104 protein-coding genes and 3 tRNA genes (1 of these 107 running past the window's edge) are annotated in these 115,343 nt (G+C 55.4%); 70 read left to right on the top strand and 37 right to left on the bottom strand.

The window, feature by feature from the left end:
* The 3 genes in view from QZQ97_RS22355 to QZQ97_RS22345 are tightly spaced (at most 2 nt apart) and all read left to right on the top strand, a layout consistent with a single transcriptional unit that may run on beyond the window.
* A protein-coding gene (locus QZQ97_RS22355; protein ID WP_311995214.1) for an efflux transporter outer membrane subunit crosses the window boundary here: on the top strand, positions 1-1,236 show its 3' portion. It extends 159 nt beyond the left edge of the window; 1,236 of the gene's 1,395 nt are visible here — the last part of the coding sequence; its start codon lies beyond the left edge, outside the window; the stop codon is at positions 1,234-1,236.
* On the top strand, positions 1,229-2,503 hold the full coding sequence (locus QZQ97_RS22350) for a beta-ketoacyl-[acyl-carrier-protein] synthase family protein (protein ID WP_311995213.1): 1,275 nt from the start codon (positions 1,229-1,231) through the stop codon (positions 2,501-2,503). The genes QZQ97_RS22355 and QZQ97_RS22350 overlap by 8 nt, the downstream gene beginning before the upstream one ends.
* A 2-nt stretch (positions 2,504-2,505) precedes the next feature.
* Positions 2,506-2,748, top strand: coding sequence for an acyl carrier protein (locus tag QZQ97_RS22345; RefSeq protein ID WP_311995212.1), 243 nt, complete (start codon positions 2,506-2,508; stop codon positions 2,746-2,748).
* Between the two features lie 55 nt (positions 2,749-2,803).
* Here the strand turns inward: QZQ97_RS22345 and QZQ97_RS22340 are convergent, their stop codons facing one another.
* Positions 2,804-3,166, bottom strand: a complete 363-nt coding sequence (locus QZQ97_RS22340; protein ID WP_311995211.1) for a hypothetical protein — start codon at positions 3,164-3,166, stop codon at positions 2,804-2,806.
* Positions 3,167-3,406: 240 nt separating this feature from the next.
* On the opposite strand from QZQ97_RS22340, the gene QZQ97_RS22335 reads away from it, so the two are divergent.
* The 8 genes from QZQ97_RS22335 to QZQ97_RS22300 all read left to right on the top strand — a co-directional run bounded on the left by QZQ97_RS22335 (position 3,407) and on the right by QZQ97_RS22300 (position 11,597).
* Positions 3,407-3,955: a tyrosine-type DNA invertase gene (locus tag QZQ97_RS22335; RefSeq protein WP_311995210.1), complete on the top strand. Its 549-nt coding sequence runs from the start codon at positions 3,407-3,409 to the stop codon at positions 3,953-3,955.
* 483 nt (positions 3,956-4,438) lie between these two features.
* Positions 4,439-4,960: a fimbrial protein gene (locus QZQ97_RS22330; RefSeq protein WP_311995209.1), complete on the top strand. Its 522-nt coding sequence runs from the start codon at positions 4,439-4,441 to the stop codon at positions 4,958-4,960.
* A 91-nt stretch (positions 4,961-5,051) separates the two neighbouring features.
* Positions 5,052-5,729, top strand: a complete 678-nt coding sequence (locus QZQ97_RS22325) for a fimbrial biogenesis chaperone (RefSeq protein ID WP_311995208.1) — start codon at positions 5,052-5,054, stop codon at positions 5,727-5,729.
* 106 nt (positions 5,730-5,835) lie between these two features.
* Positions 5,836-8,373, top strand: a complete 2,538-nt coding sequence (locus QZQ97_RS22320; protein ID WP_311995207.1) for a fimbria/pilus outer membrane usher protein — start codon at positions 5,836-5,838, stop codon at positions 8,371-8,373.
* A gap of 10 nt (positions 8,374-8,383) precedes the next feature.
* Positions 8,384-9,436 carry a fimbrial protein gene (locus tag QZQ97_RS22315; RefSeq protein WP_311995206.1) on the top strand — a complete coding sequence of 351 codons (1,053 nt, stop codon included), beginning with the start codon at positions 8,384-8,386 and terminating at the stop codon, positions 9,434-9,436.
* 51 nt (positions 9,437-9,487) lie between these two features.
* Positions 9,488-10,009, top strand: coding sequence for a fimbrial protein (locus QZQ97_RS22310; RefSeq protein ID WP_311995205.1), 522 nt, complete (start codon positions 9,488-9,490; stop codon positions 10,007-10,009).
* Positions 10,010-10,145: 136 nt separating this feature from the next.
* Positions 10,146-10,850: a response regulator transcription factor gene (locus QZQ97_RS22305; RefSeq protein ID WP_311995204.1), complete on the top strand. Its 705-nt coding sequence runs from the start codon at positions 10,146-10,148 to the stop codon at positions 10,848-10,850.
* 57 nt (positions 10,851-10,907) lie between these two features.
* The gene (locus QZQ97_RS22300) at positions 10,908-11,597 is read left to right on the top strand and encodes a response regulator transcription factor (protein ID WP_311995203.1); all 690 of its coding nucleotides are present in this window, start codon (positions 10,908-10,910) and stop codon (positions 11,595-11,597) included.
* Positions 11,598-11,760: 163 nt separating this feature from the next.
* Here QZQ97_RS22300 and QZQ97_RS22295 read toward each other — a convergent pair whose 3' ends face one another.
* The gene (locus QZQ97_RS22295) at positions 11,761-12,312 is read right to left on the bottom strand and encodes a tyrosine-type DNA invertase (protein ID WP_311995202.1); all 552 of its coding nucleotides are present in this window, start codon (positions 12,310-12,312) and stop codon (positions 11,761-11,763) included.
* A 399-nt stretch (positions 12,313-12,711) separates the two neighbouring features.
* Here QZQ97_RS22295 and QZQ97_RS22290 point away from each other — a divergent pair, with 399 nt between their 5' ends.
* From QZQ97_RS22290 to QZQ97_RS22280, 3 genes are all read left to right on the top strand, one after another.
* On the top strand, positions 12,712-14,364 hold the full coding sequence (locus QZQ97_RS22290) for a multidrug ABC transporter permease/ATP-binding protein (RefSeq protein ID WP_311995201.1): 1,653 nt from the start codon (positions 12,712-12,714) through the stop codon (positions 14,362-14,364).
* 396 nt (positions 14,365-14,760) lie between these two features.
* Complete coding sequence (locus QZQ97_RS22285) at positions 14,761-14,877, top strand: YmiA family putative membrane protein (protein WP_311995200.1); 117 nt, start codon at positions 14,761-14,763, stop codon at positions 14,875-14,877.
* Positions 14,878-14,888: 11 nt separating this feature from the next.
* The gene (locus QZQ97_RS22280) at positions 14,889-15,062 is read left to right on the top strand and encodes a hypothetical protein (protein WP_311995199.1); all 174 of its coding nucleotides are present in this window, start codon (positions 14,889-14,891) and stop codon (positions 15,060-15,062) included.
* On the opposite strand, the gene QZQ97_RS22275 is transcribed toward QZQ97_RS22280, so the two are convergent.
* Positions 15,052-16,272: a CynX/NimT family MFS transporter gene (locus QZQ97_RS22275; RefSeq protein ID WP_311995198.1), complete on the bottom strand. Its 1,221-nt coding sequence runs from the start codon at positions 16,270-16,272 to the stop codon at positions 15,052-15,054. The two genes, QZQ97_RS22280 and QZQ97_RS22275, sit on opposite strands and share 11 nt — an antisense overlap.
* A gap of 223 nt (positions 16,273-16,495) precedes the next feature.
* Complete coding sequence (locus QZQ97_RS22270) at positions 16,496-18,232, bottom strand: ABC transporter ATP-binding protein/permease (protein WP_311995197.1); 1,737 nt, start codon at positions 18,230-18,232, stop codon at positions 16,496-16,498.
* Positions 18,233-18,424: 192 nt separating this feature from the next.
* Here QZQ97_RS22270 and QZQ97_RS22265 point away from each other — a divergent pair, with 192 nt between their 5' ends.
* On the top strand, positions 18,425-19,132 hold the full coding sequence (locus QZQ97_RS22265; protein ID WP_311995196.1) for a tetratricopeptide repeat protein: 708 nt from the start codon (positions 18,425-18,427) through the stop codon (positions 19,130-19,132).
* A 31-nt stretch (positions 19,133-19,163) separates the two neighbouring features.
* Here the strand turns inward: QZQ97_RS22265 and QZQ97_RS22260 are convergent, their stop codons facing one another.
* Positions 19,164-19,814, bottom strand: coding sequence for a DsbA family protein (locus QZQ97_RS22260; RefSeq protein ID WP_311995195.1), 651 nt, complete (start codon positions 19,812-19,814; stop codon positions 19,164-19,166).
* 83 nt (positions 19,815-19,897) lie between these two features.
* Entirely contained in the window at positions 19,898-20,782 is an 885-nt protein-coding gene (locus tag QZQ97_RS22255) for an MBL fold metallo-hydrolase (protein WP_311995194.1), read from the bottom strand.
* A gap of 110 nt (positions 20,783-20,892) precedes the next feature.
* Here QZQ97_RS22255 and QZQ97_RS22250 point away from each other — a divergent pair, with 110 nt between their 5' ends.
* Positions 20,893-21,801 (top strand): LysR family transcriptional regulator, encoded by a 909-nt coding sequence (locus tag QZQ97_RS22250; RefSeq protein WP_311995193.1) that lies wholly within the window; start codon positions 20,893-20,895, stop codon positions 21,799-21,801.
* A 316-nt stretch (positions 21,802-22,117) separates the two neighbouring features.
* Positions 22,118-23,272 carry an MFS transporter gene (locus QZQ97_RS22245; RefSeq protein WP_311995192.1) on the top strand — a complete coding sequence of 385 codons (1,155 nt, stop codon included), beginning with the start codon at positions 22,118-22,120 and terminating at the stop codon, positions 23,270-23,272.
* On the opposite strand, the gene QZQ97_RS22240 is transcribed toward QZQ97_RS22245, so the two are convergent.
* Entirely contained in the window at positions 23,262-24,185 is a 924-nt protein-coding gene (locus QZQ97_RS22240; RefSeq protein ID WP_311995191.1) for a LysR family transcriptional regulator, read from the bottom strand. The genes QZQ97_RS22245 and QZQ97_RS22240 overlap by 11 nt on opposite strands.
* Positions 24,186-24,443: 258 nt before the next feature.
* On the opposite strand from QZQ97_RS22240, the gene lysA reads away from it, so the two are divergent.
* Positions 24,444-25,706, top strand: coding sequence for a diaminopimelate decarboxylase (gene lysA, locus QZQ97_RS22235; protein WP_311995190.1), 1,263 nt, complete (start codon positions 24,444-24,446; stop codon positions 25,704-25,706).
* A gap of 30 nt (positions 25,707-25,736) precedes the next feature.
* On the opposite strand, the gene QZQ97_RS22230 is transcribed toward lysA, so the two are convergent.
* The 3 genes from QZQ97_RS22230 to QZQ97_RS22220 form a co-directional block, all read right to left on the bottom strand.
* A complete protein-coding gene (locus tag QZQ97_RS22230; RefSeq protein ID WP_063200237.1) occupies positions 25,737-26,039 on the bottom strand; it encodes a helix-turn-helix domain-containing protein in 303 nt (100 codons plus the stop codon).
* A 5-nt stretch (positions 26,040-26,044) separates the two neighbouring features.
* A complete protein-coding gene (locus QZQ97_RS22225; RefSeq protein WP_311995189.1) occupies positions 26,045-26,389 on the bottom strand; it encodes a type II toxin-antitoxin system RelE/ParE family toxin in 345 nt (114 codons plus the stop codon).
* Between the two features lie 138 nt (positions 26,390-26,527).
* Complete coding sequence (locus tag QZQ97_RS22220; RefSeq protein ID WP_311995188.1) at positions 26,528-27,538, bottom strand: LacI family DNA-binding transcriptional regulator; 1,011 nt, start codon at positions 27,536-27,538, stop codon at positions 26,528-26,530.
* A 151-nt stretch (positions 27,539-27,689) separates the two neighbouring features.
* Between QZQ97_RS22220 and QZQ97_RS22215 the strand changes: the two genes are divergently transcribed.
* Entirely contained in the window at positions 27,690-28,145 is a 456-nt protein-coding gene (locus tag QZQ97_RS22215; RefSeq protein ID WP_311995187.1) for a GNAT family N-acetyltransferase, read from the top strand.
* Here QZQ97_RS22215 and galR read toward each other — a convergent pair.
* Complete coding sequence (gene galR / locus QZQ97_RS22210) at positions 28,142-29,161, bottom strand: HTH-type transcriptional regulator GalR (RefSeq protein ID WP_006318942.1); 1,020 nt, start codon at positions 29,159-29,161, stop codon at positions 28,142-28,144. The genes QZQ97_RS22215 and galR overlap by 4 nt on opposite strands.
* Positions 29,162-29,381: 220 nt before the next feature.
* Here galR and QZQ97_RS22205 point away from each other — a divergent pair, with 220 nt between their 5' ends.
* From QZQ97_RS22205 to lplT, 3 genes are all read left to right on the top strand, one after another.
* On the top strand, positions 29,382-31,640 hold the full coding sequence (locus tag QZQ97_RS22205; protein ID WP_311995186.1) for a molybdopterin guanine dinucleotide-containing S/N-oxide reductase: 2,259 nt from the start codon (positions 29,382-29,384) through the stop codon (positions 31,638-31,640).
* A 669-nt stretch (positions 31,641-32,309) separates the two neighbouring features.
* Positions 32,310-34,466: a bifunctional acyl-ACP--phospholipid O-acyltransferase/long-chain-fatty-acid--ACP ligase gene (gene aas, locus QZQ97_RS22200; protein ID WP_311995185.1), complete on the top strand. Its 2,157-nt coding sequence runs from the start codon at positions 32,310-32,312 to the stop codon at positions 34,464-34,466.
* A complete protein-coding gene (gene lplT, locus QZQ97_RS22195; RefSeq protein ID WP_311995184.1) occupies positions 34,463-35,659 on the top strand; it encodes a lysophospholipid transporter LplT in 1,197 nt (398 codons plus the stop codon). The genes aas and lplT overlap by 4 nt, the downstream gene beginning before the upstream one ends.
* A gap of 46 nt (positions 35,660-35,705) precedes the next feature.
* Here the strand turns inward: lplT and QZQ97_RS22190 are convergent, their stop codons facing one another.
* The 4 genes from QZQ97_RS22190 to mutH form a co-directional block, all read right to left on the bottom strand.
* Positions 35,706-36,746: an NADP(H)-dependent aldo-keto reductase gene (locus QZQ97_RS22190; RefSeq protein ID WP_311995183.1), complete on the bottom strand. Its 1,041-nt coding sequence runs from the start codon at positions 36,744-36,746 to the stop codon at positions 35,706-35,708.
* A 181-nt stretch (positions 36,747-36,927) separates the two neighbouring features.
* On the bottom strand, positions 36,928-37,146 hold the full coding sequence (locus QZQ97_RS22185; protein ID WP_004952287.1) for a YgdI/YgdR family lipoprotein: 219 nt from the start codon (positions 37,144-37,146) through the stop codon (positions 36,928-36,930).
* A gap of 172 nt (positions 37,147-37,318) precedes the next feature.
* Positions 37,319-38,035 (bottom strand): TerC family protein, encoded by a 717-nt coding sequence (locus QZQ97_RS22180; protein ID WP_006318947.1) that lies wholly within the window; start codon positions 38,033-38,035, stop codon positions 37,319-37,321.
* A gap of 94 nt (positions 38,036-38,129) precedes the next feature.
* Complete coding sequence (mutH, locus tag QZQ97_RS22175) at positions 38,130-38,816, bottom strand: DNA mismatch repair endonuclease MutH (protein WP_311995182.1); 687 nt, start codon at positions 38,814-38,816, stop codon at positions 38,130-38,132.
* Between the two features lie 696 nt (positions 38,817-39,512).
* Between mutH and rppH the strand changes: the two genes are divergently transcribed.
* The 12 genes from rppH to recD all read left to right on the top strand — a co-directional run bounded on the left by rppH (position 39,513) and on the right by recD (position 58,390).
* Complete coding sequence (gene rppH / locus QZQ97_RS22170) at positions 39,513-40,043, top strand: RNA pyrophosphohydrolase (protein WP_006318949.1); 531 nt, start codon at positions 39,513-39,515, stop codon at positions 40,041-40,043.
* Positions 40,044-40,055: 12 nt separating this feature from the next.
* Positions 40,056-42,302 carry a phosphoenolpyruvate--protein phosphotransferase gene (gene ptsP / locus QZQ97_RS22165; protein WP_311995181.1) on the top strand — a complete coding sequence of 749 codons (2,247 nt, stop codon included), beginning with the start codon at positions 40,056-40,058 and terminating at the stop codon, positions 42,300-42,302.
* A gap of 181 nt (positions 42,303-42,483) precedes the next feature.
* On the top strand, positions 42,484-43,356 hold the full coding sequence (lgt, locus tag QZQ97_RS22160) for a prolipoprotein diacylglyceryl transferase (protein ID WP_004952282.1): 873 nt from the start codon (positions 42,484-42,486) through the stop codon (positions 43,354-43,356).
* 7 nt (positions 43,357-43,363) lie between these two features.
* Positions 43,364-44,158, top strand: a complete 795-nt coding sequence (gene thyA, locus QZQ97_RS22155; protein WP_004952281.1) for a thymidylate synthase — start codon at positions 43,364-43,366, stop codon at positions 44,156-44,158.
* A 195-nt stretch (positions 44,159-44,353) separates the two neighbouring features.
* The gene (locus QZQ97_RS22150; RefSeq protein WP_311995180.1) at positions 44,354-44,860 is read left to right on the top strand and encodes a prepilin peptidase-dependent protein; all 507 of its coding nucleotides are present in this window, start codon (positions 44,354-44,356) and stop codon (positions 44,858-44,860) included.
* Positions 44,848-45,426, top strand: coding sequence for a prepilin peptidase-dependent protein (locus tag QZQ97_RS22145; protein ID WP_311995179.1), 579 nt, complete (start codon positions 44,848-44,850; stop codon positions 45,424-45,426). The genes QZQ97_RS22150 and QZQ97_RS22145 overlap by 13 nt, the downstream gene beginning before the upstream one ends.
* The gene (locus QZQ97_RS22140; RefSeq protein ID WP_311995178.1) at positions 45,423-45,869 is read left to right on the top strand and encodes a YgdB family protein; all 447 of its coding nucleotides are present in this window, start codon (positions 45,423-45,425) and stop codon (positions 45,867-45,869) included. The genes QZQ97_RS22145 and QZQ97_RS22140 overlap by 4 nt, the downstream gene beginning before the upstream one ends.
* Complete coding sequence (locus QZQ97_RS22135) at positions 45,859-46,254, top strand: prepilin-type N-terminal cleavage/methylation domain-containing protein (RefSeq protein ID WP_311995177.1); 396 nt, start codon at positions 45,859-45,861, stop codon at positions 46,252-46,254. Before QZQ97_RS22140 ends, QZQ97_RS22135 begins: the two co-directional genes overlap by 11 nt.
* Positions 46,255-46,264: 10 nt before the next feature.
* Positions 46,265-49,636: an exodeoxyribonuclease V subunit gamma gene (recC, locus tag QZQ97_RS22130; RefSeq protein ID WP_311995176.1), complete on the top strand. Its 3,372-nt coding sequence runs from the start codon at positions 46,265-46,267 to the stop codon at positions 49,634-49,636.
* Between the two features lie 461 nt (positions 49,637-50,097).
* A complete protein-coding gene (gene ptrA, locus QZQ97_RS22125; RefSeq protein ID WP_311995280.1) occupies positions 50,098-52,986 on the top strand; it encodes a pitrilysin in 2,889 nt (962 codons plus the stop codon).
* The gene (gene recB / locus QZQ97_RS22120) at positions 52,983-56,543 is read left to right on the top strand and encodes an exodeoxyribonuclease V subunit beta (RefSeq protein ID WP_311995175.1); all 3,561 of its coding nucleotides are present in this window, start codon (positions 52,983-52,985) and stop codon (positions 56,541-56,543) included. Before ptrA ends, recB begins: the two co-directional genes overlap by 4 nt.
* Entirely contained in the window at positions 56,540-58,390 is a 1,851-nt protein-coding gene (gene recD, locus QZQ97_RS22115; RefSeq protein WP_311995174.1) for an exodeoxyribonuclease V subunit alpha, read from the top strand. Before recB ends, recD begins: the two co-directional genes overlap by 4 nt.
* A 90-nt stretch (positions 58,391-58,480) precedes the next feature.
* Here the strand turns inward: recD and argA are convergent, their stop codons facing one another.
* A complete protein-coding gene (gene argA / locus QZQ97_RS22110; RefSeq protein WP_006327565.1) occupies positions 58,481-59,806 on the bottom strand; it encodes an amino-acid N-acetyltransferase in 1,326 nt (441 codons plus the stop codon).
* A 240-nt stretch (positions 59,807-60,046) separates the two neighbouring features.
* On the opposite strand from argA, the gene amiC reads away from it, so the two are divergent.
* The gene (gene amiC / locus QZQ97_RS22105) at positions 60,047-61,297 is read left to right on the top strand and encodes an N-acetylmuramoyl-L-alanine amidase AmiC (RefSeq protein ID WP_006327563.1); all 1,251 of its coding nucleotides are present in this window, start codon (positions 60,047-60,049) and stop codon (positions 61,295-61,297) included.
* A gap of 100 nt (positions 61,298-61,397) precedes the next feature.
* On the opposite strand, the gene QZQ97_RS22100 is transcribed toward amiC, so the two are convergent.
* From QZQ97_RS22100 to QZQ97_RS22090, 3 genes are all read right to left on the bottom strand, one after another.
* Positions 61,398-61,474, bottom strand: a tRNA-Met gene (locus QZQ97_RS22100).
* A 64-nt stretch (positions 61,475-61,538) separates the two neighbouring features.
* Positions 61,539-61,615 (bottom strand) — tRNA-Met (locus QZQ97_RS22095).
* 61 nt (positions 61,616-61,676) lie between these two features.
* Positions 61,677-61,753 (bottom strand) — tRNA-Met (locus tag QZQ97_RS22090).
* A gap of 214 nt (positions 61,754-61,967) precedes the next feature.
* Between QZQ97_RS22090 and mltA the strand changes: the two genes are divergently transcribed.
* Together mltA and tcdA are read left to right on the top strand one after the other, a co-directional pair.
* Positions 61,968-63,107: a murein transglycosylase A gene (gene mltA, locus QZQ97_RS22085; protein ID WP_311995173.1), complete on the top strand. Its 1,140-nt coding sequence runs from the start codon at positions 61,968-61,970 to the stop codon at positions 63,105-63,107.
* 139 nt (positions 63,108-63,246) lie between these two features.
* On the top strand, positions 63,247-64,053 hold the full coding sequence (gene tcdA / locus QZQ97_RS22080; protein WP_013814283.1) for a tRNA cyclic N6-threonylcarbamoyladenosine(37) synthase TcdA: 807 nt from the start codon (positions 63,247-63,249) through the stop codon (positions 64,051-64,053).
* Here the strand turns inward: tcdA and csdE are convergent.
* Together csdE and csdA are read right to left on the bottom strand one after the other, a co-directional pair.
* Positions 64,044-64,478 carry a cysteine desulfurase sulfur acceptor subunit CsdE gene (csdE, locus tag QZQ97_RS22075; protein ID WP_311995172.1) on the bottom strand — a complete coding sequence of 145 codons (435 nt, stop codon included), beginning with the start codon at positions 64,476-64,478 and terminating at the stop codon, positions 64,044-64,046. The genes tcdA and csdE overlap by 10 nt on opposite strands.
* 18 nt (positions 64,479-64,496) lie before the next feature.
* The gene (csdA, locus tag QZQ97_RS22070) at positions 64,497-65,702 is read right to left on the bottom strand and encodes a cysteine desulfurase CsdA (protein WP_311995279.1); all 1,206 of its coding nucleotides are present in this window, start codon (positions 65,700-65,702) and stop codon (positions 64,497-64,499) included.
* 195 nt (positions 65,703-65,897) lie between these two features.
* On the opposite strand from csdA, the gene QZQ97_RS22065 reads away from it, so the two are divergent.
* From QZQ97_RS22065 to rlmM, 4 genes are all read left to right on the top strand, one after another.
* Positions 65,898-66,122, top strand: a complete 225-nt coding sequence (locus QZQ97_RS22065) for a YgdI/YgdR family lipoprotein (protein WP_004952250.1) — start codon at positions 65,898-65,900, stop codon at positions 66,120-66,122.
* A gap of 392 nt (positions 66,123-66,514) precedes the next feature.
* On the top strand, positions 66,515-67,432 hold the full coding sequence (locus QZQ97_RS22060) for a transcriptional regulator GcvA (protein ID WP_006318703.1): 918 nt from the start codon (positions 66,515-66,517) through the stop codon (positions 67,430-67,432).
* A 51-nt stretch (positions 67,433-67,483) separates the two neighbouring features.
* Positions 67,484-67,879, top strand: coding sequence for a DUF423 domain-containing protein (locus QZQ97_RS22055; RefSeq protein WP_212557528.1), 396 nt, complete (start codon positions 67,484-67,486; stop codon positions 67,877-67,879).
* Entirely contained in the window at positions 67,872-68,975 is a 1,104-nt protein-coding gene (gene rlmM, locus QZQ97_RS22050; RefSeq protein ID WP_311995171.1) for a 23S rRNA (cytidine(2498)-2'-O)-methyltransferase RlmM, read from the top strand. The genes QZQ97_RS22055 and rlmM overlap by 8 nt, the downstream gene beginning before the upstream one ends.
* A gap of 26 nt (positions 68,976-69,001) precedes the next feature.
* Here rlmM and xni read toward each other — a convergent pair whose 3' ends face one another.
* The 3 genes from xni to queF all read right to left on the bottom strand — a co-directional run bounded on the left by xni (position 69,002) and on the right by queF (position 72,343).
* Positions 69,002-69,760 (bottom strand): flap endonuclease Xni, encoded by a 759-nt coding sequence (gene xni / locus QZQ97_RS22045; RefSeq protein WP_311995170.1) that lies wholly within the window; start codon positions 69,758-69,760, stop codon positions 69,002-69,004.
* 192 nt (positions 69,761-69,952) lie between these two features.
* Positions 69,953-71,317: a nucleotide 5'-monophosphate nucleosidase PpnN gene (ppnN, locus tag QZQ97_RS22040; protein WP_126528656.1), complete on the bottom strand. Its 1,365-nt coding sequence runs from the start codon at positions 71,315-71,317 to the stop codon at positions 69,953-69,955.
* A 180-nt stretch (positions 71,318-71,497) separates the two neighbouring features.
* Positions 71,498-72,343, bottom strand: a complete 846-nt coding sequence (gene queF, locus QZQ97_RS22035) for an NADPH-dependent 7-cyano-7-deazaguanine reductase QueF (protein WP_311995169.1) — start codon at positions 72,341-72,343, stop codon at positions 71,498-71,500.
* Positions 72,344-72,406: 63 nt separating this feature from the next.
* Here queF and syd point away from each other — a divergent pair, with 63 nt between their 5' ends.
* Positions 72,407-72,958 (top strand): SecY-interacting protein, encoded by a 552-nt coding sequence (gene syd, locus QZQ97_RS22030; RefSeq protein ID WP_311995168.1) that lies wholly within the window; start codon positions 72,407-72,409, stop codon positions 72,956-72,958.
* 619 nt (positions 72,959-73,577) lie between these two features.
* Here syd and QZQ97_RS22025 read toward each other — a convergent pair.
* Positions 73,578-74,816: an MFS transporter gene (locus tag QZQ97_RS22025; protein ID WP_311995167.1), complete on the bottom strand. Its 1,239-nt coding sequence runs from the start codon at positions 74,814-74,816 to the stop codon at positions 73,578-73,580.
* 183 nt (positions 74,817-74,999) lie between these two features.
* On the opposite strand from QZQ97_RS22025, the gene QZQ97_RS22020 reads away from it, so the two are divergent.
* From QZQ97_RS22020 to QZQ97_RS22010, 3 genes are read left to right on the top strand one after another with little or no spacing between them, the layout of a single operon-like run.
* On the top strand, positions 75,000-75,329 hold the full coding sequence (locus QZQ97_RS22020; RefSeq protein ID WP_311995166.1) for a YqcC family protein: 330 nt from the start codon (positions 75,000-75,002) through the stop codon (positions 75,327-75,329).
* Entirely contained in the window at positions 75,329-76,102 is a 774-nt protein-coding gene (gene truC, locus QZQ97_RS22015) for a tRNA pseudouridine(65) synthase TruC (protein ID WP_311995165.1), read from the top strand. The genes QZQ97_RS22020 and truC overlap by 1 nt, the downstream gene beginning before the upstream one ends.
* Positions 76,103-76,132: 30 nt before the next feature.
* Entirely contained in the window at positions 76,133-76,582 is a 450-nt protein-coding gene (locus QZQ97_RS22010) for a flavodoxin (RefSeq protein ID WP_311995164.1), read from the top strand.
* 101 nt (positions 76,583-76,683) lie between these two features.
* On the opposite strand, the gene QZQ97_RS22005 is transcribed toward QZQ97_RS22010, so the two are convergent.
* The 4 genes from QZQ97_RS22005 to map all read right to left on the bottom strand — a co-directional run bounded on the left by QZQ97_RS22005 (position 76,684) and on the right by map (position 81,746).
* Entirely contained in the window at positions 76,684-77,073 is a 390-nt protein-coding gene (locus tag QZQ97_RS22005) for a DUF3461 family protein (RefSeq protein ID WP_006318690.1), read from the bottom strand.
* 254 nt (positions 77,074-77,327) lie between these two features.
* The gene (dapD, locus tag QZQ97_RS22000; RefSeq protein WP_004952232.1) at positions 77,328-78,152 is read right to left on the bottom strand and encodes a 2,3,4,5-tetrahydropyridine-2,6-dicarboxylate N-succinyltransferase; all 825 of its coding nucleotides are present in this window, start codon (positions 78,150-78,152) and stop codon (positions 77,328-77,330) included.
* 46 nt (positions 78,153-78,198) lie between these two features.
* A complete protein-coding gene (glnD, locus tag QZQ97_RS21995) occupies positions 78,199-80,877 on the bottom strand; it encodes a bifunctional uridylyltransferase/uridylyl-removing protein GlnD (protein WP_311995163.1) in 2,679 nt (892 codons plus the stop codon).
* Between the two features lie 74 nt (positions 80,878-80,951).
* Entirely contained in the window at positions 80,952-81,746 is a 795-nt protein-coding gene (gene map / locus QZQ97_RS21990; protein ID WP_006318688.1) for a type I methionyl aminopeptidase, read from the bottom strand.
* A gap of 356 nt (positions 81,747-82,102) precedes the next feature.
* Between map and rpsB the strand changes: the two genes are divergently transcribed.
* The 21 genes from rpsB to QZQ97_RS21885 all read left to right on the top strand — a co-directional run bounded on the left by rpsB (position 82,103) and on the right by QZQ97_RS21885 (position 106,423).
* The gene (gene rpsB, locus QZQ97_RS21985) at positions 82,103-82,828 is read left to right on the top strand and encodes a 30S ribosomal protein S2 (protein ID WP_004952226.1); all 726 of its coding nucleotides are present in this window, start codon (positions 82,103-82,105) and stop codon (positions 82,826-82,828) included.
* A 128-nt stretch (positions 82,829-82,956) separates the two neighbouring features.
* Entirely contained in the window at positions 82,957-83,808 is an 852-nt protein-coding gene (tsf, locus tag QZQ97_RS21980; RefSeq protein WP_006318687.1) for a translation elongation factor Ts, read from the top strand.
* Positions 83,809-83,956: 148 nt separating this feature from the next.
* Positions 83,957-84,682, top strand: a complete 726-nt coding sequence (gene pyrH / locus QZQ97_RS21975; protein ID WP_004952223.1) for a UMP kinase — start codon at positions 83,957-83,959, stop codon at positions 84,680-84,682.
* Between the two features lie 123 nt (positions 84,683-84,805).
* A complete protein-coding gene (gene frr, locus QZQ97_RS21970; RefSeq protein WP_006318684.1) occupies positions 84,806-85,363 on the top strand; it encodes a ribosome recycling factor in 558 nt (185 codons plus the stop codon).
* 157 nt (positions 85,364-85,520) lie between these two features.
* On the top strand, positions 85,521-86,717 hold the full coding sequence (gene ispC / locus QZQ97_RS21965) for a 1-deoxy-D-xylulose-5-phosphate reductoisomerase (RefSeq protein WP_311995162.1): 1,197 nt from the start codon (positions 85,521-85,523) through the stop codon (positions 86,715-86,717).
* Positions 86,718-86,995: 278 nt separating this feature from the next.
* The gene (ispU, locus tag QZQ97_RS21960; RefSeq protein ID WP_126528653.1) at positions 86,996-87,754 is read left to right on the top strand and encodes a (2E,6E)-farnesyl-diphosphate-specific ditrans,polycis-undecaprenyl-diphosphate synthase; all 759 of its coding nucleotides are present in this window, start codon (positions 86,996-86,998) and stop codon (positions 87,752-87,754) included.
* Between the two features lie 9 nt (positions 87,755-87,763).
* On the top strand, positions 87,764-88,612 hold the full coding sequence (cdsA, locus tag QZQ97_RS21955) for a phosphatidate cytidylyltransferase (protein ID WP_311995161.1): 849 nt from the start codon (positions 87,764-87,766) through the stop codon (positions 88,610-88,612).
* Between the two features lie 28 nt (positions 88,613-88,640).
* The gene (gene rseP / locus QZQ97_RS21950; RefSeq protein WP_006318678.1) at positions 88,641-89,996 is read left to right on the top strand and encodes a sigma E protease regulator RseP; all 1,356 of its coding nucleotides are present in this window, start codon (positions 88,641-88,643) and stop codon (positions 89,994-89,996) included.
* A 35-nt stretch (positions 89,997-90,031) separates the two neighbouring features.
* Positions 90,032-92,455: an outer membrane protein assembly factor BamA gene (bamA, locus tag QZQ97_RS21945; protein WP_006318677.1), complete on the top strand. Its 2,424-nt coding sequence runs from the start codon at positions 90,032-90,034 to the stop codon at positions 92,453-92,455.
* A 159-nt stretch (positions 92,456-92,614) separates the two neighbouring features.
* Entirely contained in the window at positions 92,615-93,112 is a 498-nt protein-coding gene (gene skp / locus QZQ97_RS21940; protein WP_004952213.1) for a molecular chaperone Skp, read from the top strand.
* A 3-nt stretch (positions 93,113-93,115) separates the two neighbouring features.
* Positions 93,116-94,138 carry a UDP-3-O-(3-hydroxymyristoyl)glucosamine N-acyltransferase gene (gene lpxD / locus QZQ97_RS21935; RefSeq protein ID WP_126484822.1) on the top strand — a complete coding sequence of 341 codons (1,023 nt, stop codon included), beginning with the start codon at positions 93,116-93,118 and terminating at the stop codon, positions 94,136-94,138.
* Between the two features lie 160 nt (positions 94,139-94,298).
* The gene (gene fabZ, locus QZQ97_RS21930) at positions 94,299-94,754 is read left to right on the top strand and encodes a 3-hydroxyacyl-ACP dehydratase FabZ (protein ID WP_006318674.1); all 456 of its coding nucleotides are present in this window, start codon (positions 94,299-94,301) and stop codon (positions 94,752-94,754) included.
* A 3-nt stretch (positions 94,755-94,757) separates the two neighbouring features.
* Complete coding sequence (lpxA, locus tag QZQ97_RS21925; protein ID WP_006318673.1) at positions 94,758-95,546, top strand: acyl-ACP--UDP-N-acetylglucosamine O-acyltransferase; 789 nt, start codon at positions 94,758-94,760, stop codon at positions 95,544-95,546.
* A 3-nt stretch (positions 95,547-95,549) separates the two neighbouring features.
* Positions 95,550-96,698 carry a lipid-A-disaccharide synthase gene (lpxB, locus tag QZQ97_RS21920; protein WP_311995160.1) on the top strand — a complete coding sequence of 383 codons (1,149 nt, stop codon included), beginning with the start codon at positions 95,550-95,552 and terminating at the stop codon, positions 96,696-96,698.
* Complete coding sequence (gene rnhB / locus QZQ97_RS21915; RefSeq protein ID WP_311995159.1) at positions 96,695-97,288, top strand: ribonuclease HII; 594 nt, start codon at positions 96,695-96,697, stop codon at positions 97,286-97,288. The genes lpxB and rnhB overlap by 4 nt, the downstream gene beginning before the upstream one ends.
* Before the next feature lie 87 nt (positions 97,289-97,375).
* Positions 97,376-100,864 (top strand): DNA polymerase III subunit alpha, encoded by a 3,489-nt coding sequence (dnaE, locus tag QZQ97_RS21910; protein WP_126528649.1) that lies wholly within the window; start codon positions 97,376-97,378, stop codon positions 100,862-100,864.
* Between the two features lie 12 nt (positions 100,865-100,876).
* On the top strand, positions 100,877-101,836 hold the full coding sequence (gene accA / locus QZQ97_RS21905; protein ID WP_006318658.1) for an acetyl-CoA carboxylase carboxyl transferase subunit alpha: 960 nt from the start codon (positions 100,877-100,879) through the stop codon (positions 101,834-101,836).
* A 177-nt stretch (positions 101,837-102,013) separates the two neighbouring features.
* A complete protein-coding gene (locus QZQ97_RS21900) occupies positions 102,014-104,158 on the top strand; it encodes a lysine decarboxylase LdcC (RefSeq protein ID WP_311995158.1) in 2,145 nt (714 codons plus the stop codon).
* Between the two features lie 136 nt (positions 104,159-104,294).
* Entirely contained in the window at positions 104,295-104,684 is a 390-nt protein-coding gene (locus tag QZQ97_RS21895) for a VOC family protein (RefSeq protein ID WP_311995157.1), read from the top strand.
* Positions 104,685-104,777: 93 nt separating this feature from the next.
* Positions 104,778-106,088 (top strand): tRNA lysidine(34) synthetase TilS, encoded by a 1,311-nt coding sequence (tilS, locus tag QZQ97_RS21890; RefSeq protein WP_311995156.1) that lies wholly within the window; start codon positions 104,778-104,780, stop codon positions 106,086-106,088.
* A 17-nt stretch (positions 106,089-106,105) separates the two neighbouring features.
* Positions 106,106-106,423: a c-type cytochrome gene (locus QZQ97_RS21885; RefSeq protein ID WP_311995155.1), complete on the top strand. Its 318-nt coding sequence runs from the start codon at positions 106,106-106,108 to the stop codon at positions 106,421-106,423.
* A gap of 84 nt (positions 106,424-106,507) precedes the next feature.
* On the opposite strand, the gene rof is transcribed toward QZQ97_RS21885, so the two are convergent.
* Together rof and QZQ97_RS21875 are read right to left on the bottom strand one after the other, a co-directional pair.
* Entirely contained in the window at positions 106,508-106,765 is a 258-nt protein-coding gene (gene rof / locus QZQ97_RS21880; protein WP_311995278.1) for a Rho-binding antiterminator, read from the bottom strand.
* Positions 106,758-106,958 (bottom strand): YaeP family protein, encoded by a 201-nt coding sequence (locus QZQ97_RS21875; RefSeq protein WP_037426441.1) that lies wholly within the window; start codon positions 106,956-106,958, stop codon positions 106,758-106,760. Before QZQ97_RS21875 ends, rof begins: the two co-directional genes overlap by 8 nt.
* A 215-nt stretch (positions 106,959-107,173) precedes the next feature.
* On the opposite strand from QZQ97_RS21875, the gene QZQ97_RS21870 reads away from it, so the two are divergent.
* The 3 genes from QZQ97_RS21870 to nlpE are packed head-to-tail and all read left to right on the top strand — an operon-like array spanning position 107,174 to position 108,852.
* Positions 107,174-107,722, top strand: coding sequence for a YaeQ family protein (locus QZQ97_RS21870; RefSeq protein WP_311995154.1), 549 nt, complete (start codon positions 107,174-107,176; stop codon positions 107,720-107,722).
* Positions 107,723-107,725: 3 nt separating this feature from the next.
* Positions 107,726-108,139, top strand: coding sequence for an alternative ribosome rescue aminoacyl-tRNA hydrolase ArfB (gene arfB, locus QZQ97_RS21865; protein WP_006318651.1), 414 nt, complete (start codon positions 107,726-107,728; stop codon positions 108,137-108,139).
* Between the two features lie 29 nt (positions 108,140-108,168).
* Positions 108,169-108,852, top strand: a complete 684-nt coding sequence (nlpE, locus tag QZQ97_RS21860) for an envelope stress response activation lipoprotein NlpE (protein WP_311995153.1) — start codon at positions 108,169-108,171, stop codon at positions 108,850-108,852.
* A gap of 52 nt (positions 108,853-108,904) precedes the next feature.
* Here nlpE and proS read toward each other — a convergent pair whose 3' ends face one another.
* The 6 genes from proS to metN form a co-directional block, all read right to left on the bottom strand.
* Entirely contained in the window at positions 108,905-110,623 is a 1,719-nt protein-coding gene (gene proS, locus QZQ97_RS21855; protein ID WP_311995152.1) for a proline--tRNA ligase, read from the bottom strand.
* A gap of 120 nt (positions 110,624-110,743) precedes the next feature.
* Positions 110,744-111,451, bottom strand: coding sequence for a tRNA (N6-threonylcarbamoyladenosine(37)-N6)-methyltransferase TrmO (tsaA, locus tag QZQ97_RS21850; protein WP_311995151.1), 708 nt, complete (start codon positions 111,449-111,451; stop codon positions 110,744-110,746).
* Complete coding sequence (gene rcsF, locus QZQ97_RS21845) at positions 111,448-111,852, bottom strand: Rcs stress response system protein RcsF (RefSeq protein WP_311995150.1); 405 nt, start codon at positions 111,850-111,852, stop codon at positions 111,448-111,450. Before rcsF ends, tsaA begins: the two co-directional genes overlap by 4 nt.
* Before the next feature lie 116 nt (positions 111,853-111,968).
* Entirely contained in the window at positions 111,969-112,784 is an 816-nt protein-coding gene (locus QZQ97_RS21840) for a MetQ/NlpA family lipoprotein (RefSeq protein WP_004952177.1), read from the bottom strand.
* Between the two features lie 60 nt (positions 112,785-112,844).
* Positions 112,845-113,498, bottom strand: a complete 654-nt coding sequence (locus QZQ97_RS21835) for a methionine ABC transporter permease MetI (protein WP_006318637.1) — start codon at positions 113,496-113,498, stop codon at positions 112,845-112,847.
* The gene (gene metN / locus QZQ97_RS21830) at positions 113,491-114,522 is read right to left on the bottom strand and encodes a methionine ABC transporter ATP-binding protein MetN (protein ID WP_311995149.1); all 1,032 of its coding nucleotides are present in this window, start codon (positions 114,520-114,522) and stop codon (positions 113,491-113,493) included. The genes QZQ97_RS21835 and metN overlap by 8 nt, the downstream gene beginning before the upstream one ends.
* Positions 114,523-114,709: 187 nt before the next feature.
* On the opposite strand from metN, the gene gmhB reads away from it, so the two are divergent.
* Positions 114,710-115,273, top strand: coding sequence for a D-glycero-beta-D-manno-heptose 1,7-bisphosphate 7-phosphatase (gene gmhB, locus QZQ97_RS21825; RefSeq protein WP_006318627.1), 564 nt, complete (start codon positions 114,710-114,712; stop codon positions 115,271-115,273).
* Positions 115,274-115,343: the final 70 nt, after the last annotated feature.

Here is a 115,343-nt window from a genome sequence, read left to right as displayed (position 1 = left end):
GATAATTTTAACGATCCTCAGTTATCGGCACTGATCGGCAGCGTGTTGGCAAACAACCAGGATCTGGCGCTGGCCGGGCTGCAATTGCGCATGGCTCTGCTGGATGCCGGGCTGGTGAGCGGTAACCTGACTCCGGACGTTACGGCGAGTCTGAGTGGCAGTAACAGCAAGACGTTACGCAATACCGTGCGGCAGGAGAGTTATCGGGGCACGTTGTCCCTGAGTTATGAACTGGATTTATGGGGCAAGCTGGCGCGGGCCCGCGAACAGGCTGAATGGTTGGCCAATGCCTCTGAGCTGGATCGGCAAAACACGGCGCTGGTGCTGATCGGCACCAGCGCCCGTTTGTATTGGCAGATAGCCAATCTAAACCGGCAAAACAGCAATCAACAGGCTGCGTTAACGATCGCCCAAGGCACCTTGCAACTGGTGAAAGCGCGCCATGCCGCGGGCGATATCGGGCAGTTTGAACTGTTGCAGGCCGGGCAAAGGGTGTTGGAGCGGGGAAATCAACTGATCGATCTACGCCGGCAACGGGAGGAGGCGCGCAATTCGCTGGCGCTGCTGTTTGGCCAATCGCCGTTGATGCGGCGCTGGGAGCGTCAGTCGCTGGCAATCGAAAGCGTGGCGATTGTTCAACGTCAGCCGGTGGCGGTGATTGCGCAGCGGCCTGACGTGCAGGCGGCAGAGCGTCGATTGCGGGCCGCGTTGGCGGGAGCTGAACTGGCCAGACTGAGTTTCTATCCGGCACTGAGTCTGTCTGCCGCTCTCGATGCCGGCAGCCAGGTATTCAGGCAGTGGTTCAGCGACCCGACGAGGACGGTGGGCGGCGCGTTGACGCTGCCGTTTATCGAGTGGCGCAAGATGCGGCTGACCAATGAAAAAGCGTTGCTGCAGGCACAGCAGGCGGAGATCCAGTTTCGGGATGCCGCCTATCGCGCCCTGGCCGATGTGGATAACGCCATGGAGCAGCGTCTGGATGCGCAGCGGCAAATCGGCAATCAGCGAGAGCTGCTGGAGATGAGCCGGCAAGGGGTGCTTTTAGCGCAGCATCAGTATCGGTCTGGTGCCGTATCGCTGCAGACGCTGCTGGATGCTCAGGACGCGCTGCTGTCCGGTGAAAATGCGTTGTCGGAGCTGCAGTACCGTTATCTGAACGCCACCATGCAGCTTTGGCTGGCGCTGGGCGGCGTTGCATCCGGCGATGATAAAGAAAAAGGGGAGAAGCATGGATAAGGAAATATACCCGAAACGGGTGGTGGTCACCGGCTACGGTGCAGTGACTGCCTTGGGCATGAATGTGCAGCAAAATTGGCAGGCCATCATGGAATATCGTCTGGCATATCGTTATCACGATAAATCGGCTGCGGGAATACGCTCGCGTTTTTTTGCATTGATGGACCAGGAGCCGCCTCTGGATGGGATCTCGCAATCCACTCGCCGGCGCTTGCCGCGTTTTGCCCGGTTGGCGTTGGCGGCAGCTACGGAGGCAGTCGAAATGGCGTTTTCCTCGTCCTCGGTTGGGCCTGCTCATTTTTACCCTTCGCTGGACTGCGGCGTTATTATCGGCAGCGGATGGGGCGGGCAGGACGAAATGTTACTTAATAATGCGGATTATTTGCGTTCCGGATTGGGGCAACTGTTCGGTGCCTTCCACTCGATGCCCAACATTGCGACGGCGATCTGCAGCCAGCGCTGGCTTTTGAGGGGATACCAGAATTCACCTGCAGCGGCCTGCGCTACCGGCAGTATCGCTATTGGCGACGCGTTTGAGGTTATCCGCAGCGGCCGGGCCTCAGTGATGTTGGCCGGCGCAGCGGAATCGCTGAGCGGTAATGGCACCCTCTGGAATATCGATGTGTTGCGCGTGTTGGCTCAGGAACAACATGACATCACCAAAGCCAGCTGTCCATTCAGCCGTGATCGCAATGGTTTTGTACTGGCGGAGGGGGCGGCGGTACTGTGCCTGGAAGAGCGTGATGCCGCTCTGGCGCGCGGTGCGGCGATATTGGGAGAAATCAAAGGCTACGGTAATTGCTCGGATGCCTTTGATCTTACCGTACCGGCGGAAGATAAACAGGCTAGGGTGAAAAGCATATGCCAGGCACTGGATCAGGCGGGCCTGCGCCATCACGAGGTCGATTATATCAACGCGCATGGCACCTCAACGCTGCTCAATGATCTGAACGAAACGGAAGCGATTAAACTGGCTTTGGGGCAGGATGCCTACCATACCCCGCTTTCGAGCACCAAATCTTATACCGGCCATCTGATTGCCGCCTCCGGCAGCTTTGAATCCATTATCTGCCTGCTGGCACTGCAGCAACAGATAATGCCGGCTACCTGCCATTTGAATGAGGCCGATCCGGCCTGCGATCTAGACTATATCCGTGAAGGACATCGCCACGGGCGTTTGAGGAATGTCATGAACCTCAGCTTTGGCTTTGGCGGGGCGAATGCGGTACTGGTATTCGGCAAGCACGATATTGAGGACAAGGAGTGATGATGGAAAAGTATCAAATCCTGTATGAAAGGATTTGCGCGATGCTCTATGAGGCCAGGGAGTTGAGGCTAACCTCTCTGTCAGCGGATGTACCGCTCCAGCAGTTGGGCCTGGACAGTTTGGATTATGTGGAACTGATGCTTTTGGCGAGGCGAGAGTTCGGTATTTCGCTAAGTGCAGAAATGTTTCTCGATCAGCCGGATATGACATTAGGGGAACTGTGTCGTTATATGTCCATGCAATAGGCTATAGCCAAAATAATTGGCGTTGCATCAAGGCAGCAAGGCCGTAATAAATCGGTCAGGAACCGATTTGAACAGCGCTTGCGCTGGCCCACAGGGTGAGGCTCAAGGATGGGCCGAATAACCGAGCCAACACAGATGCAGCTTCAAGTATGACGGGGATATTGATATCTGGCTCTTGCGCATTATCGCAGGGCCTGACTGAATGCCCTATGCGACGACTCATCCCAATGCCGTTCTTTACTGCTTCATTGAAATTAATATAATAAACCAAGATGAGTGAAAGCCTCGATTTAATAATTTCGGTGGTTAATTTTTGATAATATTTGTGTTTCTTGGTGCTATTTACTTTGTTGTTTAAATAACTACTCCCTGTTTTATTAAATATAGTTTTTGATGTTTTTTTATATTTGTCAGTCATTTTTATACGTGGGAAAAGTTAGTGTTTCGCTATTTTTACTTTTGGTTATCGTCTCGGTTTCATTCTGAGAATGCTTCGTCAGTCAGTCTTGCTCAGGGCTGTTCACAACAATCAAATCCGCTATACTCCGCGCAGGATGCAGGAACCTATCCGTAAACCGGAGTGCGCTCCGGGTGTCCATTGTGGTGATGTAAAAGGAAAATGACAGCCACATTTTTCTGATCAAGTTATAGAGGTAGCATGTCCAATCGTAAACATCTGACGCCTTCCGAAGTGGAAAGAATGCTTGAAGCTACGCTGCAAGGGAAGAATCCAGAACGCGATTATTGTTTGATTTATATGTGTTTTATTCATGGCTGTCGCGCGAGCGAAATTGGTGGCTGGCGTTTGTCGGATATCGACCTGGAGGGGGGGAATATTTATGTTCACCGCTTGAAAAACGGTTTTTCCACCGTTCATCCATTATATCTGCGTGAAAGGCAATGCCTGCGGCGTTGGCTGGAAAAGCGTAAAGAACACCGTGGGGCTGAGGGGGAATGGTTATTTCTTTCCAATCGAGGTGGTCGTCTGTCACGACAACGTATTTATTGGCTGATTCGCAATTACAGCAAGGCAGCCAGGTTGGAGGTAAATGCCCATCCGCATATGCTGCGTCACGGGTGTGGTTTTGCACTGGCGGACAGGGGAATCGATACCCGATTAATTCAGGATTATCTGGGGCATAAAAACATTCAGAACACCGTTATCTATACGGCCAGTAACGCTCAGAGGTTTAAGGAGATTTGGTAAGGAACGCTTAGGTTTATATGACTAAGGAGTCACTTTGAACTAAACTGAAACATACTGTAAGGATGAGTAAATCCAAAGTCAATACGCGTATCAGTACTTTCTTAATGAATTTAAATTTTGATTTAAAATCAATGTGATAAATGATTTTTTTCCCTATATCACTAACTCTAAGTCTCCAAGTATTATCCCATTCCTTTTTAAGCCGCACAGACCCCCTTGTCGAAAAAATATTTTTTAAACTTTAATTACTCTGAATATTGATTAGGGTAAGAATTAAAATCTAAAAATAAACAAAATTTTAGTTTAAAAAACCAAAGGAGTCACTTTAGTTCAAAATGAATCGTTTGGATGAATAAGCTCGCGACTGTCAATCGTTTCTGTCGAGGAGTGCATCTTGACTGCTGAGCTAAATAAAAGGAGTGACATAGGGTTATGTCGGAAATAAACCAATGCATATTTTGCATACCTTTTAAGGAAAGTAGGATGAAAAAGAATTTACTGGCCGTAGCTGTTTTGACCGCATCTGCATTTACCGCATCTGCATTCGCCGCCGATGGCACCGTGAATTTCAAAGGCTCGATTACCGATAAATCTTGCACCGTCGATACGGCCTCTCAAAACCAGGACGTTATTCTGGGCGCGATCTCTAAAACTGCGTTTGCTACAGGTGCCGGCAGCTCTGCGGGCGGCAAAGAGTTCAGTCTGGTACTGAAGGATTGCCCGAGTACCGTCACCAAGGCCACAGTGCGTTTTGACGGGACCCGGGTTCCTGGCCCGGTTGGCCTGCTGGCGCTGACCGATGTCGCCGATAAGGCGAATGGAATAGGGGTTCAATTGCTGGACGACAGCAATAATGCGATTAACCTGGGTAATGATTCCCGCGAATACACTCTGGTTTCAACCGGCGCTAACACCCTGAAATTCTTTGCTCGTTACTATGCCTTCGGCACCGTCTCTGTCGGTAAAGCGGACGCCACCACCAACTTTACGATCGTCTATCCATAAGCTATCGCAGCCGACATTTTGCGGCTAAAGACATGGGCCGGAGGAAGTGTTCTCTGGCTCTTTATTCATGGACGAACGGAGCAAAAAGAAAATGAGAGCAGGTTATTTCACGCTGATTGCGGCGCTGTTGGCGATGTTTTTGACGCCGGCGCAGGCGGGGGTGATCGTGGGCGGTACTCGCCTGATTTATGACGGCGCCAAAAAAGAGTCCGCTCTGAATATCAATAATCCGGATGCGGTGCCTTATCTGATCCAGTCCTGGGTCGACGCGCAGGAAAGCGACAGTACCAAAGCCCCTTTTATCATTACACCCCCCTTGTTCCGGCTGGATGGCGGGCAAAATAACCTGCTGCGCGTAGTGCGGGCGGGCGGTAATTTGCCCGCTGACAAAGAATCTCTGTATTGGCTGAATGTGAAAGCCATCCCATCGGTAGAGAAAAAAGACAACACGCTGCAAATTGCGATTAAGACCCGTATCAAGCTGATTTATCGTCCGCAGGGATTATCCGGCAATCTGGAAGAGGCGGCCGGGAAACTGACATGGAGGCGCAGCGACAATCGTTTGCAGGTCAATAATCCTTCACCCTACTACCTCACTTTTTTCAATTTGAAACTCAATGGTCATGAGATTCCCGGCAGCACAATGGTAGCTCCTCAGGCCACCGCCAGTTTTCCATTGCCGGCCGTCAGCGGAAGCGGCGGTAACCTGAGCTGGCAAATCATCAATGATTACGGCGGTACCGGGACGACGTTCACCAACAAGTTATAGCCGTTTATTTTTTCGCGTTTTTAGCCCCGTACAGACGACGGGATACAGGGAAACGGCTCGCCAGAGTTCAGGGCGGGCGAAATGATCGGGACAGGGAGTTAAAAAGATGAATAACCCGAGTTGTAATGGTCTGCGAAAACCGAAGCCGGTCTTGGCGTACCTGATATCTTGCCAAATGCTGCTGTTGCTGAATTCTTCCGGCATGGCGCATGCGGGCAGGTATTTTAACCCGGCGCTACTGGAAATCGACAACCCGGCGCTGCGTGGCGCGGATCTTTCTGTTTTTGAAGAAAACAGCAGCCAGGCACCGGGTAACTACCGGGTCGATCTTTATCTTAACGGTCAGCAGATAGATACTCTGGATATCGAGTTTCGTCTCCTGCGTGATGAGACAGGAAAGCAAAGGCTACAGCCTTGTCTGAGCGCCGCGAAGCTAACTGAACTGGGCGTAAAAGTAAGCTCATTTCCCGCTATCGACAGCTCGGAAAGTTGCGTCAATCTGGCGCAGACGATTCCTCAGTCTTCCACCACTTTTCAGTTCAACCAATTGCGACTGAATCTGAGTATTCCCCAAGCCGCGCTGAACATGAACGCGCGCGACTATGTGCCACCTGAACTGTGGGATGCCGGCATACCGGCGCTGCTGGTTAATTACAACTTCACTGGCGCCAATAGTCAGGAGCGTGAAAGCCAGGGGCAAAACAATAATAACTATTACCTTAACCTACGCTCAGGTATCAACTGGGGTGCATGGCGCCTGCGTAACTATTCGGTGTGGAATCAATATAGTGGCGGAGTTTCCTCATGGCGTTCGATTAATACCTATCTGCAGCGTGACATTGTTGCGTTGCAGAGCCGTTTGACTTTGGGTGACAGCACCACAGCCAGCGACGTGTTCGATAGCGTGCAGTTCCGCGGCGGACAATTGGCCTCTGAGGATGAAATTCTGCCGGACAGCATGAAAGGTTATTCACCGGTGGTGCGTGGGATAGCGCGCAGCAACGCTCAAATTGTGATCCGCCAGAACGGGTATGTCATTTACCAAAGTTATGTGCCGCCAGGGGCGTTTGAAATTACCGATCTTTATCCTACCGGCGGTAGCGGCGATCTGAATGTGAGCGTGCGCGAAGCCGACGGCCAGGAACAAAATTTTGTAGTGCCTTACGCCGTGGTGCCGGTATTGCAACGTGAGGGGCGCTTTAAGTACAGCTTGACCAGCGGAAAGTACCGTTCTTACAGCGGCGGTGTCGATGAACATCCCTTTAGCCAGGGCACGGCTATTTATGGTCTTCCTTGGGGCGCGACGATCTATGGCGGGATGCAAGCCGCCAGCAAGTATCAAGGGCTGTCGCTGGGGTGGGGGCAAAATCTGGGGGCACTTGGGGCAATATCCACCGACGTCACGCAGGCCTGGACCAAGCCGGAAGCTCAACCCAAAGAACAGGGGCAATCATGGCGACTGCGCTACGGTAAGAACTTTATCGAGTCCGGCACTAACTTCAGCCTGGCCAGCTACCGCTATTCCACGCGCGGTTTTTATACCCTGCAAGAGGCGCTTGAGAGCTATGGCGGCAGGGCACTCTATAACGATCACAAGAAAAGCCGTGCCGAATTGATGCTGAGTCAAAGTCTGTGGGAGAGGGGCGGATCGTTATCGCTCAGTGTGTTCAGTGAAGACTACTGGAACGACAATCGCCGCTCCCAGTCGGCAAGCGTCAGCTACAACAACAATTGGGAAAGCGTAAGTTACGGCTTGAATTACACCTTCAGCCAGAACGGGTATGACAGCAACGGTAATCGGACCTACGTCCGCGACCATATTGTGGCCTTCAACGTCAGCGTGCCACTGAGCAAGTGGCTACCGGGAAGTTATGCAACCTATAACATGAACAGCAGCCGCAATGGTGCCACCAGCAACAATCTCGGTTTGAGCGGCAGCGCGTTGGAGGGCAATAACCTGAACTACAGCCTGAGCCAGGGTTACACCGGCCGAGGTGTGGGGGCCAACGGCAATATTCAGGCCGATTACAAGGGCTCTCTGGCGGAGTTGAATTTGGGTTATGGCTATGACCGCCACCGTCGGCAGGTGAACTATGGCATTCAGGGCGGCGTGCTGGTGCATCAAAACGGCATCACGCTGTCCCAGCCGCTGGGCGATACGATCGCGCTGGTGCAAGCGCCAGGCGCAGCGGGCGTCAACGTGCTGAACCAGACTGGGGTGAGCACCGACTGGCGCGGTTATGCGGTAGTGCCTTATCTGACACCTTATCGCCGCAATATCGTTGGATTGGACGGAGACTCGTTCGCCGATGATCTCGATATGACGCTCAGTAGCCAAACGGTGATCCCGACCCGTGGCGCGGTGGTGCGTGCCAGCTTCAACCCTAACGTCGGCCAGCGCGTACTGATGACGCTGCTGACGCGCAGTGGTAGCCCGGTGCCTTTCGGCGCTACGGTCGGTGCTGCCAGCAACGCGAGTATCGTCGGCGACGGCGGACAGGTTTACCTGGCAGGTATGCCCGAAAGCGGCCAGTTGCAGGTTAAGTGGGGCAATGACGCAGCCCAGCAGTGTCGGGTCAGCTATCAATTGGCTAACCAACCCGAGAGCGGTGGGATTCGCCTGGTTAACGGGCAGTGTTTATAAGGTGCATGTGATGAAAACAGTAAAATTAAATCAACGCGTTGCGCTTACCTGTGGCCTTTTTTGCGCCGCAATGTTCAGCACGCCGCAGGCACAGGCTGGTTTTGGCCAATGCAGGCCCATAGGGGGAACTCACCAATTTTCATTTATGTTTGCGCCGACCCTGAGCCAGCCGGAACAGAATATCACCGGCATGGTGATTAAAAATGCCTCCGGCAATAACTGGAATCTGAGCGATACCTACGATGTGCAGTGCGAATGCACTAACCGCACGGCGTCTTATGTCACCGCCAAGTCGAGCCTGCCGATGCAAAATCATGTAGACGGCCCTTTAACCTATTATGTGCTGAATGAATATCTGGCAGTGGCCAGTGAGGTTTATGTTGGCGGCAATCTGCAACAGTATATCCCGACGCCTTTCAGCAATATTTCCAATCGCAAAACGGAATTGGAGCCCGGTGAAAGCTGTGCGAGAGCGCCCTATAGCAGCGGAGCCAGAGGCCGGGTTCATCTCTATTTCCGCAGACCTTTTGTCGGCCAGACCATCATCCCCAGTACCCGGCTGGTCGAGAACTATGTTTCGGTCGTCAATGGGGTGAGCAGCGTTACCCCGGTATCAACGGTTACGATGAGCGGTGTGGTGACGGTGCCGCAAAATTGCGAAATCAGCCCACAGACGGTGATGATTGATTTTGGCGATATTCTGTCTACCGATTTTCAGACCAAAGGAAATATGCCGCCTAATTTTACCCCGCATCAGAAGGAACTGACCCTGGCCTGTCGCAATATTTCCGCAGGGGTCAAGATCAGTCTGTCATTCAGAGGGGAAGCCGACAGCAATATGCCTGATTTGTTGAAGACCACTAACGGCAGTGTAGGGGTGAGGATTAATGATCGGTCCGGTAACTCGGTTTCGCCGCAAAACGGGCGTCTGGGCGTTGATTTCAACTACCCCAGCCAGAGTGGCAGCACCAGGTTCAGTGCGTATCCGGTCAATACCACCGGGCAGATGCCTGCCGTAGGTAAATTCAATGCGACGGCGACCATTCAGGCAGAGATTCAATAAGGGGATTTTTAACCATGGGGGAATTGTGTCATCAAAGAAAAGGAGAGCGTTATGTTTAATGGCTTGAGTGGAATAAGCCGGGCACTGATCATTGCCGGCATTTTTCAGGTGGCGTTTCCGGTTGCGGCGGCAAAGTTACAGATAACCGGCACCATCAAAGCGGCACCTTGTGTTGTCGATGGTGCAAACAGCAACATTCAGGTAAATCTCGGCGACAATATTTCTGCCGCTATCCTGGGGAGAGCCGGTACCGGCAGCGAATGGATCGAGTTTCCGCTAACGCTGAAAAATTGCCCGACCACCACCACCTCGGCGACGGCGACTTTCAGCGGCTCGGAAGCTGAAGAGGGAGCAGATTTATATAAAAGCGTCGGCACATCGCGCAGGGTACAAATCGAGTTGCAAAGCCAAAGCGGTACCAATCTCGGTAACAATAAAAGCATGGCGCAGTCGGTCAATCCACTGACGCACGAGGCCACATTCAATCTTCGGGCCCGAGCGTACAGCGTTAATGGTGGCGCCACGCCCGGCAGTATTGATGGCGTACTGCAGATTGCCTTTGTCTATGAGTAGGCATCCGATCGGCGAGTTTATCGCGCCAGCGTTCTTGACTGTCGGCTGCTGATGCTGAAGACCGGTGTTGCCCGGTGATATTTTCCAGGCACGAATGGTTGACGAAGGATCGTAATAGCAAAGCTAAGGTGATGATATGACTATTAATTATCAACACAGTAATATGCCAGACTCAAAGGATACATCCGATAAAAGAACCGGGACGGTGGTCATTATGGAGCCCTGTTCCATCACTGCGTTAGGGATCAGTAACCGATTGATCGAATCTTGTGGTTTTCGACAGGACAATCTCCTGTTGGTGAGGAGCCTTGCTGAGCTGAAGGCCACGTTAACCCGACATCAGCCCCGTCTGTTAATTATGGAACTGTGCGGCAAGTCGGAGTCCGTATTGGATGGCTTGAGATTGATCGCCGATATACATGAACAGTCGCCTAATGCAGCGTTACTGGTATGCACTGCGCTGGATGAGCCCAGAGTGTTGCGGCAACTGATAGCTTCAGGTATCCGAGGCATGATGTTGAAACTGGAGCCTGCCGTCGCGCTGGATCATTGCGTAAAGCAGGTTTTAGCCGGCAAAAAGAGTTTCAGCCATCGTATCCGCCAGCGAGGGTTGCATGAAGCGGCTGCGGAGAAGCCCCTGACGGTGCGCGAGTTGGATGTTTTGGCCCAGCTATTTTCCGGCAAAAGCGTGACCAATGTGGCTTTGACGCTGTGCCGCGATATCCGTACCGTCAGTACGCACAAGCGTAATGCCATGTTAAAACTGGGTTTTCATAATGATGGTGAGCTATATCTCCAGGGGAAATGGATGGCGATGAATGGCCCGTCCTTTGTTCGTTAAGGGCATAAACTGGCCGCGTTTTAACGCGGTAGGATAGAGGGAATACAGGAGCAGGATATGCAGGTTTCACGTCACCAACGGTTGAACATTGCGTTAATGGATCATTGCCCATTGATGCTGGATGGATTGGCAAGTTTTATGAGTAAGCTCTCGACCCGGGGAAAGATCGTGGTACGAGAAACCAGTATGAGAGAGGCGGCAGATGGGGCAATCTACCAACAGGCCGACGTCTTGATTGCCGAATTGAATGGCGTGGGCGAAACCGCGGTACAGGGCCGGGAGATACTGCTTGACCTGTGCGCTCAGATACCGGCCTTACGGGTGGTGGCCTATACCCGCAGCCAAAGTGTCGAAGAGCTGTCTCTGCTATTGAGCCAGCCTAATATCAGCATTGTAGCGCGGGATGATGCGTTACCCTTGGTAGCGGAGTTTTTCAACCGGGTGCTGAATGGAGAGCGAGTATTAAGCCCGCAGATTGGCGCCTGTCTGGCGCGCACTTCCGCGAGAGAAACGACGGTAACGCGTGAGCTGACCCGTTGTGAAAGCGATGTTCTGGCCTTTTTGTTTAACGGCCTGAGTTTGCGGGAGATTGCCGAACTGCAGCGGCGCAGCATCAAAACCATCAGCGCACACAAATGCAGCGCTATGCGTAAGCTGAAGGTGTCGAACGACAGTGAACTGTTTTCACTGCACGGCAAAATTACCCGCCAGCTTGCCGGAGAGTGGCAGAGAAGTACACAACGTTAAGGCGTGCGTTGCTGTGCCGACTCGTTTCTGGCAGTAGTGAAATAACCGCACCGGCAATGATAAGTTATGCTCCGCACTTTTCAAAGGAAATGCCCCTGAAGAGATGTATTTCAGGGTGTTTATCCCGCGGGGCAGTCAGTCTCTATTTATCATTGTTTTTATATCAAATATTGATAATTCTGAATCGTTCTACGTTAGCGGCAGTATAAATTACGGTGTTCTGAATGTTTTTATGCCCCAGATAATCTTGGATCAGGCGCGTATCTATCCCTCTGTCAGCTAAGGCATAGCCGCAGGAGTGGCGAAGCATGTGAGGATGCACTTGAACGCTAATGCCGGCCATTTCACCGTACATTCGCATCAGCCGATACAGCTGTTGTCGCGATATTTGCCCACCGTGACGTGACAAAAACAGCCACTGAGTATCGGCTTCAAGGTAGCCTGACCTTAGGCCAAGCCACTTCAACAAGGCATTGCGCTCCCGGGGTTGTATGGGGTGCTGAACGGAAAATCCATTTTTCAACCGGAATATGTGCACCCGATTAGTTGCAAGATCAATATCCTGTAAACGTAATGAACGGAGTTCGCTGACCCGTAAACCATGAATAAAACACATCAGTAACAAACAACGGTCCCGAATACTGTTTTTACCCTCGGGAACGGCTGAGATAAGTTGCTCAATTTCAACCTGGCTGAGAAATTTCCGTTTCTTCATTTTAATTACCTAAGCTATTAACGTTGACGGGTTTTAAATTGGTCGATTTTTATTAAAGCACTTAACACAGAGTGACGGCAAAGAAAATAAAATTACTTCAAGATGCTAATGGTAAATTCATATATTTATTTTATTCTTATTTTTTCAGTGAATGTTTTTTTGATATTTATTATTGATAAATAGGGTGGTCTTTTTTGAGTGGCAGTGCGCATTTATATTTCCGTTAATTCAATTCAGTACTCTGCGGCCCGATATCCGTAGGGAATATTTCTGATATCCATGCTGCCCAGATGGCGATGTTTTCTCCCAGTGCCGCAAGTGATATGAGAATTATTATTGATATCATTCTCTCGCCGCTTACAATGCCTGCCATCTCAAGTTTTCAGCGTAAGGGTTTTCATGGAGTTGCTACGGGTGGTTTACCATCAGTATCGTTGGCCGTTTCTGGCGGTAATGGCGTTGACTATGGCTAGCGCGGCGCTGGGCATCGGCATCATCGCCTTTATAAATCTGCGGCTGATGGCAGCGGCGGGTAACCCACTGACTGTGCTGCCGGAGTTCCTTGGGTTACTGGCTTTGTTGCTGGCGGTGACGCTGGGATCGCAGCTGGCGCTGACCACGCTTGGCCATCATTTCGTCTTCCGGCTACGCGGCCAACTGGTAAAGCGGATCCTGGATACCCCTATTGAACGGATTGAACAATTGGGCAGCGCTTCTCTATTGGCGAGCCTGGCCAGCGACATACGCAATATCACTCTGGCTTTTGTCCGCCTGCCGGAACTGGTACAAGGGGTGATACTGACTCTGGGATCTGCGGCCTATCTGGGCTGGCTTTCACCGCAGATGCTGGCAGTGACCGCTGTCTGGGTGGCGGTGACGGTTTTTGGCAGCGGATATCTGGTATCGCGAGTGTATCGTCATCTAAGCAGCGTGCGTGAGGCGGAAGAGCGCCTTTACCAACATTATCAGTCTGCCATTGACGGCCGCAAAGAACTGGCGCTAAACCGTGACCGCGCGAAAGCGCTCTATCAGCAGGCCTACCAGCCGGATGCTGAAGACTATCGTTACCATATTATTCGTGCCGATACCTTCCATCTCAGCGCGGTGAATTGGTCGAATATCATGATGCTGGGTGCCATTGGCCTGGTATTCTATATGGCCAACAGCCTGGGCTGGGCAGATACCGCCGTTGCGGCTACCTATTCACTGACGCTGTTATTTTTGCGTACGCCATTGCTGCAAGCGGTAGGGGCTTTCCCGACGCTAATGGGGGCAGAAGTGGCCTTCAATAAGATCAAATCCCTGCGGCTTGCCGATTATCAGCCAGCATTTCCCACTGTCGCCGCCAAAGCCTGGCAAACGCTGGAACTGCGCGACATCGTATTCCATCACGGTGCTACGGAGCAGAAAGCCGGATTTGTCGTTGGGCCTGTCTCCCTGACGTTGCGCCGGGGAGAATTGGTGTTTCTGATTGGCGGTAATGGCAGCGGGAAGTCAACGCTTGCGATGTTGCTGACTGGCCTATATCAGCCGGTCAGCGGGCAGATCCTGCTGGATGGCGTTGCGCTGGAAGCATCGGACATGCACGACTACCGCCGTTTGTTTTCCGCCATTTTTACCGATTTCCATCCGTTCCACCATTTACAGGGGCCGGATGGCCGGCAGCCTGACGCCGAATTGGTGGATAATTGGCTTAACCGATTGAACATGAAGAACAAACTGGAATTTGATGGCCTGAGAGTGACCAATCCGCAGCTGTCGCAAGGGCAGCGTAAACGCTTGGCTTTGCTGCTGGCGGTGGCAGAACAGCGGGATGTTTTGCTACTGGACGAATGGGCAGCGGATCAGGATCCGCAATTTCGACGCATCTTTTATCGCGAGTTGTTACCGCAGCTGCGTGAGTTGGGCAAAACGGTATTTGCCATCAGCCATGACGACCACTATTTCGAGCATGCCGATCGGCTGTTGCAAATGCGCGATGGGCATCTGATTGAATTGTCGGGAAGCGAGCGTGACCACGCCAGTAAGGACTCAGTTATGCAGATTAGTTGATCTATTTCACTCCTTTCAGGCCGGTTTACGCGGCCTGAATTAAGGATTCAGTCACTCAAGCCGCAGCGGAAGTTCTCTTCTTTATTTCTCTTTACCGCCAAACCCCCCGCCAATTTAGGTTAAATCCAGCCATTTGTTTTAATAACAATTCATTTACTGATGGTTTGATTTTGATCGTTTTTATCGTGGCACACTGCTTGGATACTGACCATTGGGTTGTTGTTAGCTTGTGCCATGTGAAGTATGGCTCTGTCGTTTTTTGCACTATTTAATTTAATGCAAGGTCGCTATTCGCGTGCTTTCTTTCAATCGCCATGGGAATAAAGTGTTTTATTGATTGTTTAAATATATCAATTGTTGTTATTCAATCAGCTTAATCTATTGGTGAGGTGATGCGTGATAAGGAAGGATGTGAGGGACATCAAACGTAAGGCTTGGTTGTGCGTGTTTATCGGCTGCGGGATGTTTTGGCTGGGTGTTGCCGCCGTGATTTATGGGTTGCTGATGATTTAGGAAGTATGTCGATGGACAAAAAACCTGTTAAAAATGGAAAGAGCGCTAAAGAGCGCAGTCTTGCCAAGATACCGCCTCGTTGGCAGTTGAGCGCTGCACAGCGCGATTTTATTGACGATCTCTGGCAGGCGGACGGCCTGGATTCTGTCCCGGCGCTACCCACTCGCCACGACGTTAGCGGATGATGCGATTACGCCCGGCGAGAACGCCAAACAGCATTTGCAGCAGGGTCAGGCCCAGCAGGATACTCAGCGGCAATTGCCAGCCTTGAGTCAGGTCGTGCAGTACGCCGAATAACGTTGGGCCTAGCGCGGCCAGTAAATAACCTACCGATTGCGCCATGCCTGACAGCTGCGTGGCCTGGTGTTGATGCCCGCTGCGCAAGCCAAAGAATGACAGCGCCAGCACCAAAGAACTTCCCGCCCCCAATCCGGCAAAGATTAACCATATCAGCGAGTTTTCCGGCAGTAGCAGCAGGCCGGTAACGCCAATAAAAATCAGCAACGAGCTGCACAACGCGATAGCACGTTGATCGCGCGCGCGCGGCAGGATAAATACCATGACAAAGTTAGCGGCGATCGCCACCATCTGGTAGATAAACAGTTCGAAACCCGCTTGTTGCGGCGAGGTGCCGTGGCTGGCGGCAAAGGCGCTGAACCAACCGATAATGGTGTAGAAGGTGATGGACTGTAAGCCCATAAACAGCGCTACCTGCCACCCGAGCGCGCTGCCCCATGGTGAGCGGGACGGCGTCAAAGAGACCTGTTGCGTATCACCGGCCGTTAAAGCCGGTGGGCGGCGCAACTGCGGCAGCCAGACAATCAGCGCCAACAGGGCGGGCAGGCTCCAGCACAGCAGAGAGAAACGCCAGCCGAGGTTATTCAGTGAAGCCAGCGGCACCGCCAGGCCGGAGGCGGTAGCGGCAGCCAGCGACATCACCGCCGCATAGCCGGCAATCATGGCGGCTGCGCGGCTCGGAAAGTCGCGTTTTACCAGCGTTGGCAACACCACGTTGGCAAACGCGATTGCGGCGCCTATCAATATGCTGCCTAACCACAGCATGCCGTTTTGCGGCAGAGAACGCAGTACGATACCTGCAACCAGCAGCAGCAGTGCCATGCCCAACGTGCGTTCAATGCCGATTCTTTTCGCCAGGCCCGGTGTTACCGGCGATAAAACGGCAAACAGTATCAACGGCAGCGAGTTAAGCAAGCCGGCTGCAGTGGCGGACAGCATCAGCTGTTGCTGGATCTGTTCCAGTAACGGGCCCACGCTGGTCAGCGCGGCGCGCAGGTTAGCGGCGATCAGCATGATGCCGGTAATCAGCAATAAGGGGTGGCGTAAACGGCTGCGCTTCGTGGCGGCAGATTTTGGGGGTAAAGCGGAGTGTGGCATGAATTCCTCGCACCAGCATGCAGCCAATCAATGCTGCAAGACATGATGCGTTGATTGACGTTAACGCTTACGTACCGGCAGGGTACCGATATCTGTGCGCAAGTGTAGGGAAGAACGGGCGGCCTGACAAGGGGCGCTTAACCGGCGCGTACGGGATTGACCCTTCAGCGATCCCGAATGCCCGATGAAGGGTAAGAGCGCTCATCGGGCCGCAATCGCTTCGTTAACCGGCGACAGGCAACGCGCTAAGTGCCATGCGCGCCGGTTCATTCTCTTCCGGGCGACTAAAGCGCCAGCAACTCTGGTGATATTTAGCCACGCTGTTGCGGTGCGCCACGCTCACCAGCGTCACCTGCGGCAGCTCATCAACCAGCAGGCAATACATCAGTTGCTCGGTTTCATCATCCAGCGCGCTGGTGGCTTCGTCGAGGAACAGAATATCCGGGCGCGTCAAAATGGCTCGGGCAAAGGCCAGCCGCTGCTGTTCGCCCGGAGAAAGGCGGTGGCTCCAGTTGGCACCGGTGTCCAGCCAGCGCTGCAAATGCTTCAGGCGGCAATTTTCCAGCACTTTCAGCAGTTGTTCATCGCTGTAGTTGGCGGAAAGGTGAGGGTAACTGAGTGCCTCCCGCAACGTGCCTATCGGAATATAGCTGCGTTGCGGCAGGAATAATGCGCGGCAGGTGGTGTTCAGCCCAATGGTGCCGGAGCCGTAAGGCCAGATGCCGGCGATAGCGCGCAGCAGCGTTGATTTGCCGCAACCCGAGGGGCCGACGATCAGAACGCGTTCGCCGCGTTTCAGCGTCATGGAACTTGCATCCAGCAAGCTCTGGCCGTCCGGTAGTTGCAGGCTGAGATTATCAAGAATCAACGGCTGGTCGCTTTCCGAGCGCAGCTGAATGCCGCGTTGCTGATGGTGTACCTGATCCACCGCAGCGTTAAAACCGGCCAGACGGTTCACGCAGGCTTTCCAGGTGGCGAGATCGCTGAAGGCATCAATAAACCATGACAGCGCGCCCTGTACCTCGCCGAAAGCGGAGGCAATCTGCATCATGCCGCCCATCTGGATGGCGCCAGAAAAGTAGCGCGGCGCCGCCACCAGCAACGGGAAAACGATGGCGAACTGGCTGTAAAAGTTGGAGGCAATATTGAGCCGCCGGGTGATGCGCATGATCGACCACCAGTTGGCGCGAAGGGTATCAAAACGGTCACCCAGCTGTTGTGCTTCACGGGGTTCGCCGTGGTATAGCGCGATGGCATCGTTGTTTTCGCGGATGCGGATCAAGCCAAAACGGAAGTTCGCTTCATAGCGCTCTTGGTTAAAGCCGAGCTGGACCAGTGGCTTACCGACCCACCAAATCAGCAAGGAACCTAATCCGGCGTACAACAGCGCGAACCACAGCATATAACCGGGCACGGTAATGGTGTGCTGGCTAATCATAAAGGTCATTGGTCCGCTGACGTGCCACAAAATGGTGACAAAGGAAAACAGCGTCACCAGGCTGGAGAGCAGCCCGAGCGACAGTGACAGCGTGTACTGGGTCAGGACGTTGAGATCCTCGGCGATACGCTGGTCCGGGTTATCGACGATCTGCTGTTGTTCGGTATGGTAATAGGCCTGATGCGCCAGCCATTTACCCATGAATTTTTCCGTCATCCAGCGTCGCCAACGCATTTGCAGGCCCTGGGTCAGGTAGATTTTATACACCGCCAGCACGATGAAGATCAGCGCCAGATAGGTGAAACGCCACAGCTGTGCCTTGAACACCGGATAATTTTTGTTTTGCAGCGCGTCATAGAACACCTGGTTCCACTGATTGATCTGCACGCTGATATACACCAGCCCGAGCGACAAGGCGACGATGGTGATCAGCATCGTCCAGGCTCGCCATTTTTCTTCCGAAACCCAAAAAGGTTTAATCAACTGCCAGACGGCGCTTTTTTGCGTAGGGGGGCTGTTCATAAGGCTCTCGAGTTTTTACGTTCCGATCAGCATGAGCCGCCGGCCGGTAACAAACAAACCGTGACATGTAAGCAGTTCTAACGAGGCTAACCGTTTGAAATATTGTGGATGAATCCTTAGAGGTGAAGCCGGGGGACATGAGGGTTATACTGGCGCCGAATTACCGGTTACTCACTCTGGAAAGGATAAGGCATGAAGGCGTTGGTTCCCCTGCTGTTGACCTATGGCGCGCTCGCCAGCGGCCAGGCGATGGCACATATTGATGAGCCTGATATTGATGCCGATTGCCAGAAAGTGGCGGGCTATGCCGAACTGGGGAAAAGCGCTTATCAGCGGGGCGATTATGGCCGGGCGGCCGATGTTTTCCGTGATCAGGCTGCCTGGAGCGAGTTTTGTGGCCTGAACGATCAGGCGATCGCCACTGCCTATAACAACGTGGCGCTGGCGCTGATGCATGCCGGTGAACTGCTCAAGGCGCGCGCTTATCTGGAATTGGCGCCGAAGGATGCGAAATCTCAGCATAATCTGAAGCTGCTGCAGCAACGTTTGGCGAAGCAACCGCCGGTGAGCGGGCCGGGGGGCGTCTATTGGCAGTACGCCGGGCGCGGCGTATGGAGCGAAGTAGAAGTCAAGCCTCAGAGCGGGCGCTGGCTGATTAATTATTCCGGCTATTATATGCCGCAAATGGGGCTGTATTACGGGCCGAATATGGGCGAGTTCGCCGAGGTATTGCCGATTGAACGGGGCAAGGCGGTATACCGCCAGCGGGAGCCGCAGGACGGGATGGCCTGTGATGTGGTGATGCAATTTACGGCGGATGCGGTGGATATGAGTACCAAGGGCGATTGCGGATTTGGTTTTAACGTACAGGCGCAGGGAACGTTCATACGGGTCGAGTAATTCGGCTGCGGGGTGCGCAGCCGAAACAGTATTATGCCCAGGTTACCGCGCCGTTCAGCAACTCTTTCCAGGCATCAGCGTTGCCCAAATAGTTGCCTGCCGGGATCTGGCACAGCTGGCCTTCGCTGTCTTGCAACGCAAAGGTCGGGAACCCCTGGCCCTGGACTTTGGCCAGGAACGCCCGGCTTTCCGCAATGTGTTGTGCGGTCGGCGCGCCGGCGTTAAAGCGCATCTCTGCAATGAACGGGGCAGAGGGCAGGCCCAGCTCTTTCGCCAGGGCCTCCAGCACCGGTGTGTCGGCGATGCGGCGGCCTTCCTGATAATGCGCTATCTGAATGCGGTGCAGCATATCCAGCCCGCGTCCCCCCAGCGCTTCAGCCGCCAGAATCGCAGTAATCGGCGGCTCGGAGTCCATGACTGCCGTGGTATCTCGCAGCAGACCATTGAAATAAGCTTCACCGAAGGTTTGGCCGGTCAGCTCCGCAATGCGCTTGTCATGCGGAATCACATAGTTACGCCATTCATCCGAGATCTGGCGGCGATTATTGCCGGTCATCATGCCACCGGCGTGCAGGGCAATAGTCAGCCCTGGAATGCTCTTGGCCGCCTGCACCAATGGCGCTGCGCCATAGCACCAGCCGCACAGCGGATCGAAAACGTAATGCAGAGTTGTACCGGTCATCTTTATTCCTCGTGATGTTCTGCGGCCGAACGCCGCAGAACATTGGGCCTGTCAAAGGCCGTGTAGTCTGATTAGCGACGCGCTTATTGCGGCCACTTCATCTCGCCCTTCAGCACCTTGGCGCTCAATTCCAGGCTCGATTCATCTTTCAGGTTCGGGTAATGCTTCTTCATTGCCGCAATCAGTGCCGCAGAATCTTTGGCTTTCGGCAGCTCGGCTTCCAGCGTGGTCAGGTAGTTCTGGGTGAAGGTCACGGATTCCAGAGTCTGCGGCGCGCCCGGCAGGAAGTGCCCAGGGACGACGACCTTCGGCTTCAGTGCCTTGATGCTTTCCAGCGTTTGCTGCCAGTGAGCGCGGGATTCTACAGTCTGGTTATCGGCGATCCACGGGTGGATATTGTCGCCGGCTACCGGGACGCCGCCCACTACCGCCTTCAGATCAGGGATCCACACGTAGGTGCGTTCCGGCGTTGGGCCGGTCAGGCCTTTCACTTCCACTTTCTGACCGTCGATGGTGAAGCTATCGCCCTGCAGTGCCTGTGGAACCACTACCGCTTTAGGTGCGTTGTCTTTCAGGATCGGGCCCCAGTACGCTATTTTTCCGTCTTTGGTGGCGTTGATTTCTTTGATCGTGTCCGGTGACGCGATGATTTTTGCCTGCGGGAAAGCGGCTTTAATCACGTCCAAACCAAAATAGAAATCCGGATCGGAATGACTGATGTAGACGGTAGTCAGTTTCTTGCCGGTCGCTTTGATCTTTTTCACCAGCTCTTCGGCGTCGTTGCGTTGGAACTGGGCGTCGATCAGCGCCACTTCGTGTTTACCGCTGATGATTTCCGAAGAGACCGGGAACACGCTTTTCTCACCCGGGTTGTACACTTCCATGGACAGAGAGTCAGCCGCGGCGGCGTAAGTGCTTACTGTGGCGATGCCGGCGAAAGCCAGGGTCAATAATGATTTCTTAAACATGGGCAGAGGTCCTTTTGGGTATCAGTTGTTGTTGTACAGATGTTAGGTTGCATAAAGCGTTAGAAAAACCGGATAATGAGCAATTATTCATTGCGTAAATCGGACGAATCATGGATCGCATTACCGCAGCTGAGGTTTTTATCACCATCGTTGATCGCGGCAGCATGATTGCCGCTGCGGAAACGCTGGAAATGTCGCGTGCGATGGTGACGCGCTACCTGGCGCAGATGGAGCAATGGGCCGGTGCGCGTCTACTGCACCGCACTACCCGTAAGCTTAGTCTGACTGATGCCGGAGAGCGCACTCTCGAACGTTGCCGACAGATGCTGGCGCTGGCGGGTGAGATCGATTTGGTCGAAGGCGAGCAAAGTGATGAATTGCGCGGTCTGCTGCGCATCACCTGCTCGCAATCGCTGGGTCAGACCGCGCTGGTGGGGGCCGTGGCGCAATATCTCAAACGCCACCCGCAGGTGGCGGTAGATTTGCAAATGAATAATCGGGCAGTAAATCTGGTGGAGGAGCGCATCGATCTGGCGCTGCGCATTACCAATGAGCTGGATCCCAATCTGATCGCCCGACCGCTTTCTTCTTGCGCTTCGGTGGTATGCGCTTCCCCGGCTTATCTGGCAACGCACGGCACGCCGCGCCATCCGCAGGATTTGGCGCTGCACAATTGCCTGACTTATTCCTACTTCGGTAAAAGCCTGTGGCATTTTGATTCTCAGGGCGTGAAGTCGGCGGTGGCGGTCAGCGGCAATCTCAGCGCCAACGAGTCGGTGGTGTTGATGGCGGGGACGGTGCAGGGCGCCGGTATTTCCATGCAGCCTTATTATTCGGCGGCGCCATTGCTGGCAAGCGGTGAACTGATAGAACTGATGCCGGATTATCGGCCGCAGTCGATGGGGATTTACGGCATTTATACCTCGCGTCGCCAAATGCCGGCGACCTTGCGCACTATGCTGGATTTTCTGGTGGAGTGGTTTGCCAACGATCCCGCCTGGCGGGCTACGCTGCGCTGATATCGTTAACACGACAGCAATATTTGCACACATTTTTCATCGTCAGCACATTCAAGCGTTTAGCGGGTTGAGGATGGCTTTTTGTGCTCAGCGGGATTTTGTCACTGGTTTCAAGGCCGGTTGCCGTGCTATTTCTGTAGCGTGAAAAGAGCGAATAAGACTTAATAATTATAGGGTTAAGAAAATGGCCCCGCGCTTTGAATAACATCTTCTGACCCTTTTCGCGGGCAGTCTGTCAGGCTGCCCGGCAATTCCGCGAGTTTTTACCGGCCCCGTGCGCCTGATGCCGGGGCTTTGTTGACTGGGAGCGTTACACATGCCTGTTTCTCTGCTTGCACTGGCGTTAAGTGCATTTGCCATTGGCACCACCGAATTCGTGATTATGGGGCTGCTGCCTGAGGTAGCGGGGGATCTTCAGGTCTCTATTCCTTCAGCCGGTTGGCTGATCAGTGGCTATGCTCTTGGCGTGGCGATAGGCGCCCCCATAATGGCGCTGTTGACGGCGAAGTTGCCGCGCAAGAATACGCTGTTGTTGCTGATGGTGATTTTTATCTTCGGCAATATCATGTGCGCGTTGGGTTACAGCTACGATTTCCTGATGCTGGCGCGCATTGTCACCGCGTTGTGTCACGGCGCGTTCTTCGGCATCGGCGCGGTGGTGGCTGCCAATCTGGTGCCGCCGAATCGTCGTGCTTCCGCTGTGGCGCTGATGTTCACCGGCCTGACGCTGGCCAACGTGCTGGGGGTGCCGCTCGGCACCGCATTGGGGCAGGCGCTGGGCTGGCGCTCTACCTTCTGGGCGGTGGCGGTCATCGGCGTGCTGTCCTTGCTGGCGTTGTACAGCAAGCTGCCGGCGGTGGAGGATGAAGCGCCAACCGATCTGAAAAAAGAGCTGGCGGCCCTGCGCGGCGGCGGTATCTGGCTTTCGCTGCTGATGACGGTGGCTTTTGCCGCGTCGATGTTTGCGCTGTTTACCTATATCGCGCCGTTGTTGACTGAAGTGACCGGCATTTCGTCGCACGGTGTGAGCTGGACGTTATTGCTGATGGGCGTAGGTTTGACGTTGGGCAATATCGTCGGCGGCCGTTTGGCAGACTGGCGCTTGCCGGTTACGCTGACCTGCACGTTCCTGGTGATTGCCTTCTTTGCTGCGTTGTTCAGCTGGACCAGCCACTCCATGGTGCCGGCAGAAATGACCTTGTTCCTGTGGGCTGCTGCGGCGTTTGCCGCCGTACCGGCGCTGCAGATCAACGTCGTGACCTACGGTAAAAAGGCACCGAACCTGGTTTCCACGCTGAACATTGCCGCGTTTAACGTGGGCAATGCCATCGGTGCCTGGGTCGGCGGCGTGGTGATTGCACAGGGGATGGGGCTGACCAGCGTGCCGCTGGCCGCTGCGGCGATTGCGCTGTTGGGGTTGGTGCTGTGTCTGGTGACTTTCAGCCGCGCCAAGCGGCCGGCTAGCGCTTGATTACTGCGGCCAGGCGGACGGGAAGAGCCTCCGCCTGCTGCTGCAAATGCTGAATGAAGGCCGTGACCAGCGCCGATGATGGTCGGTGCAGCGGCCGGATCAGGCTGACGGTAAAAGGAACTTCAACGCTGAACGGCCGTACGTGTACGCCGCTGTTGGCGTAATCGAGCGCCGTTAGCGGGTTCACTATCGACAACCCCACACCTTCTTTCACCATGGCGCATACCGATGCCGCGCTGTGGGTTTCCATGACCAGACGGCGATTAACGCCCTCCTCATTAAACAGCGAGTCGAGCAATTGACGGTAGCTGTCGGTGCTCGACAGGCTGATAAAGTTTTGCCCGTCGAAGTCTTGCGGCGTCAGTGCCGTTTTCGCCAACAGCGGATGCCCGGCCGGCAATACACACACTTCGTTCAGCGTCATCAACGTCATCCGCTCGGTGCCCGCCGGGGTCAGGGTGTTTTCCGTCAGGCCCAAATCGTGGCGCTGCGCCGACAACCACTCTTCCAGCAGCGGCGACTCCTGCGGTATCACGCTGAAACTGACTTCCGGGTAGCGATCGATAAAGGGTTTGCACACCGCCGGCAGCAGCGACTGCGAGAATACCGGCAGGCAGGCGATGGAAAGCTGCGCCTGTTGGAACTGGCGGATGCCTGACGCGGCGTTGACGATACGTTCCAGGCCGTAATAGGAGCGCTGCACTTCCTCGAACAACCGCAGGCCCTGCACCGTCGGGTATAAACGCCCGCGCAGCCGATCGAACAGCTGCAATTGGAGCTGTTTCTCGAAACGCGCAAGCTCACGGCTGACGGTGGGCTGAGAGGTTTGCAGCAGCGCTGCGGCCTCGGTCAGATTGCCGGTAGTCATCACCGCATGGAAAATTTCAATCTGGCGCAGGGTAATTGCGTGCATCGGCGCGCTCCATGAACGGGTCAGTCCATATCATAAATGAATAGACTTCCGCTAAATAGATATTTTCCACGCGAGAAAGAGTACGGCACTATTGATGACATCAAACTATACCCTATGGATTTCAAGTTGCAGCCAGGCGACCAACTCGCTCATCCCCAGGCGCTTACTCAGGTAAGTAACTGGGGTGAGCGAGTGCAGTTAACACCGCTGCGGCTTGAAATACGACGGGTATACCATTTTCGAACCGGGAACATCACTATGCCATTCGCTTTGCACGACACATCTACCGCCCTCAACGCCGCTAACCTGCTGGCCTTGCCTCAGCGTTTTGGCTGCCCGGTATGGGCCTATGACGCGGCTATCATCAGCGAGCGCATCAGCCAGTTGCGCCATTTTGACGTGATCCGCTTTGCCCAAAAGGCCTGCTCGAATATTCATATTCTGCGCCTGATGCGCGAACAGGGCGTCAAGGTGGATTCTGTTTCGCTGGGCGAGATTGAACGTGCGCTGCAGGCTGGTTTTCAGCCGGGCGGTGAGCCAAGCGACATCGTATTTACCGCCGACGTACTGGACCACGCGACGCTGGCGCGCGTCAGCGAATTGAAAATCCCGGTCAACGTCGGTTCGATCGACATGCTGGATCAACTGGGTCAGGTTTCCGTTGGCCATCCGGTGTGGCTGCGTATCAACCCGGGATTTGGTCACGGCCACAGCCAGAAAACCAATACCGGTGGCGAGAACAGCAAGCACGGGATTTGGTATGCCGATTTACCGCAGGCGGTGGAAAAAATTCAGCGATACGGCCTGAAGCTGATTGGTGTGCATATGCATATCGGTTCGGGCGTGGATTACCAGCATCTGGAGCGTGTGTGCGACGCCATGGTGCAGCAGGTGATCGAGCTGGGTCATGATATCAGCGCGATTTCTGCCGGCGGCGGGCTGTCGATTCCCTATCAATACGGCGAAGAGGCGATTGATACCGAACACTATTTTGGCCTGTGGAACAGCGCGCGCGACCGCATTGCCGCCCATCTGGGCCATCCGGTGAGCCTGGAAATCGAACCCGGTCGTTTCCTGATGGCGGAAGCCGGGGTGTTGGTCGCCGAGGTGCGTGCGGTGAAAGACATGGGCAGCCGCCATTTTGTGCTGGTGGACGCCGGCTTCAACGATTTAATGCGTCCTGCAATGTACGGCAGTTATCACCACATTTCCCTGCTGCCGGCCGATGGCCGCAATACCGAGCATCAGCCGCTGCGCGACACCGTGATTGCCGGGCCGCTGTGCGAATCCGGCGACGTGTTCACCCAACAGGCCGGTGGCGGCATCGAAACCCGCGAATTACCGCCGGTACAGGTTGGCGACTATCTGGTATTCCATGATACCGGTGCCTATGGCGCTTCGATGTCTTCAAACTACAACAGCCGTCCGCTGCTGCCGGAAGTGTTGTTCGAGAAGGGAGAGCCACGGCTGATCCGTCGCCGGCAGACCATTGAAGAGTTGATTGCGCTGGAACTCATCTGATATCGACGGGCGCAGCGCGTTGCGCCCGCCTCAGAGTGTCATCCGCCGATGCTGGCCGTTGGGCAGCTCAACCTCTAACGAAAGCGTGCCGCCCATGGCTTCAATGTAGCGTTTCAGTGAAGAGAGTTTGATTTCGCTACCGCGCTTTTCCAGATTAGCGACCGACGGCTGGCTGATGCCAAGCCGTTTCGCCAGTTCTACCTGAGATACCGCAAGTTCTTCCCGCAGCATCGCCAGCCGCAATTCAAAAATTTCTTTCTCCGCCTTTTGCCGGGCTGCCGCAACGACGGTGGGATCGAGTTTATCGATCAAATTTGATAAAGGCTTGGCCATATGCGTTACCTCTGGGTTGCCAGATAATGTGAAAACTCCATGGCGGCGATGGGCAACAGGCGCTGGTAAAAGCGTTTATCGTCTGTTTTATCACCACCGCATAGCAATACCGCTTGCCGTTGCGGATCAAAGGCGAAAAACACCCGAAACGGGCGGCCGCGGTGCTGAATGCGCAGCTCTTTAAGATGCTTTATTGAGCCGGAAAAATGCAAAGTGTCGGCATGCGGACGAGCCAACAGCGGGCCGAATTCCTGCAATTTGAATATTCCTGCCAACAGGCTTTTTTGTTCATCGCCGTTCAGTGATAAAAACCAGTCGTCGAATCGTTCGACGGTGACTACTTGCCACATACCACGCTCCAAATATAGCTTTTATGCTATATAGCGTAAAGGTTATTGTGGTGACAATATGCATACTGGTGGGGGATGGGAAATCGCAGAAAAATAAATGCGGCGCAGTGCGCAATCAGCGTTTTTCGCCCAAGGATCTCAACCGGCGTAGGGGCCTGGAGCCACGGAGTCCCGCAGCCGAAGTTCGCCGGTGAACGGGGAAAGCGGGGGAAGGTTTTCGCCATTGATCAGGCGAAAAGCCTGGCAGATAGCCGCTTCAATCATTACGTCGATCGGCAGGTAAACGGTGGATAGCGCGGGTTGTAAATAAGCGGCGCTCGGCTCGTCGTCAAAACCGAATAACGAAACGTCCTGCGGCAGGCGTTTGCCCGCTTCGTGCAGCGCCTTCATCGCACCGACTGCCATATCGTCGTTGCAGGCGAACAATGCACTGAAACCGATATTGCCGGCCAGCAGGCTGCGGCTGCCTTGATAACCACTTTGCACGCTGCTGTCGCCATAGGCCACGCGGGTATCGTCGAAGGCAATCTTGTGATGTTCAAGCGCTTGTCGATAACCCGCCAGCCGCGCCTGGGCAGTGGGGGTGGCGATAGGGCCGGTGATACAGGCGATCTCGCGGTGCCCCTGTTGAATCAGATAATCCACCGCCTGGAAGGCGGCCTGCTGCTGTTCGAAGAAAACACAACGCGTACGCGCCTGCGGCAGATCGCGGTTGATCACCATGATCGGTACCGGCAGGCTGTCCAGCAGGGCCATTAACGCAGATTCGGACATGAAACGGGTATACAGAATGATCGCGTCGCAGCGGCGATCGGCCAATAACCGCACCGCCTGCAGTTCATCTTCCGGCGTATCGTGGCCATCGGTGACTATCAGGTGCTTGCCGCTGGCCTCGATAAGCTTGGCGGCCCGGCGCAGCAGACGCCCGAAATAGGGGCCGTCGAAGTTGGAGACCACCAACCCGATGCTGTTGGAGCTTTTATTCGCCAGTGACTGGGCGAGGAAGTTCGGGCGGTAACCCAGTTCGTCCATCGCTTTGAACACCGCGTCGCGGGTGCTTTTTTTCACCTGGCCGGTGCCATTTAGCACGCGTGAAACCGTGGCTTTGGATACCCCAGCGCGAATGGAAACATCCAACATGGTGATCATCAGTGGCCAACCCCTTTTCAACATCCGCTGCGGAAAATAACGCTCAGTTTAGCATAGGGTTAGCCCTTGGCTGCGGGGCTTTTTGCCATCTGGTTTACGCGGGGACGGAACGGCACTAGACTGCTATCGGGCAACGAGAGGAACCGGAAATATGATTAACATTGTGCCTCTGGCGGATTACCCGCAGTACCTGCAACAGGTTGTTGACCGGCAGTGGCGGGCGTTCGGCAGCGAAAACAGCCGGGCATTCTTCGTCAGTGTGGTAGAAAGCGGCCTGCGGGGAGCGGATTTACCGATCACTTTTATTGCCTTGCAAGAAGATAAGCTGGTGGGCACCGTCGGCCTGTGGCGCTGCGACCTGATTAGTCGTCAGGATCTGACCCCCTGGCTGGCGGCGCTGTACGTGGATGAAAGCCAGCGCGGCAGCGGTCTTGGCCTGAGGTTGCAACAACACGTGCAGGACTACAGTCGGCGCGCCGGCTTCAGTGAACTGTATCTGTACAGCGATTTCAACGGCTATTACGAACGCCACGGCTGGCATTACATCGGCGACGCGCTGGATTATCCGAACCGCCCGGTGCGGTTATACCACCGGGCGCTGGTTTAATTCTGTTCGTAAACGTTATTGATACTGGCAACGGAATGACGCCGTACCAGCGTCGGGCTGAACATGTTGGTGATCTCCGGCAGCGGCTGGTTGTTGGCCAGCGCCAACGCCAGCTCGGCGGCCTGGGTCGCCATCGCTACCACCGGATAGCGGATGGTCGTCAGGCGTGGCCGCAGGTAGCGTGAAATCAACACGTCATCGAAACCGATCAATGACATTTGGCCCGGCACGTCAACACTGTTGTCGCTCAATACCGAGAGCGCGCCGGCGGCCATGGAGTCGTTATAACAGGTCACTGCGGTGAAATGCTTGCCGCGCCCGAGCAACTCGGTCATCGCCTGTTCACCGCCAATTTCGTCCGGCTCACCGTAGGCAATCAGTTTTTCATCCACCGCAATGCCATGCTCCTGCAACGCATCGAGATAGCCCTGCAGACGGTCCGCCGCGTCGGAAATTTGGTGGGTGGAGCAGACGATGGCAATGCGCTGATGCCCCTGCTGGATCAAATGGCGGGTGGCCAGCCAGGCACCATAACGGTCGTCCAGCGCCACGCAGCGTGCCTCAAAACCCGGCAGCGTGCGGTTTATCAGCACCATGCCCGGTATCTGCTGCATCCAGCCGCTCAGTTCGTTATCGGTCAGTTTTTTTGCGTGAACTACCAAAGCGGCACAGCGGTGCCGTACCAGCTGTTCAATCGCCTGACGCTCTTTTTCAGCCTCGTGGTAACCGTTGCCAATCAGCAGGAAGTTGTGGGTGGCGTAGGCCACCTGTTCCACTGCCTTGACCATGGCGCCAAAGAAGGGGTCGGAAACGTCGGAGACGATCAGCCCAAGCGTTTCGGTCGATTGCTGCGCCAGCGCGCGGGCGTTGGCATTAGGGTGGTACTGCAGTTGTTCCATCGCCGCCAGCACCGCAGAGCGAGAACTTTCGCTGGCTTTCGGGGAATTGTTTATTACGCGAGACACCGTGGCCACGGAAACACCCGCCAGCCTGGCAACATCCTTTATCGTAGCCATATCTGTAATACATCCTGGGTAATCGCTTACATTCCCCAGTTTTGCGGAAAAATCCCGGGGCTGCAAGCGGTGGTGATCGCAACTTGTGGCGGCCGTTGCAGATATGAGCGATTTAATGTGCGCTTAGGCCCGCAGGGTACAGTGATAGAGCAATTTGTGCTTTGGAACCCCACGCCGGCTGATGTTACTTTTGTGCATCCATTGACTGCCCGAGAACCTCATGTCCATTAAACGTTACCCGCAACTCGCACACTGGGGGGCGTATACCGCCGTGGTCGAAGACGGCAGGCTTATCCGCTGTGAGCCGTTCGCTGACGATCCGGATCCTTCCCCGCTGCTCGATTCCATTGCGCCCATGGCCTATTCCGACAAGCGTATCCGCAAGCCGGCAGTACGCCGTTCATGGCTGCAGAAACGTGAGGGCAGCGACCGCACGCTGCGTGGCCGGGAAGATTTTGTTGAAGTGGACTGGGATCTCGCGCTCGATCTGGTGGCGGAAGAAAACCGCCGCGTGCGCGATCGCTACGGCCCTTCCGGCCTGTTTACCGGTTCCTATGGCTGGTCATCCGCCGGGCGTCTGCATCACGCGCGCTCGCTGGTGCGGCGTTTTTATTTCAGCGGCGGCGGTGGCGTTGATCAACTGGGCAATTACAGTTGGGGGGCGGCGCAGTTTTTCTTGCCGTACGTTATCGGCACCTTTAGCCCGTTGACCGGGCGCGTGACCAGTTGGCCGAGCGTGGTCGAACACTGCGAGCTGTTTGTCGCCTTCGGTGGGCTGGCGTTGAAAAATGCTCAGGTATCCTCCGGCGGCGCAGCAGAGCATACGCTCAAACCCTGGCTGCAGAAGCTGGCGCAGAAAGGTACCCCGGTGATCAATATCAGCCCGATGCGCGATGACTGCCCGGCCTTTGTGAATGCCGAATGGATCCCGATCCGCCCGAACACCGACGCGGCGCTGATGTTGGCGCTGGCGTATGAAATTCAGCGCCTTGGCGCGCAGGATGAGGCTTTCCTCTATAGCCATTGCGTGGGCTACGACCAACTGGCGGATTATCTGCGCGGTACGGGCGACGGCGTGGCGAAAACGCCGGAATGGGCCAGTGCCATCACCGGTATTCCGGCGGCGCGCATCAGCCTGCTGGCGCAGCAATTGATCGGCGTACGCAGCTTTATTACCTGTTCCTATTCGGTTCAGCGCGCCCATCGCGGCGAACAGCCGTACTGGATGATGATCGCCCTGTCGGCGATGCTCGGCCAGGTCGGCCTGCCGGGCGGCGGATTCTCGTTTGGGCACGGCTCAATGAACGGCGTCGGCAACCCGCGGGTGGATACGCCGGGGCCGATGATGCCGGTGGGCAACAATCCTTGCGGGTTGGCGATCCCGGTGGCGCGCATCTGCGACATGTTGCTGCAACCCGGCGAACCTTACTCGTTCCGTGGGGAAACGCTGCACTATCCGGATATTCATCTGGTTCACTGGGCTGGCGGCAATCCCTTCCATCACCATCAACAACTGAACCGGCTGGTGGAAGGGTGGCAAAAACCGGATACGGTGATTGTGCAGGATATCTGGTGGACGCCGGCGGCGAAGATGGCGGACATCGTGTTACCGGTCACCACCTCTCTGGAGCGCAATGATATCGGTGGCTCATCGCGCGACCGCTATGTGCTGGCGATGCATCAGGCGATAGCGCCGCAGCATCAGGCGCGCAACGACTTTGATATTTTCGCCGATCTGGCGGAGCGGCTTGGTTACCGTGAACAATTCACCGAAAACCGCAACGAACAGGCCTGGATCGAATCTATCTACCAGCAGTGCGGGCAGGCGCAGGCGGGTACCGGCGTCGAATGGCCGGAGTTCGCGGATTTCTGGCGTAAAGGCTACGTGGAACTGCCGGCACCGGCGAAGGAATTTGTGTTCTTCGATGACTTCCGTGCCGATCCGCAGGCCAATCCGTTGCAAACCCCAAGCGGCAAAATTGAGTTGTTCAGCGAGAAAATCGCCGGTTACGGCTATGCAGATTTTGCACCGCATCCGCAGTGGCAGCCGCCGGTCGAGTGGCTGGGCGCGCCGCAGGCCAAGGAGTGGCCGCTGCACCTGATATCCATCCAGCCGGGCGATCGCCTGCACAGCCAGATGGATCCGGCGCCACTGGCGCAAGGCAATAAAACGGCGGGCCGGGAGACGCTGTATATGCACCCGGAGGATGCGGCAGCGCGCGGTATTGCCGAAGGGGCCGAGGTACAGGTCAGCAATGCGCGCGGCCGTTGTCTGGCGGGCGTTGCCATTACCGACGGCGTCACTCGCGGTGTGGTATTGATGGCCACAGGAGCCTGGTTCGATCCGGGTTTTGGCGCGCAGCGCCTGGCGGTGGAGCAGTCCGGCAACCCGAACGTTTTGACGCTGGATATCGGTACCTCGCCGTTGACGCAGGGGCCGAATGCCATGAGCTGCCTGGTTGAGGTAAGCACACGATAAACATTTATAACCTATGAGTTCCGAGCCGCTGCCAGGCGGCCGGTTTGTTCACCTCCTGCTATGGCAGGGGCGCTGCATTAATCAGGCCACGTAACTTTGCTCCCTATCGCAACAACGTGCACCTAACAATGCTGTAGCTTGAAAGGCGATGGGTTTACACCGCTGGTTACACTTTGCGCCTTAATGTTGCGATTGGTCGCTGGCTGGTTTTCTGCGTGGCGGGGTAAATTGTACGTCCCAGAGGTATTGATTGGTGAGTCTCAACAACTCGTGTGTTGAACCCATATTAATTTGCACCAACCTACGCAGATGCGTAGGTTTTTTTTTGCCTTATGTCTTCCCACCCCGCCTGCACAAGATCCTATTTTGTATCTACCTCCCCCCAGGATTGTTTAAGTTTCATTGAGTTATTACCGTAAACTGCGGGAAAGTTACAGCTGGTTGCATTTAGAGCAGAACTCTTGCGATTCGTCGGTAGTTTCTTGCGCACCATCTCTCTAGAGTAGGTGATCCCAGAGGTATTGATTGGTGAGAAATCAGCATACTCTGTATGTTGAAGCCATTTTCAATTGCACCAACCTACGCGGATGCGTAGGTTTTTTTTTGCCTGCCGTATAGTATTCTTTTCCCTACAACTGTTTACGCTCATCTTGGCTAAAGGGAGAAGGCATGATCCTTTCCGTGCTGCGCACGCTGTTCCGCCTGCTGTATCGAATTCGCGTTGAGGGTGATGCCCGGCACTTCGAACAGCCTAAGCTATTGATTACGCCTAATCATATCTCTTTCATCGACGGCATTTTGCTGGCGCTGTTTTTACCGATCAAACCGGTGTTTGCAGTCTACGCCAGCATCGGCGATCGCTGGTTTATGCGCTGGCTGAAACCCTATATCGATCTGGTCTATCTCGACCCGACCAAACCGATGGCCATTAAGCAACTGGTGCGTATGGTGGAGCAGGGCAGGCCGATAGTGGTGTTTCCCGAAGGGCGAATCACCGTTACCGGCTCGCTGATGAAGGTTTATGACGGCGCCGCGTTTATCGCCGCCAAATCGGGTGCGACTGTGGTACCGGTACGGCTGGACGGCGCCGAGTTCAGCCCCTTTGGCCGTATGGCCGGCGTGTTCAAGATCCGCTGGTTTCCGCAGATCAACATCCGTATTTTACCGCCGACTTCGCTGCCGATGCCGGAAGCGCCGCGTGCCCGCGATCGCCGAGCGCTGGCCGGTGACCGGCTGATGCAAATTATGATGAAGGCGCGAATGGATACTCGCGAGCCGCAAACGCTGTTTCGCGCCTTGCTGGCGGCTCAGCACCGCTATGGCCGCAACAAGCCGTGCATTGAAGACATCGCCTTCAAGGAGGACAGTTACCAGCAGCTGATCAAAAAATCGCTGGGCGTCAGTCGAATCCTGCAGCGCTTTACTGCCGAAGGTGAACATGTCGGCATGTTGTTGCCTAACGCCACCATCACCGCCGCGGCGATTTTCGGCGCCTCGCTGCGCAACCGTATCCCGGCAATGCTTAACTACACTGCCGGTTCCAACGGTTTGAAAAGCGCGATGACTGCGGCGACCATCAAAACCATTGTCACCTCGCGCCAGTTCCTGGAAAAGGGCAAGCTGACTCACCTGCCGGAACAGGTGCCGGAAGCCAACTGGGTGTACCTGGAGGACCTTAAAGATACGCTGACCCTGGCGGATAAACTGTGGATCCTGCGCCACCTGTTCCAGCCGGCGCATGCCATGCTGCCGCAACAGCCTGACGATGCCGCCTTGATCCTGTTCACCTCGGGGTCGGAAGGTAACCCAAAAGGCGTGGTGCACTCCCACGCCAGCCTGTTGGCTAACGTTGAACAGATCCGTACCATTGCCGATTTCACCCCGCGTGACCGTTTTATGTCATCGCTGCCGCTGTTCCATTCGTTCGGCCTGACGGTTGGGCTGCTGACCCCGCTGATGACCGGCAGCCGCATTTTCCTTTATCCCAGCCCGTTGCATTACCGCGTGGTGCCCGAACTGGTATATGACCGCAATTGCACCGTGCTGTTTGGCACCGCCACCTTCCTCAATAACTACGCGCGCTTCGCCCATCCGTATGATTTTGCCCGTTTGCGTTACGTGGTAGCCGGCGCGGAAAAGCTGGCGGACAGCACCAAACAGATTTATCAGGACAAATACGGCATCCGTATCCTGGAAGGCTATGGCGTAACCGAATGTGCGCCGGTGGTGTCGATCAACGTTCCGCTGGCGGCGAAGGTGGGCACCGTGGGCCGCATTATGCCGAAGATGGAGGCGCGTTTGATGAAGGTGCCGGGCATTGATAACGGCGGCCGCCTGCAGTTGAAAGGTCCGAATATCATGAAAGGCTATCTGCGCGTGGAGCGCCCGGGTGAACTGGAACCGCCGGCGGCGGAAGATGAAAACGGCAATCTGCAACCGGGTTGGTACGATACCGGCGATATCGTCACGTTGGACGAGCAGGGTTACTGCGTAATTCGTGGCCGGGTAAAGCGCTTTGCCAAACTGGCTGGCGAAATGGTTTCGCTGGAGAGCGTGGAGCTGCTGGCACAGCGCGTGGCACCGGAAGGGCAGCATGCCGCCACGGTGAAAAGCGACAGCAGCAAGGGGGAGGCGCTGGTGCTGTTTACCACCGACGCAAGCATCACCCGCGAAGCCTTGCTGCGTGCGGCGCGTGAGTTGGGTAGCCCCGAACTGGCGGTGCCGCGTGATATTCGTCTGCTTAAAACCTTGCCGGTGCTCGGCAGTGGTAAACCGGATTTTGTAACCCTGCGTAAAATGGCCGAACAGCCGGAGAGTGCCCGATGAACCCGTCGTTGAATACCGACTCACCTTTGCTTTCGCGCAGCATGATTGCCGTGATTTGCGCGCAGTTTCTGTCCGCTTTCGGCGACAATGCTTTGCTGTTTGCCACGCTGGCTCTGATCAAGCAGCAGTTGTACCCCGATTGGAGCCAACCGATTTTGCAGATGGCGTTTGTCGCCACCTATATCATTCTGGCGCCTTTTGTCGGCCAGATCGCCGACAGCTTCGCCAAGGGACGGGTGATGATGGTGGCGAATGGTCTGAAGCTGGCCGGCGCGCTGGTCATCTGTTTCGGGCTTAATCCGTTCCTCGGTTATAGCCTGGTGGGCGTGGGTGCTGCGGCCTATTCCCCGGCCAAGTACGGTATTTTGGGTGAAATCACCCGCGGCGAAAAGCTGGTCAAGGCCAACGGCCTGATGGAAGCCTCCACCATTGCCGCGATCCTGATTGGCTCGGTTGCCGGTGGCGTGCTGGCCGACTGGCATATTGTGGCGGCGTTGGCGGTCTGCGCGCTGGTGTATGCGGCGGCGGTGATTGCCAACCTGTACATTCCACGCCTGCCGGCGGCGCATCCGGCTGCCTCCTGGACGCCGCGCGCGATGACCCGCGCCTTCTTCAACGCTTGTGTTGTACTGTGGCGCGACGGCCAGACACGTTTCTCGTTGATTGGCACCAGCCTGTTCTGGGGGGCTGGAGTGACGCTGCGCTTTCTGTTGGTGCTGTGGGTGCCGGTGGCGCTTGGCATTGCCGATAACGCTACACCGACGCTGCTGAACGCCATGGTGGCGGTAGGGATTGTGATTGGCGCAGGGGCGGCCGCGCGCTTCGTCACGCTGGAAACGGTGAAACGTTGTATGCCGGCCGGGATCCTGATTGGTGTGGCGGTGGCAATCTTTGCGCTGCAAACCACCTTGTTTAATGCCTATGCGTTGCTGCTGACGATCGGCGTGCTGGGGGGCTTCTTTGTGGTGCCGTTGAACGCGCTGTTGCAGGAGCGTGGAAAGCGTTCGGTGGGCGCCGGCAATGCGATTGCCGTACAAAATCTGGGGGAGAATACCGCCATGTTGCTCATGCTGGGTCTGTACTCTCTGGCGGTGAAAGTGAGCGTGCCGGTGATCGGCGTGGGGATTGGTTTTGGCGTGGTGTTTGCGCTGGCGATTACCGCGCTGTGGTTTTCACAGCGTGGCGCGAAATAACCGCAGTGAAAGCTGTCGGGGCACAGCTTGCTGCGCCCCGACGTATTCACGGCGCGGGAATGGTAAAGCGAGTGTGGATCTCTTCCAACCCCTGCAACACGTCTGCATCCAACACCACGTCAAAACTGTCGATGTTGGTTTTCAACTGTTCCAACGTGGTGGCACCCAGAAGGGTGCTGGCCACGAACGGCTGTTGCCGCACGAACGCCAGCGCCATCTGCGACGGATCCAGCCCGTGCTTTTTGGCCAACGCGACATATTCGGCAATCGCCCGTTGCGTTTGCGGCGCAGAATAGCGGTTAAAGCGGGTGAATAGCGTATTGCGCGCTCCGGCCGGCTTGGCGCCGTTAAGATACTTGCCGCTCAGGGTACCGAATGCCAGGCTGGAATAGGCCAGCAGTTCAACGCCCTCGTGTTGGCTGATCTCCGCCAGAGCGATCTCAAAGCTGCGGTTCAGCAGGCTGTAGGGGTTTTGAATCGAGACAATGCGCGGCAGTTCGTGTTTTTCAGCCAATTGCAGATAGCGCATTACGCCCCAAGGCGTTTCATTGGATACCCCGATATAACGGATTTTACCGGCGCGAACCTGTTCGGTCAGCGCTTCCAGCGTTTCCAACAGGGTAACGGTGGCTTTATCGTCGGTGTATTGATAATTGAGTTTGCCGAAGTAGTTGGTTTGGCGCTGCGGCCAGTGCAGCTGATAAAGATCGAGATAATCGGTGTTCAGCCGTTTCAGGCTTGCGTCCAGCGCGGCGCGGATATTTTTGCGGTCCAGCGCCTGTTGCGGACGGATACTGCTGTCGGTGCCGCGTACCGGCCCGGCGATCTTGCTGGCCAGCACTATTTTCTCACGGTTGCCACGCGCCTTGATCCAGCTGCCAATGTACTGTTCGGTCAGCCCCTGGGTTTCAGGGCGGGGCGGTACCGGATACATCTCAGCGGTATCGATCAGATTGACGCCAGCGGCTAATGCATAGTCGAGTTGCGCATGGGCATCGGCTTCACTGTTCTGTTCGCCAAAGGTCATGGTGCCCAGTCCCAGCACGCTCACTTCTAAAGAACTGTGGGGAATACGGTGGTATTGCATTAACGGCCTTCCTTTCAAGTTAGCGCTTACGGGCCTTTACGCCCGATGAAACAGGAGTCTCATCACCTGCGAGACGGTGATATCGCCTTTCTCGACTATAACCAAGCCGTGAAGATGGGGGAAGTGGATTCAGTGCAGGGAAGGCTATCGCGCTGGAGAGGAGGCGATAGCCGGCAGAAAATTAACGCTCGATGACCTGTGAAACCTGATCGCCGTTGATTTGGCGGTTATTGCCTTTTTCATCTTTATAACTGATCAGGCCGGTATCCTGGTCGATCTCGGGTTTGCCCTGAGTCAGGATCATATTGCCGTCCTTGGTCGCCATCACGTAATCACTGGAGCAGCCCGTCAGCCCGGCGGCGATTACCAACGCAGAAACTGCCATTACCCACTTTTTCATCCTGCCGATCCTCAATTATGTATGCAGAAAAAGAGCCTTCTCCCAAGATTAGCAAACTCTGGATACCTCGTGTTTCGGATAAGTCCTTATCTTGGTAAGAGAAAGTGTGCGGAAGATGTGAAAGAAGGATAAAAATGCGAACGGGAGCGGCTTTCGCTCGCTCCCGCGAGAATTACTCTACTGCCTGGCTTTTCTTGCCGCGCATCAGGTTGAGCGCTTCGACGGACATCGAGAAGAACATCGCAAAATAGATGTAACCTTTCGGGATATGCACCTGGAAGCTTTCCAGCATCAGGGTGAAGCCGACCAGAATCAGGAACGCCAGCGCCAGCATTTTCACTGAAGGATGGCGGTTAACGAACTCGCCGATCGGCCGGGCGGCAAACATCATTACCCCCACCGCAATCACCACCGCTGCCATCATAATAAACAGATGATCGGACAGGCCTACCGCCGTAATCACCGAGTCCAGACTGAAGATGATATCCAGTAACATAATCTGCACGATGGCGCCGAAGAAGCCGTTCACTTTAGTGTGGTGCTCTTCATCGGACCCTTCGATGGTTTCGTGGATCTCTTTACTGGCTTTCCAGATCAGGAACAGCCCACCGAGCAGCAAGATCAGATCGCGTGCCGAGATGCTGTGGTCCATCACGGTAAACAGCGGGTGGGTAAGACGGATCACCCAGGCGATAGACGCCAGCAGACCCAGACGCATCAGCATTGCGCCGGCCAGACCGATGCGGCGTGCCTTGTTCTGCTGCGCCTTCGGCAGTTTGGCCACCACCAGAGACAGGAAAATAATATTATCAATACCCAAAATGATCTCAAGAATGGTCAGCGTACCTAACGCTAACCAGGCATTGGGATCCATAATCCAATCGAACATTGCCCAGCACACCTTAATAAAATGCAAAGGCTGAATTATACGCGTTTATTGATACGGCGACACTGTTAGCTAAACATGGCTTAAACAAAGAGGATCATATTAAGAAATGTCTTGCCAATAGCGCGGCGGTGAAGCTCTTTTTCAGATAAAAACCGCGCGGCAACGTGAGGATTGGCTGGCCCTGTTCGCCGATGGCTTCGGTCAGCGCCTTGCTGTTGGCCGCCTTGGGCCGCAATTGCAGTACCTCACCGTGGCGTGCGGTGATCCGCTCCACGTGGCCGAGCACGATGAGGTCCATCAGTTCCTCCCAGTCACGGCGCAGCATCTCTTCTTCAGCGGCATTCGGGCTCCACAGCAGCGGTGATCCTATGCGCCGCTGCGCCAGCGGGATTTGTCGTTCGCCTTCTACCGGGATCCACAGGACTCGCGCCAACTTATGGCGCACATGGCTGCTGGCCCAGGTAACGCCGCTGTTGCCGGTAAGCGGTGCTACGCAGACGAAGGTGGTCTCCAGCGGTTTGCCGGCGGCGTCAATCGGGATGGTTTTCAACTCAATGCCCAGTTCGGGGAAATCCTGCTCCGGCTTGCTGCCCGCCATGGCGCCAAGGTACAGCTCCAGCAGCATGCCCACCCAACCTTTATCGCGTTTCAGATCCTTGGGGATCGGCAACTGGGCACGTGCAGCCAGTTCACCCAGGCTAAAACCGGCCAGCTGCTGCGCTCGCTCAAACAGCCGCTGTTCGTTTTCCGGCGGAGCGGGAAGAGGGGATAAAAACGCCATAATACAAGCCCGTCAGGTTTGGTTGAAAAATGTACTGCATTTGTGCACAGCGAACATCGGCAGGAAAAGACGCGGGAATAAACAAATAGCAGCATGATTTTGCATGACTTTTTTTCTTCCGTCGCGCAGTAAACAAATTTCGTCAGGTGCTTGTGCACCTGAAGCCACCGACAATAAACAGGATCTTACACCTATTTATCCACAGATTTGTGGGATAACCCAAATTTTTCCCGATCACTGGTTCGATTTACAGCCTTGACGCGGGCCATTTTTTGCGAAATTGTCCGTTTTGTGCGTAACTCATACGGATAATCTGTGGATAAAAACGACGTTGGTGGATCTTTCGCCAGGGTAAGATCCTTTACGTGCATAGATCACATTTTTACCTTGTCCATGCCTGTTGATAATAATATATGTCATTGTTTTTATTTAATTAATATAAAATCACTTTTAGTGTCATTTTTGGGTTCACCAGAGTTTTACCGGCTTATCCCTTGAGTTCTTCACACACCTATCCACAGAAAAAGTGAATAAAACCGCCGTGAAATCGCCTCGCTTGTTTATAACTTTGCCATTATCTGTGAGTTATCCCAATGTTATCCGGTTTAGAGTGCTGCAAAGCAGTGGTTTACCGCCTGTAGCTTGTGTGAAACAATCAGGACATCTATGCGAATTTAAGCTTATCGAGGTAGTCCGGTGATCGATGATGATGGCTACCGCCCGAATGTTGGTATCGTAATCTGTAATCGTCAGGGGCAGGTCCTTTGGGCTCGCCGTTACGGTCAACACTCCTGGCAGTTTCCCCAAGGTGGGATTAACCCTGGTGAAACCGCAGAACAGGCAATGTACCGTGAGCTGTTCGAAGAAGTGGGGCTGAGCAAAAAGGATGTGCGCATCCTGGCCTCTACCCGCAACTGGTTGCGCTATAAATTGCCAAAACGTTTGGTGCGTTGGGACACAAAGCCGGTTTGTATCGGCCAAAAGCAGAAATGGTTTCTGTTGCAGTTAATGTGCAATGACGCGGATATCAATATGCAACGCAGCAGCACGCCGGAGTTCGACGGCTGGCGCTGGGTGAGTTTTTGGTATCCGGTGCGCCAGGTGGTGTCGTTCAAACGCGACGTTTACCGCCGGGTGATGAAAGAATTCGCCGTCACCGTGATGCCGATGCAGGAGCAGGCAACACAGCGGCAGCAGCCCCCCGCTTATCGCCGGAAGAGAGGTTAAGTTAAGCCGACTATGCTCACGCGCTTGCGAGAAATTGTTGAGAAGGTGGCCGCAGCGGCCAGTCTGACAGATGCGCTGGATCTTTTGGTCAATGAAACCTGTCTGGCGATGGATACGGAAGTCTGTTCCATTTATCTGGCGGACAACGATCGCCGTTGCTATTACCTGATGGCGACGCGCGGGTTGAAAAAACCGCGTGGGCGCGCTATCGCGTTGGCATTTGATGAAGGTATCGTCGGGTTGGTCGGGCGCCGTGCGGAGCCGATAAACCTGGCGGACGCGCAGAGTCATCCCAGCTTCAAATACATACCCCAGGTGAAGGAGGATCGTTTCCGATCCTTCCTCGGCGTGCCGATTATCCATCGCCGTCAACTGCTGGGGGTGTTGGTCGTGCAGCAGCGCGAACTGCGCCAGTTCGACGAAGGCGAAGAGTCTTTCATGGTGACCCTGGCCACACAAATGGCAGGGATCCTCTCGCAGTCGCAGCTTAACGCCATTTTTGGCCAATATCGCCAGACGCGTATCCGAGCGCTGGCGGCATCACCCGGCGTAGCGGTGGCTGAAGGTTGGCAAGACAGCAGCCAACCGTCGCTCGATCAGGTTTACAAGGCCTCGACGCTCGATACCGTGAGCGAGCGGGAACGCCTGACGCAGGCGCTGGAAGAAGCCGGCGCGGAATTCCGCCGTTTCAGCAAGCGCTTTGCCGCCAGTTCGCAAAAAGAAAGCGCGGCGATTTTCGATCTGTACTCCCATCTGTTGAACGATGCTCGCCTCAAGCGCGAACTGTTCGCCGAAATTGACGCCGGCTCGGTGGCGGAATGGGCGGTTAAACAGGTCATAGAGGTATTTGCCGCCCAGTTTGCCAGCCTGCAAGACACTTACATGCGCGAGCGCGCCAGCGATCTGCGTGCGCTTGGCCAGCGTCTGCTATTCCACCTCGACGACACCACCCAGGGCGCTACTCAGTGGCCGGCGCGTTTTGTGCTGGTGGCAGACGAATTGACCGCTACCCTGCTGGCTGAAATGCCGCAGGACAGGCTGGTCGGCGTGGTGGTGCGCGACGGCGCCGCCAACTCCCATGCGGCGATTTTAGTGCGGGCGATGGGCGTGCCGACGGTGATGGGCGCGGATATCCAGCCTGCGCTGCTCAGCCAGCGGCTGCTGATTGTCGACGGCTATCGCGGCGAACTGTTGGTGGACCCTGAACCTGTGCTGGTTCAGGAATACCAGCGGCTGATCAGCGAAGAGCTTGAATTAAGCAAGCTGGCGGAGGACGACGTCGAGCAGCCGGCCCAGCTCAAAAGTGGCGAGCGTGTTCAGGTGATGCTTAACGCTGGCCTCAGTCCGGAACACGAACAGCTGTTGGGCGGGCGAGTCGATGGCGTCGGCCTGTACCGAACCGAAATTCCTTTTATGTTGCAGAGCGGCTTCCCATCGGAAGAAGAGCAAGTTGCGCAGTATCAGGGCATGTTGCAGCTCTACCCGAACAAGCCTGTCACGCTGCGGACGCTGGATATTGGTGCCGATAAACAGCTGCCTTATATGCCGATCAGCGAAGAAAACCCCTGCCTGGGCTGGCGCGGTATCCGCATCACCCTTGATCAACCGGAAATCTTCCTGATTCAGGTGCGCGCGATGCTGCGCGCCAATGCCGGGACCGGTAACCTGGGTATCCTGCTGCCGATGATCACCAGCCTGGAAGAGATCGACGAGGCTCGGCGTCTGATCGATCGTGCAGGGCGCGAAGTGGAAGAGGTGCTGGGTTATGAAATTCCGAAGCCCAAGCTTGGCGTAATGCTGGAAGTGCCGTCGATGATTTTCCTGATCCCCCATCTGGCCGGGCGGGTTGAGTTTATTTCGGTCGGTACCAATGACCTGACCCAATATTTGCTGGCGGTAGACCGCAACAATACCCGCGTGGCAGCGCTGTACGACAGCCTGCATCCTTCGATGCTGCAAGTGCTCAAGCTGATCGTGGTTCAGTCCAACGCGGTCGGGCTGCAGGTGAGCCTGTGCGGTGAGCTGGCCGGGGATCCGATGGGCGCGTTGCTGCTGGTGGGTATGGGCTATCGTAACCTGAGCATGAACGGACGCAGCGTGGCGCGTATCAAATATTTGCTGCGGCATATTGAGCTGTCCGACGCCGAAGTGCTGGCGCAGCGGGTGCTGGGCGCCCAGATGACCACCGAAGTGCGCCACCAGGTCGCGGCGTTTATGGAACGGCGCGGCATGGGCGGCTTGATCCGCGGCGGCAAGTAACGGCTGCTGCTGACTGATTTTTTTACAGAACTTTTCCCTGTCGGCCAGTCCGGAGGCGGTTAAGCTTATGCTATTATCCGCCTCCTCGACTGCGTTGAAAGCAACGAAAAAGAGTGTTTTAGCGCGTTTGGCACCTGCCGCCCCCGGTTGGGGAAGAATAATAGACATGTTGTGGTGATAGATGACCAATAGCTATCTGGCGTTTCCTAAATTCGATCCGGTGATTTTCTCTATCGGCCCGGTTTCTCTGCACTGGTATGGCCTGATGTACCTGGTTGGCTTTGTTTTTGCCATGTGGCTGGCGGTGCGCCGTGCCAACAAACCGGGCAGCGGCTGGACCAAGGATGAAGTGGAGAACCTGCTGTATGCCGGTTTCCTCGGTGTGTTCGTCGGTGGCCGCGTTGGCTATGTGCTGTTCTACAACCTGCCGCTGTTCCTGGATAACCCGCTCTACCTGTTTAAAGTCTGGGATGGCGGCATGTCGTTCCACGGCGGTCTGTTGGGGGTGATCCTGGTGATGTTCTGGTTCGCCCGCCGCACCAAACGCACCTTCTTCCAGGTTTCCGATTTTATTGCTCCGCTGATCCCGTTTGGCCTGGGGGCCGGCCGCTTGGGCAACTTTATTAATGGCGAGCTGTGGGGCCGCGTGACCACCGATACGCCTTGGGCGATGTTGTTCCCCGGCTCGCGCGGTGAAGACGTCGCCATTGCCGCCGCCGATCCGCAGCTATTGCCGCTGCTTAATCAGTATGGCGTGCTGCCGCGTCACCCGTCCCAGCTGTATGAGCTGCTGCTGGAAGGCGTGGTGCTGTTTATCATTCTGAACCTGTTTATCCGCAAACCGCGGCCGATGGGGGCAGTATCCGGTCTGTTCCTGATTGGCTACGGCGCATTCCGCATTATCGTCGAAGCCTTCCGCCAGCCGGATGCTCAGCTCGGCCTGTTCGACGGCGTTGTCAGCATGGGGCAGATTCTGTCCGTCCCGATGGTGGTGGCCGGTATTATTATGATGATTTGGGCGTATCGTCGTCGCCCGCAGCAGCAACTATCGTGAGGAACAAATGAAACAGTATCTGGATTTGATGAACAAAGTGCTCGCCGAGGGCACCCCTAAAGCCGACCGTACCGGCACTGGCACGCTGTCGATTTTCGGCCACCAGATGCGTTTCAATTTGCAGGAAGGTTTCCCGTTGGTGACCACCAAGAAGTGCCACCTGCGTTCCATTATCCATGAGCTGTTGTGGTTCCTGAACGGCGACACCAACGTGGCTTATCTGCGTGAAAACAACGTCAGCATTTGGGACGAATGGGCAGATGAGCATGGCGATCTTGGCCCGGTATACGGTAAGCAGTGGCGCGCATGGGGTGCTGCGGACGGCCGCCAGATAGACCAGTTGAGCAACGTACTGAAACAACTGAAACAGGATCCGGATTCACGCCGCATCATAGTTTCAGCCTGGAACGTAGGCGAGCTGGATCAAATGGCGCTGGCACCGTGCCATGCGTTCTTCCAGTTCTACGTGGCGGACGGCAAGCTCTCTTGCCAGCTGTATCAGCGCTCCTGCGACGTGTTCCTCGGCCTGCCGTTCAACATTGCCAGCTATGCGCTGCTGGTGCATATGATGGCGCAGCAATGCGATCTCGAGGTCGGTGATTTTGTCTGGACCGGTGGCGATACCCATTTGTACAGCAATCATATGGAGCAGACCCGGTTGCAGTTAACCCGCGAACCGCGTGCGTTGCCGAAGCTGGTGATCAAGCGCAAACCGGCTTCGCTGTTCGATTATCGCTTTGAAGACTTTGAAATCGAAGGTTACGATCCGCATCCAGCCATCAAGGCACCGGTTGCCATCTGACATCGGCCGCATGATTTATCCCCAAGGGCGCACTGGTTGCGCCCTTACTTTTTCTCCCTCCGTCTTGGCCCTGTTTGCGCTCTGCTTCGCATTTTATTTTGGTTTGCTGCCCGTTGCAGCGAAAGGTTGCGCAGAGCGCTTCAGCCTGAATAAGCCTCGCTTCCCCGTTTTGCTGCCTTGATTACACTGACGGCCATGAACGACAACCTGATTTTCAATACCGAAGACCAGCGCGGCATGACGCTGATTGAACTGCTGGTGGTGATCACCCTGGCAGGCTTGCTCACCGGTTGGGGCGTCAGCCATTGGCGCTACTATCAGCAGAGTTTGCGGCTGGAACATACCGCTCAGCAGTTGCTGGCGTTTCTCACCCGGATGCAGGCGGACGCCAACTGGCGTAACAGTACGGCGCTGCTGTGGTTTAAAACCGGCGATCCCTGGTGTATCGGCAGCAATCAGCCACTTTCGGGGTGTGAGAGGCATAGCGGTGACCTGTTCAGACCGCATTACCGGGATGTAAGGCTGGCAGAGCACACCCAAAAGGAGATGGGATTTTATGGATTACGCAATAACGCCCAGGCTGGGCATATCGTGCTCAACAACGGTGCCGGCAGCCTTCGATTGGTGCTGTCCGCCAGAGGCCGGCTGCGCCTGTGCAGTGAGGATGTAAGCATACGGGGCATTACGGCATGTCAGCCCTAGAGCGCGGTTTCACGCTGCCGGAGGTGATGCTGGCGCTGACGTTCGGCAGCTTGATTATGCTGGCGGCAGCTAAAACCTACCCGGTGTTGCGGCAGCACAGTGTCGATGTCGGCCGGCACTATCGGCTGGAATCGGTACTTCGGCAGTTGGCGTTCGGCATTGAGAAAGATCTGCGCCGGGCCGGTTTCTGCGCTGGCATGTGCCGGGGGCGGGCATTGCTGATTGGCCATGCGCCTGGGGAGGCGGCGGGCAGTTGTGTGATCGTTGCTTACGACATCACCCGTAATGCCCGTTGGGAGATGCTAGGTGCAGATGCCGGATATTTTGGTTACCGGCTGCGGCAGGGGGCGCTGGAAGGGCAACGTGGCGTAACCCACTGTCACGGCACGGGGTGGGAGCGGTTACTTGATAATGACGAAGTACGCATTGAAACTTTCAGCGTCAAATCGATCGCGGGCAGCAGTGGCAAGACATGGGTCATGCTGTCGCTGGCCGGGCGTTCGAAAGCGGATGACGCTATACGCCGCAACTTGCACTGGGCGATTAACATGGCCTCGCTACCATGAGTGCGGTGGGGCAGCGTGGCGGCAGCACGTTGGCGGCAGTGATGCTGCTGTTGGTTATGGGGCTGATGTTGTTGAATGCTCAGCACCGCCAACTGGATAGCGCTCTGTTGCTGGCCGCCGATCAACAGCGCTATCTGAAGGCATACAACCAGGCTGCTTCGGCGCTCAGCTGGGGCGTGGCGCAGTCCTGGCCCCGCAATCGGTTAGGTGTTAACGGCTGGTGGTGCCAGCAAACCGAAGAGCTGCGCGCCTGCGCCAAATTGTCCGCCCGGGCGGGGATTGTGTTGGTGCGGGGGGACGGGGCGATGAGTGAAGGGGAGCCGTTGCGGCTATATCAATTGACCAAACCGGATGGCACGGGCGGTACCTTTGAGCTAAGGGCGGAAGTCGGCGGTTGGCTGGATTTTTGCCCCGAAAAACGGGAAGCGGACTGTGCGGATTAACGTGCGGGTGGCTCCCGCAGTGGGGGCAAGGCGCCAACAGGGGTTCAGCCTGCCGGAAGTGCTGATTGCTGCATTGCTGTTCGCGGTGTCGCTGCTGGGATTGTTACAGTATCATCAGGTGCTGTTGCACTCTTTTCAGCGCCAGTGGCAGTATCGGCAAGCCTGGTCGTTGGCGCACCAACAACTGGAAGTCTTTGCCGCCACCGGTCGCACGGATGCGGAACTACTGCCTTTGTCGCCTGGGTGGCGGCGTGAGATGCGGCTGAGCTCACCGCAAACCCCTTGCCAAAGGCTAACGGTAAGAATACAAACGCCTCAGCGGCAGTGGGCTGAATTGAACCGCTGGTACTGCACCGCCGGTAATCCGGCAGTCATTATGTTTTAAGGGAGCACCCATGTTTAGGGTTTATCATTCCAATCAGTTGGATTTGCTGAAAACGCTGACCAGCACGTTGATAGCCAGAGAGCCATTGGCCGACCCTTTTCAACAGGAAGTGGTGTTGGTGCAAAGCCCCGGCATGGCGCAGTGGTTGCAGATGCAACTCGCGGAACAGTTTGGCATCGCCGCCAATATCGCCTTCCCACTGCCCGCAACCTTCATCTGGGAGATGTTCACCCGGGTTTTGCCAGGGATCCCGAAAGAGAGCGCCTTCAGTAAAGACGCCATGACCTGGAAACTGATGTGGCTGTTGCCGGATCTGCTCACCCGGCCGGACTTTGCCCCGTTGCAACATTACCTCACCGACGACGGCGACAAGCGTAAAATTCATCAGCTTGCCGGCCGGGTGGCGGATCTGTTTGACCAATACCTGGTGTATCGCCCGCAATGGTTGGAAAGCTGGCAAAAGGGCGAAAGCATTGATGGGCTGGCGGAGGCCCAGCAATGGCAGGCACCGCTGTGGGCGCGATTGGTCGAATATACCCACGAGTTGGGGCAACCGGAATGGCACCGTGCAAACCTGTATCGTCGCTTTATCAGCGCGTTGGAAAAAGCGGATCATTGTCCGGCAGGGTTACCGCCGCGGGTGTTTATCTGCGGTATTTCGGCGCTGCCGCCGGTGTATCTGGAGGCCTTGCAGGCGCTGGGGCGCCATATTGATATTCACCTGATGTTCACCAATCCGTGCCGCTACTATTGGGGGGATATTCAGAGCCAATCATTCCTGGCGAAATTACAAAGCCGCAAGCGGCGCCATTATCAGGATAAAACGGAATATGCGTTATTCAGAGATCCCGATAACGCCGCTGCGCTGTTTAATGCGGAAGGCGAGCAAGACCTGCCCAATCCGCTGCTGGCCTCATGGGGCAAGTTGGGGCGTGACCATCACTTTTTACTTTCGCAGATAGAATCCGCGCAGGAGGTTTTTGCGTTTGTAGATATCCCTGCGGACACCTTATTGCACGCCATTCAGCACGATATGCTGGAGTTGAAAAATAGTGCCGTCATCGGCACCACGCCGGAAACGCTGGAGAGCAGCAAGACCAAGCGCCGGCTTAAGCTTGAAGACCGTTCTATCAGCCTGCACGCGTGCCACAGCCCGCAGCGTGAGGTGGAGGTTTTACACGATCAGTTGTTGACCATGCTGGCGGAAGATCCTGAGCTGACGCCGCGCGATATCATCGTGATGGTGGCAGATATCGACAGCTACACGCCTTATATTCAGGCGGTGTTCGGCAACGCTTCCCCGGAGCGCTATCTGCCGTTTGCTATTTCTGACCGGAAGGCGAGTCAGGCGCACCCGGCGTTGCAGGCGTTTATCTCGCTGCTGGATCTGCCGCAGAGCCGTTTTACTTCGGAGCAGGTGCTGGCGCTGCTGGAAGTGCCGGCGCTGGCGGCGCGTTTCTCGATCCAGGAGGAAGGGCTACGCCTGTTACGTCACTGGGTGGGGGAGTCCGGCGTCCGCTGGGGGCTGGATGACGACAACGTACGCGAACTGGACCTGCCGGCCACCGGCCAGCATACCTGGCAGTTCGGCATTACCCGAATGCTGTTGGGCTACGCCATGGACAGCAATGCCGGGGACTGGCAGGGCGTGCTGCCTTATGATGAATCGAGCGGGCTGGTCGCGGAGTTGGCCGGGCAGTTGGCTGAGCTTTTGGCCTCCCTCAGCCGTTGGCGGCAACGATTGACCGAGGCGCGTTCTTTGCCGGAGTGGCTGCCGCTTTGCCGCCAACTGCTTGATACCTTCTTTGAGCCGGATGGCGAAACCGAGGCGGCACTGGCGCTGATTGAGCAGCAGTGGAACAAAGTGTTCGAATACGGGCTGGCGGCGCGTTACCCCGATGAGGTACCGCTGACCATTCTGCGTGACGAATTGGCTGCGCGCCTCGATCAAGAGCGTATCAGTCAACGCTTCCTCGCCGGGCAAATCAATTTTTGCACGCTGATGCCAATGCGTTCCATTCCGTTCAAAGTGGTTTGTTTGCTGGGCATGAACGACGGGGTTTATCCGCGCACTTTGCCGCCGCTGGGCTTTGATCTGATGGCTCAGCAGGTGAAGCGCGGCGATCGCAGCCGACGTGATGACGATCGCTATCTGTTCCTGGAGGCGATTCTGTCGGCACAGCAGCGGCTGTATATCAGCTTTATTGGTCGTTCCATTCAGGATAACAGCCCGCGTTACCCTTCGGTGCTGGTGACCGAACTGCTGGAGTATCTGGAGCAAAGTTATTGCCTGCCGGGCGATGAGGAGCTGGACGCCGATGCCAGCGCACAGAAGGTCGGTAAACACTTGCTTAACTGGCACGCCCGCATGCCGTTCGCCGCCAAGAATTTTTTACCCGACACGGAAGCGCAAAGCTACGCCGCCGAATGGCTGCCCGCAGCTGTTGGACGCGGCGTGGCGCATCCGCCGTTTAATCAACCGCTATTGCCTGATGAGCAAACCCAGATATCGCTGGATGATTTGCTGCGGTTCTATCGTCACCCAATCCGCGCGTTCTTCCAACTGCGGCTGGGGGTCAGTTTTATCCTCGAAGAGACCGAATTGCCGGACGAAGAGCCCTTCATCCTGGATAATCTCAGTCGCTATCAGTTCAACAGCCAATTGTTGAATACCTTGATCGACGGTGAGGATGCCACCCGTTTGTTCCAGCGGGTGCGTGCCGCCGGTGGTTTGCCTTTTGGCCCTTTCGGCGAGATTTACTGGCAGAAACAGCAAGAGGAGATGAGCGAGCTGGCCGAGCAGGTGCGTGCCGAACGCAGCGAAGGGCACAGTCTGGAGCTGGATATCGACATCGCCGGGGTGCATATCAGCGGTTGGCTGCATCAGGTTCAGGAGGATGGGCTGCTGCGCTGGCGGCCGGCCACCCTGTCGGCGGTTGATGGCATACTGTTGTGGTTGGAACATCTGGCGTACTGCTGCGCCGGTGGCACGGGGGAAAGCCGTATTTATGGCCGCAAAGGCGCCGCGTGGCGTTTTGCCGCGTTAACTGCAGAGGATGCCCGTGAGCAGTTGGCTGAGCTGGTGGCGGGGTATCGGCGTGGTTTATGCCAGCCGCTGCTCTTGCTGAATAAAAGCGGTTGGGCATGGTTGAGCCAGTGTTACCAACCGGAAACCCAGAGCATTGACTGGGATGAAGAGGTGCAAATCAAGGCGCGGGCCAAGTTATTGCAAACCTGGCAGGGCGATCAGCGCATTCCCGGAGAAGGCGAAGACGCTTATGTTCAACGGGTGTTCCGTCAGTTGGACAATGGCTGTTTAGAGCAGATTCTGGCCGAAACAGAACGTTACCTGCTGCCGGTGGCGAAGCATAATTTAGGCTGATCCCTTGGCATTACCCAGAGTTATTTACCCTATGAATTTCGCGTTGGCCGCTCTAACGCATCCATGCGCTCGCGGCATTCGTACATCCCTGTACAGCACAGCCAGGCGCCCAGCTCGTTTATCCCCGGGCGCTTACTCTGGTAAGTCACTGGGGTGACAGATCTGCCCGGAGCAGATTTGAACGCTGCTTGCGGTGGCCCCTAAGAGGCGAGACCCATGAACGGGCTTCGTAAATAAGTGCAGGTAACAACATTGCGACTTGAAAGGCGACGGATAAAATCCCCCGGTGGTACTGATTGCCCTGAGGTGGTAAAAATAAGCAGGATTATATTCAACTATCGGGGTTAGCTCCGGTCTTACATAACGTACAGGTATATAGCCTTTTGTTGTGTTGTTTTGATGCACACCGCCAACGTCAGGGATTTGGCGTAGCGGTGTCAGAATAGGGGTTTATTTTGGATATGCGCAGACAGTTGGCCCGCATTACCGGGTTAGTATTATTGGCCATGTGTTGGGCACCCTTGAGCTGGGCCGCACAGGGATGGCAACCGCTGGCGGAAAAGATCAACAAAAGCGATCACGATCCACGTCAATATCAGGCGATTAAGCTGGCAAACGGCATGACCGTATTGTTGGTATCCGATGCTCAGGCGCCAAAATCGTTGGCAGCATTGGCGTTGCCGGTGGGTTCGCTGGAAGATCCGAACAGCCAGCTTGGGCTGGCGCACTACCTGGAGCACATGGTGCTGATGGGATCCAAGCGCTATCCGCAGCCGGAAAACCTGGCGGAGTTTCTGAAAAAGCACGGTGGTAGCCATAACGCCAGCACCGCGTCTTATCGCACTGCGTTCTACCTGGAAGTGGAAAATGACGCGTTAGCGCCGGCGGTAGACCGCATGGCGGACGCCATTGCTGAGCCTCTGCTGGATCCCGGCAATGCCGATCGTGAACGTAATGCGGTCAATGCCGAACTGACGATGGCGCGTTCACGCGACGGCATGCGCATGGCGCAGGTCGGGGCGGAAACGCTGAACCCGGCTCACCCGAGCGCGCGTTTCTCCGGCGGCAATCTCGATACCCTGAAGGACAAGCCGAGCAGCAAACTGCATGATGAACTGACGTCATTCTACCAGCGTTATTATTCTGCCAACCTGATGATGGGGGTGCTGTACAGCAGCAAGCCATTGCCGGAGTTGGCCGAACTGGCGGCCAATACGTTTGGCAAAGTGCCCAATCGCGAAGCCAGCGTACCGCCAATTACCGTCCCGGCGGTTACCCCTGAACAGCAGGGCATCATTATCCACTATGTGCCGGCACAGCCGCGCAAGCAGTTGAAAGTGGAGTTCCGCATTGATAACAACAGCGCTGAATTCCGCAGTAAGACCGACACTTATATTAGCTACCTGATTGGCAACCGTAGCCAAAATACCCTGTCCGACTGGCTGCAAAAACAGGGGCTGGCGGATGCGATCAACGCCGGGGCCGATCCGATGGTGGATCGCAACGGCGGGGTGTTCTCGATCAGCGTGTCGCTGACCGATAAAGGCCTGGCCAAGCGTGACGAGGTGGTGGCCGCCATCTTTAACTACCTGAAAATGCTGCGCAGCGAAGGCATCAAGCAAAGCTATTTCGATGAGATCTCCCACGTTCTCAACCTGGATTTCCGCTACCCGTCTATCACCCGCGATATGGACTACATAGAATGGCTGGTGGACACCATGCTGCGCGTGCCGGTAGAACACACGCTGGATGCGCCATACCTGGCCGATCGCTATGACGCAAAGGCGATTGCCGAGCGTCTGGACGCCATGACGCCGCAAAATGCGCGCATCTGGTTCGTCAGCCCGAATGAGCCGCATAACAAGATGGCCTATTTCGTCAACGCGCCTTATCAGGTTGATAAAATTGCGCCGCAGCGTTTCGAACAGTGGCAGCAGTTGGGCAAGGGGATCAGCCTCTCGTTGCCTGCGCTGAACCCGTATATTCCCGATGATTTTACCCTGAACAAACCGTCTCACGAGTTCAAGAAACCGGAGCTGGTGGTCGATCAGCCGGGTCTGCGGGTGTTGTATATGCCAAGCCGTTACTTTGCCGACGAGCCGAAAGCCGATGTCACAGTGGCGTTCCGCAACGCAAAAACCATGGATTCTGCGCGTAATCAGGTGCTGTTCTCGCTGACCGACTATCTGGCGGGTATTTCGCTGGATCAACTGAGTTATCAGGCCTCGATTGGCGGGCTGAGCTTCTCGACTTCGCCGAACAATGGCCTGATGTTCAATGCCAACGGCTTTACCCAGCGTTTGCCGCAGTTGCTGACCTCGCTGATTGAGGGTTATTCCAACTTCACGCCGACGGAAGATCAACTGGCTCAGGCTAAATCCTGGTATCTGGAACAGCTGGATTCGGCTGAGAAAGGGAAAGCGTTCGAGCTGGCGATCCAACCGGTTCAGATGGTTTCCCGCGTGCCGTACTCCGAGCGCAGTGAGCGCCGCGAGGTGCTGAAGACCCTGACGCTGAAAGACGTTCTGGCATACCGCGACAGCCTGTTGGCCGACGCCACACCGGAGTTGCTGGTGGTGGGCAATATGAGCAAGCAGCAGGTGGATACCCTGGCCTCAACGCTGAAACACCGCCTGGGCTGCACCGGCATTGAATGGTGGCACGGCGAAGACGTTGAAGTGGCGAAAAAACAGTTGGCTAACCTGCAGCGTGCGGGCAGCAGCACCGACTCGGCGCTGGCGGCAGTCTATGTGCCGACCGGGTATGATGAAGTGACCGGCATGGCTTACAGCTCGCTGCTGGGGCAGATTATCCAGCCCTGGTTCTACAGCCAACTGCGTACTCAGGAACAATTGGGTTATGCGGTGTTTGCATTCCCAATGTCAGTGGGCCGCCAGTGGGGGATTGGTTTCCTGCTGCAAAGCAACAGCAAGCAGCCGGCGTATCTGTACCAACGCTATCAGGATTTTTACCCGAAAACTGAAAAGCGCCTGCGTGAGATGAAAGATGCGGACTTTGAACAGTACAAGCAGGCGATGATCAACGAACTGAAACAGCGCCCGCAAACCCTGAGCGAAGAAGCCAGCCGCTTTGCCAATGATTTCGATCGCGGTAATTTTACCTTCGATACCCGCCATAAGCTGATTGAGCAGGTTAAGCAACTGACGCCGACCAAGCTGGCGGATTATTTCCACCAGGCGGTCATTCAGCCGCAGGGGCTGGCGGTGCTGTCGCAGGTCAGCGGCAGCGGGCAAGAGAAAGCGGATTATGCCGTGCAGCAGGACTGGGTCACCTATCCAAACGCCTCTGCCCTGCAGCAAACTCTGCCGCGTAAGGTGGCGACACCATGACAGAGGCCGCCCCGCAGCGGCTTGATCCGCTGACGCTGCCGCTGTTTGGCGAACGGCTGATAGAAGCGTCGGCGGGGACCGGCAAAACCTTTACCATAGGTGCGTTGTATTTGCGCCTGCTGCTTGGCCTGGGTCAGGCAGCGGCCTTTTCCCGGCCGCTGACGGTGGAGGAGATTCTGGTGGTGACCTTTACCGAGGCCGCCACCGAGGAGCTGCGCGGGCGTATTCGCAGCAATATCCATGGGTTACGCATTGCGTGCGTGCGTGGTAAAAAAGCGAAATGTGATAACCCATTATTTGTTTCACTGATGGAGGAGATTGACGATCTTCCCGATGCCGCCGCGCAACTGCTAGCGGCCGAACGGCAGATGGACGAAGCAGCGATCTACACCATCCACGGCTTTTGCCAGCGCATGCTGACCCACAACGCCTTTGAGTCCGGCATTCTGTTTGAGCAAACGCTGGTGCAGGATGAACTTCCGCTGCGTCGCCAGGCCTGTGCAGACTTCTGGCGTCGCCATTGTTATCCGTTGCCATTGGGCGTTGCCCGGGCCGTGAGCCAGGAATGGAGCGGTCCGGAGGCGCTGCTGGCGGATCTTTCCGGCTATCTGAGCGGCGAAGCGCCAACGCTGCGTCGGCCGCCGAAAGATGAAGAAACGGTATTACTACGCCATGAGCAGATCGTGGCGCGAATTGATGCCATTAAAGCTCAGTGGCTGGCGGCGGCGGGGGATCTGGAGGCGCTAATCAGCCAGTCCGGCGTTGATAAGCGCAGTTACAGCAGCAAACATCTGCCTAATTGGCTGCATAAGGTGGGTGAATGGGTGGTACTGGAAACTCAGGATTACCAACTGCCGAAAGAGCTGGATAAATTCCGTCAGTCAGTGCTGCTGGATAAAACCAAAAAGGGCGAACCGCCACGCCATGAACTGTTTGTGGCGATAGATGAATTATTTGATGAGCCGCTGACGCTGCGCGATTTGATTATGGCGCGGGCGCTGAGTGAGATACGTCTCTCCATTCAACAAGAGAAACGCCAGCGTGCCGAGCTGGGTTTTGACGATCTGCTAAGCCGGTTGGACAGTGCGCTTCAAAGTGAAGGCGGCGATCGGTTGGCGCAGGCGATTCGCCAGCGTTATCCGGTGGCGATGATCGATGAGTTCCAGGATACTGACCCACAGCAATACCGTATCTTCCAAAAGCTCTATGTCGGCCGGCCGGAATGCGGCCTGTTGCTGATAGGCGACCCAAAACAGGCAATTTACGCCTTCCGCGGTGCCGACATTTTTACCTATATGCGCGCTCGTTCTGAGGTAAGCGCACACTACACGCTTGAGACTAACTGGCGCTCGTCACCGGCAATGGTGGGCAGCGTTAACCATCTGTTTGCTCAGGTGCAAAAGCCCTTTCTGTTCGGTCAAATTCCCTTCATTGAGGTAGCTGCCGCCGAGAAAAATCGTGGGTTGGCTTTTGAGCTGTATAAACAGCCGCAGCCGGCGATGCAGTTTTGGTTGCAGCAGGGTGAAGGTGTCGGCGTTAGTGAGTACCAACAATTGATGGCGCGCCTGTGCGCCACGCAAATCCGTGACTGGCTCAGTGCGGGGCAAAGTGAACAGACCTGGCTGGTGGACGGTGATAAACGGCGGGCGGTGCAGGCCTCCGATATTACCGTACTGGTGCGTAGCCGTAATGAGGCGGCGTTGGTGCGTGATGCGCTCAGCGCCCTGGCCATTCCTTCGGTCTATTTGTCCAATCGCGACAGCGTGTTTGATACCCCGGAAGCCAAGGATTTGCTGTGGCTGTTGCAGGCGGTGCTGGCGCCGGAGCAGGAGCGCACGTTGCGCAGCGCCATGGCGACCGGTTTGATGGGGTTGGATGCGCAAGCGTTGGACGGCTTGAACCGCAACGAACGCGCCTGGGATACCCTGGTCAATGAGTTCGATAAATACCGTACGCTCTGGCTGCGCCGCGGCGTGTTGCCAATGCTGCGCGAGGTGATGAATCAGCGCCACTTGGCGGAAAATCTGCTGGCCAGCCACGGTGGCGAGCGTCGACTGACCGACATAATGCACTTGGGGGAGCTGTTGCAAGAGGCCTCGGCGCAACTCGACAGCGAACATGCGCTGGTGCGCTGGCTGGCGCAGCAGATTGCCCAACCAAATCGCCAGTCCGACAACCAGCAACTGCGACTGGAGAGCGATCGCCATTTGGTGAAGGTGATCACCATCCATAAATCGAAAGGTCTGGAGTTCGATCTGGTCTGGCTGCCGTTTGTCGGCAATTTCCGCCAGCAACAGCAGGTGCTGTACCACGATCGGCAGAGTTTCCAGGCCCTGCTTGACCTCAACGCCGATGAAGAAAGTATCGAATGGGCGGAAGAAGAGCGGTTGGCGGAGGATTTGCGCCTGCTGTACGTAGCCTTGACCCGCTCGGTATACCACTGCAGCATCGGCATAGCGCCGTTGATTCAAGGCACCCGCAAGAAACAGGGTGATACCGATTTGCACCGCAGCGCGTTGGGTTATCTGGTGCAGGCCGGCCAGGCCGGGGATGCGGCCTGGCTGCAACAACGTTTGCAGCAGTTGGCTGGAGAGGGCGTTGCGCTGTCGTTGGTTGAACAATTGGATGAGCAGGCCTGGTTGCCGCAAGCGCCGGCGTTAACCGAACTGGCGGCAAAACACTTCACGCGCCCGGTGCAGGATTTCTGGCGCGTGACCAGTTACACCGGCCTGCAGCAACACGGCTCTGGCCTGATGCAGGATCTGCTGCCACGGCTGGATGTCGACGCCGCAGGAGAACAGGCGCTGGACAGTGAGCCAGCGCTCACACCGCATACCTTTCCGCGCGGCGCAGCACCGGGAACCTTCCTGCACAGCCTGTTTGAAACACTGGATTTCACCCAACCCCTTGATGAGCAATGGTTGTTTGAACAGTTGCAACAGCAAGGGTTTGCCGAGCACTGGCAACCGATACTGCTGGCGTGGATGCAGGTGTTGCTGAATACCTCGCTCAATGATGCCGGCGTCACGTTGTCAGCCTTGGTACCGCAGCAGAAACAGGCTGAGCTGCAGTTTTATTTACCTATCGAAAAGCTGTTGCAGGCGCGTGAGCTGGATAAGCTGGTGAAAAAACACGATCCGCTTTCAGCCCGCTGTCCGGCGCTGGATTTCCAGCAGGTGCAGGGAATGTTGAAGGGGTTTATCGACCTGGTGTTCTGCTGGCAGGGAAAATACTACCTGCTGGATTACAAATCCAACTGGTTAGGTGAAGACAGCAGCGCTTACACCCGTGCGGCAATGGAGAAGGCGATGGCGGAACACCGCTATGACCTGCAGTACCAGCTGTATACGCTGGCACTGCATCGTTATCTGCGCCATCGGTTGCCGGATTATGACTATCGGCGCGACTTCGGCGGGGTGATTTACTTGTTCCTGCGCGGAGTAGACGCACAGCACCCGGGCAACGGCATTTTCGCCTGTTGCCCAGATCCGCAGTTGGTGGAGGGCATGGACCGTCTGTTCAGCGGCGAAGCCATTACGGCGGAGGATGAACCATGATCGCTCTACTGGAGCGGGCGCAGGCACTTGGCGTGCTGCGTCCGCTGGACCTGCAGTTCGCCCGAATAGTGGCCGGGGAGGAAGAGCCTGACATTCTGCTGGCTGCAGCTTGTCTCAGCGCGGAGGCCGGTGCCGGCCATGTTTGCCTGATGCTGGAGCAGTTGCTGCCGGAAAACCTGTTTGAGGGGCGTCAACCGGAACTGGCGCAGGCCGTGTGGCTGGCGGCCGGGCAACCGGATATTGCTCGCTGGCAGCAGCGTCTGGCCGCCAGTGCGGCGGTGGGGGACGGCAGCAGCGCCATGCCGATGGTGTTGCAACGGCAGCGTTTGTATCTGCAGCGCATGTGGCAGAACGAAGGCGAGGTGGCGGAGTTTATCAGTAGCGACAGTATCCATCAGGCGGTTGACGAGCCTGAACTGCGTGCCATCCTCGATCGGCTGTTCGGCGAGGCGACGAATGAGCCGGACTGGCAGAAAATTGCCGCTGCAGTGGCCGCGACGCGGCGTATTGCGGTGATTTCAGGTGGGCCGGGCACCGGCAAAACCACCACCGTCGCCAAATTGCTGGCGGCGCTGGTACAGCTTGCCGAAGGCAGGCGTTTGCGTATCCAACTGGCTGCGCCCACCGGCAAGGCGGCAGCACGCCTGACCGAGTCGCTCGGCAGCGCCGGCAGGCAGTTGGCGTTAACCCCGGAGCAACGCGCGTTGTTCCCCACCGATGCGTCGACGCTGCACCGCCTGTTGGGCGCTCAGCCCAATAGCCAGCGCATGCGTTATCACCGTGGTAACCCGCTGCATCTGGATGTGCTGGTGGTAGACGAGGCTTCAATGGTCGATCTGCCGATGATGGCGCGTCTGATTGCCGCATTGCCCCTTCAGGCGCGGGTGATTTTCCTTGGCGACAGAGATCAGTTGGCGTCAGTAGAGGCTGGGGCTGTACTGGGGGATATCTGCCGTTTTGCCGAGCAGGGATACAGCACTGCGCGTGCAGAACAACTCACCCGTCTGACTGGCTGCCTGTTGCAAGGGCAAAGCGCGCAGGCGGAGGCAGCGGTGCGAGACAGCCTGTGCCTGCTGCGCAAAAGCTATCGGTTTGATGCCAATTCTGGCATCGGTCAATTAGCCCTTGCGGTGAATGCCGGTGACGGCAAGCGGGCGGCTTGGGCACTTAGTGGCAGCTTCAGCGACGTTGCGGGTTACCCTTTGTCAGAAACGGAAGACTATCAGGCACTGCTGAACGCCTGTGTGGCGGGCTATGGCGATTATTTGCAACGGGTTGCTGCCAAGGAGGATGCGGGAGAGGTATTGGCGGAGTTTGGTCGTTTCCAGGTGCTGTGCGCGCTGCGGGAAGGGCCATTCGGTATCGCCGGGCTGAACGAACGTATCGAGGCGGGGCTGCAACGGGCCGGGCTGATTCAGCGTACGCCAGGGGCCTTGGGACGTTGGTATCCTGGTCGGCCGGTGATGATTGGCCGCAACGACAGTGCGCTGGGGTTGTTTAACGGCGATATCGGCATTGCCCTGCGCGATGACAGCGGTGAACTGCGCGTGCACTTCCAGCTGCCGGACGGCAGCATCAAGTCGGTGCAACCAAGTCGTTTACCGGCGCATGAAACGGCCTATGCGATGACGGTGCATAAGTCTCAGGGATCGGAGTTTGATCATACGGTACTGGTGTTGCCCAATCATTTCCTGCCGGTACTGACCCGCGAGCTGGTGTATACCGCTATCACCCGGGCTCGCAGGCAGCTTTCGCTGTATGCCACCGATGCCGTTCTGATGCGGGCGATCCGTACGCCAACCCAACGCCGCAGCGGGTTGGCGGAGCGCTTGCAGATAAAGACATAAAAGCGAAACGGGTACGGCCTATCCTGGGGCTTTAAAATTGCAGCCAACAACGCTGCAACTTGAAAGGCTAGGGGCTGCGCCCGCAGAGGATTACAAGTCCGCCAGCAAAATCTTCGAACGGCGTTGGTAGTTGTACAGCGCCTGTTTTTGCATCGGCAGCACGTCCACTTCCGCCGGAGTGAAACCACGCTCCTGGAACCAGTGGATACTGCGAGTGGTCAGCACGAAAAGCTTTTGCAAACCCATCTGGCGCGCCTGGCTTTCCACCCGTTGCAGCAGCATTTCACCGCGTGATGAACTGCGGTAGTCCGGGTGTACCGCCACGCAGGCCATCTCGCCGATTTTCTCTTCCAGGAACGGATACAGCGCCGCACAGGCGATGGTCAGGTTATCGCGCTCAATAATAGTGAATTTGTCGATCTCCATTTCCAATTGTTCACGGGAGCGGCGCACCAGAATACCCTGTTGCTCCAGTGGGCGGATCAGTTCCAGAATGCCGCCGATATCGTTAATGGTCGCCCGGCGCACCTGTTCGGCGCTCTCCATGACGATCTGGGTGCCGATACCGTCGCGTGAGAACAGCTCTTGCACCAGCGCTCCGTCTTCCTGATAGCTGATCAGGTGGCTGCGGCGCACGCCGCTGCGGCAGGCCTTCACCGCACCGCGCAGGAAACGTACGGTGCCGGAATGGTAATCGCCGCTGGCTTCGCGTTCTTCGATACGTTTTTGCGCGTCATTGGGGAACAGTTCGGAAATGATATTGCCTTCCTGATCGGTGACGCCCTGCGACGAGCAGAAGCCGATCATTTTTTCCGCCTTCAGCTTGATGGCCAACTGGGTCGCCACTTCTTCTGAGGTCAGGTTAAAACTTTCGCCGGTAACGGAAACGGCAACCGGGCCGATCAGTACGATGGCATTACTGTCGAGTTGACGGTGGATCGCTTCTTCATCAATACGGCGAATACGGCCGCTGTGGCAGTAATCCACGCCGTCATCAATCCCTAACGGCTGGGCAATGATAAAGTTGCCGCTGACCACGTTGATGTGTGCACCCTGCAGCGGCGTATTGTTGAGGCTCATTGACAGCCGTGCGGTGATGTCGAGTTGCAGCAGGCCCGCCGCCTGTTTAACCAGCTCAAGCGTATGGGCGTCGGTGACCCGGGTATGCTTGTGATAAATAGGTTCGTAGTTATGTTGCGCCAGATTGCTGTCGATCTGCGGCCGTGCGCCATAGACCACCACCAAACGAATCCCCAGGCTATGCAGCAGCCCGATATCGTTGACGATGTTGGAAAAATTCTCATGCTCTATGGCTTCTCCCCCAAGCATGACGACAAACGTCTTGCCGCGGTGGGCGTTGATATAGGGAACTGAGTGACGGAATCCTTGAACAAGCTCGGTACTACGTTCCTTCACGGCAAAACCTCTTTTGCATATTTATACGATATTTTTGTATTTTTATTCTTTTATTGCGCCGATGGCAAGAGGGAAATTGTCTGTATTTATTTGCGGAAGAGGCTAATTGGTTAATAAATTGAAAAACCTTGGAAAGATTTTCTGATGACAGCGCCGGGAGGATTCGTTAAAGTTTTTCCCATTCCCGTTTTATCGGCGTTTTTTTCATCTGTTTTAACCTGTTATCACTGCTGGAGTCGCATGCCAAACTCAAATCACAATCTGGGCCGCCGTCGTCTATTGCAGGGGGTTGCCGCAAGTTGGTTGCTGAGTGTGAGTCGCATAGGCTTCGCCGCATCATCGCACGTGATTGCCGTACGTGTCTGGCCTTCTTCTACTTATACCCGCGTGACACTCGAATCAAACACCGAACTGAAATACAAACAGTTTGCGCTGACCAATCCCGATCGCGTGGTGGTGGATATCGAAGGGGTGCATCTCAATAGCGTATTGAAGGGCATTGTCGGCCAGGTTCGCGCTGACGATCCCTATTTGAAACAGGCGCGGGTCGGTCAGTTTGATCAAAACACCGTTCGGCTGGTGTTGGAACTTAAGCAAAGCGTCAGCCCTCATATGTTTACTCTGCCGCCGGTACCGGAATATCGCAACCGTCTGGTGATGGATCTGTACCCCAGCAAGGGCGGCACTGGCGAAGACTATGATCCGCTATTGGCATTACTGGAAGATTACAACAAGGGCGATCTCGAGCGCACTTTGCCGGCGGAGGCACCGCAGGCCGGCAAGGCGGGGCGCGATCGTCCGATTGTCATCATGCTGGATCCCGGCCACGGCGGCGAGGATCCGGGGGCGATTGGCAAATTCAAAACGCGCGAGAAAGACATCGTGTTGCAGATTGCCCGCAAACTGAGCGCGTTAATCAAGCGCGAGCCGAATATGAAAGTGTTCATGACGCGCAATGAAGATGTATTCATTCCGCTGAAGGTGAGGGTGGCGAAGGCGCGCAAGCAGCGTGCCGATCTGTTCGTTTCTATCCATGCCGATGCCTTTACCAGCCAGGCCGCGCGCGGATCTTCGGTATTTGCGCTATCGACCAAGGGCGCCACCAGTTCGGCGGCGAAATTCCTGGCGCAAACTCAGAACGAATCGGACCAAATCGGTGGCGTAAGCAAAAGCGGCGATCGCTATCTGGATCACACCATGTTTGATCTGATACAAACCGCAACCATCAACGATAGCCTGAAGTTCGGCAAGGAAGTGCTGAACCGAATGGGCAAAATTAACCGTTTGCACAAGAATCGCGTCGATCAGGCCGGTTTTGCGGTATTAAAAGCCCCGGATATTCCCTCGATCCTGGTTGAAACGGCATTTATCAGTAATATAGAAGAAGAGCGCAAACTCCGTACCAGCCATTTCCAACAGCAGGTGGCGGAATCCATTCTGGCGGGTATCAAGGCGTATTTCGCCAACGGCGGCGCGGCGGCGCGCGGATAAGGTTTAAGCAGATACGGCTGGGTGGACACCCGGCCAGGGTTTGGCAGATTTCAGATACAAAAAAACACCCGTTAAGGTGCTTATCTGTAGTCATTAAGATTGGTTGCGGAGGCCGGATTTGAACCGACGACCTTCGGGTTATGAGCCCGACGAGCTACCAGGCTGCTCCACCCCGCGTCCGTCTTAATGCTTGTATTATCGAAACCCAACATTCATGTGATACCGCTGGTACAGTATCGGTTGGTTGCGGGGGCCGGATTTGAACCGACGACCTTCGGGTTATGAGCCCGACGAGCTACCAGGCTGCTCCACCCCGCGTCCGTATAATACTTTTCATCGAATCCCAACCTTTACGTGATACCGCTGATGCAGTATCGGTTGGTTGCGGAGGCCGGATTTGAACCGACGACCTTCGGGTTATGAGCCCGACGAGCTACCAGGCTGCTCCACCCCGCGTCCGATGGAAGCGCACTATACTCTCCGTGCATTTTGTTGCAACCCTTTTTGCAATTAATTGGGTTAAAGCCATCTTTATGCTGAATTAGTCCGCAATTTGCGTTCTTTTTCATCGTTATCCGCCGTGCGGGTTTTTTTATTTGCGGCGATTCCCTTATCTATGGGTGTTTGTTATCGTTCGCCGGTAGATCATATCTGTTTGAGAGTGTGCGCGATGAAAGGACGTTGGGGCAAATACCTGCTGGGCGGGTTGATGGTAGCGGTATTGGCAGGCTGTTCGTCAAAGCCGACCGACCGGGGACAGCAATATAAGGATGGCCATCTGGAGCAGTCGCTGGAGTTGGTGAATCAACCCAACGCCAAAGGCGTGCCGGTTAACGCCAGGGATTACTCGAATCAGCTGATGGAGATTAGAAACGCTTCTCCCGCACTGTTTAATCGCAACAATAGCACCTTTCAGGCAGTGCAAAGCTGGATGGCCGCCGGTGCCGATACCCGTCAACTGAACCAATACGGTCTCAGCGCCTATCAGATGGAAGGCGTGGACAACTACGGTAACGTGCAGTTCACCGGCTACTATACGCCGGTCGTGCAGGCGCGCTATACCCAGCAGGGTGAGTTCCGCTACCCGCTGTACCGTATGCCGCCAAAAGGCAGAGGCCGTCTGCCGGATCGCGCAGGCATTTACTCAGGCGCGCTGGATGACCGTTATATTGTCGCTTACACCAATTCGCTGATGGACAACTTTATGATGGAAGTTCAGGGCAGCGGCTATGTGGATTACGGCAATGGCCAGCCGCTGGTGTTCTTCGGCTACGGCGGCAAGAACGGCCACGCTTATCGCAGCATCGGTAAAGTCCTGATCGATCGCGGCGAAGTGGCCAAGGTGGATATGTCGATGCAGGCGATTCGCCAGTGGGCCGATACCCACAGCGCTGCAGAAGTGCGTGAGTTGCTGGAGCAGAACCCTTCCTTTGTGTTCTTCCGTCCGGAGGCTTTTGCGCCGGTACGTGGCGCCAGTGCGGTACCTTTGATTGCCAAAGCTTCGGTAGCTTCCGACCGTTCACTGATCCCGGCAGGCACCACGCTGCTGGCAGAAGTGCCTCTGCTGGACAACAAGGGTAAATTCACGGGAAAATATGAGATGCGCCTGATGGTAGCTCTGGACGTGGGCGGCGCGATCAAAGGCCAGCACTTCGATATGTACCAGGGCATCGGGCCGGACGCCGGTCACTCGGCGGGGTATTACAACCATTACGGCCGAGTTTGGGTGCTGAAAGGCGGTAACACCGGCACGCCACTGTTTACCAGCCAGACCTCTTCCAACGGCGGTTCGTTGCTGGTCACCCGCTGACGACAATAAGTTATACCCTATGAATTTCAAGCTGGTCGCCTGGCTGTGTCTTGAAAAGTGAAGGGTATACCGATATTGACCCGCAAGGGCCGGATCTTCCGGCCCTTATCATTTGCATTGTTAAGGTAAGTAAAGCGTTATGAGCACAGCCTATTCTGAAGCCTATCTGCAGCGTTTTGGCGGTACGGCGCGTTTGTATGGTCAGCAGGCGCTGGCGCTGTTTGCCCAGGCGCACGTTTGTGTGATTGGCATCGGCGGCGTGGGTTCCTGGGCGGCCGAGGCTCTGGCGCGCACCGGTATCGGCGCCATTACGCTGATCGATATGGACGATGTCTGCGTCACCAACACCAACCGACAGATCCATGCGTTGCGCCAGCATGTTGGCCAGTCAAAGACAGAAGTGATGGCGGAGCGCATTCTGGCGATCAACCCTGAATGCCGGGTAACCTGTATTGACGATTTTATAACTGCGGACAACGTGGCAGAGCTGCTGAACAACAATTTTAGCTACGTGATCGACGCGATCGATAGCGTACGGCCTAAGGCTGCGCTGCTGGCTTATTGCCGTCGTTACAAGATCCCGGTGGTCACTACCGGCGGCGCCGGCGGGCAAATAGACCCGACGCAGATAGCGGTAGCCGATCTGGCGAAGACCATTCAGGATCCGCTGGCGGCCAAGCTGCGCGAGCGATTGAAGAATGATTTCAACGTGGTGAAGAACAGTAAGGGCAAGCTCGGCATCGATTGCGTGTTTTCCAGCGAACCGCTGGTGTACCCGCAGCCGGACGGCACGGTTTGCGCATCACGCAGCACCGCGGAAGGGCCAAAAAGAATGGATTGCAGCGCGGGATTCGGTGCGGCGACCATGGTTACCGCTACCTTCGGCTTTGTCGCCGTGTCCCACGCCTTGAAGAAAATGGTGGCGAAAGCCGCGCGTCAGGCGTAACGAGCGGCGATCGCTTTCACCCCGGCGGCCAGCGCTTCCAGCCCGCTGGCGCGGGTGGCGCTGAGCTGGGCGCGCAGCGCCAGTTGCTCAAACAGCGCCAGCGGATCCATTGCCGCAATTTGCTGCGGCGTTTTACCTTCTACAGCCGTCAGCACTACCGCCAGCAGGCCGCGTACAATGCGGCCCTCGCTGTCGCCATAAAAATGCAGCGTGCCGTCAGCCAATAATTGATGCCCCAGCCAGACGCGGTTCTCACAGCCGCTGAGCTCCATCTCTGCCGTGCGTAACGGCTCCGGCAGCGGCGGCAACTGTTTCGCCAGCATAATCAGTTGGCGATAGCGATCTTCCCACTGCTTCAGCGCGGTAAATTTTACGATCAGCGCCTCGGCGGTAATTTCGCGGCCAAAGGGATGTGGGGCAAGCATAGCGTCTCCGAAGTTAATTTAGTCTGCCAGCAGATCGATGGCGTTGATCAGCGCTGTCACCAGGTTTTCAACGTCTTCCGTGGTGTTGTAAGGCGCGAATGACGCACGCAGTGTACCGTTGACGCCCAACGCCGCCATCAGCGGCTGGGCACAGTGCTGGCCGGCACGCAGCGCGATGCCTTGCTCTGCCAATAGGGTGACGATATCACTGTGATGAATGCCGACAATATCAAACGCCAGCAGGCTGGAACCGGAGCAGCGGAAGCTGCGAAAGCCCGGCAACTGTGCCAGCCGTTGCTCGGCCAGATCGGCCAGGCCACGGCTGTAGCGCTCGGCGCCTGCCATATCCTGAGTGCTCAGCCATTCCAGTGCGGCAGCCAGCCCCAGCACGCCGGCGATATTTGGCGTGCCGGCCTCAAAGCAGTGCGGCGGTTTTTGCGGTGTAAAGCCCTCGAATGACGCCTGAGTCAGCATTTTACCGCCGCCTTGCCAAGGTGCCATCTGTGTCAGTAATTCGCTTTTTCCGTATAGCGCGCCGATGCCGGTCGGGCCATACAGTTTGTGACCGGAGAAGGCGTAAAAATCAATATCAAGCCGTTGAACGTCGGCCGGGCAGTGCACTATGCCCTGTGCCCCGTCGATCATCACGCGCGCGCCGACGCCGTGGGCCAGAGTGATGGCTTGCGTCAGATCCGGGCAACCGCCGGTGACGTTGGACATTTGCCCCAGCGCCAACAGCCGGGTTTTATCGTTGAGCAGCCTGGGTAGCTGCGCCAGGTCAGGCAGGCGATCGGCGCCAAGCGGCAATTTTACCACCCGCGCACCAGTTTGTTCCGCCACCATTAACCAAGGGATCAGGTTGGCGTGGTGTTCGGCTTCGCTCACCAGGATTTCATCACCCGGTTGCAGTCGGGGGCGAGCATAGCTTTGCGCCACCAGATTGATTGCCTCGGTGGTGCCGCGGGCCCAAATAATGTCAGCGGCCGTGGGGGCATTGATCAGCGTAGCGACCTGCTGCCGCGCCTGCTCGAAGCGGGTGGTCAAGTCCTGCGCTGCGCGATGCTGGCTGCGATGTACAGTGGCGGCATCGTCACGGTAAAACTGCTGCGTTGCCGCGATAACCGCCAGCGGTTTCAACGCGGTTGCGGCGCTGTCGAGATAAATTCCCGCCTGTTGCAGGGCAGGAAACTGATTACGAAAATCGGTGGGATTAAAAGGTGTCATACCCTGATTGTCACTGGCTTGAGTCAATGGGTGATCCTGTCCTATTTTTTCGTCGGAGACAAGTTCTCCCGTCCATTAGGACTTATCGCCTGGAAATCCCTGATAAGTTTGTTATGCTATTAAGTGCCTACCAAGTAATGGCGTTAAATAACATAAAAGGTTTTTTACAGCATTTTTATCTACAAGGAGTCCGCAATGAAAAAAACAGCCGCAGTTATTTCTGCTCTGATGCTAACGTTTACCCTGGCCGCATGTTCCAGCAATTACGTAATGCATACCAATGATGGACGCACCATTGTCGCTGACGGAAAACCAAAGGTGGATAACGACACTGGCATGATCAGCTATAAAGACGCCAACGGCGTTGAACAGCAGATCAACCGTTCAGACGTGAAAGAGATGGTTGAAAGCAACCAGTAACGTCGTCAAAAAACGGGCAAAAAAAAGCACCGCAAATATTGCGGTGCTGCATAAAATCACTATGGACAGACAGGGTAAATGTACAGGAAGTGAAAAAACAGTAGCTTAGCTACCATGTCTGGATTGCCAGACAATTTGCAAACACAACATCACAACCACAAGCCAAAAGTTCATCGGCGTCCTCGACACCCACTCCCTTTTCGTTCCGGCCCGGGAAGTGCCGCCACTATAGGTATTTGCTGGCGCATGCTCAACGGACAATTTATAATGGCTCGGATTAAAAAAACTAATGATAGCGGTTTGCTGTCGTGGACCTGCAACTTGGTACACAACGCCGCCTGATTTTTTATGCCGAATCATTCGGAATATTGTTACACAAAAGTAGCTAATAAATGTCTAAACGCTTACCACCTCTCAATGCGCTGCGGGTCTTCGATGCGGCTGCTCGCCACCTGAGTTTCACCAAAGCGGCAGAAGAGTTGTTCGTTACCCAGGCTGCCGTGAGCCATCAGATCAAGTCGCTGGAGGACTTCCTCGGCCTGAAGCTGTTTCGGCGGCGCAATCGTTCGCTGCTGCTGACGGAAGAAGGGCAAAGTTATTACCTGGATATCAAGGAAATCTTCTCTTCGATCACCGAGGCTACCCGCAAGTTGCAGGCGCGTAGTGCCAAGGGGGCATTAACCGTCAGTTTGCCCCCGAGTTTCGCCATTCAGTGGCTGGTGCCGCGGCTCTCTGGCTTTAACTCAGCTTATCCGGGGATCGACGTGCGTATCCAGGCGGTGGACCGTGAGGAAGAGAAGCTGGCGGATGATGTCGATGTGGCGATTTTCTATGGCCGCGGCAACTGGCCAGGCGTGCGCGCCGAACGTTTATATGCGGAATATCTGTTGCCGGTATGTTCACCCAGCCTGCTGACCGGGGAACATGCGTTAAAAGTGACGGACGATCTGGCTTATCACACGCTACTGCATGATACTTCACGCCGCGATTGGCTGGCCTATACGCGTCAGTTGGGATTGCAGCACATTAATGTGCAACAGGGGCCGATTTTCAGCCACAGCGCAATGGTGGTTCAGGCTGCGGTTCATGGTCAGGGAGTCGCACTGGTGAACAACGTGATGGCGCAGACCGAAATCGAAGCCGGGCGGCTGGTTTGCCCGTTTAACGATGTGCTGGTCAGTAAAAACGCTTTTTATCTGGTATGCCATGACAGCCAGGCAGAACTGGGTAAAATAGCCGCCTTTCGTCAGTGGATCCTGGCTCGGGCAGCCAGCGAGCAGGAAAAATTCCGCTTTCGCTATGAACAATAAGGCTGGCCGCCGCTCTGCCGCAGCCGGTTTTCTTCAATAAGGTAAATAACGATGAGCAGTCGCTCAATGCTGATTTTTGCTGCTATCAGCGGCTTTGTATTTGTTGCCCTGGGCGCGTTTGGCGCGCATGTATTAAGCGGCACCCTGGGCGCTAACGAGATGGCCTGGATCCGCACCGGGTTGGATTATCAAGGGTTCCATACCCTGGCGATCCTGGTGCTGGCGGTGGCGATGCAACGTCGCGTCAGCCTGTGGTTTTATTGGAGCGGGGCGCTGTTGGCGCTCGGCACCGTACTGTTCAGCGGCAGTTTGTACTGTCTGGCGCTGTCACACCTGAAAGTTTGGGTTTATATCACGCCGGTTGGCGGCGTGTGCTTCCTGATCGGTTGGGCATTGATGTTGATTGGCGCTTTGCGTCTGAGGAAAAAGGCCGAGCGCCATGAATAAGATTGCGTTGTATTGCCGCCCTGGTTTTGAAAAAGAGTGTGCGGCGGAAATTACCGCCAAGGCAGCTGAGCGGGAAGTCTTTGGTTTTGCCAGGGTAAAAGATAACAGCGGCTATGTGTTGTTCGAGTGCTATCAGCCGGATGACGCCGACCGCCTGGCGCGGGAAATCCCGTTCCGTGAACTGATTTTTGCCCGCCAGATGCTGGTGGTTGGCGAGCTGCTGCGCGACCTTCCGCCGGAAGATCGTGTGTCACCGATTGTCGGCATGTTGATTGGCGTGGTCGACCGCGGCGGCGAGCTGCGAGTGGAAGTGCCGGATACCAACGAAAGCAAAGAGCTGATGAAGTTCTGCCGCAAACTGACCGTGCCGCTGCGTGCCGCAATGCGCGAGCAAAAGGTGCTGATGGCGCGCGAGAACGCGACCCGTCCGGTGGTTCACGTGTTCTTTATCGCACCGGGTTGCTGTTATGTCGGTTACTCCTTCAGCAATAACAATTCGCCGTTCTATATGGGGATTCCGCGCCTCAAGTTCCCATCCGACGCGCCGAGCCGTTCTACGTTGAAACTGGAAGAGGCGTTCCACGTGTTCATTCCCGCCGATGAGTGGGACGAACGTTTGAGCAGTGGCATGCACGCGGTCGATCTGGGCGCTTGCCCAGGTGGCTGGACCTATCAACTGGTACAACGCAGCATGATGGTGCATGCGGTGGATAACGGACTGATGGCGCAGAGCCTGATGGATACCGGGCAGGTTACGCATCACCGCGCCGACGGTTTCAAATACGAACCAAGCAGCAGCAAGATTTACTGGCTGGTGTGCGACATGGTGGAGAAACCGGCCAAGGTGACCAGCTTGATGATCCAGTGGTTGGTCAAAGGTTGGTGCCGTGAGGCGATTTTCAACCTGAAGCTGCCGATGAAAAAACGTTACGAAGAGGTTTCGCAGAATCTGCAGAGCATCAAGGAAGCGTTGGACGCGGTTGGCATCAGTTCAGAAATTCATGCCAAACAGCTGTATCACGATCGTGAAGAAGTCACGGTACATGTGCGCCGCATGTGGTCGGCGGTGCCGGGCCGTCGCGACGAACGCGAATAATTGACCGGGCGCTGCTTGCAGCGCCTTTAGCTAACCGGTAACCGCAGCTGCTGCAGGTTGCCGGTTAACGTCAAATCGGTGCGCAGCGTGGCGACCTTTTTACTGACGTAAGCCATGTCGCGGTGTTGTTGCAATTTGCCGCGCCATTTTACCGCCACCTGCTCCAGCTCCTGATACAGTCCATCCAACGTACCCGCCTGTTGTAATAACAATACCGCCGTTTTCGGCCCGATGCCGGCCACGCCAGGGATTTTACTGCTGCTTATGCCCGCCAGCCCCCAGTAATCCGCCAATTGCTGTGGTGCTACTCCGAATTCCTGCTGCACAAAAGGCATGTCCAGCCAGCGTTTCTGGAAGTAATCGCGGATTTGCACGTTGGGCGCCAACAGTTGGCAATAGCCTTTGTCGGTAGACACTATCGTCACCTGATGGCCGCCGCCTGCGACCTTTGCCGTCAGCGTTGCCGCCAGATCGTCCGCCTCATTGCCTGGCGAATGCCAACAGGCGACGCCGAGCGCTTCGAATGCCTGCCGCAGCTGCGGCATTTCCAGCTGTAAATTCTCCGGCATCGGCGAACGTCCGGCTTTGTAGTCGGGCAGAATTTGGTGACGCCAGCTTTCACTGCGGTCATCCTCGTCGAATACCGCCACCGCGTGCGTTGGCCGGCTATGCTGGATCAACTGTTGCAATGCATGCTGGCAGGCATTCACGCAGGGAGACCCCTGCACGGCATGGATGCGGCGAATTAAGTTCAGGGCGTCAACAATCAGTAGGTGTATAGGCATTTACTCGTCGTCTTTCAAGCCGCAGCGTTGCTGACTTCACGTACCCATCTCAGATTCCGTAGGGGGGCGTATATATTCGCCCCGACCAATGCGGGCACAGCATAGAGTGCTCCTGCTGCAACTTGAGATCCATAGAGCAGAGGGGAGTAAAGTCAGATAAAAGAAGGGCGGCTTTTACGCCGCCCGGAGGTATCAGGCTACGATTTCATAGCAGGGCACATAGGCGCTGCCCGGTAGCTTCATGCGGTGCTGGGCGACAAAGCCCTGCAACAGGCTGTCCATTTGTTTCATCATCTGCGGCTCGCCGTGCAGTTTGTACGGGCCGAATTGCTCGATGGCATGAATGCCATTTTCCTTCACGTTACCGGCCACAATGCCGGAAAACGCGCGGCGCAGCGCAGCGGCCAGTTGTTCGGCCGGTTGGTTCGGATACAGATTGAGATTCGCCATGTTTTCGTGGCTCGGCTCAAACGGCAGTTGCAGATCGGGTGCGATGCGGATCGACCAGTTAAAACTGTAAGCATCGCCGGTGTTGCGACGGTTCTCTTTCACCAGGGGCATGGCTTTTTTCATCTGCCGCGCCACTTCGGCCGGATCGTCGATGATGATGGTGTAATGACGGCGCGCTTCGTCACCCAAGGTATTCATGATGAACTCGTCCAGAACGCGGAAGTAATCTGCGCTCTCTTTCGGCCCGGTGAGGATTAGCGGCAAGACCTGTTCGCTGTTTTCCGGATTCATCAAAATACCCAGCAGATACAGCAGCTCTTCCGCCGTGCCGACGCCACCCGGGAAGATGATGATGCCGTGGGCGATGCGCACAAAGGCTTCCAGACGTTTTTCGATGTCCGGCATGATCACCAGCTCATTGACCAGCGGGTTAGGCGGCTCGGCGGCGATGATCGAAGGCTCTGTCATGCCGATAAAACGGCTGTTGCGGTAGCGCTGTTGCGCATGGCCCACGGCGGCGCCTTTCATCGGCGCTTCCATCGCTCCCGGCCCACAGCCGGTGCAGATATTCAGCTCGCGCAGGCCAAGCTGGCTGCCGACCTTACGGGCGTACAGGTATTCATTTTCATTGATGGAGTGGCCGCCCCAGCACACCACCAAATTCGGATCTTCATCGAGGTGCAGCGCACGGGCGTTGCGCAGGATGGAGAATACCAGGTTGGTGATGTGGGCCGAATTTTCCAGGTTCAGATGCTGGAAACGGCCGGCGCTGTCGATCTGGCCGTGAACGAACAGGATATCGCGCAGCACGGCGAACAGGTTGGCCTGCAGAGAACGGATAATTCTGCCGTCGACAAAGGCGTCTTCCGGCGGATTAACCAGCTCGAGTTTGACCCCGCGCTCACGGCGCAGAACGTTGATATCAAAAGTTTCATAGCGTGAAAGCAGTTGTTTGCTGTTGTCGGTTTGACTGCCGGAATTCAACACGGCCAGCGAACAGTTGCGGAACAAACGGTACAGATCGCTGCTGGCGGTACGCTTCAGCATGTCTACTTCCAGCTGCGACAGCAAATCCATAGAGCCAAGCGGGCTGATGTGTGTAATCAAGGTAACTCCTTTGCACCTGAAACGGGGCAGTAGTAATCCATACGCAGCAGAACAGCATCTCGTTATTGTTAGCGCACTGCGGTCAATTACTGGCCGCAGCCTTTCTTAACCTTACCGCCGTCCCCTGATTTTTACCAATACAAACCGCTCGTTAGCTTAGTTGTTGAGCAATGCTTCGCACTATTGGCGCGCCAGACGGCCATGTGACGGAACAAAGTCAAGGTTGCTGCGCCAGGGATTGATGTCCAGCCCGCCGCGGCGGGTGTAGCGGGCATACACCGACAGGCTCTCTGGCCGGCAATAGCGCATCAGATCGTTGAAGATGCGCTCGACGCACTGTTCGTGGAATTCATTGTGATGACGGAAGGACACCAGATAGCGCAGTAGCGCTTCACGATCGATTTGCGCGCCACGATATTGGATTTGCACCGATCCCCAGTCGGGTTGGTTGGTGATCAGGCAGTTTGACTTCAGCAGATGGCTGACAAGCTGCTCTTCAACCTGACGGGGACCGGTGGCGTTCAGCAGGTAATCGGCGTTGAACTCATAGTTATCGATACGGATGTCTTGATGATCGATGCACTCTCCGTCCAACCGGGCAATCGGGCTGCCTTCCACCTGATCGATGCTGAACAAGGTGACGCTGACTTCGCCCTGCGCACAGACGGACAGATCGCGTTGCAGCGTGCTGCGCACGGTCTCCCAGTCCGTAAATGGGGTCTGGTTAAAGCTGTTGAGATAAAGCTTGAAGCTTTTGGATTCAATCAGGTTGAGGCTGTTGGCGTTGAGGCTGATTTCACCCACCGCGACCTGCGGCAAGCCGTTGTCGTTCAGCCAGGAGAGCTCATACAGCGTCCAGATATCGGCTCCGTGGAACGGCAGGCTGTCCGGATACAAACCCAGCGGTTCACGGTTCATGCTGCGCGGCACCGCCTGCAGCAGTTGAGCGTCGTAGCGATCGCGGTACGCGGTAGGTTTGCCCAGAGTCAGTTCCGACAGGGCGTGATGGTCTTGATAGGAGGACATCTGCTGTCACCTCGGTGATAGATAGGTACAATGGCCTCCAGTTTACCGTATGCGAGAAGAAATATGGACCATGATGTACCGCACGCTCTGCGTGAATTCACCCAGCGCTATGTCGATCTTTGGCAGCAGGAGCGCGGTCATGCGCCGGCGAGTCAGGACTTGTACGGTGTCCCGTCACCTTGCATTGTAGAAAACCGCGATGATGAAGTGCTGTGGTTGCCGCAGCCGTTCACCCCGGCGACGACGCTGGAAAAGGTGGAAGCCGCGCTCGAGTTACGGTTGCAGCCAGACATTGACCTGTTTTATACCCAGCAGTATGCGGGGGATATGAGAGCGCAGTTTGGTGAGCATGATATAACCTTGTTACAAGTGTGGAGCGAAGACGATTTTATTCGCTTGCAGGAGAATTTGATCGGCCATCTGGTGACGCAAAAACGCCTGAAGCTGTCGCCGACGCTATTCCTGGCAACCACTGAATCAGAGATGACTATGGTCTCACTGTGTAACGTCAGCGGCAATGTCGTGCTGGAACAATTCGGCAGCGATAAACGTACCTTACTGGCGGCTTCGCTGGGGAATTTCCTCGATGCATTGCGCCCGCTACTGAGTGTTTGACGCCGTATTGAGCATTGTCCGTGTGCGAGATCTCTCACACGGGCTGTGAGAGATCGCTTTTAATTTTTTCCAGCTGACGGCTTCGGTTAGGTTTATTGTTATCCAGATCAATTGGTTAGATTTGCTTTAGGATAACTCTTAGCGCTAATTTCCCGTCACCCCTGCGTCAACCCCTTGTGAGGCCGGGATAATTAAGCGATCTTATGGTTACCGGAACGGATACGGTGGAGCAGGAAAGCGTCAGGATGATGCAGCTTCAGGACGAAGAAATGGACGCGCTCAGTGAAGAGCGAAGGACGGCGTCAGGAGATGCCCAGGATGTTTCAGGATTGAAACCAGGGACACCTCCAGGATGGAGATTGAGAGCCGGCACAGGATGGTTGGCGGGTCATGAAGACTAAGGAACCGCGTCAGGATGATGCAGCAGGACAGAGCAAGGATGGTTGGGTCAGGATGGCCACAGGAAAAGTTTTCAAGGATTGAGCAGGGAGCACACTGTGTAGCGGGACAGCTATAAAACGAACCGGGGGCACTGTTAACACAGTGCCCCCAACTTTTTATGGCAGTTTGTACCTTAAGTATCAAGGATACTTAACCCATCTCGAACTCTTCGGCGTTGTTAACCAATCGCTCCCAGCGTATCGCCATTGCTCTGCTTTTTCGGCAGCAGGAACAAAGTGGCATAAATATCCAATAGATATATCGCCGCCAGCAGGCTGATTGCAGCAGTGAAGGAAACCTGCGTAACCAATGCCCCAATCACCAATGGCCCTAGCCCGCCTACGCCACGCCCGAGATTAAATAGAATATTTTGCGCGGTAGCGCGCGCCTGGACCGGATAGGTATCGGAGATCAACGCGCCGTAGCCGCCAATCATGCCATTGACGAATAACCCCATGAGCGCGCCGGCAAACAGCATCCACATAGGGTCGCTAAGTTGCGCATAGACCACGACCATGACCACTGCGCCAATCTGATAGACAATAAATATCTTCCAGCGGGCGAAGCGATCGGCCAATACGCCAAACAGCCAGATGCCCAGTGTCATGCCGAGTACCGTTACCGCGGTCCACAGGCCAGACTTGGTCAGCGAAAAGCCGAAATTTTTTGCCAGATAGGTCGGCATCCAAATCATCAGCCCGTAATACCCGAAGTTCTGCACTGAGCACAGAATAAAAATGCCTATGCTGGCTTTGCTGGTGGCTCGGTCTTTAAACAGCAGCTTTACGCGCTGGGTAAAGGAGAGTTGCTGGCTGCTATTTTGCTGGCGCACGAACTCTTCCGGCTCACCCAGCGTGCGGCGGATCAGGAATGACGCCATTGCCGGCAGCAACCCAACCAAAAACATGCCGCGCCAGCCGATATGCGTCAACAACAGCGGAGTGAGGAAAGCCGCCGCCAGTACGCCAAGCTGCCAACCCATGCCTACATAGGCAGAGGCGCGGTTGCGTTTTTCCGCCGGCCAGGCTTCGGCTATCAGCGCCATGCCGATACCGAACTCTCCCCCCAGCCCGATCCCCGCCAGCGTGCGATAGGCGAGCAAATCCCAGTAGCCTTGCGCCAGAGCACACAAGCCGGTAAACAGGGAAAACATCAGGATGGTGATGGTCAGTACCCGGATGCGGCCAAAGCGATCGCTGAGGTGGCCGAAAATAACGCCGCCCAATACGGCGCCGATCAGCGTCCAGGTAACCAGTGAACCGGCTGCGGAAGAGCTCAGCCCCAGTTCGATGCTGATGGCCGGCAGCATAAAACCGAGGATCAGCAGATCAAAGCCGTCCATCGCGTAGCCGGTGACCGAAGCCAGCATGGCTTTGCCGGGCGTAGCATGATTTTTTATGGGTGTGATTGCAGGCATGTGTCTAATCTTTGCGGTTTATTCGGTGAGCTCATTGTGCCGTGTGGCGGCGGGCGTCACCAGATCAAATCGGTAGATATCATCCACTCAGTCGAATTTGGGCTATAAAGGGTAAAATGCTATGCTTTGCCGTCTTTCAGCCGCGCCGCTGAATATCATGGTTTAAACAGATCGAGAATGCAGATGAGTATACAAAATCAGGTTCGCCTTAGTTTGCAGGCGATTGAACAGTCAATGCGAGAGCTGGCGCTGTGGCAAGCCACACCGCCCGAGCCTGAAGCCTTCGCCAGCACCGAACCCTTCTGCGTAGACAGCATGCAGGCCGAAGAGTGGCTGCAATGGATATTTTTGCCGCGGATGTACGCGCTACTGGATGCGCATGCGCCACTGCCGACGCGTTTCGCCATTACGCCTTACTTCGAAGAGGCGCTGAAAGATAAGGATCCGAACTGCATGCCGCTGTTGGTACTGCTGGAACGTTTGGATCTTATGTTGAATAAAGAACCGCAATAATGATTGAGATCCTTTACCAGGATGAGCACTTGGTGGCGGTGAACAAGCCATCGGGCTGGCTGGTACATCGCAGCTGGCTGGATCGTCATGAAACCCGGTTTATGATGCAGACGGTGCGTGACCAGATCGGTCAGCATGTGTTTACCGTGCACCGCCTCGACCGCCCGACCTCCGGTGTGCTGCTGATGGCGCTGTCCAGCGAGGTCGCGCGCCTGCTGTCGCAGCAGTTCGAGCAACACCAGGTGCAGAAAACCTATCACGCGGTGGTACGTGGCTATGTGCAGGAAGGGGCGACCCTCGATTACCCGTTGACGGAAGAACTGGACAAAATCGCCGATAAGCATGCCGCCGCCGATAAAGGCCCGCAGCCGGCGGTCACCCACTATCGGCCGCTGGCGCAGGTGGAGATGCCGATCGCCATTGGCCGTTATGACAGCGCGCGTTACAGCCTGCTGGAGTTGAAGCCGGAAAACGGCCGCAAGCATCAGTTGCGTCGCCATATGGTGCATCTTCGTCATCCGATCATTGGTGACAGCAAGCACGGCGATTTGCGCCAGAACCGCGGCATGGCTCAGCACTTCGGCTGCCCGCGCTTGATGTTGCACGCCAGCCATCTGCAGTTGAAGCATCCTGTGACCGGTGAGCCATTATCTATTTCTGCACGCTGGGACGAACCCTGGCAGGGAGTCATGTCGCAGTTTGGCTGGGCAGGGTGTTTCCCCGAGCTCGCCGGGGTTGAGTTTAGTGCGGCTAACGGTCAGGATAACGGGTAATTTTTAAAGGTAATTGAGGGAGTAGGGGCAATGGCTCAGGTTGGAATCTTCGTGGGAACGGTCTACGGCAATTCACTGCTGGTGGCGGAAGAGGCGGAAAATATCCTTAGCGAGCAGGGGCATGAGGTCAAACTGTTTGAGGAGGGCCGGCTTGAGGCCTGGCAATTCTACCGTCAGCACTATGTGTTGGTGGTCACCTCCACCACCGGCCAGGGCGATTTGCCGGACAGCATTGCGCCGCTGTTTCATGCCATCCGCGATCAAATCGGCTATCAGCCGGAACTGCGCTATGGCTTGATTTCACTCGGTGACAGCAGCTACGACAATTTCTGCGGTGCCGGGCGTGCTTTTGACGCACTGTTGCAAGAGCAGGGGGCAACCCGCGTGGGTGAGGTGCTGGAGATAGATGCGATGGAACAACCCGAGCCGGAAGTGGTTTCCTGCCCATGGGTTGAGCAATGGGGCGCGCTGCTGAAATAATTTCCCTGTCGCCTTTCAAGCTGCAGCGTTGTTGGCTGCAACTTGACATTCATAGGGTGAAAAATAGTCACGCTTGTGGGCCGGGTGAACCGGCCCTGAGTTTATTTTCCGCGGGTCAGTTTTTCCAGATCGGATTCGATCTCGGCAATTTTGTGGGATACCACGCCTTCCAGATGACGCAGGTCATCAAGAATTTTGCGTTTCAGATCCACTTCAACCTGATCGCGTTGGCATAGCTGATCCAGTTCATCGATCACGTAACGCAGGTTCGGGTTGATCTCATGAATTTCTTTGTAACCCTGGCCGGCGTTATCCGCCACTACGGTTTTGCGTTGACGCGGGTATTTGAACTTCACGCTCTTGGCAAAGAATTCGCCCTTATCCTTGCGGAAGTAAATCTTAAGAATGTCGTTATTGGCCTCCTGACGCAGGCTATAGCGATCGACATCTTCCGGTTGATTGATTCCCAAGCTTTTCAGGTTGTCATACATAATAGCGCCACCTTATAAATAGACTTTATTCCACGGTCTGGGATTATGGCGAAAAACCGTGCCAGAGACTGTGACTGCTCGCGTACTGAAGACAAAAAAATAGCGGGTTATACCCGTCATACTTGAAGCTGCCTCTGTGTTGGCTGCGTTCACTTACCCGAATCACTTACTGGTGTAAGCTCATCGGGATAAGCTCTCTTGCCGCCTTGATGCAGCCCCAATTATTTAGGGCATAGTGACCCGCTATATTCAGCTTAGTCGATGGTGCGCAATAACTCATTAATACCGACTTTACTGCGGGTCTTGGCGTCGACTTTCTTGACGATAACCGCGCAATACAGGCTGTAAGAACCGTCTTTGGACGGCAGGTTACCTGAAACCACTACCGAGCCGGCGGGAACGCGGCCGTAATGCACTTCACCGGTTTCACGGTCATAAATGCGGGTGCTCTGGCCGAGGTAAACGCCCATGGAGATCACGGAGCCTTCTTCGACGATTACGCCTTCAACCACTTCTGAACGCGCGCCGATGAAGCAGTTGTCTTCAATGATGGTCGGGTTGGCCTGCAGCGGTTCCAGTACGCCACCGATGCCGACGCCGCCGGACAGGTGAACGTTTTTGCCGATCTGCGCGCAGGAACCCACTGTAGCCCAGGTATCGACCATGCTGCCTTCGTCAACGTAAGCGCCGATATTCACATAGGACGGCATCAATACGGTGTTGCGTGCAATGAATGCGCCCTGGCGAACGGTCGCCGGCGGTACCACGCGGAAACCTTCTTTCTGGAATCGCGCTTCGTCGTAATCAGCGAACTTCATCGGGACTTTGTCGTAATAACGGGTTTCGGCACCGTCCATCACTTTGTTGTCGTTGATGCGGAAAGAAAGCAGCACGGCCTTTTTCAGCCACTGATGCGTTACCCACTGACCGTCAATCTTCTCGGCAACGCGCAGGGCGCCGCTGTCCAGCAGGCCGATCACCTGGTTTACCGCTTCGCGCGTTACGGTGTCTACGTTCGCCGGAGTGATATCCGCGCGGCGTTCGAAGGCGCTTTCAATAACGTTTTGTAATTGCTGCATGCTGTTCTCTGTCCTGATGTTGTTGTCTACGAAAAGGTTACTTGTATCACATTTTATCGTTTGGATTGAGGGCCTCTGTCAACCGTTGTTCCAACTTTCTGCGTGTTTCCGGATTAAGGGCGCGTCGATCGCTGTCGGCCAGAATAAATAAGTCCTCAACTCGTTCGCCAATGGTGGAAATGCGCGCGCCGTGCAGCGACAGGCCGAGATCGGCGAAGACCTCGCCCACCCGAGCGAGCAGGCCGGGCTGGTCAAGTGCGGTCAGTTCCAGATAGCTGCGGCGATCGGTATGCGTAGGCAGGAAGCTGACTTCGGTCGGCACGCTGAAATGGCGCAACTTGGAGGACGGCCGGCGCACGCGCGGCGGCTGATATTCCCGCTGGGTGATGGTCTGAACCAGCGCGTGGCGGATCGCCGCGTGGCGATCCTGAGCCAGCGGGCTGCCGTCCGGTTCGAGCACGATGAAGGTGTCCATCGCCATGCCGTCGCGGTTAGTGAAAATCTGCGCGTCATGCACGCTCAGGTTACGGCGGTCCATCTCGCCGGCCACGGCGGCAAAAAGGTAAGGGCGGTCCGGGCTCCAAATGAAGATTTCGGTGCCGCCGCGCGTCGCTTGGCGACTGACCAGTACCAGCGGTTTGGTGGAGTCATGGGCCAGCAGATGGCGGGCGTGCCAGGCCAGTTGATTGGGCGAGTGGCGCAGGAAGTAGTCGGCCCGGCAGCGGCTCCAGATGCGGTGCAGCGCCTCTTCATCGATATTATCCATGCGCAGCAACGCCAACGCCTGCAGGCGGTGGTGGCGTACCCGCTCGCGCAAGTCGGGGCTGTTTTGCATGCCGCGACGCAGTTGCTTTTCCGTCGCGAAGTACAGCTCACGCAACAGGCTCTGTTTCCAGCTGTTCCACAGGGTTTCGTTGGTGGCGCAGATATCGGCCACCGTCAGGCAAACCAGATAGCGCAGACGGGTTTCGCTTTGCACTTCAGCGCTGAATTGCTGGATAACCGTGGGATCTTGAATATCGCGGCGCTGGGCGGTCACCGACATCAGCAAATGGCAGCGCACCAGCCAGGCCACCAGTTGAGCCTCACGCGAATTCAGGCCGTGCAGTTCGGCGAACTCCAGCACATCCTGTGCGCCGAGGAGCGAGTGGTCACCGCCGCGGCCTTTAGCGATATCGTGGAACAGCGCTGCCAGCAGCAGCAATTCCGGATTTGGCAGGCGTGGGTAGAGTTCCACACACAGCGGATGGCGTGGCCGCGTTTCTGCATCGGCAAAGCTTTCCAGCTTTTGCAGTACGCGGATGGTGTGTTCGTCGACGGTATAGGCGTGGAACAGATCGAATTGCATTTGCCCGACGATCTTGCCCCACTGCGGCATATAGGCCCAGAGCACGCTGTGGCGGTGCATCGGCACCAGCGCGCGTGCGACTGCGCCCGGATGGCGCAGAATGGCCATAAACAGATCTCGCGCTTCTGGAATGTTGCACAGTGGCTGCTTCAGATGGCGGCGCGCATGGCGCAACTGACGTACGGTGGTGGAGTAAATGCCTTTGATTTCGCGGTTGCGCACCATCAGGTAAAACATCCGCATGATAGCTTCCGGCTGGCGGATGAACAGCGTTTCGTCACGCAGATCGATCAGATCGCCGCGCAGCTGGAAATCCTCGTTCAGAGGGCGTGGTTTTTCCGTGGCGTCCAATGCCAGTATCGCTTCGTCGAACAACTGGAGCAGCATGTGATTCAGTTCGCCGACGCGGCGCGTCATGCGGTAGAAATCCTTCATCATGCGCTCAACCGGTTCGTTGCCTTCACCTTCATAACGCAACAATTGCGCCACATTGAGTTGGCGATCGAACAGCAGGCGGTTGTCGTAGCGCGGCAGTACCAGATGCAAGGCGAAGCGGATACGCCACAGGAAGCTCTGGCATTCATTTAGCTCGTTGCGTTCGGCCTGGGTGAGGAAGCCGAAACCGACCATTTCGTCGAGCGAGGTGGCGCCGAAGTGACGTCGCGCCACCCACAGCAAGGTATGAATGTCCCGCAGGCCGCCGGGGCTGCTTTTGATATCGGGTTCAAGATTATAGCTGGTGCCATGGTAACGCTGGTGGCGTTCCTGTTGCTCAGCCACCTTGGCGTGGAAAAATTGAGGAGAGGGCCAGAAGCCGTCGCTGAAAATGTGTTTTTGCATTTGCAGGAACAGCGCGACATCGCCGCAGATCATGCGCGACTCAATCAGGTTGGTGGCCACGGTCAGATCCGCCAGCCCTTCAAGCAGGCACTCTTCCAGCGTGCGTACGCTGTGGCCCACTTCCAGTTTCAGATCCCAAAGCAGGGTGATAAATTCCCCTACGCGCTGCGACTGTTGTTCACTCAGGCGGCGCTGGCTTAGCACCAGCACGTCGATGTCAGAAAGCGGGTGCAGCTCGCCGCGGCCATAGCCGCCGACCGCCACCAGTGCGGTTTCCGGGATATCTTCGAAACCATAAAAAACCCACAGACGACGCAGCAGGCGATCGATAAAATCGCTGCGGGCCGCGACCAGGCTTTCGGCGCTGGAGCCGGCGTTGAACGCTGCCGCAAGCCACAGCTGAAATTGCTCAAGACGTTGTTTCAGCGCGCCGCAATTAATCTCTTCATCACCATAGGCATTGGGATACTCAGGCTGCTTCGGCGCGGCCTGTTGCTCAATGACCGAGTGGCTCTGTTCGCGAAAATTTTCAGACATAGTACGCAGCCCATAAAAAAGGCCGGCAAAAGCCGGCCTGTGACATCATGCATCGCGGCAGAACGCCGCGGCGCTTACATCTCGTGCGTAATGATGTTGGGGATGGTGTCATCCTTGCGCAACGTCATTATCTCGCAGCCGTTATCTGTGACCACAATAGTATGCTCATACTGCGCCGACAAGCTGCGATCTTTAGTTTTTACCGTCCAGCCGTCTTTCATGGTTCGGATGCGGTAGTCACCGGCATTGACCATGGGTTCTATGGTGAACGCCATGCCGGCCTGCAGCACCACGCCGCCGTCATCGGCGTCATAATGCAGCACCTGCGGTTCTTCGTGGAACACTTCGCCGATGCCATGACCGCAGTATTCGCGCACCACGGAAAACTTCTCGGCTTCGACGAATTTCTGGATCTCTTTGCCCAGGGTGCGAAGGCGGATGCCCGGCTTCACCATTTTCAGCGCCAGATACAGGCTTTCCTGGGTGACGCGACACAACCGCTCGCCCAGAATAGTCGGCTTGCCGACGATGAACATTTTGGAAGTATCGCCGTGGAAGCCGTCCTTAATGACGGTCACGTCGATATTGACGATATCGCCGTCCTTCAGCGCTTTGTCATCGCTCGGGATGCCGTGGCACACCACTTCGTTCACCGAGATGCACACGGATTTCGGGAAGCCGTGATAGCCGAGGCAGGCGGAGATGGCCTGTTGCTCGTTGGTAATGTACTCGTGACAGATACGGTCCAGCTCGCCGGTGGTCACGCCAGGTTTGACGTGCGGCTCGATGATCTCCAGCACTTCGGCGGCCAGACGGCCTGCCACGCGCATTTTTTGGATGTCATCAGGTGTTTTAATTGAGATTGCCATGAAATTCGTCCGCAGGTGTCGTGCTCGCCGACAACAGAAAGAAATAAGAAGCAGTCTCTTATGGTATCAGCCCGGCCAGAGGCTGCCAAATTTGATTTCTCGGCGGCCCGGGAAACGCAACTAAAGTTGGTGTCGGTGGTGGGTTTATGGTATAAAGCGCGCCGGCGATCCGTAAGTTGGTCCTTGTGGCGATAACGGAAAAAGCCGAAAATACTTTAAACTGCACTCACATTGTGTAAATAACACACACGTATCGGCACATTCGCCGGGGTGCCCTGAGGTGATTTATCACCGCCGGGGTCGGCGTTATGGGATACGTGGAGGCATAACCCCAACTAATCTATAGAGGTTTAATCATGGCAACTGTTTCCATGCGCGACATGCTCCAGGCCGGTGTACACTTTGGTCACCAGACCCGTTACTGGAACCCGAAAATGAAGCCTTTCATCTTCGGCGCACGTAACAAGGTTCACATCATCAACCTGGAAAAAACCGTACCAATGGCCAACGCAGCACTGGCTGAACTGACCAAGATCTCTTCCCGCAAAGGTAAGATCCTGTTCGTTGGTACCAAGCGCGCAGCAAGCGAAGCGGTAAAAGAATATGCTAACAACTGCGATCAGTTCTTCGTGAACCATCGCTGGTTGGGCGGCATGCTGACTAACTGGAAAACCGTTCGTCAGTCAATCAAGCGTTTGAAAGATCTGGAAATCCAGTCTCAAGATGGCACCTTTGACAAGCTGACCAAGAAAGAGGCGCTGATGCGTACTCGCGAACTGGCCAAGCTGGAAAACTCTCTGGGTGGTATCAAGGACATGGGTGGTCTGCCTGACGCTCTGTTCGTAATCGATGCAGATCACGAACACATCGCGATCAAAGAAGCCAACAACCTGGGTATCCCGGTATTCTCTATCGTTGATACCAACTCTGATCCAGACGGCGTTGACTTCATCATCCCTGGTAACGACGATGCAATCCGTGCAATCAAATTGTACCTGACTGCCGTTGCTGCCGCCGTCCGTGAAGGTCGTTCTCAAGATCTGGCCGTTCAGGCGGAAGAAAGCTTCGTAGAAGCTGAATAATAAGGCAAGCTCGTCACAGAGCCCTTATTAACCAGGTATTGAATATGTTGGTTAGAGGGGCCTAAATAGGCCCCTTTTGCTTATCTGAATGAGAACTATCTCCGTGCGAGATAACCGAGGAAAAAGAAATGGCTGATATTACCGCTGCCCTGGTAAAAGAACTGCGCGAGCGTACTGGCGCTGGCATGATGGATTGTAAAAAAGCTCTGGTCGAATCTAACGGCGACATCGAGCTGGCAATCGAAAACATGCGTAAATCCGGTGCGATCAAAGCAGCGAAAAAAGCAGGCAACGTAGCTGCTGACGGCGTGATCAAAACCAAGATCGAAGGCAACTACGGCGTGATCGTAGAAGTTAACTGCCAGACTGACTTCGTGGCTAAAGATGCCGGTTTCCAGGCGTTCGCTGACAAAGTGCTGGAAGCCGCTGTTGCAGGCAAAATCACTGATGTTGACGTCTTGAAAGCACAGTTCGAAGAAGAACGTGTAGCGCTGGTTGCAAAAATCGGCGAGAACATCAACATCCGTCGCGTAGCTTCCCTGGAAGGCGAAGTGCTGGGCAGCTATCTGCACGGCGCACGCATCGGCGTTCTGATTGCTGCTAAAGGCGCTGACGAAGAGCTGGTTAAGCAAATTGCCATGCACGTTGCGGCTAGCAAACCTGAATTCGTGAAGCCTGAAGACGTGTCTGCTGAAGTGGTAGAAAAAGAGTACCAGGTTCAGTTGGACATCGCCATGCAGTCTGGCAAGCCGAAAGAAATCGCAGAGAAAATGGTTGAAGGCCGCATGAAGAAATTCACCGGCGAAGTTTCTCTGACCGGTCAACCTTTCGTGATCGAGCCAAGCAAGACCGTTGGCCAAGTGCTGAAAGAGCACAACGCTGACGTTGTTAACTTCATCCGCTTCGAAGTGGGCGAAGGCATCGAGAAAGTTGAAAATGACTTTGCTGCTGAAGTTGCAGCAATGAGCAAACAGTCTTAATGACTGTTAATGGAGCCGCCGTCTGGCGGTTCCATTTTATCCAGCCAGAATTACACCGGTGGCAGGCCCTGTGGCGCTATACTCAGCACAGGCGCGCTTCATCGGCTGAAATCCCCAATACTAATACTGCTTCTTAGGACAGAACACCATGGCAACCAATGCAAAACCCGTATATCAGCGTATTCTGCTCAAACTGAGTGGCGAAGCCCTGCAAGGCGCAGAAGGTTTTGGTATCGACGCCAGCGTTTTGGATCGCATGGCTCAGGAAGTTAAAGAGCTGGTCGAACTGGGAATTCAGGTCGGTGTAGTGATTGGCGGCGGTAACCTGTTCCGCGGCGCGGGTCTGGCGCAGGCCGGAATGAACCGCGTAGTGGGCGACCACATGGGAATGCTGGCTACCGTGATGAACGGCCTGGCTATGCGTGATGCACTGCACCGTGCCTATGTGAACGCCCGCCTGATGTCGGCCATCCCGTTGAACGGCGTGTGCGACAACTACAGCTGGGCCGAGGCAATCAGCCTGCTGCGTAATAACCGCGTGGTTATCTTCTCTGCCGGTACCGGCAACCCGTTCTTCACCACCGACTCAGCAGCTTGCCTGCGTGGGATTGAGATTGAAGCCGACGTGGTACTGAAAGCGACCAAAGTCGATGGTGTATACTCCGCCGACCCGGTTAAAAACCCGGATGCAACGCTGTACGAACATATAACCTATCAGGACGTGCTTGAGCGCGAGCTGAAAGTGATGGACCTGGCGGCGTTTACGCTGGCCCGCGATCACGGTCTGCCGATCCGCGTATTCAACATGAACAAACCGGGTGCATTGCGCCGCGTAGTGATGGGTGAAAACGAAGGTACGCTGATCAGTAAATAAAGCTGTTCTGCCAAATTTAGCGGGAGCGGATAACGCTGTGCGTTGAGCGCTTTCCTCAAGTAAAATTCACGGGCTATACTGGTGTATAGCCTGCCAAGTAACCCGTTTCTAAAGGTTCGCAACGTGATTAATGAAATCAGAAAAGATGCTGATTCACGCATGGAAAAAAGCGTAGAAGCATTCAAAAACCAAATCAGCAAAATCCGTACCGGCCGTGCTTCCCCAAGCATCCTGGACGGCATCATGGTGGAATATTATGGTTCTGCTACGCCGCTGCGTCAGCTGGCTAACGTGACCGTAGAAGACTCCCGCACCCTGGCCATCAACTTGTTTGATCGTTCCCTGGGCTCAGCGGTAGAAAAAGCCATCATGTCTTCAGACCTCGGCCTGAATCCAAGTTCAGCAGGCAGCGTGATCCGTGTTCCGCTTCCTCCTCTGACCGAAGAACGCCGTAAAGATCTGATCAAAGTTGTGCGCAACGAAGCCGAGCAGGGCCGTGTGGCCGTGCGTAACGTTCGTCGCGACGCCAACGACAAAGTTAAAGCGCTGCTGAAAGACAAAGAAATCAGCGAAGACGAAGATCGTCGCTCACAGGAAGATGTTCAAAAACTGACCGATGCTTACATCAAACTTCTGGATGCCGCTCTGGCGGATAAAGAAAAAGAGCTGATGGATTTCTAATCAGCATCGCGCAGAAAAAAAGCGTCGCCTGGGCGGCGCTTTGTTTTTTGTGGCGCAGATCCCGTTTCATCGTACTGATTGATCATGGACAAGTGGTGGCCAAGGTTACACACTGGAACACCTCCGATCTCATCAGACAGTTATTCAGAGTGAACTCATGAAGCAACTGACTATTCTTGGTTCCACCGGCTCAGTGGGAACCAGCACCCTGGCCGTGGTCAGGGAAAATCCCGACCGTTTTGCGATTAAAGCGCTGGTTGCAGGCCGCAATGTAGCGGTGATGGCGCAACAGTGTATGGAGTTTCGCCCGGCTTATGCTGCGATGGCGGACGAAGGCGCTGCGCGCGCACTGCGTGACGTACTGGCGGAAAACGGCGTTGGCACTGAGGTGCTGGCGGGTGAACAGGCCGCCTGTGAGTTGGCGGCGCTGGATGATGTCGATCAGGTCACCGCTGCTATTGTTGGCGCTGCCGGGTTGCTGCCGACGCTGGCGGCGATCCGCGCCGGCAAGCAGGTATTGCTGGCGAACAAAGAGTCGCTGGTGACCTGTGGCCGACTGTTTATGGATGCGGTACAAAAGAGCAAGGCACAATTGTTGCCGCTGGACAGCGAACATAACGCGATTTTTCAGAGTTTGCCTGAAAGCATTCAGCGCCAGTTGGGATACTCTTCATTAGTCGAACATGGTGTTTCGCGCATTGTGCTTACCGGTTCTGGCGGTCCGTTCCGTACTACGCCGTTGGATCAGTTTGCCACAATGACGCCGGACCAGGCTTGCGCCCATCCTAATTGGTCAATGGGGCGCAAGATCTCGGTGGATTCCGCCACCATGATGAACAAAGGACTGGAATATATTGAGGCCCGTTGGCTGTTCAACGCTTCGGCTGAACAAATGGAAGTGATTCTGCACCCGCAGTCGGTGATTCACTCAATGGTGCGCTATGCTGATGGCAGCGTGTTGGCCCAGTTGGGCACGCCGGATATGCGTACGCCAATCGCCCATGCGATGGCTTATCCGCAGCGGGTCAGCTCTGGCGTGGAAGCGCTGGATTTCTGCCGTATCGGTTCGCTGACCTTTGCAGAACCTGAGCGGGAGCGTTACCCCTGCCTTTATCTGGCGATTGACGCCTTCGATGCCGGCCAGGCGGCAACTACCGCGCTGAATGCGGCTAACGAAGTGGCCGTTGCGTCCTTCCTGCAAGAGCAGATTCGCTTTACCGATATTGCGGCAGTGAACCAAAAAGTAGTCGAACGGTTGTCTTTGCAGGAACCGTCCTGCATTGATGCGGTCTTAGACATAGATCGTCAGGCCCGCGAGGTTGCCGTTGAGGTTGTGAAGTCACTGCGTGGTTGATACCGGCTATTATCCTATTTTGTTCGCAAATTACGCGTGCCGCAGTGGGGCTGTTTGTTCATGCCCAGCTGAGGTGGTATAGTCTGCGCCACCTGTCAGCGGTTATACCGTTGAATTATGGCCTGATTGGCATCTCGGATGCCGATAGTGCCCCGGATATCACCGGGTGTGCGGGGGCAGACTGAAAAGCCGTGTCGGGCACACGGCTTTTTTTGCGCGTAAGGGCCTGATGTTCCGGAAGGGCAGTTGTATTTCTATTGAGGAAATAAGTACGAGTTATGTCGTCCGCAAATCAACAAGAGGCTAATCCGTCCGTCTTTGGGCCACGACATGTCGCCATTATTATGGACGGCAACGGGCGCTGGGCTAAACGTCAGGGCAAGTTACGTGTCTTCGGTCATAAAGCAGGGGTGAAATCGGTACGTCGTGCGGTCAGTTTTGCCGCCAACAACCATTTAGATGCACTCACGCTTTATGCCTTCAGCAGCGAGAACTGGAATCGTCCGGTACAGGAAGTCTCCGCGCTAATGGAGCTTTTTGTCCGTGCCTTGGATAGTGAAGTAAAAAGCCTGCATAAACATAACGTCAGACTGCGGGTGATCGGCGACATCAGCCGTTTCAGCACGCGTTTGCAGGAGCGGATCCGTCGCTCTGAGCAACTGACAGAAAATAACGATGGCCTGACGCTCAACATCGCCGCCAACTACGGCGGTCGTTGGGATATCATTCAGGGAGTAAGGGATCTGGCTGAGCAGGTGCAGGGTGGTTTGCTGCGTCCGGATCAAATCAGCGAAGAGTTATTGGGCGAGCGGGTCTGCATGAACGATTTGGCGCCGGTGGATCTGGTTATCCGCACCGGTGGTGAACATCGCATCAGTAACTTCTTGCTGTGGCAAATTGCTTATGCCGAGCTTTACTTTACTGATGTACTCTGGCCTGATTTTGATGAACTTGTCTTTGAAGGTGCGCTGAATGCATTTGCACAACGTGAGCGTCGCTTCGGGGGAACAACACCTAACGGCGCCGATGCGTCCTAGGGGGAACTTTTGCTGAAGTATCGCCTCATAACTGCTCTGATCTTGATCCCGATTGTTATCGCGGCGCTGTTTTTGCTGCCGCCGGTGGGCTTTGCCCTGGTAACGCTCGTTGTGTGCATGTTAGCTGCCTGGGAGTGGGGCCAACTGGCCGGTTTTACTTCCCGCTCGCAGCGCATCTGGTTGGCGATACTGTGTGGTTTCCTGCTGGCTCTGATGATGCTCAGTATTCCAGCCTATCACCAGTCGGTCCATTTGCCTCAGGTGGGCGGGCCGCTGTGGCTGTCACTGGCCTGGTGGCTGGCGGCGCTGCTGCTGGTGCTGTTTTATCCCGGCTCAGCGGCGATGTGGCGTAATTCACGCCCGATTCGCCTGCTCTTTGGCCTGTTGACCATTGTGCCGTTCTTTTGGGGCATGCTGGCATTGCGTCAATTCGGCTACGAACAGAATCACTTCACCGGTGCCTGGTGGCTGCTGTATGTGATGCTGCTGGTCTGGGGCGCGGATTCCGGCGCCTATATGTTCGGTAAGCTGTTCGGCAAGCACAAGCTGGCGCCGAAGGTTTCTCCAGGGAAAACCTGGGAAGGATTAATCGGCGGTCTGATTACCTCGGCATTGATATCCTGGCTGTTTGGCCGTTATGCCCCGTTGAATGTGGTGCCAGCAACCCTACTGATTTGTTCGGTGATCGCCGCGCTGGCCTCAGTGCTGGGCGACCTTACCGAGAGCATGTTCAAACGCGAAGCGGGTATCAAAGACAGTGGTCATCTGATCCCGGGTCATGGCGGAATACTGGATCGTATCGACAGCCTGACCGCAGCAGTGCCTGTATTTGCCTGCCTGATGCTGTTAGTGTTTTAATCCGTCAACGGCGGGGAGTGAAGGGATTATGGTTAGCGTGCTCTGGAACTTAGTCGCATTTCTTGTTGCGCTCGGTGTTTTAATCACCGTGCATGAGTTCGGGCACTTTTGGGTTGCCCGCCGCTGCGGCGTCCGTGTAGAACGCTTCTCCATCGGTTTTGGCCGCGCGTTATGGCGCCGTACAGACCGCCAGGGTACCGAGTATGTGATTGCCCTGATTCCGCTGGGCGGTTATGTGAAGATGCTCGATGAGCGGGTTGATTCGGTTGCGCCGGAACTCCGTCACCAGGCGTTTAACAATAAAACCGTATGGCAACGCGCAGCTATTATCAGCGCGGGCCCCATCGCCAACTTCCTGTTTGCTATCCTTGCTTATTGGCTGGTGTTCATTATCGGTGTGCCCAGCTTCCGTCCGGTGATTGGTGAAATATCACCACAATCGATTGCCGCACAAGCCGAAATTTCGCCCGGAATGGAACTAAAGTCCGTTGATGGCATCGAAACGCCTGATTGGGAGTCAGTTCGTTTGGCTCTGGTGGCGAAGATTGGCGACGCGGAAACCGAAGTGGGTATCGCTCCGTTCGGTTCTTCGCAGGTAGTGACTAAAACCCTGGATTTACGCCAGTGGAATTTTGAACCTGACAAGCAAGATCCCGTGGTAGCGCTGGGTATTATTCCGCGCGGCCCACAGATAGAATCGGTTCTTGCCGAAGTGCAGCCGGATTCGGCGGCGCAAAAGGCGGGTTTGCAAGCGGGGGACAGGATCGTTAAAGTCGATGGTCAGCTGTTGGGCCGTTGGCAAACGTTGGTCAAGCGGATCCACGATGGTCCTGGGCAACCACTGGTTTTAGAGATTGAAAGAAACGGTGCCCCCTTGTCTTTGACGCTGATACCGGATACAAAGCCGGTGGGAAAAGACAAAAGCGTGGGGTTTGCGGGCATCATTCCGAAAGTGCTGCCGCTGCCGGCCGAGTATAGAACGATTCGTCAGTATGGACCTTTCCCGGCGCTGTATCAGGCCGGGGACAAGACTTGGCAGCTTATGCGGCTTACGGTCAACATGCTGGGTAAATTAATAACCGGTGATGTAAAGCTGAACAACCTGAGTGGCCCGATTTCGATTGCACAGGGAGCAGGGGCGTCAGCTGGGGTCGGGTTTGTGTATTATTTGATGTTTCTCGCGTTGATTAGTGTCAACCTGGGTATCATCAACCTGTTCCCATTACCGGTGTTAGATGGTGGGCATCTCCTCTTCCTGGCGATAGAAAAGCTGAAGGGTGGGCCGGTTTCCGAGCGAGTACAGGACTACAGTTACCGCATTGGTTCGATCGTGTTGGTGCTTTTAATGGGTCTTGCACTTTTCAATGATTTTTCTCGTCTTTAGGGGCGAGAATAGGTTAGGAAGAACGCATAACAACGATGGCGATGAAAAAGTTGCTCATAGCGTCGCTGCTGTTTGGCAGCGCCACCGTATACGGTGCAGACGGGTTCGTAGTGAAAGATATTCATTTCGAAGGCCTGCAGCGAGTCGCCGTCGGTGCGGCGTTACTCAACATGCCGGTTCGCGTAGGCGATACCGTCACTGACGATGATATCAGTAATACCATCCGTGCCTTGTTTGCCACTGGCAACTTCGAGGACGTTCGCGTGCTGCGCGATGGTAATACGCTGATAGTTCAGGTTAAGGAACGTCCTACCATTGCCAGCATCACTTTCTCCGGCAACAAGTCGGTGAAGGATGACATGCTCAAGCAAAACCTGGAGGCCTCTGGCGTTCGGGTTGGCGAGGCGCTCGACCGCACCACGATTTCCAGCATTGAAAAAGGGTTGGAAGACTTCTACTACAGCGTCGGTAAATACAGTGCCTCGGTGAAAGCCGTAGTCACGCCATTGCCGCGTAACCGTGTCGACCTGAAACTGGTCTTCACGGAAGGGGTTTCCGCCAAGATTCAACAAATCAACATTGTCGGCAACCATGCCTTCACTAACGATGAGCTGATTTCACGCTTCCAACTGCGTGATGAAGTACCCTGGTGGAACGTGGTTGGCGATCGCAAATACCAGAAGCAAAAACTGGCGGGCGATCTTGAAACCCTGCGCAGTTTCTATCTGGACCGCGGCTACGCACGCTTTAATATTGATTCGACTCAGGTCAGCCTGACGCCGGACAAAAAAGGCATCTACATCACCATCAACATCACCGAAGGTGAGCAGTATAAGCTCAGCGGCGTGATGGTGAACGGCAATCTGGCCGGGCATTCGGCGGAAGTCGCGCAGTTGACCAAGATCGAGCCGGGTGAACTGTATAACGGCAGTAAAGTGACCAAGATGGAAGACAACATCAAAACGATGTTGGGCCGTTATGGTTATGCTTACCCGCGAGTTGCCACTCAGCCAGAGATCAACGACGCGGACAAAACCGTCAAGTTGCACGTGAATATCGATGCGGGCAACCGCTTCTACGTGCGCCGTATCAAGTTTGAAGGCAACGACACCAGTAAAGACTCCGTTCTGCGCCGTGAAATGCGTCAGATGGAAGGTGCGTGGCTGGGCAACGCTCAGGTTGAACAGGGCAAAGAACGTCTGAACCGTTTGGGCTATTTTGAAACGGTCGATGTGGAAACCCAGCGCGTGCCAGGTACTGCCGATCAGGTTGACGTCACCTACAAGGTGAAGGAGCGCAACACCGGTACCTTCAACTTCGGCGTCGGCTACGGCACCGAGAGCGGCGTCAGCTTCCAGGCGGGCGTGCAGCAGGACAACTGGCTGGGTACCGGCTATTCCGTTGGCATCAGCGGCACCAAGAACGACTACCAGACGTACACCGAGCTGTCGGTAACCAACCCGTACTTCACCGTTGACGGTGTTAGCTTGGGTGGCCGTATCTTCTACAACGACTTTAAAGCGGATGATGCGGACCTGTCCGACTATACCAACAAGAGTTACGGTATAGACGGTACTTTGGGCTTCCCGATCAACGAAAACAACTCGTTGCGTACCGGCTTGGGTTATGTGCATAACGGTCTGTCGAACATGCAGCCACAGATCGCCATGTGGCGTTATCTGGACTCGATGGGCCTGAACCCGAACACCACCGATCGCGCCAGCTATTCTGCCGATGACTTCACGCTGAATCTGGGTTGGACCTATAACAACCTTGACCGTGGTTATTTCCCAACGTCGGGTAACCGCACCACGCTGAATGGTAAAGTCACCATTCCGGGGTCGGATAACGAATACTACAAGATGACGCTGGACAGCGTGCAGTACGTGCCGATCAACGATGACCGCACTTGGGTGTTGTTGGGGCGTGGTCGTCTGGGCTATGCCGATGGTCTGGGCGGTAAAGAGATGCCGTTCTACGAGAACTTCTACGCCGGTGGCTCAAGTACTGTTCGTGGTTTCGGGTCGAATACCATTGGTCCGAAAGCGGTGTACTACAACTCCAACTCTTACAATTGCGCATATACTGGCGGGAACACGACTACGCGTCCGGGCATTTGTAATTCGGATGATGCAGTGGGTGGTAACGCCATGGCAGTTGCCAGTATGGAGCTGATCACGCCAACGCCATTTATCAGCGAAAAATACGCCAACTCAGTGCGTACCTCGCTGTTCATGGATGCAGGCACCGTGTGGGATACCAACTGGGATAACAGCAAGACGCAAGGTTACGACATTCCGGACTACAGTAAAGCGAGCAATATCCGCGTTTCTGCCGGTATTGCCCTGCAATGGATGTCACCGCTGGGTCCGTTGGTGTTCTCTTACGCCAACCCGCTCAAGAAATACGAAGGCGATAAGTCCGAACAGTTCCAGTTTAACATTGGCAAGACCTGGTAACAGGTCCCGCTTCTGGGCATAGCAGTTATTAAGAATCGCAAATGCCAGATGCCCGCCAGGACACAGAGAGATGATTCTCATTGTTTAACGGGATAAGTCTGGCAGATTGTGTACTTCAAGTGTCATATGACACAAATGGGTGATGGTAAGGAGTTTATAGTGAAAAAGTGGTTGTGTGCCGCAGGCCTCGGTTTAGCAATGGCTGCTTCAGCTGGCGTTCAGGCAGCAGATAATATCGCTGTAGTTAACGTCTCCAGCATTTTCCAACAGTTGCCAGCACGTGAAACCGTGGCTAAACAGCTGGAAAACGAGTTCAAAGGCCGTGCGGGCGAACTTCAGAACATGGAGCGTAGCCTTCAGACCAAAATGCAACGTTTGCAGCGTGATGGCGCTACCATGAAAGCCAGCGATCGCAGCAAATTGGAAAAAGACGTGATGGCTCAGCGCGAGCAGTTCTCTCAGAAAGCGCAGGCTTTTGAGCAGGACAACCGTCGCCGTCAGATGGAAGAGCGTAACAAAATCCTGAGCCGTATTCAGGACGCTGTGAAATCTGTTGCCAGCAAAGAAGGCTACGATGTAGTTATCGATGCTAACGCCGTTGCTTACGCAGGTTCTTCTAAAGACATCACTGCCGACGTGCTGAAACAGGTTAAATAACACATGCTTTCAATTCGACTGGCTGATTTAGCGCAGCAGTTGGATGCACAATTGCACGGTGATGGCGATCTCGTCATCACCGGCATTGCTTCTATGCATTCGGCACAGGCTGGCCAAATCACGTTTTTGTCAAACAGCCGCTATCAAGAGCAGCTGGCCTCCTGCCTGGCAAGCGCAGTGGTGCTTACCGAGGCGGATCTACCACACTGCCGTTCTGCGGCGCTGGTGGTTAAAAACCCTTATCTGACATACGCGCGCATGGCGCAGCTGATGGACACGACGCCGGCTCCGGCTCAGGATATCGCCCCAAGCGCGGTCATCTCACCTGCAGCTACTCTGGGGCAGAATGTTGCCATCGGGGCGAATGCGGTGATTGAGTCAGGTGCAGTACTCGGCGATAACGTGGTTATCGGCCCGGGGTGCTTTATCGGCAAACGCGCACGCATTGGCGCAGGTACACGTCTGTGGGCGAATGTAACTATTTATCATGAAGTCGAGATCGGCCAGCATTGCCTGATCCAATCAGGCACTGTGATTGGGGCTGATGGTTTCGGCTATGCCAACGAACGCGGCGACTGGATTAAAATTCCCCAGTTGGGCACGGTGATTATCGGCGATCGCGTCGAGATCGGCGCTTGCACCACCATTGACCGTGGCGCGTTGGATAACACCCAGATCGGGAATGGTGTTATCATCGACAACCAATGCCAGATTGCACATAACGTTGTGATTGGCGACAATACTGCCGTCGCCGGCGGTGTGATTATGGCGGGCAGCCTGAAAATCGGCCGCTACTGCCAGATCGGCGGAGCCAGCGTGATCAACGGTCACATGGAGATCGCCGATAAGGTTGTTGTCACTGGAATGGGAATGGTTATGCGACCAATCACTGAACCTGGGGTATACTCTTCGGGCATTCCGTTACAACCCAACAAAGTTTGGCGTAAAACCGCTGCGTTGGTGATGAATATCGATGAGATTAGCAAGCGCTTAAAAGCTGTCGAACGAAAAGTCGGAAAAGACTAATCACTGCCGCCCGCCTGGCTGGGTACAAAACGAAACGCGTTGGTCACAAGACCAAAAGCGCAAAGAGTTGTTAATTTGCGGCCTGCATGATGATCTCCTTTTGGGGTCAGCGCAGGCCGTGTTGTTGATGCCATCAGTTTTTAGAGACAGGAAGAGTATTTTGACTACTGACACTCATACTCTGGATATTGCAGAAATTTTGGAATTGCTTCCTCACCGTTACCCGTTCTTGCTGGTCGATCGCGTCCTTGATTTTGAGGAGCACAAATTCCTGCGTGCGGTGAAGAACGTATCTGTAAATGAGCCGTTTTTCCAGGGGCACTTCCCTGGTAAGCCGATTTTTCCAGGCGTATTGATTCTGGAAGCAATGGCGCAGGCCACTGGTATTCTGGCGTTTAAAAGCGTCGGCAAGCTGGAGCCGGGCGAGTTGTATTACTTTGCCGGTATCGACGAAGCCCGTTTCAAACGACCGGTAGTGCCAGGCGATCAGATGATCATGGAAGTCACCTTTGAGAAAACTCGTCGCGGCCTGACGCGCTTCAAAGGCGTAGCAACCGTTGACGGCAAAATTGTTTGCGAAGCAACCATGATGTGTGCGCGCAGCCGGGAGTCTTAATCCGTGATTGACAAAACCGCCTTTATCCATCCAAGCGCGATTATCGAAGAAGGCGCCATTATCGGCGCTGGCGCGCACATCGGTCCCTTCTGTTACGTCGGCTCCCAGGTGGAAATCGGCGCTGGCACGGTACTGAAATCCCACGTTGTGGTGAATGGTGTGACCAAAATCGGCCGCGATAATCAGATCTATCAATTTGCCTCTATCGGCGAAGCGAATCAGGATCTGAAATACGCGGGTGAACCGACGCGTGTCGAGATTGGCGATCGCAACCGCATCCGCGAAAGCGTCACCATTCATCGCGGCACGGTGCAGGGCACCAGTCTGACCAAGATCGGCGACGACAACCTGTTCATGGTGAACGCGCACATTGCCCATGACTGTATCGTCGGTAATCGCTGCATCTTCGCCAACAATGCGACGCTGGGCGGCCACGTTGAGGTTGATGATTATGCGATCATTGGCGGTATGACGGCGGTGCACCAGTTCTGTGTAATTGGTGCTCACGTTATGGTTGGCGGCTGTTCGGGCGTTGCTCAGGATGTGCCGCCTTTTGTCATTGCGCAGGGTAATCACGCCACGCCATTCGGTATCAACATCGAAGGGCTGAAGCGTCGTGGTTTTGATAAAGAGGCGCTGCATGCCATTCGCAATGCCTACAAACTGCTTTATCGCAGCGGTAAAACGCTGGACGAAGCCAAGCCTGAAATCGAAGCCCTGGCCAAAGAGCAGCCGGTAGTGCAGCAGTTTCTCGATTTCTTTGGCCGTTCAACCCGCGGTATTATTCGCTGACCTATGCAAAATCGTCCATTGACTATCGGATTGGTCGCCGGAGAAACTTCCGGTGATATTCTTGGCGCGGGTTTAATCCGAGCGCTCAAGGCGCAGATCCCCGACGCGCGTTTTGTTGGCGTTGCAGGCCCGCTGATGCAGGCCGAAGGCTGCGAAACCTGGTACGAAATGGAAGAGCTGGCGGTAATGGGCGTGGTGGAAGTGCTTGAGCGTTTGCCGCGCCTGTTGAAGATCCGCAAGGATCTTACCCGCCGGTTCAGTGAGTTGAAGCCGGACGTATTTGTCGGCATTGATGCGCCCGACTTCAATATCACGCTGGAAGGCCGTCTCAAGCAGCACGGCATCCGCACTATTCACTATGTCAGCCCGTCGGTCTGGGCCTGGCGTCAGAAGCGTGTTTTCAAAATTGGCAAAGCCACCGATCTGGTGTTGGCGTTTCTCCCTTTCGAAAAAGCGTTTTACGATCGTTTCAACGTTCCCTGTCGGTTTATCGGCCACACCATGGCCGACGCCATGCCGCTGCAACCGGATAAACTGGCCGCGCGCGCTACGCTGGGCATAGCCCCTGACGCACGCTGTCTTGCCCTGTTACCGGGGAGCCGAGGTGCGGAGGTTGAGATGCTGAGCGCCGATTTCTTGAAGACCGCTCAACGGCTTCGTACCCGTTATCCTGAGCTTGAAGTGGTGGTGCCGTTGGTCAACGCCAAACGGCGCGAACAGTTCGAACGTATCAAGGCTGAAGTGGCGCCGGAGCTGACCGTTCACCTGCTGAATGGCCAGGGACGTGAGGCAATGATCGCCAGCGATGCGGCATTGCTGGCCTCAGGTACTGCAGCGCTGGAGTGTATGCTGGCCAAATGCCCGATGGTGGTGGGTTACCGCATGAAGCCGTTTACCTTCTGGTTGGCGCAGCGGTTGGTAAAAACCCCGTATGTCTCCCTGCCGAACCTGTTGGCTGGGCGTGAAATCGTCACCGAACTGTTGCAGCACGACTGCGTGCCGGACAAACTGGCGGCCGCCCTGATGCCGTTGTTGGAAGACAGCCCGCAGACCGAAGATCTGAAACAGACTTTCCTTACCTTGCACCAAAGCATCCGTTGCGGTGCCGATGAACAGGCCGCTCAGGCTGTGTTGGAGCTGGCGAAAGCATGATTGAACCCTTTATCTATCCCGCCGCCACGTTGATTGCCGGTGTGGACGAGGTAGGCCGTGGTCCCTTGGTGGGTGCAGTAGTGACCGCCGCAGTGATCCTCGACCCCGAGCGGCCGATTATTGGCTTGGCGGACTCGAAAAAACTCAGTGAAAAACGCCGTCTGGCACTGTATGACGAAATTGTCGCCAAGGCCCTGTCCTGGAGCTTGGGGCGTGCCGAGCCGGACGAGATCGATCGGTTGAACATCTTGCATGCCACCATGTTGGCGATGCAGCGTGCGGTTGCCGGATTGCATATCGCGCCGGACATGGTATTAATCGACGGTAACCGTTGCCCGAAATTGCCAATGCGCTCGCAGGCGGTGGTGAAGGGAGATAGCCGCGTGGCTGAAATCAGCGCTGCCTCCATTCTGGCGAAGGTGACGCGCGATCGCGAAATGACCGAATTGGATCGTGTGTTCCCGGATTACGGTTTTGCGCAGCATAAAGGCTATCCGACCGCTTTCCACCTGGAGCGCCTGGCCGTGCTGGGTGCGACCGAACATCATCGCCGCAGCTTTGCCCCGGTAAGAAGGGCGCTGGAGCTGTAATCTGCCGGCCTGGGCATCCGGGCTGGGCACGCGATAGCGTTAACCCGGGTTCAGCTTGCTGAGCCCCCTAGTTTCAGGTATCTGGATATGGCCGAACCTCGTTTTATTCACCTGCGCGTTCATAGTGACTACTCCATGATTGATGGATTAGCCAAGATCGGGCCGTTGGTGAAAAGAGCCGCCGCGTTAGCCATGCCTGCTTTGGCGATTACCGATTTCACCAACCTGTGCGGTTTGGTGAAGTTCTATGGCAGCGCACACGGTGCCGGGATCAAACCGATCATCGGCGCAGATTTTCATGTGCAAAGCGAAGTGCTGGGCGATGAGCTGGCGCAGCTCACCGTACTGGCTGCCAACAATGAAGGTTATCAAAACCTGACGCTGCTGATTTCTCGCGCTTACCAGCGTGGTTACGGCGCCGCCGGCCCAATTATTGACCGTGACTGGCTGATTGAACACCGTGAGGGGTTAATCCTGCTTTCTGGCGCCCGTCAGGGCGATGTCGGCAAGTTTTTGCTGCGCGGCAACCAGCAACAGGTAGATCAGTGCCTGGACTTCTATCAGCAATATTTCTCGGACAGCTATTATCTCGAACTGATCCGCACAGGTCGGCCGGACGAAGAAAACTACCTGCATGCAGCCGTAGCGTTGGCCACTGAACGTGGGTTGCCGGTGGTGGCCACCAACGACGTGCGTTTTCTGGTCGAGGATGATTTTGACGCCCATGAGATCCGCGTCGCGATCCATGATGGTTTCACGCTTGACGATCCCAAACGCCCGCGCAACTACAGCACACAGCAATACATGCGCAACGAAGACGAGATGTGCGAGCTGTTTGCCGACATCCCGGAAGCGCTGCTTAACAGCGTTGAAATCGCCAAGCGTTGCAATGTCACCATCCGCCTCGGCGAGTACTTCCTGCCGCAGTTCCCGACCGGTGATATGACCACCGAGGATTTCCTGGTGCTCAAATCGAAGGAAGGGCTGGAAGAGCGCCTGGAATTCCTGTTCCCGGATCCGGAGGTTCGTGCACAGCGCCGTCCTGAATATGACGAACGTCTGGATATTGAGCTGAAAGTGATCAACCAGATGGGCTTCCCGGGCTACTTCCTGATCGTAATGGAGTTCATCCAGTGGTCGAAGGATAACGACGTACCTGTAGGTCCGGGACGTGGTTCCGGCGCCGGTTCGCTGGTGGCCTATGCGCTGAAAATCACCGACCTTGATCCGCTGGAATTTGACTTGCTGTTCGAACGTTTCCTCAACCCGGAACGTGTTTCGATGCCCGACTTCGACGTCGACTTTTGCATGGAAAAACGCGATCTGGTGATTGAGCACGTGGCGGAGATGTATGGCCGCGAGGCGGTATCGCAAATCATCACCTTTGGTACCATGGCGGCAAAAGCGGTTATCCGCGACGTGGGCCGCGTGTTGGGCCACCCGTATGGTTTCGTCGATCGCATCTCCAAGCTGGTGCCGCCCGATCCGGGCATGACCCTGGAAAAGGCCTTCGCCGCCGAACCGCAACTGCCGGAAATTTACGAGGCTGACGAAGAGGTCAAAGCGCTGATCGACATGGCGCGCAAGCTGGAAGGGGTGACGCGTAACGCCGGTAAGCACGCCGGTGGCGTGGTTATCGCACCCACCAAGATCACTGACTTCGCGCCGTTGTACTGCGACGCGGAAGGGAATCACCCGGTCACCCAATTTGACAAGAATGATGTGGAATACGCCGGGCTGGTGAAGTTCGACTTCCTTGGCTTGCGTACCCTGACCATCATCGACTGGGCGCTGGGTATGATCAATGCCCGGCGAGCGAAAACCGGGCTGGAACCTATCGATATTGCGGCTATTCCGCTCGAAGACAAAAAAAGCTTCGATATGCTGCAGCGCTCGGAAACCACTGCGGTATTCCAGCTCGAATCACGCGGCATGAAGGATTTGATCAAGCGTCTGAAGCCTGACTGTTTCGAAGATATGATCGCACTGGTGGCGTTGTTCCGCCCGGGGCCGTTGCAGTCAGGCATGGTAGATAACTTCATCGACCGCAAACACGGTCGTGAAGAGATTTCTTACCCGGATATCCAGTGGCAGCATGAGTCGCTTAAGCCGGTGTTGGAGCCGACCTACGGCATCATCTTGTACCAGGAACAGGTCATGCAGATTGCCCAGGTACTGGCCGGCTATACGCTGGGCGGGGCGGACATGCTGCGTCGTGCGATGGGTAAAAAGAACCCGGTTGAGATGGCCAAACAGCGCGGCGGTTTTGAAGATGGGGCAAAATCGCGCGGTATCGATGGTGAACTGTCGGTAAAAATCTTCGATCTGGTGGAGAAATTCGCCGGTTACGGTTTTAACAAATCGCACTCCGCCGCCTATGCGTTGGTGTCATACCAGACGCTGTGGCTCAAAGCTCACTATCCGGCCGAGTTTATGGCAGCGGTAATGACCGCCGATATGGACAACACCGATAAGGTGGTGGGGCTGGTGGATGAATGCTGGCGCATGGGGCTGAAAATCCTGCCGCCGGACATCAACAGCGGCCAGTACCATTTCCACGTTAACGATGAAGGCGAGATCGTTTATGGCATCGGCGCCATCAAAGGCGTTGGCGAAGGGCCGATTGAAGCCATTCTCGAAGCGCGCAACAGCGGGGAGCAGGGCTACTTTAAAGACCTGTTCGATCTGTGCGCGCGCTCCGATATCAAAAAGCTGAACCGTCGCATTCTGGAAAAACTGATCATGTCCGGGGCGTTCGACCGTCTTGGGCCGCACCGCGCTGCGCTGATGAGCTCACTGGGCGACGCGTTGAAAGCGGCCGATCAGCATGCGAAAGCCGAAGCGATCGGCCAGGTGGACATGTTTGGCGTCCTGGCGGAAGCGCCGGAGCAGGTGGAGCAATCCTATGCCAACGTGCCACGCTGGCAGGAGCAGGTGGTGCTGGATGGTGAACGGGAAACGCTGGGGCTGTACCTGACCGGCCACCCGATCACCCAGTATCTGAAGGAGATCGAACGTTACGCCGGTGGCCAGCGTTTGAAAGATATGCACCCGACGGATCGGGGCAAAATGACGACCGCAGTTGGGCTGGTGATCGCCTCGCGGGTTATGGTCACCAAGCGCGGTAACCGCATCGGTATTTGTACGCTGGATGACCGTTCAGGCCGTCTGGAGGTGATGTTATTCACCGATGCGTTAGAAAAATACCAGCATTTGTTGGAAAAAGACCGTATCCTGATCGCCAGTGGACAGGTCAGCTTTGATGACTTTAGCGGTGGGCTTAAAATGACGGCCCGCGAACTAATGGACATCAGTGAAGCCCGTGAAAAATACGCTCGTGGGCTTGCTATCTCGCTGACGGACAGGCAAATTGATGACCAGCTTTTGAACCGTCTCCGTCAGTCGTTGGAACCCCATCGCTCGGGGACGATTCCAGTGCATCTTTACTATCAACGGGAAGATGCGCGGGCCAAGCTGCGTTTTGGCGCAACCTGGCGCGTGACGCCCACCGACCGCTTGTTGATAGATTTGCGGACTTTGGTAGGTAATGAGCAGGTGGAACTGGAATTTGACTAATATAGGAATGCTATGAGTCTGAATTTTCTTGATTTTGAACAGCCGATTGCAGAGCTGGAAGCGAAAATTGACTCGCTGACTGCAGTCAGTCGTCAAGACGAAAAATTAGATATTAATCTGGACGAAGAGGTTCAGCGCCTTCGTGAAAAGAGCGTTGAGCTGACGCGCAAGATTTTTTCCGATCTTGGGGCCTGGCAAATTGCCCAATTGGCACGCCACCCGCGCCGTCCTTATACCCTGGATTATATCAAACACATCTTTACCGACTTCGAAGAGTTGGCTGGCGACCGCGCTTATGCCGATGATAAAGCGATCGTTGGTGGTATTGCGCGCCTGGATGGCCGCCCGGTGATGATCATTGGTCATCAGAAAGGCCGCGAAACCAAAGAGAAAATCCGCCGTAACTTCGGTATGCCGGCACCAGAAGGCTATCGCAAGGCACTGCGTCTGATGGAAATGGCTTCCCGCTTCAAGCTGCCGTTGATCACTTTCATCGACACGCCAGGGGCTTATCCGGGTGTGGGCGCGGAAGAACGCGGCCAATCGGAGGCCATCGCCCGCAACCTGCGTGAAATGTCTCGCCTGAATATCCCGGTGATCTGCACCGTGATCGGCGAAGGCGGTTCTGGCGGCGCGTTGGCGATAGGCGTTGGCGATAAAGTGAATATGCTGCAATACAGCACCTATTCGGTGATCTCGCCGGAAGGTTGCGCTTCAATTCTGTGGAAGAGCGCCGACAAAGCGCCATTGGCCGCAGAAGCGATGGGCATTACCGCACCGCGCCTGAAAGAGCTGAAGCTGATCGATTCGGTGATCCCGGAACCCTTGGGCTCGGCCCACCGTGACGTACCGGCAATGGCGGCCTCGCTGAAAGCGCAATTGCTGGCTGACCTGAAAGATCTCGATGGTCTGAACAACGAAGAGTTGCTCAATCGCCGCTACCAGCGCCTGATGAACTACGGCTATTGCTGAGTTTTGTCCTGCGTTGCAAAAAACCGCCTTCGGGCGGTTTTTTTATATCTGATGAAAAAGCTCCGGTTGTACGCAAGCTTTTTGCGCTGCGGCGCGCAGCATGCCGATGACGGGGTACCCTCCGTCGTATTTTCATGTTGTTATAGAGGTTTGGCGGTTAACTGACAGGAGCAGCCGATGAATATCATCGCAATCATGAGCCCAACGGGCGTCTATTACAAAGATGAGCCTATTCGTGAGCTGCACACCGCATTGGCTACGATGGGTTTCCAGTTGGTTTATCCGAAAAATGGCAGTGACCTGCTAAAGCTGATCGAAGCCAATGCGCGTATTTGCGGAGTGATTTTCGACTGGGACGATTACAGCCTGGAGCTGTGCAGTGAAATTAACGAGCTGAATGAATATCTGCCGCTATATGCGTTTATCAACCAGTATTCCACCTTCGACGTCAGCCTGCATGAAATGCGCATGGTGCTGTATTTCTTCGAGTACGGTCTGAATGCGGCGGATGATATTGCGCAGCGCATTCAGCAATATACCGCAGAATATATCGACACCATTACGCCGCCCTTAACCAAGGCGCTGTTCAACTATGTGCGCGAGGGCAAATATACCTTTTGCACCCCAGGGCATATGGCCGGTACCGCCTTCCAGAAAAGTCCTGTTGGCTGCCTGTTTTACGATTTTTTCGGTGCCAACACCTTAAAAGCCGACGTCTCCATATCGGTGACCGAACTGGGTTCGCTGCTGGACCACACCGGCCCGCATCTGGAGGCCGAAGAGTATATTGCGCGCACCTTTAACGCCGAGCAGAGCTATCTGGTGACCAATGGCACCTCCACCGCCAACAAGATTGTCGGCATGTATTCGGCACCGGCCGGCAGCACGGTATTGATCGACCGTAACTGCCATAAATCGCTGTGCCATCTGCTGATGATGAGCGATATCGTCCCGATTTACCTGCGCCCGTTGCGTAACGCCTATGGCATTCTTGGCGGTATCCCGCAGCATGAATTTACCCGGGAGAGCATTGCCGGCCGGGTTGCCGCCACCGCGAATGCCAGCTGGCCGGTACATGCGGTGATCACCAACTCAACCTATGACGGTCTGCTGTATAACACCGATTACATCAAGCAGACGTTGGACGTGCCATCAATCCATTTTGACTCCGCCTGGGTACCCTATACCAACTTCCATCCGATCTACGAAGGCAAGAGCGGCATGAGCGGTGAGCGCACGGCCGGTAAGGTTATCTACGAAACGCAGTCCACACACAAGCTGCTGGCGGCATTCTCGCAGGCCTCGATGATTCACATTAAAGGCGATTACGACGAAAGCACCTTTAACGAAGCCTATATGATGCACACCACCACTTCACCGAACTACGGCATTGTGGCGTCGATGGAAACCGCTGCCGCGATGCTGCGCGGCAACCCTGGGCGGCGCTTGATCAACCGCTCGGTAGAGCGCGCGCTGCATTTTCGTCGCGAAGTACAACGACTGCGAGAGGAGAGCGATAGCTGGTTCTTCGATATCTGGCAGCCTGAAGAGATCGACGAGGCGCAATGTTGGCCGCTGAACCCGGATGATAACTGGCACGGGTTTGGCAATACCGACCGCGATCATATGTATCTCGATCCGATCAAGGTGACGATCCTGACGCCGGGAATGAACGAGCTGGGTACGTTGGAAGAGAGCGGGATCCCTGCGGCGCTGGTGGCGAAATACCTGGACGAACGTGGCATCGTGGTGGAAAAAACCGGGCCTTATAACCTGCTGTTCCTGTTCAGTATCGGCATCGATAAAACCAAGGCGATGAGCCTGTTGCGTGGCCTGAGCGATTTCAAACGCGCTTACGATCTTAATCTGCGGGTGAAGAACATGCTGCCGGATCTGTATGCGGAGGATCCTGATTTTTACCGCAATATGCGCATTCAGGATCTGGCGGCCGGGATCCACCGTCTGATCTGCAGGCACGATCTGCCGCGGCTGATGCTGCGGGCGTTCGACGTGCTGCCGGAAATGAAGTTGACGCCGCACCAGATGTTCCAGCAGCAGGTACGCGGTAATGTGGAAACCTGCGAGCTGGATCAACTGGTGGGCAAGGTGGCAGCCAATATGATCCTGCCTTATCCGCCAGGGGTACCGCTGGTGATGCCGGGTGAGATGATCACCGAGGAGAGCCGTGCGGTACTCGATTTCTTGCTGATGCTGTGTTCCATCGGCGAGCGTTATCCCGGCTTTGAAACCGATATCCACGGTGCGAAACTGACCGAGGATGGGCGTTATCTGGTGAAGGTGCTGAAAACGCCATTGGCATAGGCGGTGCCGGCTGAGCTCAACGCTTAAGTGGCAGACCTGAATGACGGCTCCGTTTTATCCTGCGGTTTTTTTTGCCGTTGACGTTGTAACCCTCGCCGGATACCGTGCGTCATCAAGCAGACAATGAGGCATTACCATGTTGGCATTACGTCAGGTGCATCACATCGCAGTTATTGGTTCAGATTATGCGGCCAGTAAGCATTTCTACTGCGATATCCTCGGCTTTACCCTATTGGGTGAGTTTTACCGTGAAGAACGAGACTCATGGAAGGCGGATCTGGCGCTCAATGGCCAATACAGCATCGAACTGTTTTCCTTCCCGTCACCACCGGCCCGTGTCAGCCGCCCGGAAGCATGTGGCCTACGCCACCTGGCGTTCAGCGTAGACGACATCGAACAGGCTATTGCACATCTGCAGGCCGCTGGGGTCGTGTGCGAGCCTATACGCGTCGATCCTTATACTCAGTCCCGTTTTACTTTTTTCAGCGATCCTGATGGATTGCCGCTGGAACTGTATGAACAATGAAAGCTTGTCTGAAGGCGGCAGGCTGGTTAACGTGCTGTCCTATGGGTGTTATGGCGGTCTCCAACCGCCTGTCAGGCGATCAACGATAAACCAATGAATACCGATCAACTTTCCGTACAGGTCAGCCGCCAATTGGGTGCTCAACGGCGTTTGCTGGTGGCATTCAGCGGCGGGCTGGATTCCAGCGTGCTGTTGCACCTGCTGGTGCATCTGCGAAGGCAATTGCCGGATTTGCAGTTGCGCGCGGTGCACGTACACCATGGCCTGAACGCTTTTGCCGACGAATGGGTAGCTCACTGCCAGCGACAATGCGCCGCCTGGCAGTTGCCGCTGGTGGTCCAGCATGTGCAGGTGGATGGCAGGCAGGGCGGGATTGAAGCTGCGGCCCGCGCGGCGCGTTACACGGCTTTCGTCGCTACGCTGGCTGCCGATGAAGCCTTGCTCACCGCGCAACATCTTGATGACCAATGTGAGACCTTCCTGCTGGCGTTGAAACGCGGCAGTGGTCCGGCTGGCCTGTCGGCGATGGCTGCTCAGACCTCATTGGGTAATAATCCCTTGCTGCGTCCGTTGCTGGGTATGTCGCGTCTGCAGTTGGAGGATTATGCACAGCGGCATCAGCTCACCTGGATTGATGACGACAGCAATCAGGACCCGCGTTTCGACCGCAATTTCCTGCGCCTGCAGGTGTTACCGCTGCTCAACCAACGCTGGCCGTATTTTGCCGCCGCGACGGCACGCAGCGCCAGCCTGTGTGCGGAACAAGAGCAACTGCTGGATGAACTGCTGTCAGAACAGCTGCACTCGTTGCTCAATGAAGAGAATGCACTGGCGATCGATGGCCTGCTGGGGTGTTCACCAGCGCGGCGTTTTGCCTTGCTGCGCCGTTGGATCGCGCTGTTTGGCGTTACCATGCCTTCACGCGAGCAGTTGCAGCGACTATGGGACGAGGTGGCGCTCAGTCGGGATGACGCCGAACCGCAGTTGCAGCCGGGGCAGTATCAGATCCGCCGTTTTCGCCGGCGTTTGTATCTGCTGCCGATAATGGCGGATTTGCGCGAAGTCTGCCTGAACTGGTCGTTGGCGGAGCCGCTCGAGCTGCCGGATGGATTGGGTAAGCTGAGTAGTGGAGAGGGCGATATTAGTCTGCGGGCACCGCAGCTGCAACAGAAGGTGAGCGTTCGTTTTGCCGCTCAGGGAAAAATCCGCATCCTTGGCCGAACTCATTCCAGGTCAGTTAAAAAACTGTGGCAGGAATTGAGCGTGCCGCCGTGGCAGCGTGAACGTACCCCGTTGATTTATTATGATGACCAGCTTATCGCTGCGCTGGGCGTGTTTGTCAGCGAAGCCGGTCAGACGCCTGAAGGGGAGCAATCCTGGCGGCTGCGTTGGCATAAAAAATAATAACAATGTGAGGAGCAATGATGAAATTTGTTAGCGCAATGGCTGCGGTGTTCGGCCTTTTCAGCCTGTCGGCCATAGCGGCGGGTGATGCAGCCGCAGGGAAGGGAAAATCCGCCAGCTGTGTCGCGTGCCACGGCGCGGAGGGAAAGGTGTCGGTGCCGATGTATCCGAATCTGGCCGGGCAAAACGCCATGTATCTGGAGCATGCGCTGCAGGCGTATAAAAAAGGGGAGCGCAACGGCGGTCAGGCTGAAGTGATGAAGGCCTATGTCTCTGCATTGTCTGATGATGATATTGCCGATCTGGCCGCGTACTATGCCAGTCTTAAACCATAGCCAGTCTTAAACCTAGCCAGCCTGAAGCCATAAATGACGAGGGCAGCCGTTGGGCTGCCCTGTTGGGATGGCGTTACCGTAAAATCAATCAGACAGGCTGACGACTACAGTACCGATTTCCGGATGACTGAAACTGAGGATGTGATCCAGACGCAAGCTGAGAGCATTGCCGACCTGATCGATAATCAGGTACTCAACACCCTTGGTAAATTTCAGCTCGGTGGCTTTGCCTTCGAGTTTTTCTCCGTCGCGTAACTCCAGCTTCAGAATGTAGTTATGCTGACAGGCGAGTTCCAGGCTTTCATAGTCATCGCAATTGATGGATTGGTACTCATCATTCATCAACATAGTCGCTCACCAATAAGTTAGCGGCGGCAAAGGCCGCCTGTTCCCTAACGGAGGACGGTAGCGCGTTATTCGCAGCAACTTCGTCCAATGCCTTTAATACACATGCTAACGCATCAGGCACGTAGCCGAGATCCCCACTGCCGATCTCGGCGTAAAAACGGCGTACTAACTCACAGTATTGTTGCACAGTTTCCTCCCTTAAGAACCTCTGCGTCATCGAAGTCTTGTATAGCGATGAGGCGCAGGCTCTCGGAGCTTTACTTAATCCTAGTCGACTATAGCACAGCTGTTGGGGAGTTATTAGCACCTCAGCGCGGCTTTCGCACTGCGCTTTACCCAGCCGCGCTGGCTGCGGATGGGCCAAATCTAGTACACTATCGCCTGATAATAATGAGGTCACCCATGGCGCTGAAAGCAACTATTTATAAAGCCACGGTCAATATCGCTGATATGGATCGTCATTTCTACCACGACGCCACGCTCACCCTGGCCCAACATCCTTCCGAAACCGAACAACGCATGATGCTGCGCCTGCTAGCCTGGATCTGCCACGCCGATGAGCGTCTGGTGTTTACCAAGGGCTTGAGTGCCGAAGACGAGCCGGAGCTCTGGCGGCGTAACGACCACAATGGGTTGGAAATGTGGATCGAAATGGGCCTGCCTGATGAGAAGCGAATCAGGAAAGCCTGCAACCAGTCACCGCGAGTGGTGCTTTACGCCTACGGTGAACGCGCCGGACACGTATGGTGGCAGGGTATCCAGAGCAAAGTGGCAAACCACAAAAACCTAAGCATCCGTTTTCTGGATGATGAACAATTAGGCAAATTGGCAGCGATGGCCAGCCGCAATATGACGCTGCAAGCCACGCTGCAAGAAGGAACTATCTGGCTTTCTGATGCTCAGAATAGTCTGGAAATCCAGTTTGCCGAGTGGCAACAGGCGCAGGTGTGATCGGTGCTGGAACTGTCAAGAAACGTAGCCATACCGGATAACGAGCTGGAACTGACGGCGATCCGCGCGCAGGGCGCGGGTGGCCAGCACGTGAACAAAACCTCAACGGCTATCCATTTGCGCTTTGACATCCGGGCGTCCAGCCTGCCAGAGTATTATAAGGAAAGGCTGCTGGCCCTGAATAATCATTTAATTACCGCCGATGGCGTGGTGATTATTAAAGCGCAGGAATATCGTAGCCAGGAATTAAACCGCGAGGCGGCGCTGGCCAGGCTGGTGGCGTTGATTCAGCAGGCGATGGTGGTGGAAAAAACGCGCAGAGCGACCAAGCCCACGAAAGGGGCAAAATTGCGTCGGCTGGAAGGCAAGGTCCGTAAAGGCGCGACTAAAGCGCTGCGCGGCAAGATCCGCACTTAAGGATACATGAGCACAGTAGGAGAATAGCTGTGAAGAAAATAACAATAGCCCTGTTTTTAGCGGCAGGGGCGCTCTCATTATTGGGATGTAATAATCAGTATCAGCCGAAAGAACAACCTCTTCAGGCGATGCAGCAGAGTTATCAGGGCGTACTGCCTTGCGCTGACTGCAGTGGCTTGGATACTGTGCTGTTCCTGGATGAAGATGGCACTTTTGTTTTGCAGGAAACCTATCGCGAAACCAAAGACGGGGACCAGACTTTTGCCGATTATGGCAAATGGGCGCGAACCGCAGATAAGCTGGTTCTGACCGACAGCCATGGAGAAAAACGCTATTTCCGCCCAGTGGGCAAGAGCCTGGAAATGCTGGATCAAAGCGGCGCTGTGATTGAGTCTACGTTGAACTACCGCCTGGAACCGGTGGAAAAGGCATTGCCTAAAACGCCGATGGCGCTCAGAGGTAGCTATACCTACATGGCGGATGCCGCGGTGTTCAAGGATTGCGCCACCGGCAAGACTTTTCCGGTAGACAATACTATCGCGCTGGAACAAGGATATGCCAAGGCGTACAAAACACCCGGCGAGCCGGTGTTCCTGACCTTGAATGGTCATTTCAGCGTCCAGCCTTCAATGGAAGAAGGGCAGACCGAGAGAGCGTTGGTGCCGGACGGCAAGATAGCCTTCGACAAAAACAAGAACTGCGACAGCAAATAATCGCCATAAAAAAACCCGCCGAGGCGGGTTTTTTACTTTCTGATGCAGCCGCTTAGCGCTTGATCTGCCCCAGCAGGAAATCAACGATTTCGCCGGTTTTAATCATTTGCTTCTCGCCGATGCGGCGGTTTTTGTATTCAATCTCTTCGCTGTCGAGATTACGGTCGCCGATGACGATTGAATGCGGTACGCCAATCAGTTCCATATCCGCGAACATCACGCCCGGACGCTCTTTACGGTCGTCGAGAATAACGTCGATACCGTGCGAACGCAGGGTGTTGTACAGTTCTTCAGCCAGCGCTTGCACGCGGAAGGATTTGTGCATGTTCATTGGCAGAATAGCCACCTGGAACGGTGCGATGGCGTCCGGCCAGATGATGCCGCGATCGTCGTGGTTCTGCTCGATGGCGGCTGCCACCACGCGAGTAACCCCGATGCCGTAGCAACCCATGGTCAGCACCTGGTTGCGGCCATCTTCACCCTGAACGGTGGCTTTCATCGCTTCAGAGTATTTGGTACCGAGCTGGAAGATATGGCCCACTTCGATACCGCGTTTGATCAACAGCGTGCCTTTACCGTCCGGGCTGGCGTCGCCTTCTACCACGTTACGAATATCGGCAACCTGCGGCAGCGGCAGATCGCGTTCCCAGTTAATGCCGAAGTAGTGTTTACCGTCGATATTAGCCCCGGCGCCAAAATCGCTCATTGCCGCTACGCTGCGATCGGCCACGACCGGAACCTGCAGATTGACCGGGCCGAGGGAACCTGGGCCGGCGCCGACGATGGCGCGGATTTCTTCTTCGGTCGCAAAGGTCAACGGAGCGGCTACTTGTGGCAGCTTCTCGGCCTTGATTTCGTTCAGTTCGTGATCGCCGCGTACCAGCAGAGCAACCAGCTTGTGGCCACTTTCTTTTTCGGCATGCACCAGCAGTGTCTTGACGGTTTTCTCAACCGGCAGTTGGAATTGTTCTACCAGCTCGGCGATGGTCTTGGCGTTCGGCGTATCCACAACACGCAGTTCTTCGCTGGCTGCCGCGCGCGGCTGAGCCGGGGCTACGGCTTCTGCCAGTTCGATATTGGCGGCAAAGTCAGAACCGGTAGAGAACACGATATCGTCTTCACCGCTGTCGGCCAGCACCTGGAACTCGTGTGATGCGCTACCGCCAATCGAGCCGGTGTCGGCATGCACAGGGCGGAAATCCAGGCCCATGCGGCTGAAGATTTTGCTGTAGGCTTCGTACATTGCATCGTAGGTCGCCTGCAGGGATTCCTGCGAGGTATGGAACGAGTAGGCATCTTTCATCAGGAATTCGCGAGAACGCATCACGCCGAAACGCGGGCGCACTTCATCACGGAACTTGGTCTGAATCTGGAAGAAGTTCAGTGGCAGCTGTTTGTAAGAGCTGATCTCGTTACGAATAAGATCCGTAATCACTTCTTCGTGCGTTGGGCCGAGCACAAACGGACGTTCGCCGCGATCGACAAAGCGCAGCAGCTCAGGACCATACTGTTCCCAACGACCGCTTTCCTGCCATAAATCGGCGGGTTGTACCACCGGCATACAAACTTCGATCGCGTTGGCATTGTTCATTTCTTCGCGGACGATGTTCTCAACCTTTTTCAGAACGCGCAGGCCGGTTGGCAACCAGGTGTAAAGACCTGAGGCCAGCTTGCGAATCATCCCGGCGCGCAGCATCAGCTGGTGGCTGATCACTTCGGCATCGGCAGGTGTCTCCTTCAGGGTGGAGAGCAAATATTGGCTAGTACGCATGGTGTTTTGGTTCCGTTAGAACTGCAAATTGCATCGGGCTGCCACAGTGGCGGCCAAAAGTGACAAAAGTGCTTTAGTTTATCAGTGCGAGCGGGTTGTCAAAAGAGAGACGGTGGAATTTTAACGCAGGTCGAGTGACAACACCTCGGTTTGCTGATCCACCACTCGCCAACGCACGTTGAAATCCAGCAGCCAAACCGCATAATCCCGTTCCGCTTCTTGTCCCTTGCGGTAGGCCGGACGTGGATCCTGGGCCAGCACCTGGGTGATAAAACGCCGCAGTTGCGGATAACGTTGCTGATGTTGCTGTAGCTGTTGTTCAGCCTTGGGGGCAAAACGCACCGGCATATCGCCGGCGGGGGCTGTCTGAGCAAACCCGGCACGGGCCTGCGGTTGGCTTTCGGCAAATGGCAGGTAAGGCTTGATATCGACCACCGGTGTGCCGTCAACCAGATCGAGGCTGCCCAATTCCAGCACCACTTCGCTCCCCTGAACGCGCACGCCTTTTAATTCGATTAACGACATGCCGAGCGGGTTAGGACGAAAGGTGGAACGGGTGGCAAAGACGCCCATCCGGGCATTGCCGCCAAGACGCGGTGGCCGCACGGTGGGGCGCCAGCCGCCTTCCAGGGTTTGATGGAAAATAAACATCACCCACAGATGGCTGAAATCGTTGAGACCTCGCACTGCTTCCGCCTGATTGTAGGGCGGCAGCAGCACCAGTTCACCGCCACCGTCTTCGACTAACCCCGGTTGGCGGGGTACGGCGAACTTTTCTTTATACGGCGAACGGATGGTTCCGATCTGATTGAAGACAAACTCGGTCATTTGGACGAAACGTTAAGCGCTGAACCTTGGCAAATAGCTTGCTGGTAGCAACCGGCAACGCCGCTGACAATCTGGCAATCATGCAATAGCACGGCGTTTGCTTTCATGTAAGACGCGCGAATTTGCATGCGTTTACGGGCTGTCGCCAGATTTGGCGGTGAATCCTGCACGGTGGTCTGGCATGACTCACCAGAGACCTCACCCAGATCGCGGAAAGGTTTGCCCACTAATTCTTCTGCGTTTTTATACAGTTTTACCGGCGCTGGACGTGCCGCTGGCGTGGTCTTTGTCGGTGTGGTTACAGTCGGTTTGCTGGTGTTGTTTGTTGAGGAGGGCGCGATACGCTGCGACGAACACCCTGCCAGCGCGAGCGCTAACAAACAGAGAGATAAAACACGCATTGAGATTCCTCTGTCTTTTTTATAGAAGTGGCGCTATTGAAGCAATCTACGGCGGAAATAACAAGACGGGCCGGAGCCCGTCTTGCAATTATAGGAATAAAATCGGTAATTAATGATTACCAGCCTTTTACTGCCCCACCATTAAAGATCTTGTTGGCCGCTTCGTTAACTTCGTCAGACTGGTATGCCTGCACAAACTTCTTCACGTTCTCCGCGTCTTTGTTGTCTTCGCGGGCAACCAGCAGGTTAACGTACGGTGAGTCTTTATCTTCAACAAACAGACCGTCTTTTGCCGGAGTCAGGCCGATCTGGCTGGCGTAGGTTGTGTTGATCACCGCCAGTGCGATTTGCTGATCGTCCAGGGAGCGTGGCAGTTGCGGGGCTTCCAGCTCTACCAGCTTCAGGTTTTTCGGGTTCTCCGTCACGTCCAGCACGGTCGGCAGCAGGCCAACGCCGTCTTTCAGTTTGATCAGGTTAACCTTCTGCAGCAGCAGCAAAGAACGGCCCAGGTTGGTCGGGTCGTTAGGCAGGGCAACCTGGGAGCCGTCTTTCAGCTCATCCAGCGATTTGATTTTCTTGGAGTAACCGGCAATCGGGTAAACGAAGGAGTTGCCTACCGATACCAGCTTATAGCCGCGATCCTTGATTTGCTGATCCAGATACGGTTTGTGCTGGAAGGCGTTCAGATCGATATCGCCTTTGCTCAGCGCTTCGTTTGGCAGCACGTAGTCATTGAACGTCACCAGTTCAACGTCCAGACCGTATTTCTCTTTTGCCACTTTCTGCGCTATTTCAGCAACCTGTTGCTCAGCACCGACGATAACGCCCACTTTAATATGGTTTGGATCTTTTTCTTCCTGACCGCAGCCTGCCAGAGCCAGAGTACCGATCAGTGCGCCGATTGCCGCGATGGATTTAAATTTTAACGACATATCCCTTCCTCATTAGACTCGCATTAAAAATACGCTGTGTGAGCGCAGTTGCTGTGAAAACTATTTGTGGGTGACGGTCTTTACAATTCGATCGCCAGAGAACTGAATCAGATAGACCAGCACTACCAGTAATACTAATACGGTATTCATTACTGTGGCGTTATAACCGATATAACCGTACTGATAACCGATTTGGCCCAGACCACCGGCGCCAACCGCGCCGCCCATGGCGGAATAGCCAACCAGGGTAATCAGCGTGATGGTGGCAGCATTCACCAGACCGGGCAGGGCTTCCGGCAACAGCACCTTTTTGATGATTTGCATCGGGGTTGCCCCCATCGCGCGGGCCGCTTCCACCAAGCCGGATGGGATCTCCAGCAGAGCGTTTTCCACCATGCGGGCGATAAACGGCGCGGCTCCTACGGTCAAGGGTACGATGGCCGCCTGCAGGCCAATCGAGGTACCGACGATAAGACGCGTAAACGGAATCATCCACACCAACAAGATAATGAACGGAATGGAACGGAACACATTCACCAGGCCGGACAGGGTTTTATACAGCGTATTGTTGGCGACAATTTGCCCCGGACGGGTCACATACAGCAGCACGCCAACCGGCAGGCCGAGCACGAAACCGAAGAAGCCGGAGACAAAGGTCATCATGACGGTTTCCCACACGCCACGTGCCATTAACCACATCATTGCCTCAGACATAACCCAGAACCTCTACTTTTACCTGATTTTCCTGCAGGAACTTAATCGTTGCCAGCGCGTCTTCATCGCTGCCGTGCAGCTCCGCCAGCATTACGCCGAATTTCACACCACCGGCATAATCCATCTGGGCGCTGATGATGTTGTTATTAACATTGAAACGACGAGCGGCCTCTGACAGCAAAGGCGCATCAACGGACTGGCCGGTGAACTCGAGACGCAGGAGCGGCTGACGGCCGCCACTGCGTTCCGGCGCCAAACGCTTGGCATAATCGTCCGGGATATCCAGATGCAGCGTGGATTGAATAAACTGTTGGGCCAGCGGCGTTTTAGGGTGCGAGAACACTTCGCTGACGCTATCTTTTTCAATCAGTTGCCCCTGGCTGATAACCGCAACTTGATCGCAAATGCGTTTTACCACGTCCATTTCATGGGTGATCAACAAAATGGTCAGGCCGAGACGGCGATTGATGTCTTTCAGCAGTTCCAAAATCGAACGGGTGGTTGCCGGATCCAGCGCGCTGGTGGCCTCGTCACACAGCAGCACTTTAGGTTGGCTTGCCAACGCGCGGGCAATCGCTACACGCTGCTTCTGGCCACCGGATAAATTGGCAGGGTAGGCGTCGTGTTTGTCTGACAGCCCGACCAGCTCCAACAATTCGGTCACGCGTTTTTTGATTTCAACGCGTGGAGTGTTGTCCAGCTCCAGCGGCAGCGAAACGTTGCCAAATACCGTGCGGGAGGACAGCAGATTAAAGTGTTGGAAAATCATGCCAATCTGACGGCGAGCGCGTGTCAATTCGCTTTCAGACAGCGAGGTCAGATCCTGTCCGTCAACCAGTACCTGGCCGGAGGTTGGGCGCTCAAGCATGTTGGCGCAGCGGATCAGCGTACTTTTACCGGCGCCGGAGGCACCGATAACGCCATAGATTTGCCCGGCAGGGACGTGAAGAGTCACGTCAGAGAGCGCATTAATAGAGCGCGAACCCTGCTGGAACACTTTGGTGATGTTAGAAAGTTTAATCATATTCTTCTTATTTTAGCGTGGTTGCCCGTGGCTAGATAAAAGTAAACCTTGGCGTGGACCAAGGTATGGGTCAGATGTTAAGGCGTCTAGACGTCCAAGTCAACGACCAACACTGTTCTCTGCCGTTCTCAGCACCGGGTAAAACATGCGATACTGTACGCGTTTTCAGGCCCTCAGGAGTAAACCGGTGACACAAAGCGTTCCAGCAATTTTCCTAGATCGTGACGGCACGATTAATGTCGATCATGGCTACGTCCATGAAATCGATGATTTCCACTTTATTGATGGCGTGATTGACGCCTGTCGTGAACTAAAAAAGATGGGCTTTGCCCTGGTATTGGTCACCAACCAGTCCGGTATCGCACGCGGCAAGTTCGACGAAAAACAGTTTATGTACCTGACCGAGTGGATGGACTGGTCGCTGGCCGATCGCGATGTTGACCTGGATGGCATCTATTTCTGTCCGCATCATCCAGAAGCGGTAATAGAAGAGTACCGCCAGACGTGTGATTGCCGTAAACCGCAGCCGGGCATGTTGCTGCAGGCGCAGCAAGAATTAAACATCGATATGGCCTCTTCTTATATGGTTGGCGATAAACCGGAAGATATGCAGGCGGCCATTGCGGCAGGCGTTGGCACTAAAGTGCTGGTGCGTACCGGCAAGCCGGTCACCGATCAGGGAGAGAAACTGGCGGATTGGGTGTTAAACAGCCTGGCAGACCTGCCGGAAGCCATCAAAAAGCGGGTTTAGTAGGCGTTATGCATGAATAGTGAGCGGTCGGAAAAAAAGTGAATATTAATCCTTGTCATTCTGAACCGGC

Origin of the sequence: Serratia sp. root2 (assembly GCF_031931805.1) — a bacterium.
Classification (GTDB): Bacteria; Pseudomonadota; Gammaproteobacteria; order Enterobacterales; family Enterobacteriaceae; genus Serratia; species Serratia inhibens.
This window is presented reverse-complemented; position numbering and strand designations above follow the sequence as displayed.

Coding starts and splice junctions, on each gene's coding strand:
- mutH (WP_311995182.1), bottom strand. CDS start 38,816: ATGGCGTTTTTATCCCCTCTTCCCGCTCCGCCGGAAAACGAACAGCGG.
- pyrH (WP_004952223.1), top strand. CDS start 83,957: ATGGCAACCAATGCAAAACCCGTATATCAGCGTATTCTGCTCAAACTG.
- QZQ97_RS22265 (WP_311995196.1), top strand. CDS start 18,425: ATGAAGGCGTTGGTTCCCCTGCTGTTGACCTATGGCGCGCTCGCCAGC.
- rnhB (WP_311995159.1), top strand. CDS start 96,695: ATGATTGAACCCTTTATCTATCCCGCCGCCACGTTGATTGCCGGTGTG.
- syd (WP_311995168.1), top strand. CDS start 72,407: ATGGACCATGATGTACCGCACGCTCTGCGTGAATTCACCCAGCGCTAT.
- QZQ97_RS22205 (WP_311995186.1), top strand. CDS start 29,382: ATGTCCATTAAACGTTACCCGCAACTCGCACACTGGGGGGCGTATACC.
- map (WP_006318688.1), bottom strand. CDS start 81,746: ATGGCAATCTCAATTAAAACACCTGATGACATCCAAAAAATGCGCGTG.
- ptsP (WP_311995181.1), top strand. CDS start 40,056: ATGCTCACGCGCTTGCGAGAAATTGTTGAGAAGGTGGCCGCAGCGGCC.
- recB (WP_311995175.1), top strand. CDS start 52,983: ATGACAGAGGCCGCCCCGCAGCGGCTTGATCCGCTGACGCTGCCGCTG.
- QZQ97_RS22245 (WP_311995192.1), top strand. CDS start 22,118: ATGCCTGTTTCTCTGCTTGCACTGGCGTTAAGTGCATTTGCCATTGGC.
- queF (WP_311995169.1), bottom strand. CDS start 72,343: ATGTCCTCCTATCAAGACCATCACGCCCTGTCGGAACTGACTCTGGGC.
- galR (WP_006318942.1), bottom strand. CDS start 29,161: ATGGCTACGATAAAGGATGTTGCCAGGCTGGCGGGTGTTTCCGTGGCC.
- QZQ97_RS22295 (WP_311995202.1), bottom strand. CDS start 12,312: ATGAAGAAACGGAAATTTCTCAGCCAGGTTGAAATTGAGCAACTTATC.
- lysA (WP_311995190.1), top strand. CDS start 24,444: ATGCCATTCGCTTTGCACGACACATCTACCGCCCTCAACGCCGCTAAC.
- QZQ97_RS22260 (WP_311995195.1), bottom strand. CDS start 19,814: ATGACCGGTACAACTCTGCATTACGTTTTCGATCCGCTGTGCGGCTGG.
- rcsF (WP_311995150.1), bottom strand. CDS start 111,852: ATGCGTGTTTTATCTCTCTGTTTGTTAGCGCTCGCGCTGGCAGGGTGT.
- QZQ97_RS22215 (WP_311995187.1), top strand. CDS start 27,690: ATGATTAACATTGTGCCTCTGGCGGATTACCCGCAGTACCTGCAACAG.
- QZQ97_RS22350 (WP_311995213.1), top strand. CDS start 1,229: ATGGATAAGGAAATATACCCGAAACGGGTGGTGGTCACCGGCTACGGT.
- ispU (WP_126528653.1), top strand. CDS start 86,996: ATGTCGTCCGCAAATCAACAAGAGGCTAATCCGTCCGTCTTTGGGCCA.
- QZQ97_RS22190 (WP_311995183.1), bottom strand. CDS start 36,746: ATGCAATACCACCGTATTCCCCACAGTTCTTTAGAAGTGAGCGTGCTG.
- dnaE (WP_126528649.1), top strand. CDS start 97,376: ATGGCCGAACCTCGTTTTATTCACCTGCGCGTTCATAGTGACTACTCC.
- ispC (WP_311995162.1), top strand. CDS start 85,521: ATGAAGCAACTGACTATTCTTGGTTCCACCGGCTCAGTGGGAACCAGC.
- lpxB (WP_311995160.1), top strand. CDS start 95,550: ATGCAAAATCGTCCATTGACTATCGGATTGGTCGCCGGAGAAACTTCC.
- tsaA (WP_311995151.1), bottom strand. CDS start 111,451: ATGACCGAGTTTGTCTTCAATCAGATCGGAACCATCCGTTCGCCGTAT.
- recC (WP_311995176.1), top strand. CDS start 46,265: ATGTTTAGGGTTTATCATTCCAATCAGTTGGATTTGCTGAAAACGCTG.
- QZQ97_RS22320 (WP_311995207.1), top strand. CDS start 5,836: ATGAATAACCCGAGTTGTAATGGTCTGCGAAAACCGAAGCCGGTCTTG.
- QZQ97_RS22060 (WP_006318703.1), top strand. CDS start 66,515: ATGTCTAAACGCTTACCACCTCTCAATGCGCTGCGGGTCTTCGATGCG.
- QZQ97_RS22280 (WP_311995199.1), top strand. CDS start 14,889: ATGGACAAAAAACCTGTTAAAAATGGAAAGAGCGCTAAAGAGCGCAGT.
- QZQ97_RS22140 (WP_311995178.1), top strand. CDS start 45,423: ATGAGTGCGGTGGGGCAGCGTGGCGGCAGCACGTTGGCGGCAGTGATG.
- QZQ97_RS22275 (WP_311995198.1), bottom strand. CDS start 16,272: ATGCCACACTCCGCTTTACCCCCAAAATCTGCCGCCACGAAGCGCAGC.
- QZQ97_RS22325 (WP_311995208.1), top strand. CDS start 5,052: ATGAGAGCAGGTTATTTCACGCTGATTGCGGCGCTGTTGGCGATGTTT.
- QZQ97_RS22025 (WP_311995167.1), bottom strand. CDS start 74,816: ATGCCTGCAATCACACCCATAAAAAATCATGCTACGCCCGGCAAAGCC.
- metN (WP_311995149.1), bottom strand. CDS start 114,522: ATGATTAAACTTTCTAACATCACCAAAGTGTTCCAGCAGGGTTCGCGC.
- QZQ97_RS22020 (WP_311995166.1), top strand. CDS start 75,000: ATGAGTATACAAAATCAGGTTCGCCTTAGTTTGCAGGCGATTGAACAG.
- rlmM (WP_311995171.1), top strand. CDS start 67,872: ATGAATAAGATTGCGTTGTATTGCCGCCCTGGTTTTGAAAAAGAGTGT.
- QZQ97_RS21900 (WP_311995158.1), top strand. CDS start 102,014: ATGAATATCATCGCAATCATGAGCCCAACGGGCGTCTATTACAAAGAT.
- QZQ97_RS22225 (WP_311995189.1), bottom strand. CDS start 26,389: ATGTGGCAAGTAGTCACCGTCGAACGATTCGACGACTGGTTTTTATCA.
- QZQ97_RS22345 (WP_311995212.1), top strand. CDS start 2,506: ATGGAAAAGTATCAAATCCTGTATGAAAGGATTTGCGCGATGCTCTAT.
- QZQ97_RS21870 (WP_311995154.1), top strand. CDS start 107,174: ATGGCGCTGAAAGCAACTATTTATAAAGCCACGGTCAATATCGCTGAT.
- accA (WP_006318658.1), top strand. CDS start 100,877: ATGAGTCTGAATTTTCTTGATTTTGAACAGCCGATTGCAGAGCTGGAA.
- lplT (WP_311995184.1), top strand. CDS start 34,463: ATGAACCCGTCGTTGAATACCGACTCACCTTTGCTTTCGCGCAGCATG.
- ptrA (WP_311995280.1), top strand. CDS start 50,098: ATGCGCAGACAGTTGGCCCGCATTACCGGGTTAGTATTATTGGCCATG.
- rof (WP_311995278.1), bottom strand. CDS start 106,765: ATGAATGATGAGTACCAATCCATCAATTGCGATGACTATGAAAGCCTG.
- QZQ97_RS22335 (WP_311995210.1), top strand. CDS start 3,407: ATGTCCAATCGTAAACATCTGACGCCTTCCGAAGTGGAAAGAATGCTT.
- QZQ97_RS22005 (WP_006318690.1), bottom strand. CDS start 77,073: ATGTATGACAACCTGAAAAGCTTGGGAATCAATCAACCGGAAGATGTC.
- xni (WP_311995170.1), bottom strand. CDS start 69,760: ATGCCTATACACCTACTGATTGTTGACGCCCTGAACTTAATTCGCCGC.
- QZQ97_RS22310 (WP_311995205.1), top strand. CDS start 9,488: ATGTTTAATGGCTTGAGTGGAATAAGCCGGGCACTGATCATTGCCGGC.
- mltA (WP_311995173.1), top strand. CDS start 61,968: ATGAAAGGACGTTGGGGCAAATACCTGCTGGGCGGGTTGATGGTAGCG.
- QZQ97_RS22150 (WP_311995180.1), top strand. CDS start 44,354: ATGAACGACAACCTGATTTTCAATACCGAAGACCAGCGCGGCATGACG.
- QZQ97_RS22240 (WP_311995191.1), bottom strand. CDS start 24,185: ATGCACGCAATTACCCTGCGCCAGATTGAAATTTTCCATGCGGTGATG.
- QZQ97_RS22145 (WP_311995179.1), top strand. CDS start 44,848: ATGTCAGCCCTAGAGCGCGGTTTCACGCTGCCGGAGGTGATGCTGGCG.
- QZQ97_RS21885 (WP_311995155.1), top strand. CDS start 106,106: ATGATGAAATTTGTTAGCGCAATGGCTGCGGTGTTCGGCCTTTTCAGC.
- tcdA (WP_013814283.1), top strand. CDS start 63,247: ATGAGCACAGCCTATTCTGAAGCCTATCTGCAGCGTTTTGGCGGTACG.
- QZQ97_RS22255 (WP_311995194.1), bottom strand. CDS start 20,782: ATGTTTAAGAAATCATTATTGACCCTGGCTTTCGCCGGCATCGCCACA.
- tilS (WP_311995156.1), top strand. CDS start 104,778: ATGAATACCGATCAACTTTCCGTACAGGTCAGCCGCCAATTGGGTGCT.
- proS (WP_311995152.1), bottom strand. CDS start 110,623: ATGCGTACTAGCCAATATTTGCTCTCCACCCTGAAGGAGACACCTGCC.
- recD (WP_311995174.1), top strand. CDS start 56,540: ATGATCGCTCTACTGGAGCGGGCGCAGGCACTTGGCGTGCTGCGTCCG.
- QZQ97_RS22290 (WP_311995201.1), top strand. CDS start 12,712: ATGGAGTTGCTACGGGTGGTTTACCATCAGTATCGTTGGCCGTTTCTG.
- dapD (WP_004952232.1), bottom strand. CDS start 78,152: ATGCAGCAATTACAAAACGTTATTGAAAGCGCCTTCGAACGCCGCGCG.
- truC (WP_311995165.1), top strand. CDS start 75,329: ATGATTGAGATCCTTTACCAGGATGAGCACTTGGTGGCGGTGAACAAG.
- lgt (WP_004952282.1), top strand. CDS start 42,484: ATGACCAATAGCTATCTGGCGTTTCCTAAATTCGATCCGGTGATTTTC.
- QZQ97_RS22230 (WP_063200237.1), bottom strand. CDS start 26,039: ATGGCCAAGCCTTTATCAAATTTGATCGATAAACTCGATCCCACCGTC.
- csdA (WP_311995279.1), bottom strand. CDS start 65,702: ATGACACCTTTTAATCCCACCGATTTTCGTAATCAGTTTCCTGCCCTG.
- QZQ97_RS22220 (WP_311995188.1), bottom strand. CDS start 27,538: ATGATCACCATGTTGGATGTTTCCATTCGCGCTGGGGTATCCAAAGCC.
- rseP (WP_006318678.1), top strand. CDS start 88,641: ATGGTTAGCGTGCTCTGGAACTTAGTCGCATTTCTTGTTGCGCTCGGT.
- QZQ97_RS21895 (WP_311995157.1), top strand. CDS start 104,295: ATGTTGGCATTACGTCAGGTGCATCACATCGCAGTTATTGGTTCAGAT.
- QZQ97_RS21835 (WP_006318637.1), bottom strand. CDS start 113,498: ATGTCTGAGGCAATGATGTGGTTAATGGCACGTGGCGTGTGGGAAACC.
- csdE (WP_311995172.1), bottom strand. CDS start 64,478: ATGCTTGCCCCACATCCCTTTGGCCGCGAAATTACCGCCGAGGCGCTG.
- lpxD (WP_126484822.1), top strand. CDS start 93,116: ATGCTTTCAATTCGACTGGCTGATTTAGCGCAGCAGTTGGATGCACAA.
- QZQ97_RS22300 (WP_311995203.1), top strand. CDS start 10,908: ATGCAGGTTTCACGTCACCAACGGTTGAACATTGCGTTAATGGATCAT.
- QZQ97_RS22340 (WP_311995211.1), bottom strand. CDS start 3,166: ATGACTGACAAATATAAAAAAACATCAAAAACTATATTTAATAAAACA.
- QZQ97_RS22315 (WP_311995206.1), top strand. CDS start 8,384: ATGAAAACAGTAAAATTAAATCAACGCGTTGCGCTTACCTGTGGCCTT.
- glnD (WP_311995163.1), bottom strand. CDS start 80,877: ATGTCTGAAAATTTTCGCGAACAGAGCCACTCGGTCATTGAGCAACAG.
- QZQ97_RS22055 (WP_212557528.1), top strand. CDS start 67,484: ATGAGCAGTCGCTCAATGCTGATTTTTGCTGCTATCAGCGGCTTTGTA.
- QZQ97_RS22065 (WP_004952250.1), top strand. CDS start 65,898: ATGAAAAAAACAGCCGCAGTTATTTCTGCTCTGATGCTAACGTTTACC.
- QZQ97_RS22185 (WP_004952287.1), bottom strand. CDS start 37,146: ATGAAAAAGTGGGTAATGGCAGTTTCTGCGTTGGTAATCGCCGCCGGG.
- QZQ97_RS22330 (WP_311995209.1), top strand. CDS start 4,439: ATGAAAAAGAATTTACTGGCCGTAGCTGTTTTGACCGCATCTGCATTT.
- QZQ97_RS21840 (WP_004952177.1), bottom strand. CDS start 112,784: ATGTCGTTAAAATTTAAATCCATCGCGGCAATCGGCGCACTGATCGGT.
- tsf (WP_006318687.1), top strand. CDS start 82,957: ATGGCTGATATTACCGCTGCCCTGGTAAAAGAACTGCGCGAGCGTACT.
- rpsB (WP_004952226.1), top strand. CDS start 82,103: ATGGCAACTGTTTCCATGCGCGACATGCTCCAGGCCGGTGTACACTTT.
- QZQ97_RS22010 (WP_311995164.1), top strand. CDS start 76,133: ATGGCTCAGGTTGGAATCTTCGTGGGAACGGTCTACGGCAATTCACTG.
- QZQ97_RS22305 (WP_311995204.1), top strand. CDS start 10,146: ATGACTATTAATTATCAACACAGTAATATGCCAGACTCAAAGGATACA.
- bamA (WP_006318677.1), top strand. CDS start 90,032: ATGGCGATGAAAAAGTTGCTCATAGCGTCGCTGCTGTTTGGCAGCGCC.
- amiC (WP_006327563.1), top strand. CDS start 60,047: ATGCCAAACTCAAATCACAATCTGGGCCGCCGTCGTCTATTGCAGGGG.
- aas (WP_311995185.1), top strand. CDS start 32,310: ATGATCCTTTCCGTGCTGCGCACGCTGTTCCGCCTGCTGTATCGAATT.
- QZQ97_RS22250 (WP_311995193.1), top strand. CDS start 20,893: ATGGATCGCATTACCGCAGCTGAGGTTTTTATCACCATCGTTGATCGC.
- thyA (WP_004952281.1), top strand. CDS start 43,364: ATGAAACAGTATCTGGATTTGATGAACAAAGTGCTCGCCGAGGGCACC.
- QZQ97_RS22180 (WP_006318947.1), bottom strand. CDS start 38,035: ATGTTCGATTGGATTATGGATCCCAATGCCTGGTTAGCGTTAGGTACG.
- QZQ97_RS22270 (WP_311995197.1), bottom strand. CDS start 18,232: ATGAACAGCCCCCCTACGCAAAAAAGCGCCGTCTGGCAGTTGATTAAA.